Here is an 84,501-nt window from a genome sequence, read left to right as displayed (position 1 = left end):
CGGCCGTGGCGAACCAGGGCACCTGGTACGCCGGGGTGACGGCTTGGCTGGCGGCGCAGGGTACAGCGGTTAACGCGCTGATCGGCGTGGCGCTGTTTGTCTCCGGTGCGGTCTTGATGTTCAACCCGCGTTGGACGACATTGATCATCTACTGCCAGCTGCTGATGATGGCGGGATTTGTCACGATCCTGCACCGCGCCCAGCCGCAGGTCATATTGCTCGATGCGATTTTCGCGATGGCGGCGCTGTACATGCTGCGGCAACAACACCACCGCAAACCCAAGCCGCGCACGTTCCCCACGCGCGACTTTTCCACGCCGGCGTCAGGCGGCTCGGTAACCCCCACGCTGGACGGCGAGTATGACGTGGTGATCATCGGCGGCGGCGTCTCCGGTTTGGCCGCGGCCAGCGAACTGACCGAACGCCGGGTTCTGGTGCTGGAAAAAAGCGCTTCCTTTGGCGGCAACGCGCGCTACCGCGCGGTGAATCGTCTGAAGTTTCCCATCGCCGGCGTCTGCTTCCAGGAGCCATTGCCGGGTTCGTTCATGTTGCAACTGCTGAAGAAAATCGGTCTGAGCGGCGCCTACAAGTCCAATGAAAAGGACACGCTGGTGTTTTTCGACACCTTCTTGCTGCTCCGATGCCTGGGTGAAGTCGTCGTTGGTTTTTTCAAACAGCCGGTCTACCTGCTGAAACCCGCCGTCTGGCGCCTGACGGGACAACTATTCCTGCATGCCTTGATCGGTAAACCTTATGTTATCGCGGCAAAACAGCTGGGCGATCCGATCTTTGCCGATCTGTACGCCTTCCTCGATACCTTCTCGCCGCGCGGCGAGCGGTACCCCAGCCTGCCCTGGACGCCGCAGAGCGCCTGGAGCAAAGCGAATATGGCACTGCTCGACACTATCCCGCTGTACACTTATCTGTTCGAACCGCACAAACTGGATCAGATCCCGGCGGATCTGCGGCCGCCGAGAAAATTCGGCAAGCTGGTAGAGAATGCCGTCAGCACCACGCTGCGCGTGGAATGTCTCGATATTCGCGAAGTCTCCGCCTATGTCGGATTGCACTTCCTGGTGGGGTATTTACGCGGCAATCTGGTCACGCTGCCGGGCGGTAACGGCAGCATCAGCGCCGGGCTGCTCGACTATCTTGAGGAGCAAAACAACGTCAGGCTGCAAAGCCGCGTACAGCTTCAAAGCATCACACCCGGCGGCGACGAAACGGTGATCCGGTTCAGCGTCAATGGCGCGGCCAGCGAAATCAGAGCCAAACAAGTGATCTGGGCTGCCCCCAAAACGCATTTGCCCACCTGGTTGCCCACGCTGCCCAAAGAGCAATTGGCGGCGATCCGTCAGATCCGTCATGAAGATTACTACCTGGCGAACGTGCTGTTGAAAAAACCGATCCTCGAACACTCGTTCGGCGGCTATCTGATCGAGCCGGAAAACACCCGCACACCTTACTATTGGAGCAAAGCCGGCACCTGCCTGATCGCCAATTGGATGGACAATCACCTCAGCGCGGAAGCCGGGGTATTAACCCTGCTCAAACCGACCACTCGCCCAGAGCGGCAAGGTCGCACCGCGCAGAACGAGTTCCAGGCGCTGCAGCAACAGACCTATGTCGAAATCGCCAAAGTGCTGGGCAACATGGGCATTGACGCCGACATCATTGAAGACATTCAAATCTGGTTCTGGCCCGCGGGTCTGGTGACCTCGGTCGCCGGACAACAGGCTCAGGGCGTGTTTCACCAGGCCAGCAGGCCGTTTGAGAATATTCACTTCGCCAATCAGGACAGCGTGGGCATCGGTAATATCGAAAGCGCGGTGTTAGCCGGGCTGAACGCCGCCAAAGCGGTGAGAGAACGCCTCGCAATGCCCGTTACGCCTGCGGAGGTGATGTCATGAATCCTACCCTGGTGGTTGAACTTTCCGGCGATAAAACGCTGGAACCCCATCGCCTGGGCGGCAAAGCCCATTCGTTGAATCATTTGATTCAGGCGGGCTTGCCGGTACCGCCGGCGTTTTGCATCACCGCGCAGGCTTACCGGCAGTTTATCGAGTTCGCCGTGCCGGGAGCGCTGCTCGACACGGGTGCGCCGGGCAACGTGCGCGATATGATTTTGAGCGCCGCCATCCCCGCCCCGCTCGATCTGGCGATCCGTCACGCCTGCAAACAGTTGGGCGACGGCGCCTCGCTCGCCGTGCGCTCTTCAGCGCTGGAAGAAGACGGCCTGACCCACTCTTTCGCCGGGCAATACGACACTTACCTGCACGTGCGCGGGGATGACGAGGTGGTGCGCAAGGTGCAATCCTGCTGGGCGTCGCTCTGGGCGGAACGCGCCGCCCAGTATAGCCGGACATCGGCGGCGCAGAGCGATATCGCCGTCGTCTTGCAAATCATGGTGGATGCAGACGCCGCCGGCGTCATGTTTACCCAAGATCCGCTGACAGGCGATGCCAACCACATCGTCATCGACAGCTGCTGGGGGCTGGGGGAAGGCGTGGTCTCCGGACAGGTCACCACCGACAGCTTCATTTTGGATAAGGCGAGCGGCGAGATCCGCGAGCGGCAAATTCGTCACAAACCGCACTATTGCCAACGCGATCCTCAGGGACAGGTTACGCTGCTGCAAACGCCCGAAGCCAGGCGAGACGCCCCCAGCCTAACCCCGGAACAGCTGCAACAGCTTGCCAGGCTGGCCAGGCAAACGCGGATGATTTACGGCGCGGAACTGGATATCGAATGGGCGGTGAAAGACGATCGCGTGTGGCTCCTGCAGGCGCGGCCGATCACCTCGCAGGCCAAACCGGTTCAGATGCTTTACGCCAACCCGTGGGAAAGCGATCCGACGATCAAGGAACGGGCCTTTTTCTCCCGAATGGACACCGGCGAGATCGTCACCGGCTTGATGACGCCGCTGGGGCTGTCGTTTTGCCAGTTCTACCAAAAGCATATTCATGGCCCGGCGATCAAAACCATGGGGCTGGCGGATATCGGCAATTGGCAGATTTATATGGGGTATTTGCAAGGCTACGTCTATCTGAATATCTCCGGATCGGCCTACATGCTCCGCCAATGCCCGCCCACCCGCGACGAAATGAAGTTCACGACCCGCTACGCCACCACCGATATCGATTTCAGCGGGTACAAAAACCCCTATGGCCCCGGCGTACAGGGATGGGCTTATCTCAAGAGCGCCTGGCATTGGCTGAAACAGCAGAAGCATAACCTGCGCAGCGCCGGCGCGACCGTCGATGCCATGATCGCCCTGCGCCAGCGCGAGACGCGCCGCTTTCTGGCGCTGGATCTGACTACCATGACGCATCAGGAGCTGGAGCGGGAACTCAGCCGCATCGACGGTTACTTCCTCGACAGCTGCGCCGCCTATATGCCCTTCTTCCTTCAGTCGTTCGCGCTCTACGATGCGCTGGCGCTGACCTGCGAACGTTACCTCAAAGGCCGCGGCAACGGATTGCAAAATCGCATCAAGGCGTCGATGAACAACCTGCGCACCATCGAAGTCACGCTGGGCATTCTCAGCCTGGTGGAGACGGTCAATCGTCAACCGGCGTTGAAGGCCCTGTTCGAGCGACACAGCGCACAGGAACTGGTCACCGTCCTGCCCACCGATCCCGAATCGCGCGCCTTCTGGCAAAGCGATTTCAGCGCCTTCCTGTTCGAGTTCGGCGCCCGTGGCCGTCAGGAGTTCGAATTGAGTCTTCCGCGCTGGAACGACGATCCCAGCTACCTGCTGCAAGTGATGAAAATGTATCTGCAACATCCGGTGGATCTGCACACGAAACTGCGGGAAACAGAGCGGCTGCGCCATGAAGACAGCGCGACGCTGCTTAAAGCGATGCCCTGGTTTGGCCGGATGAAGCTGAAGTTCATCACCAAACTGTATGGTGTGATGGCCGAACGCCGCGAAGCGACCCGGCCAACCTTCGTCACCGAAACCTGGTTCTACCGCCGCATCATGTTGGAAGTGCTGCGGCGCCTGGAGGCACAAGGCCTGGTCAAACAGGCCGATCTGCCCTATGTGGACTTCGAGCGCTTCCGCGCGTTTATGGCGGGGGAACAGTCGGCACAGGAGGCGTTCGCCGCCGATCTGATCGAGCGCAATCGCCACCAGCATCTGCTGAACCTGCATGCGGAAGAGCCGCCGATGGCGATCGTCGGGGGGTATCAGCCCAGGATGAAAGCCCCCACGGCGGAAAACGCCGCCGGCATGCTGTCCGGCCTGGCGGCCAGCCCCGGCAAAGTGGTGGCGAAAGCGCGCGTCATCACCGATCTGCTGGCGCAGGCCGGCGAGCTGCAGCCCAACGAAATCCTGGTGGCGCGCTTTACCGACGCCAGCTGGACCCCGCTCTTCGCGCTGGCGGCGGGCATCGTCACCGATATCGGCTCTGCGCTGTCCCACAGCTGCATCGTCGCACGCGAATTCGGCATCCCCGCGGCGGTCAATCTCAAGAACGCCACCCAGTTGATCAACAGCGGCGACACCTTGATTCTCGACGGCGACAGCGGGACGGTCATTATTCAACGCGGAGAACGTGCCGATGGCTAGTCAGCACCACATCCGGCGAAGGTAAACCATCCGCCTGAAAACAGCACAATTCAACGAAGGTGATGCGCGCGGCAACCGCCGCCTGCAGAGACCGTCGCGGGCTTTGTCGTGCCGAATTTGCCCGCCTGGCTGAAGCCGTCACTCCATTTTGGCTGCACAAGGAACTCATCATGACGACCCTGACAGGACAAGCAAGACTCACCAACTCCGCCGCCTACGAGCAAGTGTGGCAAGCGGAGCGCCAGGCCTGCCGCACCGACGCAGATCCCGATACCCTGACGGTCGGCGTGGTGGTGGTGACGCGCAACCCGGCGTTTTTCCAAACCGGACTCAGCGTACTGAACGATATCCGCGATTATGTTTTCAACCGCGTGCATATCCAGTCCGAGATGCCGCTGAAACTGTTGGATCTGGCGGCGGACTCGCTTTATCTGGCCGCGCGCGAAAAGGCGTTGCACTTTCTCAAAGGCCAAAACAAGGCTATCAACGTTCGCATCATCCAATGCGCCAGCCTAGCAGAGGCCACCGGCAAGATCATCTATACCCATGCGCTGGAACAGCGTCCCGAATTTCATTTGGGCATGCTGTTCTACGATCAGACCACGCCGGCCGGCGTCGATGACAGCATCGAACAGATCGATCGCGATCTGGACGCCTTTTACAGCGCCTTGCAGCGCAGCGGCATTCCCGCGTTTTACACCACCTTCTCCACCGTTGCGTTCATTCGCCAGCTGCGATCGCCCTTCCGCTACCTGCCGCAGCAATACCGCGAAATCGTGCGCAGCGAAGATCCGGCGATCTTCCAAACCGAGCTGTTGTGCCTGTGGATGGACTTCTTCGAGATGAACTACACCAACCGCCGGGTCAAGCCGATCGGCGCGCTGGCGCTGCACAACACGTTGGGTGAGCAGCTGATTCAATTTTTCGAGCGTACCGCCGCCGAACGCTGGCTGGTGTCCTATTACACCGGGTCGATCATCTCCAATCTGATCGGCTATCTGGATCGGCATGCGGAGGCGCGCGGCGCGCTGATCCTGCGCGGACCTAACGAACACGCCATCGCCTGCGGCGCCATGGCCAACTGGCAGCTGTATCGCATGCCGTTCCTCGGCGTAGTGACCTCCGGGATGATGGATGAATTCAAGGGTACGCTGGCCAACCTCAAGGAAACCGCCGCCCAGGGCATCATCGTCGCGGCGGAAAACCGCGACAATCAATGGTACAGCTTCCAGGGAACGCTGACGCCGACGGAAGACATGCGTGAAGTGCTTGTCGCCCGCCGCATCCCGTTCGTTTATATCGATGACGTCGAAACGATCGGCACCGGTTTGACGGAAGCCTTCCGCCTTTATCATCAAGGCCAGGGGCCGGTGGTGATTCTGGCGACGCAAAACGTGCTTGAGTCGACCCTGTCGCTGGAGGGCGCCGTCTGCGATCCCTCGCCGATCCCGGTTCTGTCGGCGGACGATCCGCTGCCGATGAGCGAAAGCCTGGCACAGGCGATAGCGCTGATCAACCGCGGGCCGGAACGGCTGGTGTGGCAGCTGGGCCCGGTCAGCGACGACGAATACGCCCTGATCCATGACATCGCCGACGCCGCCGGCATCGCCCTGGTGGACTCGTTGGCCCATCCAGGCTCGGCGCCGAAATATTATCAGGGTCGGCGCAATCCCCACTACCTGGGCACCCTGGCGATTTACGGCTACAGCCCGCGCGTCTACAACTTCCTGCACACCAACGACAAGCTCAACGCCATGAGCGAGCAGAGCCTGTTTATGATCAAAAGCCGCGTCGCTCAGATCACCACCCCCTTCTCCGACGGCAGGCTGGAACGCAAGGTTCACCTGGTGCAGGTCACGCACGATGAGCGCCATCTGTCGCCCTATGCCGATCTGCACCTGCATATGAACTGTCTGGCGTTCCTGCGCACGGTGAAAGCGCATCTCGACGTCGATCCGGCATTGCGGGAAAGACGCCGCGCGCTGATCGCCGCCTATCTCGATTCGCCTTCCGACGTGGTCAGCCAGCTTCCCAGTCTGCCCATGTCGGCCAACTACTTCTTCTGCCAGTTGAACCGAGTGATTGAAGAACTGATCGAAACGGAGGGGTTCGATTTTACCGGCGTATATGACGTCGGCCGGTGCGGCATCTCCGCCGCGCGCAACGTCGCTAAAACGCGCCGCGGCTTTTCCGGCTGGTATGGCCGCGCCCTGATGGGCGACGCTCTGCTGGCCACCGGCTACCTGGCTTACACCAGCCCAAGCCACGTGATGGCGTTTATCGGCGACGGTGCTAAAGGGATCGTACCGGACATCCTGCCGGCTTTTATCGACAACATTCTCACCCATCCGCAGTTGCTGAATAAAAGCATCACCGTCTTCTATTTATGCAACGGCGGGCTGTCCGTCATCAATACCTATCAGGAACGCATTCTGTTCAATCGCACCTCGCGGCAAATGCGGTTGGTGAACGTCGAACAGCCGGACGTCGAACAAACGGTCAATAACTTCCATATCCAGAGCAAAACGCTTACGCATTTCGACGAAGACGTCATTCGCCAGGCGCTGACCACGCCGCACCGACTCAATCTGTTCTCCGTGGTGCTGGGGCACAACAATGAAGGCGACGGTATCTCGCTGGCCACTGCCAAAGGCTGGCAGCGCGATCCGAGCGACCACGACGCCCTGCAGGAGCGCAAAGCCTGGGCGGCCCAACAGCCCGAATCGACCAGCACCGCCTTCGACCAAGATCCTACACAGGAAGCCACCTCATGAAATTCGGATTCATCGCTCATCCCACCTCGCTGGGGTTGAAACGTTACGTCAAAATGCTCGATCTGCTGCAACGCAACTCGACCGAGCAGCACAGCGGCTATACGCGTGAACTGTGGGAACGACAAAACCTGGTTCCCTTTATGAACTTCGCCAGGATCACCTCGGCGACCGGCGCCACTTGCGAAGGGGTGATCAAATACATGCCGCTGGTGGCGGATGAAATGCTGGCCGACGCACGCGGTATCGCCGCCAGGGTGGTCCAAGGCATCGAAGAGCTGGCCGGCGATGGCGCCGAACTGGTCGGTCTCGGCGGTTTTACCTCTATCGTTGGGCGACGCGGCGAAGCCACTGCGGAAAAGTCGCCGGTACCGGTCACCTCCGGCAACTCTCTGACCACCTACGCCGGCTACAAGGCCTTGATGCAGATCCAGTCCTGGCTGGAAATCCGCCCGGAGGAGGAACCCGTCGCCATCGTCGGCTATCCGGGATCGATCTGCCTGGCGCTAAGCCGTCTGCTGCTGGCGCACGGTTTCTCTCTCCATTTGCTGCACCGCGCCGGCAACCATGATCGCAGCGAACTGCTCAGCCATTTGCCCGAGGAGTATCACTCGCGCGTCACCCTGACCAGCGATCCCGAAGATCTCTACCCGCGCTGCAAACTGTTTGCCGCCGCGACCTCCGCCGGCGGCGTGATCGACCCCGCCAGACTGCAACCCGGCTCGATCTTCATCGACGTGGCGCTGCCGCGCGATATCGCTTCGGAAACGCGCCCGGCGCGGGATGACATTCTGATCATCGACGGCGGCTGCGTCACCGCCACCGATGCGGTCAAGTTGGGTGGAGAATCGCTCAACGTCACCATCAAGCAACAATTGAACGGCTGCATGGCGGAAACCATTGTGCTGGCGCTGGAAAACCGGCGGGAAAACTTTTCGCTGGGCCGCTATCTGGCGCCGGAAAAAGTGCTGGAGATCGGTGAAATCGCCGAGCGCCACGGGTTCTTCGCCTATCCGCTGGCCTCGTACGGCGAGCGCATCGATCGGCAGAGCGTGACCAATCTCAAGCGCTACTACCACCATGACATCTATGCCGGGGAATCGGCTGATGCGGCGCTGCCCGCATCGCGCCTGGCGTTTATCGACGCGGTCATCGCCCAAACGCCCGCCAGGGAAGACACCCTCGACCGCTATCATCAATACATCAACCCCATGATGGTGGACTTCCTTAAGTTGCAGCGCTGCGACAACGTTTTCCGCCGCGCCGCCGGCACCCAGTTGTATGACGATGCGGGCGAGGCTTTCCTGGACATGGTGGCGGGCTACGGGTGCCTAAACCTGGGCCACAACCCGCAGCCAGTGGTCAACGCGCTGAAAAACTACCTCGACGCTCAAGGTCCCAACTTCATTCAATACATTTCCATTCCCGAACAGACCGCCAAGTTGGCCGAAGTGCTCTGTCGTCTGGCGCCGGGCAATATGGGCCGGGTGTTCTTCAGCAACTCCGGCACCGAAGCCGTCGAAGCCGCGATGAAGATCGCCAAGGCCTCGACGGGCAAGCCGGGCATCGCCTATCTGCGCAACAGTTACCACGGTAAAACGCTGGGCGCGTTGTCCATCACCGGACGAGACAAACACCGCCGCTATTTCACACCGCTGCTGGACGCAATGGTGGAAGTGCCGTTCGGCAATCTCGCCGCGCTGCGGGAAGCGCTGAACCGTGAAGACGTCGGCGCGCTGATGATCGAACCGATCCAGGGCGAAGGCGGCGTGCATATCCCGCCCGCCGGTTACCTGCAGGCGGTGCAGCAGCTCTGCCGCGAGACCGGTGTGCTGCTGATGGTGGACGAAGTGCAAACCGGGCTTGGGCGCACCGGCAAACTTTTCGCCTGCGAATGGGACGGTATCGAGCCGGACGTGCTGATGCTGTCGAAATCCCTGTCCGGCGGCCTGATCCCCATCGGCGCCACGCTGTGCCGAGCCGATCTTTGGCAGAAAGCCTATGGCACGGCGGATCGCTTCCTGGTGCACAGCTCCACCTACGGCGGCGGCAACCTCGCCTCAGTTGTCGCCCTCAGCGCGCTGCGCGAGATCCTGGCGCAGGATTTGGTCGGCCATGCCGAACGGATGGGCGCCTACTTTAAGCAGGCACTGAGCGAGATCGCCGCCCGCTATCCGTTCGTCAGCGAGGTGCGCGGCCGCGGCCTGATGCTGGGGATCCAGTTCGACCAGGCGTTCACCGGCGCGGTCAACGCCTCCGCCCGCGAATTCGCCACCCGGCTGCCGGGCGATTGGCACACCACCTGGAAATTCTTGCCCGATCCGGTGCAAGCCCATCTGCGGGCGGCGATGGATCGCATGGAACAGGCGCTCGGCGAAATGTTCTGCATGAAATTCGTCACCAAGCTGTGCCAGGACCACAAGATCCTGACCTTCATTACCGCCAACAGCTCGACGGTGATCCGTATTCAACCCCCGCTCATCATCAGCAAAGCCGAGATCGACCGTTTCGTCGGCGCCTTTGCCACGGTGTGCGAGGAACTCTCCACCTTTTTAGACTAGGGAGCCAGCAATGCCTTTAACCAAGCAAGATGCCGTCAATCAGATGATGGGCTTTTTCCAGGCCAAGGCGCTGACCGCCGCGCTGGCGCTGAAGCTATTCGATCAGCTGCGCGATCGGGACGCCGACGCGGCGCACATTGCCGCGCGGCTTGACTGCCCGGCGCGTTCGACCGAGCAGTTGCTCATCGCGCTGCGGGCCATGGGGTATCTCGACCAACGAGACGGCCTTTATCATCTGCCCGCCGCCCACCGGGCTTTTCTGTTGAGCGACGAACCGCAGTGGCTGGGATGGCTGGGCCGCCACATCGATACCTTCCTGTATCCGCTGTGGGGCGAGCTGAAAACGGCGGTGCGAAACGATGCCCACCAGCGCCGCACGGTATTCGGCGATGACCGCAGTTGGTTCGACATCCTGTACCAAAATCCGGACGACGTGGCGGACTTCCAGGAGTTTCTCGGTAAATTCGCCGCGCCCTTTATCGCCGGCTTTGTTCGCGATTACGACTTCTCGCAACACCGTGCGTTTTTGGATATCGGCAGCGGGATCGGCAGCCTGCCGATGGCGATCGCCGACGCTTATCCGGGGATCGCACTGGCGATCTGCGAACTGCCGCAAGCCTCGGCGTTTTTGCGCGACAAGCTGACGCTGCAAGGCTATGGCAAACGCATTGACGTCGTGGAGGGCGATGTCATCAGCGGCGATCTGCCGATCGGCGGCTATGACCTGATCCACCTGGGATGGATGCTGCACGACTACGCCCCGGAAACCCAACTGACCATCCTGCGCAACATCTATCGGGCGATGCCGGCCGGCAGCCGCTTCATCGCTTCCGAAACGCCGCTGAACGAAGACAAATCAGGGCCGGAATTTACCGCCCTGCTGTCGCTGAACATGCTGGTCTCCACCGACGGTGGCATAGAGAGCAGCGCGCAGGAATACCTGGACAGGTTCCGTCTGGCGGGGTTCAGCAACGCGCGCATCATGAAAATAGCCGGCCCACGCACCCTGATCGTCGGCGAAAAATAACCAGTTAGCAACGGGAGCTCGCAATGTTAGAAAGCAAATTGATCCAGCATATCGCCACCCAGTATCTGGATGGCGATCACGACGGCCTGAACGCTCAAACCCCGCTGTTTGAACTGAACGTCGTCGATTCCGCCTCCATTTTCGATCTGGTGGATTTTCTGCGTCAGGAGTCTCATGTCGCCATCGGCATGCATGAGATCCATCCGGCGAACTTCGCCTCGGTACAGGCGATGGTCGCGCTGGTGCAACGGTTGCAAGCGCAAGTCGCCGCAGGGGGTGTCGCATGAGCGTTCACGCCGTCGATAGCGCCGCAAACGCGCATGAAGCCGTCCGGCAGTCGGTGCTGCACACCTTCGCCCGGCTGACCGAGTATGAACCGTCGGCACTGGCCCTGACCAGCCATCTGGAAAACGATTTGGGCGTCGACTCCATCGCGCTGGCGGAAATTGCCATGGTGCTGAATCGTCAGTTTCAATTAAATACGCCGCTGGAGATCCAGGAGATCAAAACCATTCAGGATGCGCTCGACGGTATTTTGCAGCGCGGTTTCACGCTGCCGACGTCGAACGCCGCCGCGCAACCTGCCCCCGAGACGCCTCAGGCCTGGTTGAGCGCTCTCGTGCGCCAGGTGTTCGCCACCCACAGCGGATATGAAGTGCGTGATCTGTCCCCCGACGCCGCCATCGAAGGCGACCTGGGCATCGACTCCGTAGCGGTGGTGATGGCGCGCAACGAGCTGCTCAAAACGCTGGGCCTGGACGATAGCGCAGCGCTGGCGGAGTGCCGCACGTTGGCTGAACTGGAGCACAACCTGGCGGCGCGACTGGTTCAGGAACAGGGCGCAGCGTGGTTCAGCCGCTTTGGCCAGCACACCGCCGCGTCCGCCGCGCCGCAGCCCACCAAGGCGCCCGCGTCGCCGGACGCGCGCGATGAGCTCGGCGATCCGCGCACCATGCGGGACTTCGTCGGCATTGAGCACCCGGATTTGTTCCATAAAACGCGTGAATTCGGCGCTTTTTATCGCGATAAAAAACAGCGTCAGCTTTACTGGTACGGCATGCCGCTTGAAACGCCGTGCAAAAACCGCGCGGTCATGTTCGACGAGGTCACCGGCAAAAGCCGCGAATTTCTGATGTTCGGCTCCAACAGCTATCTGGGATTGTCGAACCATCCGGAAGTGATCCACGCCATCCAGGACGCTGCTGGCCTATACGGCGCCACCAATACCGGGTGCCGCATCATCGCCGGCAGCAACGTGCTGCATCTGGAATTGGAGCGCAAACTGGCCAAGCTCAAAGGGCGCGAAGACTGCATCGTCTATCCGTCCGGCTACTCGGCCAACCTGGGATGCATCTCGGCTCTGACCAGCCGACACGACCTGGTGTTCACCGACGCCATCAACCACATGAGCATCCAGGACGGCTGCAAATTGGCGGGCGCGCAGCGGAAAATTTATGACCACTCTTTGACCAGCCTTGAGAAATCGCTGGCCAAATACGCCGATCACCCCGGCGGCAAGCTGATCGTCACCGATGGCGTTTTCAGCATGCACGGCGATATCGTCGATCTGCCGCGCCTGATGAAGCTGGCCGAACGCTACGGCGCACGCGTCTTGGTCGACGACGCGCACGCGACCGGCGTCTTGGGCAAAACCGGCTCGGGCACGGCGGAACACTTCAATATGAAAGGCCAGGTGGATCTCGAGCTGGGCACCATGAGCAAGGCGCTGTCGGGGTTAGGCGGCTTCGTTTGCGCCGATGGCGAAGTGGTCGAATATCTGCGTTTCTACTCCAACTCCTATGTTTTCGCCGCCACCATCCCCGCCGCAGTCGCCGCCGGCGTGATCGCCTCCATCGACGTGATGCTGCGTGAACCCGAGCGACTGGCCAAGCTGTGGGACAACATCTACTACTTCCGCACGCTGCTGCTTAACGCCGGTTTTGACCTTGAGCATTCCGACTCGGCCATCATTCCGGTGGTGGTGGGCGACGACGCCAAAACGCTGCTGTTCGGCCGCGCCGTCCGGGCGCGTGGGCTATTCTGCCAGACCGTGGTCTTCCCGGGCGTCAGCGTGGGTGACGCCCGCTTACGCATCAGCGTGACCAGTGAACACACGCGTGAAGATCTGGATGAAGCCTACGCCATTTTGGTGGCGGCGGCGCTGGAGACCGGCGTGCCGGTCAACGGCGATGTCCGACGGGAAGAGCGCGCGCGCGCCACCGAGGCCTGACATCATGGCAACCTTCATTTCACCGATACTGGAAGCCCTGTTCCGGCACGCCCGCCAAGCGCCGGAAAGCACCGCTCTGCTGTGCGGCGATCGGCGCTGGAGCTATCGTCGCCTGGCCGATCGCGCCTGCATGATGGCGGCGGCGCTGCGACATGCTGGGTTGAAGCAGCAGGCCGTGCTGCTCAACCTGCAGAAAGGGCCCGACGCCGTCGCCGCCATGTACGCGTGTTGGCTGAGCGGCAACCACTATGTCCCTATCGATTTCAGCCAACCGACGGCGCGCATCGAACGCATTATCGCCGCCGCCTCACCCGCACTGATCGTCGATGAGGACTGGTTGAGCGCGCTCGATGGCCGCACCGATCTCAATGGCGCCTGGCCGGAAGCGATCGCCGCGCTCGGCTCTCCCCTCGCTGCCATTCTCTATACTTCAGGCTCCACAGGCACCCCGAAAGGGGTGCAAATCACCCATGACATGCTGAGGTTTTTCATCGGCTGGGCCGTCAGCGATACACAACTGACGGCGCGAGACGTGCTGGCCAACCATGCCAGTTTCGCCTTTGATCTGAGCACCTTCGATCTGTTCGCCGGCGTTTGCGCCGGCGCCGCGACCTGGATCGTGCGCGAAGATGAACAGAAAGATTGCCAGGCTCTCGTTCGCGGATTGCAAACGCACGGCGTCACCCTGTGGTACAGCGTGCCTTCGATTTTAGCCATGCTGGAAAAGAGCGCGTTGCTGGCGCCGTCGACGGTGAAAACGCTGCGCCAGGTCACATTCGCCGGGGAGCCTTATCCGGCCGCCGCGCTGAGGCGTCTGGTTGCGCATCTGCCGGCCCGGTGCCGCATCAGCAACTGGTATGGCCCGACGGAAACCAATGTCTGCACCGCCTACGCGCTGGATCGAACGCAGTTGGCGACGCTGGAGCAGATCCCCATCGGCCATCCGTTGCCCGGCTTGACGGCGCAGTTGGTCGATGAACAGGGGCGCCTGCAGCCGATTGACGGTACGCCGGGCCGACGCGGAGAATTGCTGATCGGCGGGCCGTGCGTTACCCCCGGCTACAGCAACGTCGCCTCATCGCGGCAAGCGGAATGGCATCCGCGCCAATGCCACGCGACCGGCGACTGGGTGGAGACGACGGCGAATGGGCTGGTCTACCGCGGCCGGCTGGACGACATGGTGAAAATCAACGGCTACCGGGTGGAATTGGGTGAGATTGAATCGATCCTTCATCACCATCCCTCGGTCAGCCAGGCCGCACTGTATGTCGAGCTCGGCGAGCTGAAGCAAAAACTGATCGCCGTGATCACCCTCCATCCCGGCGCGCTCCGCCCCAACCTGCTGGAACTCAAGCAGTTCCTGCAGCCCAGGCTGCCCGCCTATATGCTCCCCAGCCAACTGGTGGTCGCCGACAGCCTGCCCACCAACGCGAACGGCAAGGTGGACAGAGGACGTTTGTCCGAGGTGAACGCGCGATGAACCAGGAAATTCATGCCGCGCCGCTGGCGCTGGTCGGCATCGGCTGCGCACTGCCCGGCATCGATCGTATCGATCTGTCCAACGGCGCCGCCTGGTCGGCGCTGTTCGACGCCCCGCCGCCCATGCCGTGGAGCGATGCGGCCGCGCCGATCCGCGGTCGCCAGATCGACGACGCCGCGTTTGATTTCAAAAAATTCGCCATCCCGCCGCTGTTTCGACTGGCGGTCAGCCGCGAGACCCGCCTGGCGCTGCAGGCCGCCTCCGCCGCCATGCAGCATCTGACGTTATCCGACGCGTTACGCGACCGCTGCGATCAATTTTGCGCCACCCATTTGGGCAGTGATGCGGCCTATCGCAACGCCACCAAAATCGGCGCGCTGCGCAGGCTGGCCGAACGGCTTGACGCTCAGGGGCTCTCACCGGCGGCGGTCATGCGCCGGATTGACGATTACAAACAGCCGCTAGCCCAGGCATTCGGCAGTTCATCCCACGATCGCGTAGGGGAAATGGCCTCCAGTATTCCCGCGCGCATCGCCCATTTCGCCCGCACGCGCGGTAAATGCCAAACCCTCGACGGCGCCGATCTGGGCGGCCTGCGCTTGCTGCAGTTGGCGCAAGACTGTTTTCGCCATGCCGACAGCCGCATGGCGGTACTGACCGCCGTACAATGCTTCCACCATCAACCCCAGGCGGACATGCTGTTGGCGCAGGGCGTTTCCTCTTCGGCCTGTTGGCTGGAGGGGGCGATCAGCCTGGTCGTTTGCCCGCTGGACGTCGCTCAGGAACAGAGATGGCCAGCGATCGCGCAATTGTCGACCCTGATCGCCGAACGACAGGATGCCGCGCCGAGCGCCGGCTATTTTGCCGGCGCCAATCAGGTTTTCTGCCATCTCCTCGACATGCTGTTGCAACGGCAACAGACGTGCGCCGGCCACTCGTTCACCGGCTATCGCTGGCGGATTGACGCGGCGTCTCCCCCCTCATTAAAACCGACGGCTTCGCCACGCATCAGCATCATCGACTATCAGCCCATCACCGCGCAGGGGCTGGATAAAGCGCGTTTCTGGCAGGCCTTGCGCAACGGTGAGGACGCCCTGCGCGATCACAGCCCCGAGCAGTTGCACCCCGGCGCCTTCGTGCGACCCACGCCGCAAAAGCTCAGCGCCTACACCGCTCACGCCATGTGCTTCCCAACGCACGATCCGGTGCGGCTTGAGCTGACGCGGCCTATGATGCCGGCCAAAAAGCAGCGCCTCGACGTCACACAACTGCACGCCCTCAACGGCTGCGCGGCGTGGCCCGACAGCCTGCGACGCTTTGAACGCATCGCCATTATCGTCGCCAGCAACCTGTCTTTGAGCGCCGATCGACAGCAGGCCATGAGCGCGCTGTGGCCGGCATTGCCTTCCGCCGGCGTCCCCCTTTCGCCACCGCCCCAACCCGCGATCAACCGCTGGAGCTGGCATGGCGCCTGCGGCCTCGGCACCGCACAGCTGTTGGCGCAACAGCTCGGCGTCGAGGCGGACTGCTACGCGGTCGAGGCGGCCTGCGCCAGTTCGCTGGCCGCCTTGCACAATGCGGTCAGGGCGTTACAGGCCGGCCGCTACGATGCGGTGCTCGTCGGCGGCATAGAAACGGCAACGCTCGAACGCGATATGGTGCTGTGCAGCGCGCAAATGATGCTTTCCGCTTCGCGTATGCGACCTTTCGCCCGACAAGCCGACGGTTTTACTCCCGGCGACGGTGGCGGCTTCTTCATTCTGACCGGCCAGGCGACATCGCGGGCCATCGCCACCATCGAAGCGATATCGGGATCTTGCGACAGCTATTCCATGACCGCGCCCGATCCCGAGGGCCAGGCGTTGGCAATCGAAAAAACCCAGAGCCTGAGCACCGTCGAAGCGCGCCAGATACAGTATCTCGAAGCGCACGGCACCGGCACCGAACTGGGCGATCGGGCAGAAGTCGCGTCATTGCATCAGGGGTATCGCCGCGCCGCGCGCGCCCCTTTGTACATCGGTTCGGTGAAGTACAACTTCGGCCACTGTTTCGCCGGCGCCGGCGCGCTCAGTCTGTGCAAAGTGCTGAGCGCTTTCGAACACGGTCAAATCCCGCCCACGCCGGTGGCGACATTGAATGCCGAACTGCCGCTGGTGGCGATCCCGGCCGAAATCCCGCAAATCGCGCTCGACTGGCCACAGGGTGAAGACGGGCGTCGGGCGGCGATCAACGGCTTTGGCACCGGTGGCATCAATTACCATTTGCTTATCCATCAACCCATTTAAAAAGGCCGCCCAGATGCACATTATCGTCCATAAGATTCGGCTAAAAGACATCGCCCACCGCGCCGCGTTTCGCGACTGGGTGGAGACGACCGATTACCAGGCTTGCCGCCACCTCGACGCGGTACGCGCCTTCGATGTCATCGAAGTCAGCCCTTCGGCGGAGGCGCCGTTTCACTTTATCGAAATCATTCAGCTGAACTCGCTGAAAATGTTCGAGCGCGAGATGCAAACCCCGCTGTTTCAAAGCCTGGTTGAACGCTTTAATCAGTTGGCGGAAGTCGTTGACGAAATCAGCGGAGAACGCATCGCCGATGGTTATCGAGCTTAGCGTGGCGCCGCGTATCGTCATCGCGTTGGGCGGCCCCCACCGCTGCGCCGCCGTTCGGGGATTGCGGCATCTGTCGGCGGTGAAAAAACACGCGCGGGCGCAGGCCGTCGCGCTGCTGAACCGGACATGGTGCCGGCGGGACGCGACCGGCTTTACGCTGCGCCATGAGGCGAGTGGACAACCGTTCGGCGAACACCTCCTGCTGGGACGCCGCCACGTTTCTCTCAGCCATTCGCATGCCTGGTACGCCAGCGCCACCGGCGATATCCCGCTCGGCATCGATCTGCAGCATTATCGCCCCTTCTCCGGCGCGGCGCTGCGCTGGGCCTTTGGCGAGGCGGAGCAGCGATTGGGACGCATACAGGCCTGCGCCGTCTGGGCCATTCGCGAAGCATTTTTAAAAAGCCACGGCCGCGGCCTGCCCTACGAATTGCGGACGATCGGCATCGACTGGCACACCGGGTTGGTCTCAAGCGCCGACGGCAGTTTGGCGAGCAGACGCTTCTGGCTGTGGCGCAGCCTGGACTGGGCATGCGCACTCTGCTTTCCTGCGGAGGAAAGCATGTCGTTCAGAGCGAACGTTACCGTATTTTCCCTGCCCGCCCCTTCCGCTTTCGGAGCCTTATCATGACCCAAGACCTTTTCGCCGCGGCGCTGCAACAGGCCGTGGACATCGCGCGGCAGGCGCCCTCTTCACACAACTGCCAACCCTGGTCTCTCCACTATGACGCCGACGCCCGATGTGGCCGATTGGCTATCGACCGCCGTCGCGCCTTGCAGAGCCTGCCTTCGCTGGAACGCGAGATGCTGATGAGCTGCGGGATTTTCTTCGAGTACCTCAGCGCGCTGCTCTACTGTGCAGGCTCGCCTCTCGCCTGGCGTTGGGAGCATGGCCCCACGCATTTACTGAGCTTTGCCCCCGCCGCGCCTGCCGCGCCCGATCGAGCCACCCATCGCCAATTGGCGCAGCTGATCGGCGAGCGGCATACCGCACGGGCGGCCTATCAGCCTACGCCAATCAATGAAGCGCAACGGATGCAGCTGCAGACCTTGTTCGACGGAACGGCGAGTTCGCTCAGTATCGCAGGTGACGAACGCGCTCGCCGTCGGGTCGCGCAGCTCACCGCTCGTCACGCCGCGCTCGATTTCTCGGATCGCCAAGCCTGGCGCGAAACCTATCAATACATCCGCTTCAACGAACGGCAGCCTACCGACGACGGTTTTCACCTGCACCACCTGTTTGGCCCGGTATCCCCAGCATTCAAGCGCTTCTTCCAAGTGGCGTTTCATCCTCGCTTAAGCCGGCTGGCGACCGGGCTGCGCTTGCCGGCTTATATGGCGCAAGGGCTGGCGCAACGCGTCGCGGAAGGCCCGCAATACCTGGCGCTGTGTCTGAACGACGAAAGTGCCGAGCACCTGTTCGCCACCGGCATGCGGCTTGGACGTCTGTGGCTCACGCTGCAACACTGGGGTTGGGGATTGCATCCGATCAGCGTTCTGGTGCAACACGCCGAGGCGCGTCGCGAGCTCGCAGCAGCCCTGGCGCTCAGTGCTCCCCCGGTATTTTTTGCCCGCTTCGGCCACCTGCAACAATGGGGCAGCGCAGCACCCAGACGCAGCTGGCAAAGCATTTTGACCGCGCCGCCATCCGGCGAATGCGCGCCCCCGGGGAACGATTCCCCTTAATCCGCTGAGGAGAACACAATGAACGTATGGATTGCTTTGGCCGCTGTTTTGTTGATCCTTGCCCTGCTGGCGTTTATTACCAGCCGCGGCGCTCAGGACACTCGCCCGATGTTTCTGTGGGGGTTCAACGCCATGGGGCCGGTTACCCTGGTCTATTGCTATTTCGGCGAGGGCGATCTGAGCCACAAAGCCCTGATCCTTGTCATGGTCGGCCTGTACCTGCTGCGCATGAACATCGTGCTGACACGTTGGTACGGCAACACCGCCGCGGCCAAACTCAAGGACGTGATGCCCACGCAGCAGGTGCCATGGCTGGCGGTGATGATGGTCATGATCTTCGGCGGCCTGTACTGCCTGCCCTTCTACTGGGCCAGCCGACTGCAGGGGCCGTGGGGCGCGCTGCAATGGCTGGCCATTGGGGTCTACCTGATAGGCACGCTGTTCCACTTCGGCAGCGATTATCAAAAACGGCGCTTCAAACAGGATCCGAACAATAAAGGCCGGCTGCTGAACAGTGGCTTTTGGGGGTTGGCGCGCCATCCGAATTATTTCGGCGACTTTCTTATTTTCGTCAGCTTCGGGCTGCTTGCCGGCAACCTGTTTGGCCTGATCGCACCGCTGACTAACCTGGCGCAGTATTTCGCCGACGCCATTCCCAAAAGCGAGAAAATGGCCGAGAAGCGCTACGGCGAGGTTTGGCGCAACTATAAACGTCAGGTTAAATGTTTCATTCCTTTCGTGCTGTAACCCCAACGCGGCAGCGCGGTTCGGGCAAGCCGACCGCGCTGCCGCCGATAAAACACCTTGTTATACAACACAAAACGACCGCCACGCCCGCGCAAGTAAAAACCGCCTTGACCTTACCCTTGCTGGAAGGTTTAAGCTCCCTTCTTAGTGAAAACAGGTCAGGCGGTCAACCTTTAAACACCGCCCTTAAGCAAGGAGTCCAATCATGTCACACACCACTATGCTGGCATTACAGGGGTTGTCCTGCATGAACTGCGCGCAGCGGGTGAAAAAAGCCCTGGAAAGCCGCAGCGATGTCGAACAGGCCGAGGTTAACGTCCAATACGCCAAAGTGACCGGCGAAGCGCCGGACAGCGCATTGATCGACAGCGTGATCGCCGCCGGTTATCAGGCCGAAGTCGCGCCGCACGCCGATACCGAACTGCAGCTGAGCGGCTTGAGCTGCATGCACTGCGTCGGCAGCACCCGCAAGGCGCTGGAAGCGGTACCGGGCGTGTTCGCCGCCGACGTCGAGATCGACAGCGCGAAAGTGTACGGCGATGCCGATCCGCAGGCGCTGATCGCCGCAGTAGAACACGCCGGTTATCACGCCAGCGTGGCGGGCGCCGTCGTCCCAAAAACTGAGCCGTTGACTGACGCAACACCTTCGTTGCCGGACGTTCAGCCAGCGGCGCAACCTTCCCTTCCGGCAACCGACAGCGCGGACGACAGCGTACAGCTGCTGCTCAGCGGCATGACCTGCGCCAGCTGCGTCAATAAAGTGCAGCAGGCCCTGCAAAGCGTCCCCGGCGTGGAGCACGCCCGCGTCAATCTGGCGGAGCGCAGCGCGCTGGTGACCGGCGCCGCCGATGCGCAGGCGCTGGTGGCAGCGGTGGAAAAAGCCGGCTACGGCGCCGAGATGATCCAGGACGAAACCGAACGTCGCGAACGGCAACAGCAGACCGCTCGCGCCAACATGAAGCGCTTTAGCTGGCAGGCGGCGCTCGGTCTGGCGCTGGGGATCCCGCTGATGGCCTGGGGGCTGTTCGGCGGCAGCATGACGCTGACGCCGGAAACCCAGCGCCCCTGGCTGCTGGTCGGCGTCATCACCCTGGCGGTGATGGTATTCGCCGGCGGGCACTTCTACCGCAACGCCTGGCGCGCGCTGATGAACGGCAGCGCCACCATGGATACTCTGGTGGCGCTCGGCACCGGCGCAGCCTGGCTCTACTCGATCGCCGTCAACATTTGGCCCGATTTCTTCCCGATGGAAGCGCGCCACCTCTATTACGAGGCCAGCGCGATGATCATCGGTTTGATCAACCTCGGCCATGCGCTGGAGCAGCGCGCTCGCCAGCGTTCTTCGCAGGCGCTGGAGCGCCTGTTGGATCTAACGCCGCCCACCGCCCGGCTGGTGACTGACGACGGCGAACGCGATATCCCGCTGGCGGAGGTGCAGCTCGGCATGACGCTGCGGCTGACTACCGGCGATCGTGTGCCGGTCGACGGCGAAATCGTACAGGGTGAAGTCTGGCTTGATGAAGCGATGCTGACCGGCGAAGCGGTGCCGCAGCAGAAAGGCGCCGGCGACACGGTGCATGCCGGGACGGTGGTCGACGACGGCAGCGTGCTGTTCCGCGCCGCCGCCATCGGCAGCCAAACCACGCTCGCGCGCATCATCAAACTGGTGCGTCAGGCGCAGAGCAGCAAACCGGCGATTGGCCAGCTGGCTGACCGCGTCTCGGCGGTGTTCGTGCCGGCGGTAGTGGCGATCGCCCTGTTCAGCGCAGCGATATGGTACTTCTTTGGCCCGCAGCCGCAGCTGGTCTATACGCTGGTGATCGCCACCACGGTACTGATCATCGCCTGTCCGTGCGCCCTGGGCCTGGCGACGCCGATGTCGATCATCTCCGGCGTCGGCCGCGCGGCGGAGTTCGGCGTGCTGGTGCGCGACGCCGACGCCCTGCAGCAAGCCAGCCAGTTGGACACCCTGGTATTCGACAAAACCGGCACCCTGACCGAAGGGAAACCACAGGTGGTGGAGATCCTGACCTTCAATCAGGTCAGCGAACAGCAGGCGATCGGCTGGGCCGCCGCGCTGGAACAAGGCTCCAACCACCCGCTGGCGCGCGCCATCATGGAACGCGCCGCCGGGCAAACGTTGCCGCAGGTCGCGCAGTTCCGCACCCTGCGCGGCGCCGGCGTCAGCGGAGAGATCGACGGCGTGCAGGTGCTGCTGGGCAATGCCGCGCTGCTGGAGCAGCATCAGGTTGCGACCGCCGAACTGGAAGCGCCGATGCGCGCCCAGGCCGAGCGCGGCGTGACGCCGGTGCTGCTGGCCGTTAACGGGCAACCGGCCGCGCTGTTCGCCATTCGCGATCCGCTGCGCGAGGACAGCGTTGCGGCGCTGCAGCGCCTGCACCAGCAGGGGTATCAGTTGGTAATGCTGACCGGCGACAACCCGGTGACCGCCAACGCCATCGCCAAAGAGGCCGGTATCGATCGGGTGATTGCCGGGGTGCTGCCGGACGGCAAAGCGGCAGCGATCAAGCAGCTGCAGGCACAGGACCAACGCGTGGCGATGGTCGGCGACGGCATCAACGACGCCCCGGCGCTGGCGCAGGCCGACGTGGGCATCGCGATGGGCGGCGGCAGCGATATCGCCATCGAGACCGCCGCCATCACCCTGATGCGCCACAGCCTGCACGGCGTGGCGGATGCGGTGGAGCTGTCGAAGGCCACGCTGCGCAACATGAAGCAGAACCTGTTCGGCGCCTTTATCTACAATACGCTGGGCATTCCGATCGCCGCCGGCGTGCTCTACCCGCTGACCGGCACGCTGCTCAGCCCGGTGGTGGCGGGCGCGGCGATGGCGCTGTCGTCCATTACCGTGGTCAGCAACGCCAACCGGCTGCTGCGTTTTAAACCCAGGAAGTGATCGCCGGGGCGCCGTCATGGCGCCCCGCTGTTTTCCGGGCTTTCCTGCGCGGCGGATAGCGTTTAGCATGAATGGCGATTTCCCTCGCCTTTCACGCAAAACGCGCACCCGTTATTCAGGAGCCACGCCGTATGGGTCAATTGTTACGCCGCCTCGCCGCCTTTCTCGGCCTGATCTCGCCCCAGAGTTACGCTTATCCGGCGCTGGACATCACCCTGCCGGGCGATCGTCGGCTGCATCTGGTAGGCAGCATCCATATGGGTACCGTCGATATGTCGCCGTTGCCGGCGCGGTTGGCCGCCCGGCTGCAACAGGCCGACGCGCTGATCGTCGAAGCCGATATCACCGGCGCCGCCTCGCCCTTCGACCACGCCGAACTGCAGCCGGAGCTGGAACAGCGCCTGTCCGCCGAAGAATATCAACAGTTGTTGGCGCTGTGCCATGAGCTGGGCGCCGACCCGCACACCTTCACCACTCTACCCGGCTGGCAGGTGGCGCTGATGATGCAGGCGCGCCAGGCCCAGCGTTTGGGGCTGCGCGCGGAATATGGCGTGGACTATCAGCTGCTGCAGGCCGCCCGGGCACAGGCCAAACCGGTGATCGAACTGGAAGGAGCGCAGCAGCAGCTGGCGATGCTGGAACAATTGCCGGAAGGCGGCATCGCGCTGCTGCGCGATACCCTGGAGCACTGGCATACCAACGCGCGGCTGCTGCAAACCATGGTGAGCTGGTGGCTGAACGCCAAACCGCGCGGCGCGCTGGACACCCTGCCCGCCACCTTCAGCGCCGGGCTGTACGACGTGCTGATGCATCAGCGCAATCGCGACTGGCGGCGTCAGCTGGAGGCGCTGCCGGCCGGTGACTATGTGGTGGCGGTCGGCGCGTTGCACCTGTATGGCGAGGATAACCTGCCGGCGATGCTGCAGCCGCAGGGTTAAAAAAGAGGCCAATATCGCTATTGGCCAGTCAAAGAGGAATTTCTTGTATTCTAGTTATACGCATAGCAACCGTGTTAACGGTTACAGTAAACAGGGTAGCAACCCGGTGAATATCTTGGCAACCCGCTTTATGTAACAGCCGCTCAGGTTGCCGGGCAGGTTGGATTTTTGTATTTTTAAAGCTGATTATCACCCTTTCCCCGCTGGGGACATTTTGGACAACATATCATGACGCCCGCAGTCGTTCTGCTTGAGAAACAAAAGGTCGCCTTTACCCTTCATCCGTACCACCACGACAGCGACGAAACCAACTTCGGCGACGAAGCGGTGAAAAAGCTGGGGCTGGATGCCGATCGGGTTTACAAAACGCTGCTGGTGGCGCTGAACGGCGACGCCAAACACCTGGCGGTGGCGGTCACGCCGGTCGCCACCCAGCTGGATCTGAAAAAGGTCGCCCGCGCCCTCGGCGCCAAAAAAGCCGAAATGGCCGATCCGCAGCTGGCGCAGCGCGTTACCGGTTATCTGGTCGGCGGCATCAGCCCATTAGGGCAGAAAAAACGGCTGCCGACGGTGATCGACAGCCCGGCGCAGGCGTTCGCCACCATCTACGTTTCCGGCGGCAAACGCGGGCTGGACATCGAGCTGGCCGCCGCCGATCTGTGCCGCCTGCTGGCCGGCAGCTTCGCCGACATCGCCAAACGCGACTGACGCCGCACTCCTAGCGGCACACCACCGTGGCGTCACAGGCCGCCAGCGTCTCCACCAGGCGGTCCTCCAGCGCCTTCACCTGCGCGCCGGGCACCAGATAGTTGTTGCTGATGATGGCGAACGCCAGCGGCCGCCCGGTCGCCGAGTCGACATAGCCGCTGAGCGACGATACCCCGGTCATGGAACCGCTCTTGGCGTGGGCGCGCCCCGCCGCCGGGCTTTTCACCATGCGGCTTCGCAGCGTGCCACCCACCAGCAACCCCGGCTCGCCCGCGACGGGCAAGGCGTGATACCAATCGGCGAACCACGGCTGTTTTCTGGCCGCCAGCAACAGCGTCGTCAGCTGCTGCGGCGTGATCTGGTTCATGCGCGACAGCCCGGAACCGTCCACCTGACGATACGTGTCGGCCGCGATGCCCTGGCTTTGCACAAACCGGCTTATCGCCTGCAGGCCGGCGGCCCAATCCCCTTTACCCTGCGTCTTGCGGCCCATCGCTTTGGTCAATATCTCGCCGTAGCCGTTGTTGGACACTTTCAGGAAGGTGACGACCAGACGGGAAAGCGGCGGCGAGGTTTTTTCGGCCAGCAACCGTGCCTCGGCCGGCGTCACGCCCTCTTCAGCGGCGCCGCGCAGGGTGATGCCGTGCGCGCGCAGGGCATTTTGCAACAAGGCACCGACGACGATGGCCGGTTGATCGACGGTGATCAATCGCGAGCTGGCCTCCGCCTGCGCGGCGATGGTGCCGCTGACCACGATCCGGTTGCCGCCAGGCTGGCGATCGAACGTCAGCGCGGTATCACCGCCGGTGGTGGTGCGATTGACCAGCGTCACCGCGTCATTGGCGGGATAGAAGCTCACCTGCCCCGGCGCACCGGCGCGGGCGCCCGGCCGCACCTCCACCTGTACCACGTTGATATCGCCGCCGGGGGTAAAGGCGTAGTTCAGCGCCGAAATCGGCGCGGCGAAGGCAAAGGGTTCATCGTCCCAGCTCCAGCCGGGGCCGAATGGTGTCTGATCAAAGGCGCTGGCGTCCAGGATCAGCCGCCCCTGGATATGACGAATGCCGCGCTGCGCCAAGGTGGCGGCGAAGGTATCGAGATCGTCCGGGTGCAGCGTAGGATCACCGCTGCCCTGCAGATAGAGATCCCCGTGCAACGTATCGCCGCGCTGTTTGCCGTTGGTCAGCAGCCGGGTTTCAAAGCGGTAATCGGCGCCCAGCACGCCGAACGCCGCCAGAGAGGTGAACATCTTCATGTTGGACGCCGGCGCCAGACGCTGATCCGCGTGCGCCTGATACAGCACCTTGCCGCTATCGACGTCGCGCACCATCACGCCACTCGACGCCCCGACCAACGCCTTGTCCTGGCCGATGGCCGCCAGCGCCTGGCCGAGGTTTTGTCCATGGCGTTCGCCGGATGACGAACACCCCGCCAGCGCCACGATGGCGGGCAGCAGCCAGCCTGCGGTTTTCAACATGTCATCTTCCTGTTTGCGTTATCAAAACCAAATTGTCGCTCAGGCTATCATTGGAAGGCGGCGGTGGCGAGAATGTCCGACGTGCTTATCGCTCAGATACGCTCGGCAACACCAGACGACGCTCGCTGTACGCCACTCGCCACGCCAACAGCAGCGCGCCAAGGCTGCAGAGCGACAGCACGGCGCCCAAGTGCTGCGACAACCCGGCCAGCACCAGGCCACCGCCCAGCATCAGATAATACATCAGGCCAAGGATGGCGCCGGCGGTGCCCATGCAGTCTTTATAATGGCGCAACGCGCGCGCCAGAATATTGGGAATGGCGATGCCGTACGCCATCACCACCAGCATCATCGGCAGAACGAACCACAAGGTCCCTTCCAGCAGCAGTACCAGCAAGCCGCCGGTCAGCGACAGCGCGCAGGCCAGCATCAACAGCGCGGGGAACAGCCAGTGCTTGCCGATCAAAAGCTTGTTGATCGTCGCGCCGATACCGACCCCGGCCGCCAACACCAAACCGGTATAACCGAACCACTGCGCCGGCAGTGCCAACGCCGAGAAGTGGAATGGTGCCAGCTGGTAATAGCTGAACATGCAAATATTGAACAACGCCACCAACAGCGCACTGAGCCAAACATCCCCGTCCTTGATCATCCGCCCCAGCGTGCCGAAAAATGAATTCTTCACCACCTGTTGCGGACGCGTTTCCGGCAGTTGCCAACCGGCATAGCCCAGCAACAGCGCCGCCAGCAGCGCCAAACCGCCAAACACGCCTTGATAACCCCAATAGTGAGTCAGCACGGCGCCGCTCAACACGCCAACCGCTGGGCCGATCGCCATGGCGATCCCCATCACCGAGAACACCCGCGCCAACTCATAACCGTCGAAGCGATCGCGAATCGCCGTTTGCGTCCCGACCGAACCGACCGCCGCGCCAAAGGCGGCCAGCCCCCGCGCCGCCAGCAGCACGCTGAAACTGCCGCTGAACAGCGCGACGATCGAAGCCAGCAGATAGAGCATCAGCCCGGCCAAAATGGCGGGACGGCGTCCGATGACGTCGCACATCCGTCCCCATACCACCACGCCGAGCGCAAAGGCGAAAAAGTAACAAGAGAGCGTTTGCGCCGCCATCTCCGCACTTACCCGGAAACCGTGAGCAATGTGCGTCAATGCCGGGCTGTAGATGGTCTCCACCACCAGGGGAAACATCATCATCGACGTCGCCAAGGTCAGCGTCAGTTTACGTTGCATAACAGATCCCGCAGCCAAGAATAAGCTGCACAAGGTAGCATCTGCTCCCCGGCGACGATTACAATATAAAAGACAATAAATTTACAAAATCGGACATCCTATGGCGTGGCTTCAGGCGCAGGACAGCTTTAATCCGGATGCGCTCGACAATAGCGTGCTCGGGATCGCCGCCGAACTGGCGCAGCACGACTCGGGCACGCATTGGCATGAGAAGGGGCAGTTGCTGTTTTGCCAGCAAGGCAGCATGCGCATCACGCTCAACCAAAGCATCTGCATGCTGCCGCCGGGCAGAGTGGCCTGGATCCCGCCGCGGGTGGCGCATCGCGTTCAGGTCAATGGCGTGGTCGGTTACCGTTCGCTTTATCTCGACGCCGGTCGCTACCCCTGCCTGCCCGCACAGCTTGCCGTACTGACAGCCTCACCGCTGCTGCGCGAGGTGTTGGAACGCATCGCGTTCGCCGCCTTCGACACCGACTGGCAACATGGGCCCTACGCCAATATTCTGGCGGTCTGTCTGGATGAAATCGCCGCCGCGCCGCGCGAGTTGACGTTGCTGCCGCTGCCTTGCGACCGGCGCCTGCGCCACCTCGCCGATCGGGACATGCTTCCGCCGTTGCATCAGCTGGCGCGCTATAGCGGCGCTTCAGAGAAAACCATCAGCCGGATCTTCCGCCGTGAAACCGGCCTCGGTTACCAGCAGTGGCGCCAGCAATGGCGATTGATCAAGGCTATCGAGATGCTGGCCGCAGGGCTGAGTCAATCCGACGTCGCCAGCCGGCTGGCGTTTTCCAGCGATAGCGCCTTCGCCACTTTCTTCAAGAATAGGGTGGGCTGCCCGCCGAGGGCGTATATGGAGAGAAGAAAATAAATCGGTGAGAAGGTTTGATGCGGAGCGTGGCGAACGGCGCTTCCCGTTTGCCGTGGGAAGCGCCGCGTCGATACGCCGTTATTGATACACGATCTCGCCCTTTGGCTCATAGGCTGCCGCATCCAGCGGCGAGTGTTTCTCGATGTACTGCTTCAGCACCTCGGCGTCGATAAAGCCGGTGTTGACGTAGCTCGGCAGCCCATCCAGCTTCGGATAGCCGTCACCGCCCAGCGCGTTGAAGTTCAGCGTCGCCATGCGGTAGGTTTTATCCGCCTGCAGCGGCTGGCCGTTGATCTTCACTTCGCTGACGCCCTTGCCGTCCGCGACCAGGCTGACGTTGGCGAACTGGGCGTAGGCGCCGGAATCCGGCTGCATGTTGGCCACTACCGCCAGGTACTGCTCAATCTCGCTGCCTTTCATATCGACATGCACCAGGGTGTTGCCGAACGGCTGGACCTTGAGCACGTTCTTGTAAGTGATATCGCCGCTCTCAATGGAATCACGCACCCCGCCGCCGCTCATCACGGCGAAATCGGCATCGGCGCGCTCCATCTGCGCGGCCAGCATCACCCGCGCCAGGTTGGTCTGCACGAAGCGCACTTTGCTGCGATCGCCCTCCAGCTTGCCGTTAACGCTGCCGATTTTCACGCTCAGCTGTTCTTTGCCCTTCTCCTGGAACGGCGTCAGTAATTTCATCATGGTCGGATCTTCGGCGATCTGCTGGGTGTAGTACACCCGCTCGCTGGTGCCGTCCGCCTTCTCCACCTTTTTCTTCAGGTTCACCGGGATCAGCTGATAATGCACCAGCTTCAGCTCACCGTTGCGGAATTCAAAATCGGCGCGACCCACGTATTTGCCCCATTCGTGCGCCTGCACAATCCAGGTGCCGTTCTGGCGATCCGGCGCGCATGGCGTGCCCGGCACGTAATCCACCTGTTTACGGTTGTCGCTGGCCATGCACACCGGATCCTGCGAGTGGCCGCCGACGATCATATCGAGATACCCGGCCGGCAGGCTGCGCGCCATCTCCACATCGCCCGGCGCGTTGGAACCGTGCTGGCCGTTATCGTAGTGCCCCATGTGGGTGGCGGCGATGATCACGTCCGGCTTCTCGTCCTGGCGCAATTGCTCCACCACCCGCTTCGCTTCCGGCGCCGGCACGCGGAATTCAATGTCGGTAAAGTACTCCGGGTTGCCCATTTTGGCCGTGTCGTCGGTCGTCAGGCCAATGACCGCAATCTTGATGCCCTGCTTGTCGAACAAGGCGTAAGGCTTGAACAGCCGCTGGCCGGTGCTTTTCTGGTAGATGTTGGCGGAGAGCAGCGGGAAGGTCGCCCATTTCTCCTGCTGGCGCAGCACGCTCAGCGGGTTGTCGAATTCGTGGTTGCCGATCGCCATCGCGTCGTAACCCACCAGGTTCATGCCGCGGAAGTCCGGCTCGGCGTCCTGCAGATCCGATTCCGGCACGCCGGTATTGATATCGCCGCCGGACAGCAGCAGCAGGCTGCCGCCCTGCGCCGCCACTTCCTGACGGATACCGTCCACCAGCGTTTTCTGCGCGCCCAGGCCGTATTCGCCGTGATCGTTCTGCCAGAAGTGACCGTGATGGTCGTTGGTATGCAGAATGGTGATGGCGTAGGTCTTATCCTTTTCCCAGGCACTGGCGGCCCCCGACAGCAAGGTCAGGGAAACGGCCAACGCGCATGCGGTGGTCTTCAGCGAAAAACGCATGGCGGATCTCCGTGTATTAAATGGCTTTTATGATGAGGGCGAAATTGTAGCGCGAATCAATGACAGTTGATTTCAAATTTTTGCGAGGTGAGTCTGATTATTTCAGATATGGTAAAAACTGAGCGGGCTGCCTAAGATGTCATCTCTGTGCTCAACACCTTATCAGGCTAATAATAATATGACCGACAGTAGCCAAAGCGCGATGCCGCCCGCCAAGGGCAGTACGGTAAAGGGGACCGCTTTCTCCATCCTCGGCGCCATCAGCGTGTCTCACCTGCTCAACGATATGATCCAGTCGCTGATCCTGGCGATTTACCCGATCCTGCAAGCCGATTTCCACCTCAGCTTCGTGCAGATCGGCATGATCACCCTGACCTATCAGCTGACGGCCTCCCTGCTGCAACCGCTGATTGGGTATTACACCGATAAACACCCGCAGCCTTATTCTCTGCCGATCGGCATGGGCTTTACCCTGACCGGCCTGCTGCTGCTGTCGGTGGCGAACACCTTCCCGCTGGTGCTGCTGGCGGCGGCGTTGGTGGGCACCGGTTCATCGGTGTTCCACCCGGAGTCCTCGCGCGTGGCGCGCATGGCTTCCGGCGGGCGGCACGGTCTGGCGCAGTCGCTGTTCCAGGTCGGCGGCAACTTCGGCAGCTCGCTTGGCCCGCTGCTGGCCGCGCTGATCATCGCGCCTTACGGCAAAGGCAACGTCGCCTGGTTTTCGCTGGCGGCCCTGCTGGCGATCGTGGTGTTGCTGCAGGTCAGCAAATGGTACCAACATCAGCATCGGGTGGCTAAAGGGCAACCCAAAAGCCCGTCAATGCTGAAACCGCTGCCAAAACGTACCGTCGCCTACTCGATGGGCATTCTGCTGGCGCTGATTTTCTCTAAATATTTCTATCTGGCCAGCATCAGCAGCTATTACACCTTTTATTTGATACATAAGTTCGGCATTTCGGTGCAGAACGCGCAAATTCATCTGTTCGCCTTCTTGTTTGCGGTGGCGGCCGGCACCATTATCGGCGGGCCTCTCGGTGACAAGATAGGGCGTAAATATGTTATTTGGGGCTCCATCCTCGGTGCGGCGCCATTTACGCTTGTTTTACCCTATGCATCACTGTACTGGACCGGCATTTTGACGGTAATTATCGGGGTAATTCTCGCCTCGGCGTTCTCCGCCATTCTGGTTTACGCGCAGGAGCTTATCCCCGGAAAAGTCGGTATGGTTTCCGGGTTATTCTTCGGTTTTGCTTTCGGTATGGGCGGATTAGGCGCGGCAGTTCTTGGTTATGTCGCTGATTTGACCAGTATTGAACTGGTCTACCAAATCTGTGCTTTCCTGCCGCTGATCGGCATTATCACCGCGTTACTGCCCAATATGGAGCATAAAACGCAATAACCCCGCGAACGGCCCGGATGAAACCATTTATTCATCCGGGTTTATCCTACGGATAAATCAATGTTATTTGGTTTATCTGGCACAAAATCCCCTCATTGCCGTACCTTAAGCGAAATCCTCTGCTTTTTTACAAAAAAGGCCAAATTAGCCAAGCAAGCCGCGAACAAATGCAATAAACTAAATGTATCTTTTCGTAACTTTGTTGCGTTTCTCCCGTGCCGCGATGCATAGCCAGAAGGAGTATGGATGCATAATTCAACACCGCTCATCACCACCATCGTCGGAGGGTTAGTACTCGCCTTCCTCCTCGGTATGCTGGCGAACCGCCTGCGCATCTCCCCTTTGGTGGGATATCTGGCCGCAGGGGTGCTCGCCGGCCCGTTCACCCCCGGTTTCGTCGCCGATACCTCACTGGCGCCGGAACTGGCGGAAATCGGCGTTATCCTGTTGATGTTCGGTGTTGGCCTGCACTTCTCCCTGAAAGACCTTCTCGCAGTAAAATCTATCGCCATTCCCGGCGCCGTAGCGCAGATAGCCGTCGCCACGCTGCTCGGCATGGGGTTGTCCAAGCTGCTCGGCTGGGATCTGATCTCCGGTCTGGTGTTTGGCCTCTGCCTCTCTACCGCCAGTACCGTGGTATTGCTGCGCGCGTTGGAGGAACGGCAACTGATCGACAGCCAACGCGGGCAAATCGCCATCGGCTGGCTGATCGTCGAAGATTTGGCGATGGTGCTGACGCTGGTGTTGCTGCCGGCCTTCGGCAACATGCTGGGCAACGACAACGCCAGCAGCGGTCAGCTGCTGATGGAGCTGGCGCTGACCATCGGTAAGGTCATCGCCTTCATCGCGCTGATGATCGTGGTCGGCCGCCGCCTGGTGCCGTGGATCCTGTCGAAAACCGCCAGCACCGGCTCACGCGAGCTGTTTACCCTGGCGGTATTGGCGCTGGCGCTCGGCATCGCCTATGGCGCGGTGAAGCTGTTCGACGTTTCCTTCGCGCTGGGCGCCTTCTTCGCCGGCATGGTGCTGAACGAGTCCGAACTGAGCCACCGCGCGGCGCACGACACCCTGCCGCTGCGCGACGCGTTCGCGGTACTGTTCTTCGTCTCGGTCGGCATGCTGTTCGATCCGATGATCGTGATTAACGAGCCGCTGGCGGTGCTGGCGACGCTGGCGATTATCGTGTTCGGCAAATCCGCCGCCGCGTTCCTGCTGGTGAAAATGTTCGGCCATTCCAAGCGCACCGCGCTGACCATTTCCGCCAGCCTGGCGCAGATCGGCGAGTTCGCCTTTATTCTGGCGGGCCTCGGCATCGCGTTGGGCATGATGTCGGAACACGGCCGCAACCTGGTGCTGGCCGGCGCGATCCTGTCCATCATGCTCAACCCGCTGTTGTTCACCCTGCTGGAGCGCTATCTGGCCAAGACCGAAACCATCGAAGAGCAAATCCTCGAAGAGGCGGTGGAAGAAGAGAAGCAGATCCCAGTGGACATGTGCAACCATGCGCTGGTGGTCGGCTATGGCCGCGTCGGCAGTCTGCTGGGCGGAAAACTGGCCGAGGCGGGCATCCCGCTGGTGGTGATCGAGAACTCCCGCCCGCGGGTGGAAGCGCTGCGCGAGCAGGGCATAAAGACGGTGTTGGGCAACGCCGCCAATCCGGAAGTGATGGATCTGGCGCGGCTCGACTGTGCGCGCTGGCTGCTGCTGACCATCCCAAACGGCTATGAGGCCGGCGAGATCGTCGCCTCGGCGCGCGCCAAGCGGCCGAACATCGAGATCATCGCCCGTGCCCACTACGACGACGAGGTGGCCTACATCACCGATCGCGGCGCCAATCAGGTGGTGATGGGCGAACGCGAGATCGCCAACAGCATGCTGAACATCCTGCAGCTGGATACCCTGAGCGAAGAAGAAAAAATGGGCGGCTGCCCGATCTGAAGCGCCGCGCGCGCATAAAAAAGGTCCGGCATGCCGGACCTTTTCTTTTCAATGGGTTAACGTTCCCAGTAGGACTCTTCCAGGCTGTCTTCGCGCTCCGGCAGGCCGCGCGTGAGGCGCGGCGAATGCTGGTTCAGCACCTGGTAGCTGACGCGGTTGGCATATTTGCACACCTGCGCCAATGAGGAATAGGTCAGGTAACTGCGCACATGCTTGCTGGAGTTCGGCACGTTGTGACGGTGGTAGCCGTTGGCGGCGATATCGTGCAGCAACGCCGACAGCGCGCCGTCGCCGGCGCCGTTGGTGTTCATGATCCTCTCCGGCCCGCCCATATACGGCGCGATGTGCGAATAAACGCGCAGCGGATTTTCACAGTGCTCGCGGCGCATGGCGCGGCTGAACTCGTAGCGGTTGAACTCGGCGATATGCCCCGGCAGCAGCGGGTGCTGCGTCTGGCGTTTGTTGGCTTCTTCGGTATAGCCCGCCATATACAGGCCACTCGGCCCGGCAGTGCACAACACCAAATCCACCCAGTCCAGCGCCATGTCCGAGGCGGTGAGCGGATCGCTCAGCCCGGTCAGCTCCAGCGCTTCGTCTTCGTTCATCGCCAGAATCGACACGTTTTCCTTCAGGAAGTCGCGCCACCACTGCGGGTTGTCGGCGATCACGTACTTGGTGCCCAGGGTCAGCACTACCGGCACATCGTGTTTTTTGGCGTATTCGATCGCCTGCAGGGTGGCGGCCTTCATCGGCTCGCCCTCCTTGCAGCGCACCAGATAAGAGCTCAACACCAGCGCCGACGCGCCGGCGATCACCTCTTCCGGAATGCTTTCCGGGCGCAGCTGATTCATCTGGCCGGGGTTGATGGCGAAGGTGCGCTCGCCGCTTTCACCGATCAGCGTGAAGCAGCGGCCGATGGCGCCGTCTACGCCCTGCAGATAGTTAAGATCGGTGCGGCTGGAGGTATTGCACAGGTAACGGTAGGCGTAGCTGCCGATTTTCACGTTGCTGCACATCACGCCGAGCAGCACCGAACGGTCGTCCGCCAGCACCGAATAGTTGTGCATGGTATTGCCGATGGTGCCGCCGGCGAACTGATGGGTGACCAGATTATTTTCGTTCAGTTCCTGATACAGCGCCTCGGCGACGTCGTCTTCGATCACCAGAGAGTGGCCCAGACTCAGGCCGTAGCGCTGGACAAAAGCGTCGTCCACTTTCGCCTCGATATCCACCAGCGTCTGGTCGATGCCGACGATATACGAGGTGCTGATTTCACTTTCGGGCTGGGCCTGCTGCAGAAGCGGATCGCGGGCGCTCACCGGAAAATAGTGTTTGGACTTGCGTTTACCAGGAAATTTCATGTGATTGGCGGTGGTGACGGTTTAACAAGCGGAGAATGTTAACACATCCCCGCCCGATCATGATGCACCTAATATACAGATTATGAATGATTACAGACGCTGCGCCACCAACTGCTGCATCATATCGATATGCGCCGGTTCATCGTTCAGCGCAGAGATGTACTCAAACTTTTCGCCGCCGGCCTTGAGGAAGATCTCGCGGTTCTGCTCTTTGATCTCTTCCAGCGTTTCCAGGCAGTCCGCCGAAAAACCGGGGCAGATCAGCTGAATGTGCTTCACGCCCTGCGCCGGCAACCCCTTCAGGGTTTCATCGGTGTACGGCGTCAACCACGGCTCGCGGCCGAAGCGCGACTGGTAGGTCATCATCACTCGCTCCGGCGCCAGCGGCAGCGTGGCGCTCAGCGCACGCAGCGTATCCTCGCAGCGCTGCGGGTAGTCGTCGCCCAGACGCGCATAGCGTTTGGGGATGCCATGGAATGACAGCACCAACCGATCCGGCTGGCCGTGTTCGGCGAATGAACGCTCCACGCTTTGCTGCAGCGCGGCGATATAGGCCGGGTGTTCGGCATAATCGCGAATGAAGGCCACCGACGGCAAGCGGCGATAGCCTTTCAGCACCCGCGCTACGCCATCCCATACCGCCGCACTGGTGGAGCAGGAATATTGCGGATAGAGCGGCAACACCACCAGGTTAGTCACGCCTTGCGCCAGCAGCTTGTCGATGGCTTCCGCCAGGCTCGGCGAGCCATAGCTCATGCCCAGCTCCACCGGCGTATTCGGCATGCGCGCCGCCAGCGCCCGCTGTTGGCGGCGGCTGTACACCAGCAGCGGTGAGCCTTCTGCCATCCACACCGATTGGTAGAGCTTCGCCACGCGCGGCGAACGGATCGGCAGGATCGCGCCGTTGAGGATCGGCCACCAGATCAGCGGCGCCGTGTCGACCACGCGATCGTCACTGAGGAATTCCTTCAGATAGCGTTTGACCGCCGACGAGGTCGGCGCATCTGGCGTGCCCAGGTTCACCAGCAATACGCCGTGTTTCTCTTGCTTCATCTCAGTTCCCCTCATTTCCTTTCCGGCCGGCATTCCGTTCTGGGTCGGGATGTCAGCAGCCATTAATGCCGGCTATTGTAACGGAAAAGTCCTGCGTCGAAACCGATAACAGCAACAGGCTATGCCTGTGAGCCTCTCCCTTGCGCCAGCTGCCATACCGCCGCCACGTTGCGCGCCGTCACCTGCAGATTGCGATCGGCGTCCGCCAACGCCTCTTCCAGCGTCACGATGCGATCGAGCACCGAAAACGCCGCATCGATGCCGTGCTGATGCACCACCTGATAATCCGGCGTCAGGCTACCGGCGATGGCGATCACCGGCACGCCGTGACGCTTGGCCACCCGCGCCACGCCAATCGGCGTTTTGCCGTGGATCGACTGGCTATCCAACCGCCCTTCGCCGGTGATCACCAAGTCGGCATCGCGCACCGCCTCATCCAGGCGCAGGGTTTCGGTGACGATCTCGATGCCCGGCCGCAAGCGCGCATCGAGCATGCCGAGCAGCGCCGCCCCCATGCCGCCCGCCGCCCCCGCGCCCGGCTGGGTGAGCACGGCGCGGCCGGTTTCCCGCTCCAGCAGTTCGCCATAGTGATGCAACGCCGCATCGAGCTGCGCCACCATCTCCGGCGTCGCCCCCTTCTGCGGCCCGAACACCGCCGACGCGCCCTTTTCGCCGCACAGCGGATTATCGACGTCACAGGCGGCGGTCACGCTCACCCGTTGCCAACGCGCATCCAGCCCGGCGAGATCGAGATGCGCCAGCTGCGCCAGGGCCGCTCCGCCCACCGGCAGCGGCCGGCGATCCCAATCCAGCAGTTTGACGCCCAGCGCCTGCATCATCCCGGCGCCGCCGTCGTTGGTGGCGCTCCCGCCGATGCCGAGAATGATCGCCTTCACGCCGCGCTCCAACGCCGCCAACATCAGTTCACCGGTGCCGTAACTGGTGGTGATGCGCGGATCGCGCCGATTAGGCGGCGCCAGATGCAGCCCGGAAGCGGCGGCCATTTCAATCACCGCGGTTTCACCGTCGCCCAGCAGGCCATAAAATCCCTGCACCGGCTCGCCCAGCGGCCCGGTGACCGTCACCTGGACGATTTCGCCGCCGGTGGCCGCCACCATCGACTCCACCGTCCCTTCACCGCCATCCGCCATCGGCAACTTCACGTAGTGCGCCTGCGGGTAGATTTGACGGAATCCCCGCTCGATAGCGTCGGCGACGCCGAGCGCACTCAGGCTCTCTTTGAAAGAATCCGGGGCAATAACCACTTTTTTCAGCGTTTTCATCACTGTTCCTTATCCCGCCAGGTTAAATACGCCAAACATCAGCGCCGAGATTGCCGCGATGGTGAACCCCACCAGCGTCTCATACGGCAGCAGCTTCAGCCGCTCGTGCACCGCCATATTGACGCTGCCGCCGGTGGCGTGGAAGAAGCTGCCGTGCGGCAGGTGATCCAGCACCGTCGCGCCCGCATGGATCATCGCCGCGCCGGCCAACCCGCTCACCCCCAGTTCCAGCAGCGTGGAACTGAATACCCCGGACGCTACGGCGGTGCCGGCGGTGGTCGACGCGGTTGCCATCGACATCAGCGCGCCGGACAGCGGCGCCAGCAACCAGGCCGGCAGCCCGGTATGCGTTAAGCCGTTAATCAGGACATCCTTCAGCGCCGAGTTGGCGATGATGCCTGCCAGCGTGCCGGTGCCGAGCAGCATGATCGCCACCGGCGCCATGCGCGACAGGCCGGAGACCATAAACTGATTGCACTGGCGAATGCGCCCCATCAATAGCGCGCCCGCCAAACCGCCGGCCGGCAACGCGATCAGCGGATCGACGGCGATCCCGGCGATCGGCCGTAGCGACAGCAGCAGGATCGCCACCAGCGGCGCGCTGATCGCCGCGGCAAAGCCCGGCCGCGCCCCTTCGGCATGCTGAGTCAACTCTTCGGCCATCACCCTGCTGCCTTTATCGCTCAGGCGGCGCGCCAGCAGATAGGCCACCACCAGGCCGCACAGCCCCGGCACGATGCCGGCCATCATCACCGAGGTGAGCGGCACGTGGAAATTGTCCGCTGCCGCGATGGTGTTCGGGTTGGGCGACATCACGTTGCCGGCCTTGCCGCCGCCGATCATCGCCAGCAGGATCGCCGCGCGTGAAATACCGGCCTTCTGGGCGATCGACAGTGCGATAGGCGCGACGGTGATCACCGCCACGTCGATGAACACCCCCACCGCCGTCAGGATCAGTGTAGCCACCGCCAGCGCCAGCAGCGCGCGGGTTTCGCCCACCTTGCGCACGATGGTTTCGGCGATGGTGTGTGCCGCGCCGGATTCGATCAGCACCCCGGCCAGCACCCCCGCCGCCAGAATGCGCATCACGGCGTTGGTGATGCCCTGCGCCCCGCCAATCATCAGCGTCACGGTCTGCACCAGATCGGCGCCGCCGCACAGCCCGCCCGCCAGCGCGCCGGCAATCATGCCGTAAGCCGGCGGAACCTTGCGTAGAATCAGGACGATGGCGACGGCTAACGCCACCAGCGCCCCCAGAGTGGATACGGTTGTCATTGTTGTTTTCTCCGTGGTTGATGTGCAGGCCAACATATCGCGCGCGCCCGGCGCAGACCTGAGGGAAAACAACAAAAAATCGCCGGCGGAACGGCGCGGAATTTGTGGGTTGGCACAATTCAGTCGTGCATCAGCATGCCGATATACAGCCGCAGAGCATCGGTTAATTGATTGATTTTCATGCCGGTTATCGCCTCGATGCGCTGCAGGCGATAACGCAGGGTATTGACGTGAATATGCAGCTGCGCGGCGGTCTGCGTCTGATCACAATTCTGCGAAAAATAGTGGCGCAGCGTACCGCGCAGCACGCCTTTTTCGTCCTGTTCGCCCAGCGTTCGCCAAGGGCGCCCCAGCTCCTGAGCACGCCAGTCCTCCCCCAGATCGCACAACAGCGACGGCAGCGGATAGTCGTGGTAGAACAGCGTGGCATGGCGCAGTTTCAGGCGCTGCGCCATCGCCTGGGTGGCGCGCGCCGTCAGGCTGGAGCGGTAGGCACTTTGCGGATCGTCATAAAAACCGCCGACGATCAGCCGCACCCGAAAACGGTGTTTAAGCTGGTTTTGCAAACGCTGCGCCTGTTGGCGCTCCAGCTTCAGGCTCCATTCGCCCTGCGCCATACAGGCCGGGCGCAGCAGGGTCATCTCATTGAAGCCGGTAATGGCGATCAACGCATCGCGCTGGGTGGCTTCCAGCTCCGCCAGCAGCTCACGCAGCAGGTGCGGCTGCGCCTCTTGCAGCTCGACGATCCACACCATGCGCGCCTGGCGCAGATCCAACCCCAGATACGCCGCCATCGCTTCCAGCGACGCGGTGTTCGGCTGTGGCTGCAGCAGCTGATTCGCCAGCTCTTCCCGGTAGCGTTTTTCCCACTGGTGCTGATCCAGCAGCGCCGCCTGCTCCACCATCATCTCCGCCGCCATCTTGACCAGCTCGGCGTAAGCGCGCACCTCGGCCGGCTCGCCGGAAATGCCGATCACCCCCACCCGCTGATTGCGAAAGCTGAACGGCAGGTTGATGCCGGGCCGCACCCCTTTCAGATGCTCGGCGGTGGCGCGATCGATCTCCACCACCCGATTCTCCGCCAACGCCAGCACCGCGCCCTCATGGCGCTGAAACAGACGCTGCGGATTGCCGGAGGCGATGATCACGCCGTTGCTGTCCATCACGTTGACGGAATGGCTGATGATGCCCATCGCCCGCTGGACGATCTGGCGCGCGGTGGCTTCCGCCAGAAGATTGGTTTGTCTGAGCATGCCCGGCTCCCTGCTGATGGTAAAAACGCAGGCTTGTTATACGCCATTTGGCACGGGCGATTAACGATCGCGACCGCAACAAGCCGCCGCGATCACAGTTTGGCGGGAAAACGGCCAAAAAAAACGCCGGGCCACTGGCCCGGCGTCATGCACAACCCGCTTGCGATCAACCGAGGATGGTCGCCAGCTCTGCGCTCACTTCGGCAACCTTGCGGGTGCCGTCGATTTTGCGGTATTGGGTGTTGCCCGCCGCCGCTTCTTTGCTGTAGTAAGAGATCAGCGGCGCGGTCATCTGATGGTATTCCACCAGGCGCTTGCGCACGGTCTCTTCCTGATCGTCCTTGCGCGTGGTCAGCTCTTCGCCGGTCACGTCGTCTTTGCCTTCCACCTGCGGCGGATTGAACTTCACGTGGTATACGCGGCCGGACGGCGCGTGCACGCGGCGGCCAACGATGCGGTCAACGATCAGCTCGTCCGGCACGTCGAACTCCAGCACGAAGTCCACGTTGATGCCGGCTTCTTTCATCGCGTCAGCCTGCGGAATAGTGCGTGGGAAACCGTCCAGCAGGAAGCCCTTGCGGCAATCTTCCTGAGCGATGCGCTCTTTGACCAGCGCGATCACCAGCTCATCGGTCACCAGCTTGCCGGCGTCCATGATCTCTTTCGCCTGCTTGCCCAGTTCACTGCCGGCCTTCACGGCTGCGCGCAACATATCACCGGTGGAGATTTGCGGAATGCCGTATTTCTCCATGATGAATTGAGCCTGAGTACCTTTACCAGCGCCCGGAGCGCCCAGCAGAATGATACGCATTGCGTAAATCCCCTTGCTATGTAGTTTTTATAAAATTGCGAAAACGCTCAACGATACCATTTCAGGGGGGGCAGGCTCAAGGCGCGCGAAGGAAATCGATTGCGGAATGTGCAAAAAAACAGACGAACAAAAGGCGAGAAAATGCGGGGAAAAAACGAAAACGCGCCCCTAACTGTGCCGTTAAGGGCGCATATCTTCAACTTTAGGCGGACAACAACTTATTCATGCGACGGATGAACAGGTTCGGATCCTCCAGCGTACCGCATTCAGCCAGCAGCGCCTGATCCAATAACAGGTCGATCCATTCGGCGAAATGTTCGTTATCGCCCACGTCGGATGCTCGTTTGACCAACGCATGCTCGGGATTAAGCTCGAAAATGTACTTCACTTCCGGCGCCTGTTGACCAGCGGCGGCGAACAGCTTGGCCATCTGGGTGCTCATTTCGTCGGCGTCGGTCACCACGATCGCCGGCGTATCGGTCAGGCGGTGCGTCAGGCGCACATCCTTCACGCGCTCGCCCAGCAGGGTTTTCACGCGTTCGACGAACGGTTCCAGCTGCTTCTCGGCGGCTTTCTGCTCTTCGGTTTCATCCGCCAGTTTGTCCAGCGCTTCATCCGCTTTGCTGACCGACTGGAACGCCTTGCCGTCAAACTCGGTCAGGTAGCTCATCATCCACTCGTCGATGCGATCGGACAGCAGCAGCACTTCGATGCCTTTCTTGCGGAACAACTCCAGGTGCGGGCTGCTCTTGGCGGCGGCGTAGCTGTCGGCGGTGATGTAGTAAATCTTCTCCTGCCCTTCCGCCATGCGGCCGACGTACTCTTCCAGCGACACGGTCTGCGCCGAGCTGTCGCCGTGAGTGGTGGCGAAGCGCAGCAGTTTGGCGATCGCTTCCTGATTGCCGTTGTCTTCCGCCGGCCCCTCTTTCAGCACCAGACCGAATTGCTGCCAGAATTTCTGGTAGCCTTCGGCGTCGTCTTTGGCCAGTTTATCCAGCATCTGCAGCACGCGCTTGGTCAGCGCGCCGCGCAGGTTTTGCGTCACGCGGCTGTCTTGCAGGATCTCGCGCGACACGTTCAGCGGCAGATCGTTGGAATCGATCAGGCCGCGCACGAAGCGCAGGTAGTTCGGCATGAACTGCTCGGCGTCGTCCATGATGAACACGCGCTGCACGTACAGCTTCAGGCCGTGCTTGTGATCGCGGTTCCACATGTCCCACGGCGCCTGGGCCGGAATATACAGCAGGCTGGTGTACTCCTGCTTGCCTTCCACCCGGTTGTGGCTCCAGCTCAGCGGATCGGTGAAGTCGTGAGCGATGTGTTTGTAGAACTCTTTGTACTCTTCGTCGGTCACGTCAGCCTTGCTGCGGGTCCACAGGGCCTGCGCCTTGTTGATCTTCTCCCAGGTGACAGTATCGTCTTCTTCGTTCTTGCTTTCGATCTCCACCGGCAAAGCGATGTGATCGGAATATTTGCCGATCACCGAGCGCAGGCGCCAGGCGTCGAGGTACTCATCTTCGCCTTCGCGCAGATGCAGGGTGATTTCGGTGCCGCGGGTCTCTTTAGTGATGTCGGCGATGGTGTAGTCGCCTTCGCCGGCGGACTCCCAGAACACTCCTTCGTCATCGGCGGCACCGGCGGCGCGGGTGCGCACGGTCACTTTGTCCGCCACGATGAACGCCGAGTAGAAACCGACGCCGAACTGGCCGATCAGCTGGCTGTCTTTCGCCTGGTCGGAACCGATGGATTCCAGGAATGCTTTGGTGCCTGACTTGGCGATGGTGCCGAGGTTCTCGATCACTTCTTCGCGGCGCATGCCGATGCCGTTGTCGGCGATGGTCAGGGTGCGCTGCTCTTTATCGAAGGACAAGCGTACGCGCAGCTCGCCGTCGCCGGCGTACAGCTCTGGCGCAGACAGGGCGCGGAAGCGCAGCTTGTCGGCGGCGTCAGAGGCGTTGGAAATCAGCTCGCGCAGGAAAATTTCTTTGTTGGAGTACAGCGAATGGATCATCAAATGAAGCAGCTGTTTTACTTCAGACTGGAACCCGCGGGTTTCTTGACCTTTCATACTCATTGATTACCTCAAAAGACAATGGCTACCAAAATCGAACAATGAGGATCAGATGAGGGTCAGGGTGTTGTTTTTCAAGCGGACGGTGGGAAATTTTTGGCAAAAACCGCTGGGACCGAACGGCCGCGCCCAATTATTGATTTTCGGCTGATAACAACAAAGGAGGAAAAACGTGGTTTTTCCTCCTTTGTTCGCGATAGGACGGGGCCGAATGGCCCCACCCGGGAAAACATCAGAACTTGATGGCGTGGCGCCCGGCCAGGGAATGCGACAGCGTAGTGCCGTCGACCATCTCCAGCTCGCCGCCCACCGGCACGCCGTGGGCGATGCGGCTGGCGAGCACGCCATACTGGCCGCACATCTCGGCGATGTAGTTGGCGGTCGCCTCCCCTTCCACCGTCGGGTTGGTGGCGAGGATCACTTCGGTGATGCTTTCCTTTTCCAGCCGTTGCTCCAGGCGATCCAGACCGATATCGCCCGGCCCGATGCCGTCCAGCGGCGACAGATGCCCCATCAGCACAAAGTAGCGCCCGGCGAACTGGCCGGTCTGCTCGATGGCGTGGATATCCGCCGGGCTTTCCACCACGCAAATCTGGCCGTTTTGCTGACGGCGCGGATTGGCGCAGATAGTGCAGACGTCCTGTTCGGTGAAGGTGCGGCAGTCGGCACAGTGGCCGATCTCCGACATCGCGCGCGTCAACGCCTGCGCCAGGCGCATGCCGCCGCTGCGATCGCGCTGCAGCAGTTGGAACGCCATGCGCTGCGCCGATTTCGGGCCGACGCCCGGCAGGCAGCGCAGCGCCTCCATCAGGGATTCAAGGAGCGGGCTGGTTTGCATCAGAACGGCATCTTGAAGCCAGGCGGCAACTGCATGCCGCTGGAAACGGAGGCCATTTTCTCTTTCTGAGTCTCTTCGATGCGGCGCGCGGCGTCGTTAAACGCAGCGGCGATCAGATCTTCCAGCATCTCTTTGTCGTCTTCCATCAGGCTTGGATCGATCTCCACACGGCGGCAGTTGTGCGCGCCGTTGATGGTCACTTTCACCAGGCCCGCGCCAGACTCGCCGGTCACTTCCAATTTGGCGACTTCTTCCTGCATCTGCTGCATTTTTTCTTGCATTTGCTGGGCTTGCTTCATCAGGTTGCCCAGACCGCCTTTACCAAACATAGTCGTCTCTCGTCGCTAGGGCCGCGCACGTTGCGCAGCGTTTAAAGGGGGCGAATACTCTCTTCATCCAGGTCCGCGTCGAAGAACCGGCGCAACGTCTGAATGTTGGTATCCGCATCGATGGACTGGCGCGCCTGCGCCAGTTTTTCTTCATAGATGGCTTGTCGCCATTCCAGCGGGGTGCGCTCCGCCGGATTATCGTCCTCCACCACGGTCAGCTCAACCGGGTTGCCATACAGCTCCCCGAGCGCGTCGGCCAGCGTCTTCTGCGCCGAAGGCGAATTCAGATGGCGCTGCGAAGACCGCAGATGGAGGCTAATTTTGCCCGGCTCCGGCTGCTGCTTGAAGGCGTTTAACGCCAGCTGCTGCACCAGTTTCGGGATCTTCAACTTATCGATTTCCGCCGCCCAGGCATCGCGCTCCAGCGACTCCACCACCAGCTTGGCGGCCAGCTCCGGCGTTTTCTCGTGTTCCAACGCCGTGCGCAGCGCTTTCGGCGTCGCCAGCGGTTCCGGCGCCGCTTCCGGCTCGGTCTGCGCGCGCCAGCGATAGGCTTCCGGCTTCGCCGGTTTTTCCGGCACCTTCTTCTCCGCCAGGCGCTGCTGGCTACGCTCGGTCACGGAAGCCAAACGCCCCAGCGCCGAGTTTGCCGGCCGCGCTATTCCTGGCGCCGCCGGCTCATTCTTTTTTGGTGTGGATGCTCCCTGCTGCCGTTGCAGCTGGGACCGCGCTTTCAACAGCTGGGCGGTGGCATCCGGTAACGGAGTCGATGATTGTCGCTGTGGCGCGGCCGGCTGCCCTAGCGGCGGCGGTGCGTCCTGAAACTGCGGCGGCTGTTGCGATGCGGCGGCCTGCGGCTGCGCCATCGGCGCCGGCGCGGTCTGTACCAACGCCACCGGCTCCGGGATCACCGCTTTCGGATGAAACGCCAGCGCGCGCAGCAGGGTCATCTCAACCCCCATGCGGCGATCCGGCGCATAGGCCAGCTCTTTGCGGCCCACCAACAGCGTCTGGTAATAGAGCTGCACATCGGCCGGCGGCAGGGTGCGCGCCAGCTCACGCAGCCGTTGTTCCACGGCGGCGTAGTGGTTGTCGAGCATCGAAGGCAGCAGCTGCACCATCGCAATGCGGTGCAATAGCGCCAGCGTCTCTACCAGCAGATTTTCCCAGTCCACGCCGCGCGAAGCGGCCTGCGCGACCTGCGCCATCACCTTTTCGCCGTCGGCGCTGACCAGCGCTTCGAGGATCGCCAGCGGCTGCTCGTCATCGAGCGTGCCGAGCATCTGGCTGACGGTGGCGGCGGTCACCTGCCCCTGCCCCATGGCGATCGCCTGATCGGTCAGGCTCAACGCATCGCGCATGCTGCCGTCGGCGGCGCGCGCCAGCAGCTGCAGCGCGCGGGCGTCGCTGGTGATCTGTTCCGCCGTCAGCACCGTTTCCAGCTGCTGACGGATCTGATCGACGTCCAGCGCTTTGAGGTGAAACTGCAGGCAGCGGGAAAGAATGGTCACCGGCAATTTTTGCGGATCGGTGGTGGCCAACAGGAATTTGACGTGTGCTGGCGGCTCCTCCAGCGTCTTCAGCAAGGCGTTGAAGCTGTGGCGCGAGAGCATGTGCACTTCATCGATCAGATAGACCTTGAAGCGGCCGCGCGCCGGCGCGTACTGGACGTTGTCCAGCAGATCGCGGGTATCTTCCACCTTGGTTCGTGAAGCGGCGTCAATCTCGATCAGATCGACGAAGCGGCCCTGCTCGATCTCGCGGCAGTTGTCGCATTGGCCGCACGGCGTGGCGGTGATGCCGGTTTCACAGTTCAGGCCTTTGGCCAGCAAGCGCGCGATGGTGGTTTTCCCCACGCCGCGCGTGCCCGAGAACAGATAGGCGTGATGGATCCGCCCCAGCGAGAGGCCGTTGGCCAGCGCGGTCAGGACATGTTCCTGGCCGACCACGTCTGCGAACGTTTGAGGGCGCCACTTACGGGCGAGAACCTGATAGCTCATTAATACCGGAGAAGTCGAGTAATCTGGAGGGTCATGCTAACACAGCCCCGCGGCGATCCGCGAGGCCGTTGTGCCCGAGGGGCGATGCCGCATCAATGACCGGCGAAATCCACCAGGCAGTAGCAATCGATGCCCAGCTTGTTCAGACGCGCTTCCCCGCCCAGATCCGGCAGGTTAATGATGAACGCGGCGTCTTTTACTTCACCGCCCAGGCGGCGGATCAGTTTGGTGGTCGCTTCGATGGTGCCGCCGGTCGCCAGCAGATCGTCCACCACCAGCACTTTGTCACCCGCGGTGATGGCGTCGGTATGGATCTCCAGCTTGTCGGTGCCGTATTCCAGCTCATAGCTTTCGCTGAGCGTGGCGCGCGGCAGTTTGCCCGGTTTGCGCACCGGCACGAAACCGACGCCCAATGCCAGCGCGACGGGCGCGCCGAACAGGAAACCACGCGCTTCGGTACCCACCACCTTGGTCACGCCCGCTTCGCGATAGCGCTCAACCAGCAGCTCGATGCTGGCGGCGTAGGCCAACGGGTTTTCCAGCAGGCTGGTCACGTCGCGGAACAGGATGCCCGGCTTCGGATAATCCGGGATGGTTTTGATACTGTCTTTAATAAACTGAAGCTGCTGCGCAGTAGCGGTCATAATTGTTGCCTGATAAAACTGCCTGAAAACCGGCGCGCCGCTCACCCACCGCCCCCGGGAGAAACACGCCGGAGAAGAAATGGCAGGCGATCCGCGCACGAAAACGCCCAAATCTATGCAAACTGGCGGACAAATGCAACCGGCGGCGCACAATCAGCGCTGTTTTTGTTGCGACAGGTCAATAACCGGCAGGCGCAGCATAAAGGTCAGCAAAATAGCCAGCATCAGCAGCAACAGCCCGCGCACCCACCAGATTTTCACCAGCCACAGCGAACAGGCGAAGGTGAGCACGATCACCAGCACCGCCTTCCACTTCGCCCCCGGCGGCAGCGCGCGATGCTGCTGCCAGTGGCGCAGGTAAGGACCGAACCAGGAGCGGTGCAGCAGCCAGTGATGAAAGCGCGGCGAAGAGCGGGCGAAGCACCAGGCAGCCAACAGCAGGAACGGCGTGGTCGGCAGCAGCGGCAGCACCACGCCCAACGTCGCCAGCACCACCGCCAGCCAGCCTAAAATGATCAATAACCCACGCGTCATGCGGCTCTTCGCTCCTCAATCGGTTGCCGCCTACTGTAGCATCGGCGCCGCGCCGGCGGAATATGCGTGCGGCGCTTGTTTCACGGCAGGATCGCGGGCAAGCTTACGCCTGTTGAAATCAAGAGGGAGCTTATGTGAGCACTCAGCGTCTATTACAGGTGTTGGCACAGCAGATCGCGGCGCTGGCGGCCGAGGTCACCCCGCGCGGCGATGTTCCGATCCCGCAGGCGCGCTTCGACGCCGCCCTGTTCGCCAACCGCGGCACGCGGCTGCGCGACTATCTGGCCGAGGTGGAGAAAAACTTCGCCCAGTTGCAACACGCAGCCAACGACAGCCGCGCCAGTCAGGTGGCCTTTCTGGCCGAAAAGCTGGTAGCCCAGATCGCCGCCCTGCAGCGCGAACTGGCGACCCAGGCACTGCGGCGCAAGAACCAGCCGAAAGAAGCCCCCGAGGCCGATCTGTACCACAAGCTGGCCGAGCATCAGGACTACGAACGCCGGCTGATCGCCATGATTCAGGATCGGGAAAGCCTGCTGGGGCGCCAGACCACGCTGGCGGCGCAGCAAAAGCTGCAGCACGAGCTGGCGGCGCTGGAGGGGCGGCTGATGCGCTGTCGTCAGGCGCTGGCGCGCATCGAGCGCAATATCGAACGCAAAGAAAACGGTTTTTGAAGATTTATCACAATATTTTAATGATTATTCCCGGTTGCGCGCCGGGTTCACTATACTTTGCCGATACGTGAATTTTTCATCTCATTAATCAATAAGCGCAGGTGCCATGTCTCTGGAAAACGCCTCACCCGAACTGCAGCTGGCGGTAGACTTGATCTACCTGTTGGAATGCAACGAAATCGATCCGGCCACCGCACTGGCGGCGCTGGATATCGTCAAACGGGATTATCAGGAAAAGCTGCAGCGCGCCGGCGTCACCTCCCCCTATCTGCCCGCCGGACAGTAATAAGGGACAGCGCCGCTGTCCCTTTCGCCTCTTCTTTCTTCATCAGCCCGCCGTCTGGCCGCCTTCATCCGGCGACAGCGTTCTCTTCACTTCCTGCACTTCATTGCCCTGCTGGTTATGCAGATACACCTCCAGCTGATTGAAGGCAATGTCGATGCCGTTTTCCCGGCACAGGCGATCGATTGAGCGGTTCAATTCGTCCACGGTATAGCTGCGATCGCGCAGTTCGCGCACATACAGCCGCAGTTCGTGATCCAGCGTGCTGGCACCGAAGTTGAGGAAGAACACCTGCGGTTCGGGATCGGTCATCACCCGCGGATTGTCGTGCGCCGCCTGCAGCAACACCTTTTTCACCTTATCGAGATCGGAGCCGTAAGCCACCCCCACCTTGATCAGCACGCGAGTGATGGTGTCGGACAGCGACCAGTTGATCAGCCGCTCGGTGACGAACGCCTTGTTCGGGATGATCACCTCTTTGCGATCGAAGTCGGTAATGGTGGTGGCGCGAATGCGGATCCGGCTGACCGAACCGGAGAAAGTGCCGATAGTGATGGTATCGCCGATACGGATCGGGCGTTCGAACAGAATGATCAGACCGGAGACGAAGTTGGCGAAGATCTCCTGCAACCCGAAGCCTAACCCGACCGTCAAACCGGCGGCCAGCCACTGCAGTTTGTCCCAGGCTACGCCGAGCGATCCCAGAGCGACCACCGCCCCCACGGCGGTAATCAGGTAGGTGAGCACGGTGGTGATGGCGTAGGAAGTCCCCTGCCGCAGCTGCAGCCGCGACAGCACCACCACTTCCAGCAGACCGGGCAGGTTGCGGGTGAGAACATAAGCGACGATCACCGCGGCGATCGCCACCATCATATTGCCCAGCGTCACCGCCTGCGCCACGCTGCTGCCCGCCACGGTGCTGGTGTAATGCCACAGCGTGATGCTGTCCAGGTAAGCGATAACCGTCACCAAATCCGACCAAATGGCGTAGAAGGCGCTGGCGAAGATGGCGAACAGCACCAGGGTGGTCAGGCGCAGCGATTGCTGGTTGATCTGATCGAGCGCCAGCGGCGGCTCTTCCACCACCGGTTCGCCGCCTTCAGCCCCCTCTTTCGCCACGTTTTGCCGCCGCGCCAACGCGCGCCGGTAGGCCAGGCGCCGCGCCGCCACGCTCAGGCCGCGCAGCGCGGTCAGATACACGATATTCCACAGGAAGAACAGATACAGGCTGTCTATCCAACGGCTGGCCAATCGCAGCGTGGTATAGAAGTAACCGGCGAACATCAGCCCCAGCAGGATCAGCGGCGTGGCGGCGATGGCGGTAACCACCACCAGCCGCACGGCGTGCGAGCCCTTTTCGCGCCAGCTGTCGCGACACAGCGGGAACACCAGCACCGCGAGCAGCGCCAGCGTCAGCATCACCACGATCTGGCCGATGACGTCTTCCACCAGGCGCAGCGGCGCCTTCTCGCCCAATACCGACCAGAAGATCAACGGCTGCAGCGCCAGCCCCAGACGCAGCGTCTGACGGCGGTAATGCGCGCACAGATTGGCCCCGAAGTTGAAATGCCGCTCGGCGATACCGCCCGGTTTCAGCATCCGATAGCTGAAGCCGAACACCAGCCACGACAGCGCCAGCTGCTGCGACAGCGCCCAGATAAAGTCGCTGATGCCGAAATCGGCGCGATACATCCAGAAACCGATGCCGAGCAGCAGCGCGGCGCCTGGCAGTACCTTCAACAAGGTCAGCGCGATGGCCTTCGGCGTGTGCAGTTGGCTGTCGCGCTTCAGTTGCCCCACGTCGTTGGCCAGCTTTTGCAAATGGTTGTCGATCAGCCGGTAGCGCCAGCGCAACACGCCGATCGCCAACAGCAGCGGGATCAGGAACACCAGCGCATTCAACCCGCCCTGCACCAGCTTGCCGCCGTCAAATTTGATATCGAGCCCGGCGAGCTGATCGCGCACCGCCTCGGGCATCGCCTTGAGCCACGCCAGATCGACCGGTTTGTTGCTGTTGACCCAGAAAATCTGCTGGGTCAGCGTATCCTGCAACGAACCGTAGACGCTGGTCAGCTGCTGCTGGTTGATCTGCAGATTGATCGACAGCGACAGCTGGTTGCTGAGCTGCTTATTCAGCTGATCCAGCAGCTCGCGGCGCATATCGATAATTTCGTTCAGCGCGTCGATCACCTCCGGGCCGGCCTTTTCCTTACTCTCGGTCACCAGTTGGTTGATGTAATCCTCGCCCTTGAACAGATCGTCGCGCTGCTGATTGATGTCGAACTGCTCCAGCCGCAGATCGGCGATGCGCGTGTCCATGTCCGCCAACAGCGTGCCCTGCGGCAAACTTTGCTGCTGCTGATACAAAATGCGCGACAACACCAGGCTGCCCTTCAGCACCTGGATCTGCTCTTTCAGGTTACGCTCCGCCTGCAGCCCGCGATCGAGCCAGTTTTTGACCCGAATGTTCTGCTGGAATAGCGTGTTGCTCTCTTCGGTAGCGGCGATCAGCCGCTGGCTCAGTTGACGGTTGACGTCCAGCTGCTTGCTGACCAGCTGATCGTGCTGGATATCGGTGGCGTCTTCCGGGTTCTGCGCCTCTTTGGCGGTCTTTTCAGACAGCGTCAACCGCTTGCTGTTGACGATCTCCTGCAGCAGCTGCACCGAGCGATCCAGCGCGTCGATATGCGCCGTCGTGTAGTCGCGCTGCTTTTGCAGCAGATCCTGCAAAGTGGTATTGGCTTCCAGGCTTTTGCGCTGCAGCTCCAGCTGCGCGTTGAGCAGCGCCTGTTCGGTGGCCAGCATGACCTGTTGGCTGTTGCGCAGCGAATCTTGCCCCGGCGTCTGGCCGCTGAGTTGGCTGCGGATCTCCTGCAGACGCTGCGAAGCGGCATACATGGTGCTCTGCACCCGTTCAGGCTGAGTTTGCAGCGACACCAGTTGGCTGTTGTAAGTGGAGAGGCTCTCCTGCGCGCTTTGCAGTTCATCAAGCGTTTGATACAGCCGGCTTTCCAACTGGCGCAGCGACAGCGGCAATAGGGCGGCGCGCGCCGCAGCACTGTCTTCAGGCCGTTTCAGCGCATCCAGCTCGGCGGTGACCTGATTAAGCTTCGCCGGCGCCTGCTGCACCTGCTGTTTGAGCTGCGCAGCGTCCTGCCGGTTGCGCTCGATGGCGTCCAGCAGCTCCAGCGTACGGGTCAAATCCTGTTGGGAGAGCTTTTCGACCGGCGTCAGGGCTTTCTGTTTGTTCAGCGCTTCCAACTGGCTTTGCACTTCGCTACGCTGCGGCAGATCGCCGTTCAGCGCCGCCTGCGCCGGAAAGATGAACGCGCAAATCAGGAAAAGGAATGTCGCGGCGGCGATGCGCCGCCGGCATGCGCCGACAAACGAGAGCGGCGCCAGAGAAGGCAGAGTCAACCAGCGATGCATGATTTAGCTTCGGATCGGTAAAGAAGCCTGAAGATTATCACGATCGCCGGCGGGCAACGAACAACAAAAACGTTGCCGGTGATGTCCCGTTGTCGCGAAATCAGAAAGTCAGCACTTTCTCCGCCGCCAGCGTCCACTGCGCCAGCTCGACCAGCGTGCCGATCGCCACGCCGTCCGCCAGCGGCAGGCGGCTGACGCCGCGCGCGTCGGCGCAGGTCTTGCACAGCTTGACCGGCACCTGCTGCGCGGTAAGGATCTCCAGCATCTGCTGCAGATGGTACCCTTCGTGCGGCTGCTGCCCGGCCAGCCCGGCCACCACCGCATCGGACATCAGAAACAGCCGCAGGTCGAGGCTGCTCTGCTGCTCTTTCATCGCGATAGCCAACCGTAGCGCATTGAACAAGGATTCATGGCCATAGGCGGCGCCGTTGGCGATAAGAACGACTGATGACATGAAGTCTCTCCTTATACTTATCAAGACTTATTATAAAGGAAGGCGGCCGGCGTCTGGCGTTGTTGGCGTCGGCGCATCGGGTTTGAGGCGCAGGGTGGGGCAAAACTGCAGCATGTCCAGGAACGCGTCCACCAACGCTTCGGCTTCGGCCCGCAGATCAAAACTTTCCGGCATAAACAGCCAGTTTTCCATCAGGCCGGTGATATAACCGCGCAGGATGATCGCCGCCCGGCGAGTGTGCAGATCGCTGGGCAATTGCCCGTGATGTATGCAGTTATACAGCACGGCCTCGATGCGGTCATAACCGGCGAGATACAGCACTTTGCGCGAATCCAGCAACGGCATCATTTCACCGACAAACTCGCATTTGTGGAATATAATTTCCATCAACGCCCGCCTGCGGCAGTCTTCCACCGTAGACGTCAGAATGTAAATCAGAATTTCTCGGATAACCCGCAGTGGATTATCGGGAAACTTTGCCTGATACTCTGTCTCGAGCTGGTCAATTTTCGGCTCGGTAGATTCCCAAACTTCATTAAACAGGTCTACCTTATTCTTGAAGTGCCAGTAAATAGCTCCACGCGTAACCCCAGCAGCGGTGGCAATATCTGTCAGTGACGTTGCAGCAACGCCACGTTCAGAGAACTCTCTCACCGCAGCATCAAGGATTTGCTGTCGGGTTTCTTGTGCCTGCTGTTTGGTTTTTCGTGCCATGGCATTGTTATTTAGGGGGAGTGTGATTTACATACATTCGCGAATGTATGTACCATAGCACGCACATATAATTAACGCAGCAATGGGTTTTAAAGCTTGTGATCCATTGATCATTTTGAAATCGGACACTTGAGGTTTTTCTATGAACAAAAACAGAGGGTTAACGCCTCTGGCGGCCGTTCTGATGCTTTCAGGCAGCTTAGTGCTAACAGGATGTAACGATAAAGAAACCCAACAGCAAGGCGCTCATCAACAGGCACCTGAAGTGGGCGTAGTGACCTTGAAAGCCGAGCCTCTCAACATCACTACCGATCTTCCTGGCCGCACCGCTGCGTATCGTATCGCCGAAGTTCGCCCTCAGGTCAGCGGCATCATCCTGAAGCGCAACTTCGTTGAAGGCAGCGATATCAAGGCCGGGACGTCCCTGTACCAAATCGATCCCGCCACCTATCAGGCCAGCTACGACAGCGCAAAAGGCGATTTGGCCAAAGCGCAGGCCAGCGCTTCGATCGCGCGCGTGACGGTAAACCGCTACAAACCATTGCTGGGTACCAGCTATATCAGTAAGCAGGACTACGACAACGCCGTCTCCACGCTGCAGCAGGCGGATGCCGCCGTCGTGGCCGCCAAGGCCGCCGTGGAAACCGCGCGCATCAACCTGGCGTACACCAAGGTGACCTCTCCGATCTCCGGCCGCATCGGCAAATCCGCCGTGACCGAAGGCGCGCTGGTCAGCAACGGCCAGGCGACCGCCCTGTCCACCGTGCAGCAGCTGGATCCGATGTATGTCGACGTCACCCAGTCGAGCACCGACTTCCTGCGCCTGAAGCAAGAATTGGCCAGCGGCGCGCTGAAGCAGGAAAACGGCAAGGCTAAAGTGAAACTGATGCTGGAAAACGGCGCCGAATACGCGCAGGAAGGCACGCTGGAGTTCTCTGACGTCACCGTCGATGAGACCACCGGTTCCATCACCATTCGCGCTCTGTTCCCTAACCCGAACGATACGCTGCTGCCGGGCATGTTCGTGCGCGCTCGTCTGGACGAAGGCGTGCGCAGCGATGCGCTGCTGGTACCTCAGCAAGGCGTAACCCGCAACCCGCGCGGCGACGCGACGGCGCTGGTGGTAGGGGCAGACGACAAAGTTGAACTGCGCACGCTGAAGGCGGACCAGGCGATTGGCGACAAATGGCTGGTTACCGATGGCCTGAAAGCCGGCGATCGCGTGATCGTCACCGGCCTGATGAAAGTGCATCCGGGCGCGCAGGTAAAAGTGCAGGAAGTTGACACTCAGGCGCAAAAACAGCCGCAGTCTGAAGCGCAGAAGTCATAAAAAGGAGCCGGTAATACATGGCTAAGTTCTTTATAGATCGCCCAATTTTCGCCTGGGTTATCGCCATCATCGTCATGTTGGCGGGGGTGCTTGCAATAATGAAACTGCCAATTGCGCAGTATCCCACTATTGCACCGCCGGCGGTGAGCATTTCCGCCAACTACCCGGGCGCAGATGCCAAAACGGTGCAGGATACCGTCACGCAGATTATCGAACAGAACATGAACGGTATCGATAACCTGATGTACATGTCCTCCACCAGTGATTCCTCTGGTAGCGTCACCATTACCCTGACGTTTGAATCCGGCACCGATCCTGACATCGCGCAGGTTCAGGTCCAGAACAAACTGTCGTTGGCCACCCCGCTGCTGCCGCAAGAAGTTCAGCAGCAGGGCCTGAAAGTAGAAAAATCCAGCAGCAGCTTCCTGATGGTGGCCGGCTTCGTTTCCGACGATCCGAACATGACTCAGGACGATATTGCGGACTACGTGGCGTCCAACATCAAGGACCCGATCAGCCGTTCGTCCGGCGTGGGTGAAGTGCAGCTGTTCGGTGCCCAGTACGCGATGCGTATCTGGCTGGACCCGAACAAGCTGAACAACTACCAGCTGACGACCACGGACGTGACTTCCGCCATCACCGAGCAGAACAACCAGATCGCCGCAGGGCAGCTGGGCGGCCTGCCGCCGGTGCCGGGGCAGCAGTTGAACGCCTCGATCATCGCGCAGACCCGTCTGACTTCGCCGGAAGAGTTCGGCAAGATCCTGCTGAAGGTCAATACCGACGGTTCCCAGGTGCGCCTGCGCGACGTCGCTCACATCGAGCGCGGCGCGGAAAGCTACGCCGTTACCGCTCGCTATAACGGCAAGCCTGCCGCCGGTCTGGGTATCAAACTGGCTACCGGTGCCAACGCCTTGAACACCGCCAAAGGTGTGAAAGACGAGCTGGCCAAGATGGCACCATTCTTCCCGCAAGGGATGAAAGTGGTTTATCCGTACGACACCACCCCGTTCGTTAAAATCTCCATCAACGAAGTGGTGAAAACGCTGATCGAAGCCATCATCCTGGTGTTCCTGGTGATGTATCTGTTCCTGCAGAACTTCCGCGCGACGTTGATCCCAACCATCGCGGTGCCGGTAGTACTGCTGGGGACCTTTGCGATACTCGCGGCGTTCGGCTTCTCGATAAACACCCTGACGATGTTCGGTATGGTGTTGGCGATCGGCCTGCTGGTGGATGACGCCAACGTGGTGGAGGAAAACGTCGAGCGCGTGATGTCCGAAGAGGGGCTGCCGCCGAAAGAAGCCACCCGTAAATCGATGGGCCAGATCCAGGGCGCGTTGGTGGGTATCGCCATGGTGCTGTCGGCGGTATTCGTGCCGATGGCGTTCTTCGGCGGTTCAACCGGCGCCATCTATCGCCAGTTCTCGATCACCATCGTGTCCGCGATGGCGCTGTCAGTGCTGGTGGCCTTGATCCTGACGCCGGCGCTGTGCGCCACCATGCTCAAACCGATCCCGAAAGGCGATCACGGGGTTAAAACAGGCTTCTTCGGCTGGTTTAACCGCATGTTCGAGAAGAGTACGCATCACTACACCGACAGCGTGGGCAACATCCTGCGCAGCACCGGTCGCTACCTGATCATCTACCTGCTGATCGTGGTTGGCATGGGCCTGCTGTTCCTGCGCCTGCCTTCCTCGTTCCTGCCGGATGAAGACCAGGGCATCCTGTTGACCATGGTGCAGCTGCCTGCCGGCGCCACCGAATCCCGCACCAACAAAGTGCTGGAAGAAGTCTCCGACTACTTCCTGAACAAGGAAAAGGACAACGTGGTCTCGGTGTTTACCGTCGCGGGCTTCGGCTTCAACGGTAACGGCCAGAACAACGGTCTGGCGTTCGTCAGCCTGAAAGACTGGGGCGAGCGCCCAGGGGCCGGAAACAAGGTCGAAGCGATCGCGGGTCGCGCAATGGGTGCGTTCTCGCAGATTAAAGAAGGCCTGGTGTTCCCGTTCAACCTGCCGGCGATCATCGAACTCGGTACCGCAACCGGCTTCGACTTCGAACTGATCGACCAGGGCGGCCTAGGGCACGAAAAACTGACCGAAGCGCGTAACCAGCTGTTGGGCATGGTTGCTCAGCATCCGGACGTGCTGGTGGGTGTGCGCCCGAACGGCCTGGAAGATACGCCGCAGTTCAAACTGATCGTCGATCAGGAGAAAGCCAAGGCGCTGGGCGTCAGCATCACCACCATCAACAGCACGCTGAGCACCGCGCTGGGTGGTTCGTACGTCAACGACTTCATCGACCGCGGTCGTGTGAAGAAGGTGTACGTACAGGCCGAGGCGCCGTTCCGCATGCTGCCGGAAGACATCAACAAGTGGTACGTGCGCGGTACCAGCGGCCAGATGGTGCCATTCTCCGCCTTCTCTTCGGCGAAATGGGAATACGGCTCACCGCGTCTGGAACGCTATAACGGCTTGCCGTCGATGGAAATTCTCGGCCAGGCCGCACCGGGCAAGAGTACCGGTGAAGCGATGAACCTGATGGAACAGCTGGCGTCCAAACTGCCAAGCGGCATCGGTTACGACTGGACCGGCATGTCCTATCAGGAACGTCTGTCGGGCAACCAGGCGCCGGCGCTGTACGCCATCTCGATTCTGGTGGTGTTCCTGTGTCTGGCGGCGCTGTATGAAAGCTGGTCGGTGCCGTTCTCGGTCATGCTGGTATTGCCGCTGGGGGTTATCGGTGCCTTGTTGGCCGCGACGATGCGCGGCATGAACAACGACGTGTACTTCCAGGTGGGGCTGCTGACCACCATAGGTCTATCGGCGAAGAACGCCATCCTGATCGTGGAATTCGCCAAGGATCTGATGGAGAAAGAAGGCAAAGGCCTGATCGAAGCGACGTTGGAAGCGGTGCGTATGCGTCTGCGTCCAATCCTGATGACGTCTCTGGCCTTCATCCTCGGGGTTCTGCCGCTGGTTATCAGCAGCGGTGCGGGCTCCGGCGCACAGAACGCGGTGGGTACCGGCGTAATGGGCGGGATGATCACCGCTACCGTCTTGGCGATCTTCTTCGTACCGGTGTTCTTCGTGGTGGTTCGCCGCCGCTTCAGCAAGAAGAGCGAAGATCTGGAACACAGCCATCCGGTAGAGCACCACTGATCGCTCAGTGATGTGAGCTCCACCCGATAATCGAAAAGGCCGCGCATGCGGCCTTTTTCTTTTGCTTCAGTTGCTTAATGCAAACCGTTCTCATTAATTCACTCGTGAGTGCAATTTACGCTTGATCGTGATGTCAGGTCGGCGCATAATTGTTGTTATAGTATAACATTACACGAGAGAGCCATCATGAAACCCGGCATCCATCCCGATTACCGCACCGTGGTATTCCACGACGTCAGCGCCAACGCCTACTTCAAAGTGGGATCGACCATCAAAACCGATCGCACCATCGAACTGGACGGTGAAAGCTGGCCGTATGTCACCCTCGACGTCTCTTCCGCTTCGCATCCGTATTACACCGGCAAGCAGAAAGACTACTCCAAAGAAGGCAGCACGGCGCGCTTCCAGCAGCGCTTTGGCCGCTTTATCGGCAATAAGTAACAAGGAAACCCCATGCAGGTATTGAGTTCATTGCGTTCGGCGAAAAACCGCCACCCGGATTGCAAAGTCGTGCGTCGTCGTGGCCGCATCTATGTGATCTGTAAAAGCAATCCGCGATTCAAAGCGGTACAGGGACGTAAGAAAAAGCGTTAACTCCAAAGTGTCATCTGTCGCAAAGCCCCGTTGCTGCTCAACGGGGCTTTTTTTATGACGAGAAAGTGCCTGCAAGCTGTCCCCCACCCGCGGGCGGGGGCAGTGATTACTTCATGCTGCTCAGCAGCGTGTCGACATTGTGTTTGAACGCCTGCTCATAGGTGGCCGCCGGGCCGCCGGCACGGGAGAGCGCTTCCGGGTACAGCTCACCGCCCGCCTTGGCACCGGTCGCGGCAGCGATCTGTTTTACCAGCCGCGGATCGGTCTGGTTTTCGATAAAGTAAGCGTTAACCTTCTCCTGTTTAATCTGCTTAATCAGGCTCGCCACGTCGCTGGCGCTGGCTTCCGCTTCGGTGGAAAATCCGACCGGGGCGAGGAAGGTGACGCCATACTCTTGTCCAAAGTAGCCAAAGGCATCATGGCTGGTCAGCACCTTGCGTTTCTGCGGCGGCACAGCGGCGAACTGGTTTTTGGCCCACAGGTCGAGCTTTTGCAACTGCTGGATGTATTCCGCGCCGCGCTGGCGGAAATAGTTGGCGTCCTCGGGATCGGCGGCAATCAGGGCGTTCATCACATTGGTGGCGTACTGCACGCCGTTTTTCATGCTGTTCCAGGCATGGGGATCGGTAATCGGTTTGCCGTCCTCCTCCATCTGGCGGGTATTGATGCCCTGTGAAGCGGTGATCACCTGCCCTTTATAGCCCGATGCCCCGACCAGACGATCGATCCACCCTTCCAGCCCCAGGCCACTGACGAACACCACATCGGCCTGCGCCAGCTTTTTGCCGTCCTGCGGCGAAGGCTCGAAGCTGTGCGGATCGCCATCCGGCCCCACCAGCGTGCTGACCTTGACGTGATCGCCCCCCACCTGCTTGACGATATCCCCTAAAATGGAAAAGCTGGCGACGGCGTCAACGGTCTTCGCCATCGCCCATGGGCTGGCCAGCAGAGCAGCGACCGCCAGCGATATAGGTAAACGTTTCATACTTTCTCCTTGCAAATGGCACTTCTCAACGGCGCGCGAAGGCGTAAATGCCGCCGCGCGTTCCAAACAGGATCGAAACGAAAAAGATGACGCTGGCGCTGAGCACGATCGCCGGGCCGGCGGGCAGCGAAGCGTAATAGGACCACACCAGCCCAATCAGGCTGGAAAGCGCGCCGATGCCCATCGCCGCCGCCAGCGTCTGCGGCAGGTTGCGCGCCCAGAAGCGCGCGCTGGCGGCGGGCAGCATCATCAGACCGACCGACATCAGGGTACCGAGGATCTGGAACCCCGCCACCAGATTGACCACCACCAGCGCCAAAAACAGGCCGTGGATCAACGCTAACCGGCGCGGCGCGTTGACGCGCAGAAAGGTGACGTCAAAAGATTCGATCACTAACGCGCGGTACAGCGCCGCCAACGCCAGCAGCGAAACCGTGGCGATCGCGCCGACCATCAGCATCGCCTGCGCATCCACCGCCAGGATCGAACCAAACAGCACGTGTAGCAGATCCACGCTGGAACCGCGCAGCGAGACCAGCGTGACCCCGAGCGCCAGCGACCCCAAATAGAACCCGGCGAAACTGGCGTCCTCTTTCAGCGGCGTGCGGCGGCTCACCAGGCCGGACAGCATCGCCACCGCCAGCCCGGCGATAAAACCGCCCACGCCCATCGCCACCAGCGACATGCCGGAAATCAGATAACCGATCGCCGCGCCAGGCAACACCGCGTGGGACAACGCATCCCCCACCAGGCTCATGCGGCGCAACAGCAGAAACACCCCCAGCGGGGCTGCGCTGAGCGACAGCGCCAGGCACGCCATCAGCGCGCGGCGCATAAAACCGAAAGAGAGGAAAGGATCGATAAGCCCATGCAACAGCATCATGGCGCCACCGCCCGCAGACCCGGCTGCCGTTCGGCGGCCTGATAGCGCGGCACCTGTTCCAGCACGCGCTCGGCCGCGCCCCAATGGCACGCCTGCGGGGTCAGCAACAGCACCTGCGGAAAATGCTCGGCAACCATCGACATATCGTGCAGAACGGCGATTACCGTTCTCCCCTGCCGGTGCAATTGCGCAATCGCCTGCAGCAGGATCTGCGTGGTGGCGCTGTCGATGCCGGTAAAAGGCTCATCCAGCAGGATCAACGGCGCCTGCTGCACCAGCAGACGCGCAAACAGCACCCGCTGCAACTGGCCGCCAGACAGCTCGCCCACCGGGCTGTGCGCCAGCGCACTCATGCCGACGTTCGCCAACGCCTCATTAACCAGACTCGCGGCGCGCTTGTTCATGCCGCCGAACATGCCGCTTTGCGACCAACAGCCCATCGCCACCAGATCGCTCACCGCTATCGGAAATTGCCGATCCAGTTCCACCTGCTGCGGTAAATAAGCCCTGCGCGGCGGCTTTGCATCGTTAAAACTCAGGCAGCCCGCCAACGGCGGTAACAAACCGGCGAGGGTTTTCAGCAACGTCGACTTCCCGGCCCCGTTGACGCCCACCACCGCGGTTAACGAACCGGCGCTAAACTGCCCGTTCAGCGGCGGGAAAAGCGGCGTAGTGCCATAACCTATCGCCAGTTGGCGTAATGTGATCATGGCAGCGATACCGCCCAAAAAATGCCGAGCCACAACAGAGCCAATAAAACAGCGGCACCCGCACAACGCACAGCAGCGGAAGTGGTAAACAGTGAATTCAGTGACGGCGCGGCGTCATCTTGCGAAGTGGGGGTCAATGTCGTGGCCAGCAAGGTGAGTTAATAGTTATAATATAACATCACAATCACCGTAACGCCTCAAGTCCTACCGTGCCCATTAATGCAACGGAACGTAACAACCGACGAGACACCGCCCTCCGCCACTGTCATCCATATCAAAAACAGGGATATTCCCATTCTGCGCAAATGTTGTTTTAAGGTAAAAAACCGAAGTAAATCGAAAATTTTACCGACGAGAGCAGAAAAGGAGTAAGATAAGCGGATAACATTGCTGTTGGCCAAGATTAATGCGTGTTACCCTTGCCTGTAACCTGGACGTCAACGCACTTTCTGTTAAAGAATTAAAGAAAGTGATTAATGACAATATTGCGGAGTTAGTACCTGCGCTGACCAGCGGACTCGATTTTTATTCCGAAAGCGCACGTTACGCCGAAGATTCATTAGAAATACTTGATATAGTGCGACAAAGCGAGAGCGATTATTCAATGCGTTATCGCTATAAGTGGGGAATTTTTAATGCCTGCCTGGATATCAACAGCGAAGACACTCTCAGCGATAGCGTCCGGTTCTGTGTGACAGAGTGGGGTTTAATCTTCGACATCATTGATAACTCACGGCCATCAACTGCGGATGAATTGTAAGTTTACGTAATAACTGCAGGCCAAACGCGAAAAAATGATTTATATTAATTTTACGGGAAGTTTATTTAACCACCGTTAAGCTGCCTCCGTTCATGATGTAAATCAGCTTACTCACATAGTGTTATCACACCGCAATTAAGACTTACGGAGGGGATGATATGGATGAGTATTCGCCTAAGCGACACGATATTGCTCAGCTCAAATTCTTGTGCGAAAATTTGTATGATGAAGGTATCGCCACCCTGGGAGACAGTCACCATGGCTGGGTTAACGATCCGACATCTTCCGTCAACCTGCAGCTGAATGAGTTGATTGAACATATCGCTTCGTTTGTGATGAGCTATAAAATTAAATACATGGACGAATCCGACCTGTCGGAGTTAGTCGAAGAATATCTCGACGATACCTATACGTTGTTCAGCAGCTACGGTATCAATGATTCCGACCTGCGCCGTTGGCAAAAAACCAAGGCGAGATTATTCAGAATGTTCTCAGGAGAGGACATCTGTACGACAATGAAAACTTAGGGGATAATTATTCCCGAGCTATTTTACGGTTATTAAACTAAAAGGCCATCATGACTAAAACCGACTATCTGATGCGTTTACGTAAATGCACCACGATTGATACTCTCGAACGTGTTATCGAGAAAAATAAGTACGAGCTTTCCGATGATGAACTGGAGCTGTTTTACTCAGCCGCCGATCACCGTCTGGCAGAGCTCACCATGAACAAACTGTATGACAAAATCCCCACCTCCGTTTGGAAATATGTCAGATAATCAGCCCCCAACGCGTTGAGCCGATGCCTTTATCGGCCTCAATGTCAAAACTGAATACGTATTTTTCCTATTGACAACAAAATGTCATTTACGTTCCCGCTCGCCAGTAATAATGAATAGAAACAATTTTCTTTTAAATAGGGCGTGTTATGTCACTGTGCCCCAATATGCTCTCGCCTAATAGCCACTCATTCATTATCTGGAAAGTGCCGGAGGCAACGGCGGAAAGTAACGCACGCTCACTGCCAGGCGGAAAAGGGCATGGAGAAATGAAGCGATTCACGAGGAACAGACAACGAGCAGAAGCTCAAATGGGTGGGGGCCCTGCCAGCTACATCCCGGCACACACGTCACCTGCTGCGGCTGCTTCCTTCCGGACCTGACCGAGTTCACAAGTTAGTGTTGCGGGAGAACCAACAGGGCCCCCATTGACGGCTTCTGTACTCCGAAGCGGTGGGCATTATCGGCGATGCCCCACCAAATAGCAAGCCAACCGGGGCCAACCGCTGTTTTCTTGCCCACCTGCATTGTGGCACACTCTTCGCCTGGATTTTGATTCGCGCAGGAACAGCAACATGCAACCAGAAGACGCCTCTTTCAGCCAGCGGGTATTCCATATCGTGGCCGCCATTCCTTACGGCAAAGTCACCACCTACGGCGAAGTCGCCCGGCTGGCCGGTTCACCGCGCGCCGCGCGTCAGGTCGGCGGCGTACTGCGCCGTTTGCCGGAAGGCAGCACCCTGCCCTGGCACCGGGTGATCAACCGCCACGGCCAGATCTCGCAGCAGGGGGAGGATTTTCAACGGCAGCGGCAGGCCTTGCTGGCGGAGGGCATCATTTTCGGCCCGCACAGCACGGTCGATTTCGATCGCTACGGCTGGCGCTGGTAAAACAAAACAGCCTTTGGCCAAAGCGCAAAGGCTGTTGATTTCATCTTGCTGTACTGCAGTAAGATTACTGCATGGCGGTTGGCGCAGCCTGAATCGGCACACCCTGAACCGGAACCAGCAACAGATCGGCACGGGTGCCGTTGCGATTGACCACTTCCTGGATGGTGTCGGTAATAAACATCAGTCGCCCGTTGACCGTCACCGCTGCGCTCAGAATGATGCGCGCATTCGGTTGAATGTCAGACGGGTTATACGGCAGCGTAAAGCTGAACGGCGCCTGTTGCCCTTCAGTGCGTACCGCGCGCTGTGCAATCACTTTAGACGGCGCATCCGCCAGCGAGGCGTCAGAGAGGGTGACCGTCAGTACGGCGTCCGGCGGCAGCGCAATGCGCTGACGTATATTAACCGAACCTGTCACCGCCGGGCCCTGAATCTGCGTTTGCGCAGCCGCCGGGTTGCCGGCCGTCGGTGTAGGCACATCAGCATTCTTTTGCGCGCATCCTGCCAGCGTGATCGTCAGTGCCGCGGCACCGCCTACGATTTGCCAGAGTTTCATGGATCGGTCTCCTTTTTTATTATCAACATGTTGGTGGCTTTAACCACCGCACCCATTAAACTTAGCACAAAACACTGATAAATCCACTTTGCCCCACCTATTAATCACTTAGCCCGCCGAAAACGCTCACTATTAAGAGCATTCTCATCACCGCTTTAACGCCGGATGTTGACGCCGCGCCGTGATATTCCGCACACTGAACAAAATGATTATTAGAAAGGTAACAATTTTATGAGCCAGGCATTGCAAAACCTCCTCGATCTGCTGGATCTGGAGAAAATCGAAGAAGGGCTGTTCCGCGGCCAGAGTGAAGATCTGGGGTTGCGCCAGGTGTTCGGCGGGCAGGTGGTTGGCCAGGCGCTCTACGCCGCCAAACAGACGGTGCCGGATGAGCGCAGCGTGCATTCGTTCCACAGCTACTTCCTGCGTCCGGGCGACAGCAGCAGGCCGATCGTCTACGACGTGGAAACCCTGCGCGACGGCAACAGCTTCAGCGCACGCCGCGTCAGCGCCATTCAGCACGGCAAACCCATCTTCTATATGACCGCCTCCTTCCAGAGCCCGGAAGAAGGTTTCGAACACCAGAACCAGATGCCGGACGTGCCGCCGCCGGAAGGGCTGCTGTCCGAATCAGAGATCGCCCAGAAGCTGGCGCATATGCTGCCGGAAAAAGTGCGCGATAAATTTATCGGCCAGAAGCCGCTTGAAATGCGCCCGGTAAAATTCCACAACCCGTTGAAAGGCAGCGTGGAGGAACCGCATCGCTACGTGTGGTTCCGCGCCAACGGCAGCATGCCGGACGATCAACGCATCCACCAATACCTGCTGGGCTACGCGTCGGACTTTAACTTCCTGCCGACGGCGCTGCAGCCGCACGGCGTCGGCTTCCTCGAGCCGGGAATGCAGGTTGCTACTATCGATCACTCGATGTGGTTCCACCGTCCGTTCCGCATGGATGACTGGCTGCTGTATGCGGTGGAGAGCTCTTCCGCTTCCGGCGCACGCGGTTTCGTGCGCGGCCAGATCTACACCCGCGACGGCGTGCTGGTCGCCACTACCGTGCAGGAAGGGGTAATTCGCCAGCGCGACGCTTGAACCGCGACATGACATAAAGAAAGGGGCGATGTTTCCATCGCCCCTTTTTGCTTCATCATTATTTTACTGTTTAGCGCACTGCCCTGCTTCGAGTCTTACTGGTTGTAGGCGCTCTCGCCGTGGCTGTTGACGTCCAGTCCTTCGCGTTCCTGCTCTTCCGGTACTCTCAACCCCACCATGGCGCCCGCTATCTTGAAGGCGATAAAGGCGGCGACGCTCGACCACACCAACGTGATCAGCACGCTCACCAGCTGGATCCAGACCTGATGGCCCATCGTCACCCCTTCGGCATAGCCGGTGCCGCCCAGCGAAGAGGCGGTGAACACGCCGGTCAGCAGGCAGCCGACGATTCCGCACACCCCGTGCACGCCGAACACGTCGCAGGTGTCGTCCACCTTCAGCCATTTCTTCAGCGTCACCACGCCCCACAGGCCGGCGACGCCGCCCACCAGGCCGATGATCAACGCCCCGCCCACGCCCACGGTGCCCGCCGCCGGCGTCACCGCAACCAGTCCGGCGATCATACCGGAGCAGGCGCCCAGCAGCGAAGGCTTGCCGCGCAACACCCACTCGGCGAAGGTCCAGGACAGAATGGCGCCTGCGGTGGCGACGACGGTGTTGAGGAACGCCAGCGCCGCAATGCCGTTAGCCGCACTGGCGGAGCCGGCGTTGAAGCCGAACCAGCCGATATACAGGATGGACGCCCCGGTAAACACCATCGGCAGGTTGTGCGGTTTGAACGCCTCTTTACCGAAGCCGGCGCGTTTGCCGATCAGGTAGGCACCGATCAGCCCGGCGCTGGCGGCGTTAATGTGCACCACGGTGCCGCCGGCGAAGTCCAATGCACCGTCGGTGGCCAGGTAGCCGCCGCCCCACACCATGTGCGCGATCGGCAGATAAGACAGGGTGAACCACACAATCGCGAAGATCAGCACCGCCGAGAAGCGAATGCGCTCGGCGAAGCCCCCCACCACCAGCGCCACGGTAATGCAGGCGAAGGAGGCCTGGAAGGCGACGTGGATCATCTGGCTGATGCTGCCGGTAACGCTGTCGATGCCGATGCCTTTCAGCATCGCGGTTTCGAACCCGCCGAACACCGCATTGCCCTCGCTGAACGCCAGGCTGTAGCCATACAGCACCCACAGCACGCAGACCAGCGCAAAGGTAACGGTGACCTGCGTCAGCATCGACAGCACGTTTTTGCCGCGCAGCAGGCCGCCGTAAAACAGCGCGATGCCCGGCAGCGTCATGAACAGCACCAACGCGGTGCAGATCATCATAAAGGCGTTGTCGGCCTTATCGGCGACCGCCGGGGCGGCCAGAGCCAAAGAAGGAACCAGGGTTACCGAACTCAGGCCCAACATGGATAACAGTCTTTTCATTATCAATCCATCCCCATTACTTAACTGAGTTCGCGGTTACAGTGCCGATTCGTCGGTTTCGCCAGTGCGAATGCGGATCACGCGTTGCAACTCGGCAACGAAAATTTTGCCGTCGCCGATTTTGCCGGTGTAGGCGGCTTTGCTAATCACATCAACCACTTCATCCAACTGATCGTCGGCGATGGCGATATCGATTTTGACCTTGGGCAGGAAGTTGACGTTATATTCGGCGCCGCGATACAGCTCGGCATGCCCCTTCTGGCGGCCAAAGCCCTTCACTTCGGTTACGGTCAACCCTTGAATGCCCACGGAGGACAGGGCCTCGCGCACGTCCTCCAACTTGAACGGTTTGATTACCACGGTCACCAGCTTCATATTGCCCCTCCACGAATTAAGCCCAAACTCACCCCTGGTACGCGTCATATGTAGCAAGGGCTGTGCCAAATTTAATTTTCCATGGCGATTCAGCAGATTAGCGGGCAGGCGGGTGCCGCCGCGACGCAGCGCGGCACCGATACCTTGAATGGGTTAAATAATGCGCACTGATTTGGTGCGCATCGCGTCGAAAAAGTGCAGAAAGAGGGCATGGCGCTGGCGAGTTGCCTGCTGGTGGTGCGTTAGGAAGAAAGATGGGCCGCGATCGCGGCCCATGTTCAGGCGGGTTGGCTCTCCTCACGCACCGCTTCCGCCAGCTGCTCGCCCGCCAGCTGCAGTTGGTACATCTGGTAGTAGCGTCCCTGTTGCGCCAGCAGCTGCTGATGGTTGCCCTGCTCCACCGCCTGGCCGCGATGCAGCACCAGAATGGAATCGGCGTCGACGATGGTCGACAGCCGGTGGGCGATCACCACCAGCGTAGTGTGCTCGCGGATCACGCGCAGCGCCCGCTGAATCGCCTGTTCAGTGCCCGAGTCAATATTGGCGGTCGCCTCATCGAGGATCAGGATCTGCGGCGCCTGCACCAATACTCGCGCCATCGCCAGCAGCTGTTTCTGCCCGACCGACAGGTTATTGCCCTGTTCCCCCAGTCGGGTATGGATCCCCTGCGGGAAGCCGCGGACCAGATCCGCCAGTTGCACCGTTTCCAGCGCCCGCCAAACGGCCTCTTCATCGATGTTGCGCCCCAGCGTCACGTTGGCCAGCACCGAATCGGCGATCACCACCGGATCCTGTTGCACCATCGCCACGCCCTGGCGCAGCGTACGATGCGACAGGCTGGCAAGCGGGCGACCGTCGAGGCGCACTTCCCCCTCGCTGACCGGGTAATAACCCATCAGCAGGTTGGCCAGCGTGCTCTTGCCGCTGCCGGTGTGACCGACCAGCGCCACAAAGCCGCGCGAAGGCACCGCCAGCGAAATATGCTGCAGCACCTTTTTGTCCGCACGGTAGGCGAAGCTCAGGTCGGTGATGTCGATACGCCCGCCGGCCAACGGGCGATCGTCGGCGCCGTAACTCTGCTGGCTGCGATCCATCAGTTCGAAAATACGTTCGCCGGCCACCACCGCTTGCTGCAGAATCGACTGCTGTGACGTCAGCTCGATCAGCGGTTCGTTCAAGCGCCCCAGGTAGTTGATGAAAGCGTAGAGTACGCCGACGCCAATCACGCCTTCACCGCTGAAGCCGAACAACATCAGCAAGCCGCACAGCACCAGCGCCGAAAACAGGCTGAGCAGCGGCCGCAACAGGAAACCGTCGAGCCGCAGAGTCTGCATGCGCGCGAGGTAGTGCGACTGGCTGGCGGCGCTCATGCGCTCGCCGAAGCGCACCTGCTGGCGGAACTGCTGAATCACGCCCATGCCGTTGATCACTTCGTTGAAGCCATCGTTGATGTCCGCCAGATAACTGCGTACCCGGCGCACGATCGGCGTGCTGTAGTATTGATAGATGCCCATCACCACAAACACCGCAGGGAAGATGCAGATGGCCACCAGCGCCATGCGCCAGTCGAGGCTGAACATCGCCACCAGCATGGTGCCGATCAACGCGGCGCTTTTCAGTACGGTGGAGACCACCATCACGTACAGATCCTTGATCACTTCGGTGTCATTGGTAACGCGCGAGATCAATTGACCGACCGGTTGCGTGTCGAAAGCGCTGAGCGGCTGGCGCAGCGCAGCGTCCATCACGTCGGTGCGCAGCCGTTGCACCACGCCCACCGCCGCCCGGTTGAACAGCAGCGCCTGAAAGTAGTGCAGCGCCGCCGCCAACAGCTCCAGGAGAATATAAGCCGCCGCCAGACCGCCGACGATCATCATCGGCAGTTGCCCTTTGGCAACGTAGTTATCGATAAAATAACTCACCAGGATCGGCCCGGCGACTTCCGCCGCCGCCGCCACCCACAGCATCAGCACCGCCAGCCCCAGCGGTTTGCGGTACGGCGAGCCATAGGCCAGCAGCCGCTTCAGCGTCGGCCACAGCTTTTGCACTTTATTCATCGGCCAACGCCTCCTCACCGTTTTCCGGCGCTTCGTCCAGCGCCGCTTCCAACTGCTGATAACGGTACATATCGCGATACCAGCCCGGCTGCGCAGCCAGCGACGCCGGATCGCCGCGCTGCGCCACGCCGCCGTGCTGCATCACCAGGATCTCGCTGGCTTCGGTCAATGCCGACAGCCGGTGCGCACTGATGATCACCGTGCGATCCTGTCCCCAGCTGCGCAGGTTGTGCAGGATCTGATGTTCGGTACGGCCGTCCACCGCCGACAGCGCGTCGTCGAGGATCAGGATTTCCGCATCCAGCAGCAGCGCGCGCGCGATGGAGATGCGCTGTTTCTGCCCGCCCGACAGCATCACGCCGCGTTCGCCAACTTCGGTGTCATAGCCCTGCGGCAACCGCAGAATGTCCTCATGGACGCTGGCCAGCCGCGCCGCCTGTTCGATCTGCGCCTGCGTCGCCCCCGGCTGGCCCAGCGCGATATTGTTCGCCACGGTATCGGAGAACAGGAACGGCGTCTGGCTCACTACCGACAGCCGTGAACGCCAATCGTCGAGTTTGACCTGCAGCAGCGGCAGACCGTGATAGCGGATCTGCCCTTCATCGACGTCGAACTGACGCTGGATCAGCGACAGCAGCGTCGACTTGCCGGCCCCGGTCGGCCCGCACAGCCCCAGCATCTGCCCCGGTTTCAGCGTCAGCGCCACGTCATGCAGCGCCGAGTGCAGATTTTCCGGATAGTGGAACGCGCGGATATCCACCTCCAGCACGCCGCGCCCGGCCGGCAACGCCTGCGGGCCGTCCTGCACCGCCGGCGCCTCGTCGAGCAGGCTGCGGATACGGCCGTAGGCCGCGCTGCCGCGCTCGACAATGTTGAACATCCAGGCCAGCGCCAACATCGGCCAGATCATCAGGCCGAGGTACATCACAAAGCTGGTCAGTTGCCCGAGCGTCAGCGAACCGTTCACCACCATCCAGCTGCCGCCGCCGATGGCCAGCAGATTGGAGGCGCCGATGGCGATATAAATGGTCGGATCGAAGCGCGCATCCACCCGCGCCACGTGCATGTTTTTGGCGCCGGTCTGCGCCGCCACCTCGGCGAAACGGTTGGATTGGTGATCTTCCAGCCCGAAGGCCTTGATCATGCGGATGCTGGTCATGCTTTCCTGCGCCTGATCGTTCAGGCTGGAAAACGCCGCCTGCGCCGATTTAAAACGCTGGTGCAGCTGGTCGCCGTAATATTTGATGGCGATCGCCATCAGCGGCATTGGGATCAACGCCAGCAGCGTCAGCTGCCAGCTGATTTGGGTGCTCATCACCACCAGCACCACCAATCCCATCACCAGCGAATCCACCAGCGTCAGCACGCCTTCACCGGCGGCGAACACCACGCGGTCCACGTCGTTGGTGGCCCGCGCCATCAGATCGCCGGTGCGGTGGCGCAGGTAAAACGCCGGGTTTTGCCGGCTGAGCTGGCGGTAAAAGTTTTCCCGCAGCTCGACCGCCAGCTGGTAGGAGGCGCCGAACAGCAGCACCCGCCACACATAGCGCAGCAGGTAAACGACGATCGCAGTGCCGATCATCAGCCCAAGCCAGGCCATCAGCACGCCGGTAGACATCTGTTTTCCGGTGACGCCGTCCACGATAATGCCGACCAGCTTAGGCGGCAGCAGTTGCAGGATGGCGATGACGATCAGCAATACCACCGCGCCCAGGTAGCGGCGCCACTCCCGGCGGAAGTACCAGCCGATTTGTGCAAATAATCTCACGCAGTTTGATTCCAGGGTTTTATGGGATTTGTCTCTTTTTCTGCTTTAGCGGAGCAGGATACCACCGTTGAGCCGCCCGTCCGGTTAACTTTTCACTCCGGCACCGGCAGCGCAGTGGTGTATTTGATTTTTTCCATGGCAAAGCTCGAGGTGACGTCAATAAGGCCTGGTACGCCGTTCACCAGGCGCTTATAAAAGCCGTCGTAGCTTTTCATGTCCGCCACTTCGACCTGCATCAGGTAGTCGTACTCTCCTGCCATCCGGTAGAACGCCAGTACCTCGGGCATCTGGCTGGTCAACTGCACAAACGCCTGATACCACTCGCTGCTGTGCTGCTGGGTCTTGATCAGCACGAACGCCGTCAACCCCAGGCCGAGCTTTTCATTATCCAGCAAGGCCACCCGGCCGCGGATATAGCCTTCGTCTTCCAGACGCTTCAGGCGCTTCCAGCATGGCGTAGAGGTCAAATTGACCGCATCGGCCAGCGCCTGCAGCGACTGGGTGCAATCTTGCTGCAGCATGCACAGCAGCTTACGGTCTGTTTTATCTAACATAGCGGCTACCTGGAGAAAAATTTTCTCCCATTAGGCGATTAAACAGGGAAAATGGCAATCCTTTTTTCCTGCCGACAGGCTATGCTACGCCATAAATCAGCCCCCTATTCTGAGGCCAAATCATGACAAACTCTTGGGTAAAATATGCTATCGGTGAAATAGAAGCGGATTTTCAGCGCTCCGCCGATACGCACCTGATTCGCCTGAACCTGCCGGCGTTTCCCGGCATCTGCCTGTACCTGAAAGATGAGAGCACCCACCCGACCGGTAGCCTGAAACACCGCCTGGCGCGCTCGCTGTTCCTTTATGGCCTGTGCAACGGCTGGATCACCGAGAACACCACCATCATCGAGGCCTCTTCCGGCAGCACCGCGGTCTCCGAAGCCTACTTCGCCCGTCTGATCGGCCTGCCATTCATCGCGGTGATGCCGTCCTGCACCGCGCGCCGCAAGGTGGAGCAGATCGCCTTTTACGGCGGCCGCTGTCATTTCGTCGATCACGCCGCCCAGATCTACGCTGCCTCCGAACAGCTGGCGAAAGAGCTGAACGGCCACTATATGGATCAGTTCACCTACGCCGAGCGCGCCACCGACTGGCGCGGCAACAACAATATCGCCGACAGCATCTTCCGCCAGATGGCGCGCGAGCCCTTCCCGGTGCCGAAACACATCGTGATGAGCGCCGGCACCGGCGGCACCTCTGCCACGCTGGGGCGCTACATCCGCTATCAGGGGCACGACACCCAATTGACGGTGGTCGATCCGGAAAACTCGGTGTTCTATGACTGCTTCCACCACGGCGATCGCACCCTGATCGGCAGCTGCGGCAGCCGTATCGAAGGCATCGGCCGCCCGCGCGCCGAGCCGTCGTTCATCCCGTCGGTGGTCGACAACATGCTGCGCGTGCCGGATGCCGCCAGCGTCGCCACCATTCACTGGCTGGAAGGCGTGCTCGGCCGCAAGGTTGGCGCCTCTACCGGCACCAACGTTTGGGGTGCGCTGCAGTTGGCGAAACAGATGCGGGAAAACGGCGAGCAAGGGTCGATCGTCACCCTGCTGTGCGACAGCGGCGAGCGTTATCTGGATACCTATTACAACCCGGAATGGGTCAGCAACAACATCGGCGACCTGCAACCCTATCTGGCGCAGCTGGCGGATTTATAACGCCAGGCTCCGGATAAAAAAAAGCCGGGTAGTCATACCCGGCCGGCTGTAAGGAGAACCTCATTCTTCGGGGGAATAGGTGAGGCAAGGTGAACGCAGCCAATGTTGTAAATAGTGGGCCACCGCCTGCTGTTGGCAATGGCCGATAACCGGCAGCTGCGGCAACAGGGATTTCAGCTGCGGCAGGGCGTTGCCCATCACCACGCCATGCCCCACCGCCCCCAGCATCTCTTTGTCGTTCATCGCGTCGCCGAACGCCATGCAGTCGGCCATCGTCAGCCCCAGATGGCGGCTCAGCCGCTCCAGCGCCGCGCCCTTGTTGCAGCCGAGCGGCAACACTTCCAGGCAGTCGTAGGCGGAGAAGCACAGATCGGCCTCGCCGCCCAGCTGCGCCCGCAGCTGCAGCTGTAACGCCAGCAATTCCTCGTGCGGCGCAACAAAGCACACCTTGCTGTTGCCGAACGCCGGCAGGCGGCGCACCTCGGCCAGCTGAAAACGAAAGCCGCTCAGGTGATGCGCCCGCAGCATCTCTTCCGGCACGGGAAATTCGGTCAGCCAACCTTCGTCGCGAAACACGTGCATACTGGCGCTGGTGCGCCAATGGTGATGCAATACCTCTTCGGCGACCGCCGCCGGCAGATCGGTGGCGTGCAGCTGTTGACCTCGATTGTCGTACACCCGCGTGCCGTTGCCGGTGATCAGATAGCCCTGCAACCCCAGCTGTGCCATGATCGGTTGCGCATCGAGGTAGTGGCGCCCGGTGGCGAACGTCACCACCATCTCCCGTTCCACCAGCTGGTTCAATACCGCCAGCGTTTCCGGGCCAACCCGGTGATCCGGCATCAACAGCGTGCCGTCCATGTCGAAAGCTGCCAGGCGATACATAAAGACCTCTTGGATGTGAACGCGATTACAATCCGTGCAGTATGAGATGGTATTTGCGGAAGTAATAGTGAACAATTTGAGAAAACTGTTCCGGATTTCTGCTCATGCGCCTGGTTCACCGTCTCAGCCAATATCAACGTCTGTACCAACAGCTCGGCAGCGCGCCGGTCGCCGTGACCATCGGCGAGCTGGCGGCGATGTTCTACTGCAGCGAACGCCACGCCCGCACGCTGGTGCAGCAGTTGCAGGATCAGGGCTGGCTGAGCTGGCATTCGCAGCCGGGCCGCGGCAAACGCGCCATCCTGCACTGCCTGAAAACCCCGGATGAGTTGCGCGCCCAGCTGTTGCAACAGCTGCTGCAACAGGGCAACCATCAGGGGGCGTTGGAGATGGCGCAGCTCGATCCGCAGCACCTGCAGGATCTGCTCAGCCCGCACCTCGGCGGGCAATGGCAGGCCGGCAGCCCGACGCTGCGCATTCCCTATTACCGCACGCTGGAGGCGCTCGACCCGCTTACGCTGACCGGCCGTGCCGAACAACATCTGGTGTCGACCCTGCACGCCGGGCTGACGCGCCTGATGACCGGCAACCCGGAACCACAGCCCGATCTGGCGCACCACTGGCAGATTGGCGAGCACGGCCTACGCTGGCGCTTCTTTTTGCGCAGCCAGCTGCGCTGGCACAACGGCGAACTGTTAACCGGCCAACAGCTGCTGCAAACGCTGGAAAAACTGCAGCACCACCCGCGCAGCCAACCCAGCCTGGCCAACGTCGCCAACATCAGTTTGCCGCATCCGCTGTGCCTTCAGTTCGATCTGCGCCTGCCGGACTATTGGCTGGCCCACCGGTTGGCGGAACTGCCTTGTCTGATGACGCACCCGGAACTGCCCGCCATCGGCGCCGGTCCGTTCAAACTGGCATTGAATGAACCGCAGCTGGTGCGGCTGGAGCAGCACGCCGGTTACCATCTGCAGCATCCGTATCTGGACACCATCGAATACTGGATCACCCCCGATTTGCCCACCGCCGGTTCCGGCACCAGCTGCCAGCATCCGGTGCGTATCACCATCGGCCAACAAGAGGATTTGGCGCAGGCCCGGCCGGTGCAGCGCAGCATGAGCCTGGGCTGGTGTTACCTGGCGCTGAACCTGCGCCACGGCGTGCTGAGCGAAGCCCAAGGGCAAAAACTGCTGATGCTGATCCAGCAGTCCGGCCTGCTGAGCCATTTGCCGATTCCCAACAGCGTGATCATCCCAAGCCATGAAATGCTGCCCGGCTGGCGTATTCCCAGCCAACGGATCGAGGAGGACGTCCCTCTGCCCGCGCGGCTGACGCTGCTGTATCGGCCGCCGGTCGAGCTGGAAACGGTGACGGTCGCGCTGCAACGGCTGCTGGCGCAGCACGGCTGCGAGCTGGAGGTGCGCTACTATGCCGGCAAGCGCTGGCAAAGCGAGGCGCAGATCGCCCAGGCCGACCTGCTGCTGGCGGACAACCTGATCGGCGAGGCGCCGGAGGCGACGCTGGAGAGCTGGCTGCGGCAGGATACGCTGTGGCGCGGCATCCTGACGGAAAGCCGCTGGCAGCAGCAACAGGATACGTTGCGGCAGATCCAGCAGTTGCAGGCGCAGCAACCGCGCTTCGAGCGGCTGCAGGCCTATTATCAACAGCTGATGGCCGCCGCCATCATCACGCCGCTGTTTCACTACCAGTATCAGATCAGCGCGCCGCCGCGCATGCATGGCGTGACGCTGACCGCCCACGGCTGGTTCGATTTTTGCCAGGCGTGGCTGCCGCCGCCGGTAGACGACGGAGCGGCCTGAACCGAACCGCCCTGCGTCTGACGGCCCTTTCTGCTACTATTGTCGCCGCAACGCAATTTTTATTCTGCCGCCCGAATGTGTATCGGGAATGGCCAAAGTCCAAAAAGGTGATTTTATGAAGCGCGCGGTTGTCGTTTTCAGCGGTGGACAAGACTCTACGACCTGCCTGATCCAGGCATTGCAACAATATGACGAAGTTCACTGCGTCACGTTCGATTACGGCCAGCGTCATCGCGCCGAAATTGAAGTGGCTCAAGAGCTGTCGGTGGCTCTCGGCGCCAAAGCGCATAAGGTGCTGGACGTCACGCTGCTCAATGAGCTGGCCGTCAGTAGCCTGACGCGCGACAATATCCCGGTTCCCGCCTACGATCCCAACCAGAAAAATGCGCTGCCGAGCACCTTCGTGCCGGGCCGCAACATCCTGTTCCTGACGCTGGCAGCGATCTACGCTTACCAGGTGGAAGCGGAAGCGGTGATCACCGGCGTGTGTGAAACCGATTTCTCCGGCTACCCGGACTGTCGCGACGAGTTCGTCAAAGCGCTGAACCAGGCGGTAGTGCTGGGCATCGCCCGCGATATCCGCTTCGAAACGCCACTGATGTGGCTGAACAAGGCTGAAACCTGGGCGTTGGCGGATTATTACCACCAGCTGGATCGCGTGCGCCAGGATACGCTGACCTGCTACAACGGCATCAAGGGCGACGGCTGCGGCGAATGCGCCGCCTGCAACCTGCGCGCCAATGGCCTGACGCAGTATCGAGCCAACCAGGCGGAAGTGATGGCGGCGTTGAAACAGAAGGCCGGTCTGGCCTGAGGCAGTGACGGCGGCAGCCCCTGCCGCCGGTGAGTTGATTGCGAATGTTATCTTGGCGTGAGCGCTTCCAGGTGCTCGCGCAGCTCCCCTTCAATCGGCAGCGCCCGCTGCGTTTTCAGATCGACGCACACGAAAGTCAGCAGCGCGTCGGCCACCACCGTCCCGGCCGGATCCTGCGTTACCTTTTGGCTCAGCACCCCGCTCTTGCCATTGAGCTGTACCATCTGGCTGTCGATACGCAGCTTATCCCCCAATACCGCCGGGCTGCGGTAGTTGATATTGATGTTCACCACGATGAAAGCGATGTTGTTTTCCGTCATCCAGCGGAACCCGGCCTCGTTCTCCAGCCACTCCCAGCGCGCTTCTTCCAGAAACTCCAGATAGCGGGCGTTGTTGACGTGCTGATAGACATCAAGGTGATAACCGCGAACTTTGATAAAGGTTTGCATAGGGAACGATCGCTCCTGCCTGGTGATTACAGAAAAAGGGAGCCGCGCTGGCTCCCTCGCCCGTTTGGTCAATGCGCCAAACTGGTAAGACCTGTAAAATGTAGCAGAGGACGCGCGGCCTCAGCGGTATTTTGCCACGCAGCCGCGACCGGGATCACATTTTCAACCGGGTGCGATTCTTCTCAAACAGCGCCGGCCCGATGCCCGGTACCTCCTGCAATTGTTCCACCTGAGTGAACGGTCCATTCTGCTCGCGATAGCGCACGATGCCTTCCGCCTTCTTCAGGCCGACGCCGCTCAAGGCGGCGGCCAACTGCTCGGCGGTGGCCTGATTGATGCTGACCGCCGCCTCTTCAGCCGCCTTGGTTATCGCCGGTTGCCCGCCGTTGCTCGCCGGGGCCGAAAGCATCGGCGCCGGCGCTTCGGCTTTTTCCGCCGCGGCGGCCGGCCCTGCGGCCAGACATAACAACAGCGCGGTCAGCGCGGCTGCAACGTGATGACGGTAACCGGAAAGCGTTTTTTTCTCTGTAGGTTGCATGCTGTATCCTCCTTGTGTGTGACAGCACGGCTACCTTGCCGCGGCGGGGGATATTCAGCAATCGGCGGATGCCAGATGTGGAAAAGGCCGCGAAAGCGGCCTTTGTTTGTTGCACTGCGTTGCAGAAAAATGCGGCGATTACTGCGGCTGTTGCTCAGCGGCGCCCATTTTGATCTTGGCTTCTTTACGCAGGCTCGCCAGCAGCGAATCGAAGGAGACGCCGGTCGCGCCCTCTTCCATCTTGCCGACGAAGGTTTTCATTTCGTCTTCCGGCAGCGTGCCTGGCTTCACCGCATCGAGTGCGATCAACACCACGTTGTCCTGGCGATCCTGCGACATGCCGTAAACCGGCTTACCATCCTGCGGGTGCGGCAGCGCGAACACGCTTTCCACCAGCTGGCTGTCTTCCGGTGCGCGCGCCATCTTCTGCACGGCGCCAAAGCTCAGGCCGGCGGCTTTCATCGCCTCATCGCCCTTGCCTTGCTTCAGCTCAACCAGCAGCTTCTCGCCCTGCAGCTTCGCTTCCTGCACTGCCTTGTTGCGTTTCACCAGATCCGCTACGCGATCTTTCACCTGGTCGAACGGCTCAATGCCTTCCGGCTTGTGGCCGCTCACGCGCACCACGAAGGCGCGGTCGCCGTCTACGGTGATCACGTCGGAGTTGCTGCCCGGCGCGCCGTTCTCGCCGATCAGCGAGCCGTCGAAGATCGCCTGCACCACCGGCTTGAAGTTCAGCGCGGTAGGGATGTTGTCGCGGGTGAACCAGTCGCTTTGCGCCGCTTTCACGCCGGCCGCTTCTTCGGCCGAGGCCAGAGATTCGTTATCACTGGTCGCCGCTTCGCTCACCTTCTGCTGCAGCGCATAATAGGCGTCTACCGCTTTCTCCTGCTGCACCTGCTTGGCGATAGCGTCGTGCACTTCGCTCAGCGGCTTCAGTTTCTCAGGTTCGATGTCGTTCAAACGCACGATCAGGTAACCGACGGAGGATTTCACTACGCCAGACAGCTGCCCTTTCTCGGTCAGGTTGGCCTGCTTCAGCTCGTCGGCGGTGGTTTCCGGCTCCAGCCAACCCAGCTCGCCGCCGGTGCGGCGTGAGATGATGTCGGTGGATTTTTCTTTCGCCAGGGTGGCGAAATCGGCGCCCTTCTTCAGCTCATCCAGCGCCGCGTTGGCTTCCGCCTCGGTTTTCAGCTGGATCACGCTGTAGTTTTTACGCTCCGGCTGGCCGTAGCTGCTCTTGTGCTGGTCGTAGTAAGCGCTGATGTCCTCTTCGCTCACTTTCACCTTGTCCTGCATGGACGCGGCGTCCAGCGGGATATAGCTCACCTTCACCTGCTCCGGTGCGATGAAGCTGTTTTTGTTCTGATCGTAATACGCCTTCAGTTCGTCGTCGCCGGCGCTCTGTTTCGCCTGCAGCGCCTTCAGATCGATGGTCGCCAGGCGCACGTCGCGCTCCTGCAGCACCAGCGCTGCCATGGCTTGCGATTCGGACGGCAGCACGAAGCCGGATTCGCCGAAGGCCTGGATCAGCTGCTGATTGACCAACTGCTGGCGCATCGACTGCGCGAAGTTGTCGGCGGTGTAGCCCATGCGGCCGATCAGGTCGAGGTATTTGGCGTTATCGAACTGGCCGTTGGTCTGGAAGTAAGGCGCCTTGCGGATGGCGTCCTTGATCTGATCGTCGCTGACCGCCAGGCCCAGCTTCTTGGCGTACTGGTCGAGCAGCATGTTGTCGATCAACTGGGACAACACCTGACGGCGCATCTGCTGCATGTAGCCTTCGTTGCCGGCCAGCGCGGAGAACTGGTCACCCAGCTGCTGCTGCATGCGGCTGCGTTCGCTCTGGAAAGCCTGTTCCAGCTGAGCGCGTTCGATCGTCTGACCATTTACTTTCGCAGCATAATCGCCGGAGCCGCCGATCAGGTAGTTACCCACCCCGGTCAGAACGAATGACAGGATGATCAGGGCCAGGATGATTTTGAGCACGACGTGATTAGCAGCCGCGCGTAAATTGTCCATCATAGTGTGACAACACTCCGCTGTGATGTGGATTAACAACCCTTGTGCAGGCGCGTTCCCTGCGACAAAAATAAAAAAAGCGCATCAGTCCGATGCGCCTTGTATCTTACCTTACCAGCACCGCTGCGTCAGGTGATTGTTTATTACAAAACCCTGTTACGCTAAACGGTTAGACGCCAAATCAGTTTACAGCGTCTTTCAGCGCTTTCCCTGCACGGAAGGCCGGTACTTTGGCTGCCGCGATCTTGATTTCTTTACCGGTCTGCGGGTTACGGCCGGTACGAGCCGAACGTTCACGCACGGTGAAGGAACCGAAACCTACCAGAGCCACGTCATCCCCTGCTTTCAGAGAGTCGGTAACGGAAGCGATTACTGCGTCTAAAGCACGTCCAGCTGCCGCTTTGGAAATATCAGCACCTGCGGCAATCTTGTCGATCAGTTGTGACTTATTCACTCTATCATCCCCTCTAGAATTCTATCGTCGCACCGAAAAATCCCTACGGTTGCGACAGCGCAGCTGTTATATCAATCCCATCGAACCTTGGCAAGCCACCGACTGGGTGGCAAAACGCGGGCCGACAGAGATCTAACTTAGCGGTACAAAAAAATACTGGCAAGTCCGAAATGGCTTGCCAGTATAAGTTTTATCAATGGTTTTTGCGATTCGTCACTATTTTGCCGCTACCGGCAGTGCGCCGAAGGCCGGGTTTTGCAACGCAATGTTCAAAACTTCATCGATTCGCTGCACCGGATGAATCTCCAGATCGGCGATAACATTGTCCGGAATCTCTTCCAGATCGCGCTTGTTCTCATAAGGGATCAGCACGGTTTTGATGCCGCCGCGATGCGCCGCCAACAGCTTCTCTTTCAGGCCGCCGATCGGCAACACCTGACCGCGCAGCGTGATCTCGCCGGTCATCGCCACATCGGCGCGTACCGGGTTGCCGGTCAGGCAGGAGACCAGCGCGGTGCACATCGCAATACCGGCGCTCGGGCCGTCTTTCGGCGTCGCCCCTTCCGGCACGTGCACGTGGATGTCGCGCTTCTCGTAGAAATCGGCGTTGATGCCCAGTTTCTCCGCGCGCGCGCGCACCACGGTCAGCGCAGCCTGAATCGATTCCTGCATCACTTCACCCAGAGAACCGGTATAGGTCAGCTTGCCTTTGCCCGGCACGCAGGCGGTTTCGATGGTCAGCAGATCGCCGCCCACTTCCGTCCACGCCAGCCCGGTGACTTCGCCCACGCGGTTTTCGGTATCCGCACGGCCGTAATCGACGCGCTGCACGCCCAGGTAATCCTTCAGGTTGTCGCCGTTGATCTCGATATGCTTGCGCTTTTTGTCCATCAGCAGCGTTTTCACCGCTTTACGGCACAGTTTGGAGATTTCGCGCTCCAGGCTGCGCACCCCGGCTTCGCGGGTGTAGAAGCGAATGATGCCGATAATGGCGCTGTCGTCGACCGTCAGTTCGCCTTTTTTCAGCGCATTGCGCTCAAGCTGCTTCGGCAGCAGGTGCTGCTTGGCGATATTGAGCTTCTCGTCCTCGGTATAACCCGACAGGCGGATCACTTCCATACGGTCCAGCAGCGGCGCAGGAATGTTCATCGAGTTCGAGGTGGCGACGAACATCACGTCGGACAGATCGTAATCCACTTCCAGGTAGTGGTCGTTGAACGCCACGTTCTGTTCCGGATCCAGCACCTCCAGCAGAGCGGAAGCCGGATCGCCGCGCATGTCGGAAGACATCTTGTCGATCTCATCCAGCAGGAACAGCGGGTTCTTCACCCCCACCTTGGCCATTTTCTGGATCAGTTTGCCCGGCATCGATCCGATGTAGGTACGGCGGTGGCCGCGGATTTCCGCTTCGTCACGCACGCCGCCCAACGCCATGCGCACGTACTGGCGCCCGGTCGCTTTGGCGATCGACTGCCCAAGCGAGGTTTTGCCCACGCCCGGCGGCCCTACCAGACACAGGATAGGCCCTTTGATTTTGCTGACGCGGCTCTGCACCGCGAGGTACTCGAGGATGCGATCCTTGACCCGCTCCAGGCCGTAGTGATCGGTATCGAGCACTTCCTGTGCCTTGACCAGGTCTTTTTTCACCTTGCTGCGCGCGTTCCACGGCACCTGCAGCATCCAATCGATGTAGCCGCGCACCACGGTCGCTTCCGCCGACATCGGCGACATCATCTTCAGCTTTTGCAGTTCCGCTTCGGTTTTCTCGCGCGCCTCTTTCGGCATCTTCGCCGCATCGATCTTGCGCTTCAGCGCTTCGTGCTCGTCCGGCGCGTCGTCCATCTCGCCCAGTTCTTTCTGAATCGCCTTCATCTGCTCATTCAGATAGTACTCGCGCTGGCTCTTCTCCATCTGCTTCTTGACGCGGTTGCGGATGCGTTTCTCAACCTGCAGCAGGTCGATCTCCGACTCCATCATCGCCATCAGGTATTCCAGACGCTCGGTGATATCGGACATCTCGAGCACCGACTGCTTGTCGCTGAGTTTCAGCGGCATGTGGGCGGCGATGGTGTCCGCCAGGCGCGCGGCGTCGTCGATGCTGTTCAGTGAAGTCAGCACCTCCGGCGGGATTTTCTTGTTCAGTTTGATATAGCCTTCAAACTGATTGATCGCGGTGCGCACCAGCACTTCCTGCTCACGCTCGTCAATCGCCGGCGACTCGAGGTATTCCGCCTGCGCGGCGAAATGCTCACCGCTGTCGGACAGCGTAGTGATGCGTGCGCGCTGCAGCCCCTCGACCAGCACTTTTACCGTGCCGTCCGGCAGCTTCAGCATCTGCAGGATCGACGCTACGGTGCCAACCGAGAACAAGTCGTTAATGCCAGGTTCATCCGTTGAGGCCTCTTTCTGTGCCACCAGCATGATCTTCTTATCGTGATCCATTGCGGCTTCGAGGCACCGAATCGATTTTTCCCGGCCAACAAATAACGGGATCACCATGTGCGGATAAACCACCACGTCGCGCAATGGCAAGACGGGGATTTCAATGCGTTCGGAACGCTCAGGGTTCATAGAGCTCTCTCTTAGTTTAATTTCCGCCAGGTTGAGGGGGAATCTCATGAGACGCAAGCATCTAACGTTTCATAAAATCTGGTTAATGAGTATATGGGGATGAATCTCTTACATTCAACGGCAAGAATGCAGGAAAAAGAAATGGGGGATGAAATCCCCCATTTTGCTGATAACGCTCTGGTTTAACTGGCTAATTATTCGCCAGACGCCTGCGCTTCCGGCTTGCCGTAAATCAGCAGCGGCTTGGATTGGCCGGCGATGACCGACTCGTCGATCACCACTTTGTCTACGCTGTCCATCGACGGCAGATCGTACATGGTGTCGAGCAGCGCGCCTTCCACGATGGAACGCAGGCCGCGGGCGCCGGTTTTGCGCGCCATGGCTTTCTTGGCGATGGCATTCAGCGCTTCGTCGCGGAACTCCAGCTCCACGCCTTCCAGGTTGAACAGCGCCTGATACTGCTTGGTCAAGGCGTTCTTCGGCTCTTTCAGGATCTGAATCAGCGCGTCTTCGCTCAGCTCGCTCAGGGTCGCCACCACCGGCAGACGGCCGATGAACTCAGGGATCAGACCGAACTTGATCAGGTCTTCCGGCTCGGCCTGCAGCAACAGTTCGCCTTCGGTGGCCTTCTCTGATTCGCCCTTGACGGTCGCGCCGAAACCGATGCCGGAACCGGTGTTGACACGCTGGCCGATCACCTTATCCAGGCCGGCGAATGCGCCGCCGCAGATAAACAGGATCTTGGAGGTGTCGACCTGCAGGAACTCCTGCTGCGGATGCTTGCGCCCACCCTGCGGCGGAACCGCGGCGATGGTGCCTTCAATCAGCTTCAGCAGCGCCTGCTGCACGCCTTCACCCGAAACGTCACGCGTGATCGACGGGTTGTCGGACTTGCGGGAAATCTTATCGATTTCATCGATATAAACGATGCCGCGCTGCGCTTTCTGCACGTCATAGTCACATTTTTGCAGCAGCTTCTGGATAATATTTTCCACGTCCTCGCCCACGTAACCGGCTTCGGTCAGCGTGGTGGCGTCGGCCATGGTGAACGGCACGTCCAGGAAGCGCGCCAGCGTTTCCGCCAGCAGGGTCTTGCCGCTGCCGGTCGGGCCGATCAGCAAGATGTTGCTCTTGCCCAACTCGATACCGTTGCTGGTATCGCCGTTGCGCAGGCGTTTGTAGTGGTTGTACACCGCAACCGCCAGCACTTTCTTCGCCTGCTCCTGGCCGATGACGTAGTCATCCAGGTGGTGGCGGATCTCGTGCGGCGTCGGCAGCGCACTGCGCTCACGATGCGGGGCAACTTCTTTAATCTCTTCGCGAATAATGTCGTTACACAGATCGACACATTCATCGCAGATATACACTGACGGCCCGGCAATCAGCTTACGCACTTCATGCTGGCTTTTGCCGCAAAAAGAGCAGTACAGCAGCTTTCCTGAACCGTCTTTGCGCTTATCTGTCATCAGTCAAACCTCTTCTTTAGTCTTGTCCCGCAGGAAAATCACGGCGGCAGTGCGCCCAAACTCATATCGGGAACGCCGAGGGGCCACAACAGAGCGAGCCCCCGCCCACTCTGATTACTATAGTCCATCGGCGCCGCGTGGTTCTAGCTGCGGTGTGTCAGAATGCCGTCAACCAGGCCGTATTCCACGGCTTCTTCCGCGGTCATAAAGCGATCGCGCTCGGTGTCGCGCTCGATCTGCTCCAGCGGCTGGCCGGTATGCTCGGCCATCAGTTCATTCATGCGCGCTTTCACCTTGAGGATTTCGCGCGCGTGGATTTCGATGTCCGTCGCCTGGCCCTGGTAGCCGCCCAGCGGCTGGTGAATCATCACGCGCGAATTCGGCAGACAGAAACGTTTGCCTTTGGCGCCGGCGGTCAGCAGGAAGGAACCCATCGAGCACGCCTGGCCCATACAGATGGTGCTGACGTCCGGCTTGATGAACTTCATGGTGTCGTAAATCGACATGCCCGCGGTGATCACCCCGCCCGGCGAGTTGATATAGAGGAAAATGTCTTTTTCCGGGCTTTCCGCCTCGAGGAACAGCATTTGCGCCACGATCAGGTTGGCCATGTGATCTTCCACCTGGCCGGTCAGGAAAATGATGCGCTCTTTCAGCAGGCGGGAATAGATGTCGTAAGAACGCTCCCCGCGTGAAGTCTGCTCTACCACCATCGGCACCAGCGCCATGTTCGGTGCAAATTGATCTCGTTCGCCACTGTATGACATTACCGTCTCCTAATAGAAATTGCCTTGGCGGCCAGGGTGTCACCCTAATACGCCGATTCTACTTGAGAACGGCCATGATGACTATGCTCAAGCATTCGACCCGCGCCACACGTACCCGACGGTTATTTCATCCCGCGCACTTTGGCAAACAGCCCCAGAATTATTCTTTACAGATGGGGGGAGCCCGGCGCGATTTCAAGCCCAGAAGCCGATTTTCTCCGCGCGCCGGAAACGATGCCGTTATTCTGACCTTTATCATGCCAGCCAGTTCCCCAGGCAACAGGGTAAATATAGTGCATATTGCCCCGCTTAACCTGAGATTAATCAGCAACGTGGCCAAAAGAAAAGCCCGCAACCTGGGGTTGCGGGCTTTTTCATCGCGCGCCGGTTCGCCAGGCGAAACCGGGGGCGCCGTTCATCGCGCCCGTCACGCAGGCATTACGCCTGTTGGGTCTGGTTCATCAGCTCGCTGAAGGTAGTGGCTTTTTCAGTCACTTTCGCTTTGGCCAGCAGGGCTTCAACCGCTTGCTCTTCCAGAGCCACGTTGCGCATGTTGTTCATCAGCTCTTTGTTTTTGCTGTAGAACTCGATGACTTCGCTCGGATCTTCGTAGGCGGAAGCCATTTCTTCGATCAGCGTCTTCACGCGGTCTTCGTCAGCTTTCAGCTCATTGGTGCTGATCACTTCGCCCAGCAGCAGGCCAACCACTACGCGGCGTTTCGCTTGCTCTTCGAACAGCTCGCGTGGCAGTTCCAGCGCTTGCTTCTCGTTGCCGCCGAAACGCTGTGCAGCCTGACGGCGCAGCACGTCGATTTCGCCGTCGATCAGTGCAGCAGGCACGTCGATTTCGTTCGCGCTCACCAGGCCTTCGATCGCCTGAGACTTGATGCGGTTACGCACGGCGCCTTTCAGCTCGCGCTCCATGTTCTTGCGAACTTCGGTGCGCAGGCCGGCAACGGAACCGTCCGCCACGCCGAAACGCTTGATGAACTCTTCGGTCAGTTCCGGCAGCTCGCGCTCTTCAACTTTCTTCAGCACGATAGCGAATTTGGCCGCTTTGCCCTTCAGGTTTTCCGCGTGGTAATCTTCCGGGAAGTTCACGTCGATGGAGAACTCTTCGCCCGCTTTGTGGCCGACCAGACCTTCTTCGAAGCCTGGGATCATGCGGCCCTGGCCCATTGCCAGCACGAAGTCGGACGCTTTGCCGCCTTCGAACTCTTCACCGTCGATAGAACCGGTGAAGTCAACGGTCACGCGATCTTCAGCTTCCGCTGCGCGATCGGTTTCTTTCCAGGTCGCCTGCTGCTTGCGCAGAGTGTCCAGCATCGCGTCGACGTCTTCGTCGTTCACTTCAACCACTGGTTTTTCAACTTCGATGTTTTCCAGGCCTTTCAGCTCAACTTCTGGATACACTTCGAATTCAACGGCGAAAGTGAAGTCTTCACCTTCTTTGTACTCGCCCGGCACGTAGTTTGGTGCGCCGGCCGGATTAATCTTTTCTTTGATGATCGCGTCAACGAAGCTGCGCTGCATCGCTTCGCCCAGCACGTCCTGACGAACAGAGGCGCCGTAACGCTGTTCCACGATGTTCATCGGCACTTTGCCTTTGCGGAAGCCGTCGATACGCACGCTTTTCGCTGCGTTGATCAGCTCTTTCTTCACCGCCTGCTTGATAGTATCAGCCGGTACAGTAATAGAGAGACGGCGCCCAAGGCCTTGAGTGGTTTCTACTGAAACTTGCATCTTGTTACCTCA

Annotated in this window: 69 protein-coding genes, 1 other RNA gene and 1 other annotated feature; of the genes, 33 read left to right on the top strand and 37 right to left on the bottom strand. The window is 60.6% G+C overall.

What is annotated here, in order from left to right; genetic code table 11:
* The 16 genes from GKN89_RS19745 to ybaK form a co-directional block, all read left to right on the top strand.
* A partial coding sequence (locus GKN89_RS19745) for an FAD-dependent oxidoreductase (RefSeq protein ID WP_154747605.1) occupies positions 1-1,910 on the top strand: 1,910 nt, incomplete at its 5' end.
* Positions 1,907-4,573: a PEP/pyruvate-binding domain-containing protein gene (locus GKN89_RS19740; RefSeq protein WP_019454140.1), complete on the top strand. Its 2,667-nt coding sequence runs from the start codon at positions 1,907-1,909 to the stop codon at positions 4,571-4,573. The genes GKN89_RS19745 and GKN89_RS19740, both read left to right, overlap by 4 nt.
* 170 nt (positions 4,574-4,743) lie before the next feature.
* Complete coding sequence (locus tag GKN89_RS19735; RefSeq protein ID WP_019454141.1) at positions 4,744-7,347, top strand: hypothetical protein; 2,604 nt, start codon at positions 4,744-4,746, stop codon at positions 7,345-7,347.
* Entirely contained in the window at positions 7,344-9,905 is a 2,562-nt protein-coding gene (locus GKN89_RS19730; RefSeq protein WP_154747604.1) for an aminotransferase class III-fold pyridoxal phosphate-dependent enzyme, read from the top strand. Before GKN89_RS19735 ends, GKN89_RS19730 begins: the two co-directional genes overlap by 4 nt.
* A 10-nt stretch (positions 9,906-9,915) precedes the next feature.
* Positions 9,916-10,932, top strand: a complete 1,017-nt coding sequence (locus GKN89_RS19725; protein WP_154747603.1) for a methyltransferase — start codon at positions 9,916-9,918, stop codon at positions 10,930-10,932.
* Positions 10,933-10,955: 23 nt separating this feature from the next.
* Positions 10,956-11,219 carry an acyl carrier protein gene (locus GKN89_RS19720; protein ID WP_004940224.1) on the top strand — a complete coding sequence of 88 codons (264 nt, stop codon included), beginning with the start codon at positions 10,956-10,958 and terminating at the stop codon, positions 11,217-11,219.
* Entirely contained in the window at positions 11,216-13,162 is a 1,947-nt protein-coding gene (locus GKN89_RS19715) for an aminotransferase class I/II-fold pyridoxal phosphate-dependent enzyme (protein ID WP_063918861.1), read from the top strand. The genes GKN89_RS19720 and GKN89_RS19715 overlap by 4 nt, the downstream gene beginning before the upstream one ends.
* Before the next feature lie 4 nt (positions 13,163-13,166).
* Complete coding sequence (locus tag GKN89_RS19710; protein ID WP_025160053.1) at positions 13,167-14,642, top strand: D-alanine--poly(phosphoribitol) ligase; 1,476 nt, start codon at positions 13,167-13,169, stop codon at positions 14,640-14,642.
* Positions 14,639-16,927 carry a polyketide synthase gene (locus GKN89_RS19705; RefSeq protein WP_154747602.1) on the top strand — a complete coding sequence of 763 codons (2,289 nt, stop codon included), beginning with the start codon at positions 14,639-14,641 and terminating at the stop codon, positions 16,925-16,927. Before GKN89_RS19710 ends, GKN89_RS19705 begins: the two co-directional genes overlap by 4 nt.
* A 13-nt stretch (positions 16,928-16,940) precedes the next feature.
* The gene (locus GKN89_RS19700) at positions 16,941-17,255 is read left to right on the top strand and encodes a RedY-like protein (RefSeq protein WP_004940233.1); all 315 of its coding nucleotides are present in this window, start codon (positions 16,941-16,943) and stop codon (positions 17,253-17,255) included.
* Positions 17,239-17,886 carry a 4'-phosphopantetheinyl transferase superfamily protein gene (locus tag GKN89_RS19695; RefSeq protein ID WP_019454147.1) on the top strand — a complete coding sequence of 216 codons (648 nt, stop codon included), beginning with the start codon at positions 17,239-17,241 and terminating at the stop codon, positions 17,884-17,886. The genes GKN89_RS19700 and GKN89_RS19695 overlap by 17 nt, the downstream gene beginning before the upstream one ends.
* Positions 17,883-18,941 carry a prodigiosin biosynthesis protein PigM gene (locus GKN89_RS19690; protein ID WP_154747601.1) on the top strand — a complete coding sequence of 353 codons (1,059 nt, stop codon included), beginning with the start codon at positions 17,883-17,885 and terminating at the stop codon, positions 18,939-18,941. Before GKN89_RS19695 ends, GKN89_RS19690 begins: the two co-directional genes overlap by 4 nt.
* A gap of 18 nt (positions 18,942-18,959) precedes the next feature.
* A complete protein-coding gene (locus GKN89_RS19685) occupies positions 18,960-19,688 on the top strand; it encodes a DUF1295 domain-containing protein (RefSeq protein WP_019454149.1) in 729 nt (242 codons plus the stop codon).
* Positions 19,689-19,893: 205 nt separating this feature from the next.
* Positions 19,894-22,605, top strand: a complete 2,712-nt coding sequence (copA, locus tag GKN89_RS19680; RefSeq protein ID WP_154747600.1) for a copper-exporting P-type ATPase CopA — start codon at positions 19,894-19,896, stop codon at positions 22,603-22,605.
* 131 nt (positions 22,606-22,736) lie between these two features.
* Complete coding sequence (locus GKN89_RS19675; RefSeq protein WP_063918857.1) at positions 22,737-23,543, top strand: TraB/GumN family protein; 807 nt, start codon at positions 22,737-22,739, stop codon at positions 23,541-23,543.
* Between the two features lie 228 nt (positions 23,544-23,771).
* Positions 23,772-24,251 carry a Cys-tRNA(Pro)/Cys-tRNA(Cys) deacylase YbaK gene (gene ybaK, locus GKN89_RS19670; RefSeq protein WP_019454152.1) on the top strand — a complete coding sequence of 160 codons (480 nt, stop codon included), beginning with the start codon at positions 23,772-23,774 and terminating at the stop codon, positions 24,249-24,251.
* A 10-nt stretch (positions 24,252-24,261) separates the two neighbouring features.
* Here ybaK and dacB read toward each other — a convergent pair whose 3' ends face one another.
* Together dacB and GKN89_RS19660 are read right to left on the bottom strand one after the other, a co-directional pair.
* Complete coding sequence (gene dacB / locus GKN89_RS19665; RefSeq protein WP_154747599.1) at positions 24,262-25,728, bottom strand: D-alanyl-D-alanine carboxypeptidase/D-alanyl-D-alanine-endopeptidase; 1,467 nt, start codon at positions 25,726-25,728, stop codon at positions 24,262-24,264.
* Between the two features lie 85 nt (positions 25,729-25,813).
* Positions 25,814-26,977 carry an MFS transporter gene (locus GKN89_RS19660; RefSeq protein WP_154747598.1) on the bottom strand — a complete coding sequence of 388 codons (1,164 nt, stop codon included), beginning with the start codon at positions 26,975-26,977 and terminating at the stop codon, positions 25,814-25,816.
* 100 nt (positions 26,978-27,077) lie between these two features.
* On the opposite strand from GKN89_RS19660, the gene GKN89_RS19655 reads away from it, so the two are divergent.
* Positions 27,078-27,845 carry a helix-turn-helix domain-containing protein gene (locus GKN89_RS19655; protein WP_154747597.1) on the top strand — a complete coding sequence of 256 codons (768 nt, stop codon included), beginning with the start codon at positions 27,078-27,080 and terminating at the stop codon, positions 27,843-27,845.
* Positions 27,846-27,923: 78 nt separating this feature from the next.
* Here the strand turns inward: GKN89_RS19655 and ushA are convergent, their stop codons facing one another.
* The gene (ushA, locus tag GKN89_RS19650) at positions 27,924-29,576 is read right to left on the bottom strand and encodes a bifunctional UDP-sugar hydrolase/5'-nucleotidase UshA (protein WP_154747596.1); all 1,653 of its coding nucleotides are present in this window, start codon (positions 29,574-29,576) and stop codon (positions 27,924-27,926) included.
* Between the two features lie 178 nt (positions 29,577-29,754).
* Between ushA and GKN89_RS19645 the strand changes: the two genes are divergently transcribed.
* On the top strand, positions 29,755-30,975 hold the full coding sequence (locus GKN89_RS19645) for an MFS transporter (protein ID WP_154747595.1): 1,221 nt from the start codon (positions 29,755-29,757) through the stop codon (positions 30,973-30,975).
* Between the two features lie 246 nt (positions 30,976-31,221).
* Entirely contained in the window at positions 31,222-32,913 is a 1,692-nt protein-coding gene (gene ybaL, locus GKN89_RS19640) for a YbaL family putative K(+) efflux transporter (RefSeq protein WP_025160055.1), read from the top strand.
* A 56-nt stretch (positions 32,914-32,969) separates the two neighbouring features.
* Here ybaL and GKN89_RS19635 read toward each other — a convergent pair whose 3' ends face one another.
* The 12 genes from GKN89_RS19635 to GKN89_RS19580 all read right to left on the bottom strand — a co-directional run bounded on the left by GKN89_RS19635 (position 32,970) and on the right by GKN89_RS19580 (position 46,365).
* The gene (locus tag GKN89_RS19635; protein WP_019454159.1) at positions 32,970-34,274 is read right to left on the bottom strand and encodes an inosine/guanosine kinase; all 1,305 of its coding nucleotides are present in this window, start codon (positions 34,272-34,274) and stop codon (positions 32,970-32,972) included.
* A 90-nt stretch (positions 34,275-34,364) separates the two neighbouring features.
* Complete coding sequence (hemH, locus tag GKN89_RS19630) at positions 34,365-35,327, bottom strand: ferrochelatase (protein ID WP_019454160.1); 963 nt, start codon at positions 35,325-35,327, stop codon at positions 34,365-34,367.
* A gap of 119 nt (positions 35,328-35,446) precedes the next feature.
* Complete coding sequence (locus GKN89_RS19625) at positions 35,447-36,610, bottom strand: glycerate kinase (protein ID WP_154747594.1); 1,164 nt, start codon at positions 36,608-36,610, stop codon at positions 35,447-35,449.
* Positions 36,611-36,619: 9 nt separating this feature from the next.
* Entirely contained in the window at positions 36,620-37,885 is a 1,266-nt protein-coding gene (locus tag GKN89_RS19620; protein WP_016928831.1) for a GntP family permease, read from the bottom strand.
* A gap of 119 nt (positions 37,886-38,004) precedes the next feature.
* Entirely contained in the window at positions 38,005-39,138 is a 1,134-nt protein-coding gene (locus GKN89_RS19615) for a sugar diacid recognition domain-containing protein (protein ID WP_063918852.1), read from the bottom strand.
* A gap of 166 nt (positions 39,139-39,304) precedes the next feature.
* Positions 39,305-39,949 (bottom strand): adenylate kinase, encoded by a 645-nt coding sequence (adk, locus tag GKN89_RS19610; protein WP_004940261.1) that lies wholly within the window; start codon positions 39,947-39,949, stop codon positions 39,305-39,307.
* Between the two features lie 202 nt (positions 39,950-40,151).
* Positions 40,152-42,017, bottom strand: a complete 1,866-nt coding sequence (gene htpG / locus GKN89_RS19605) for a molecular chaperone HtpG (protein WP_195934022.1) — start codon at positions 42,015-42,017, stop codon at positions 40,152-40,154.
* Positions 42,018-42,252: 235 nt separating this feature from the next.
* On the bottom strand, positions 42,253-42,858 hold the full coding sequence (gene recR, locus GKN89_RS19600) for a recombination mediator RecR (protein ID WP_004940263.1): 606 nt from the start codon (positions 42,856-42,858) through the stop codon (positions 42,253-42,255).
* Positions 42,858-43,187: a YbaB/EbfC family nucleoid-associated protein gene (locus GKN89_RS19595; RefSeq protein ID WP_004940264.1), complete on the bottom strand. Its 330-nt coding sequence runs from the start codon at positions 43,185-43,187 to the stop codon at positions 42,858-42,860. Before GKN89_RS19595 ends, recR begins: the two co-directional genes overlap by 1 nt.
* A gap of 41 nt (positions 43,188-43,228) precedes the next feature.
* Positions 43,229-45,187: a DNA polymerase III subunit gamma/tau gene (dnaX, locus tag GKN89_RS19590; protein WP_154747592.1), complete on the bottom strand. Its 1,959-nt coding sequence runs from the start codon at positions 45,185-45,187 to the stop codon at positions 43,229-43,231.
* Positions 43,832-43,896, bottom strand: a sequence feature (DnaX frameshifting element). (Overlaps the previous gene by 65 nt.)
* A gap of 92 nt (positions 45,188-45,279) precedes the next feature.
* Positions 45,280-45,831, bottom strand: a complete 552-nt coding sequence (gene apt / locus GKN89_RS19585) for an adenine phosphoribosyltransferase (protein ID WP_019454166.1) — start codon at positions 45,829-45,831, stop codon at positions 45,280-45,282.
* Positions 45,832-45,984: 153 nt separating this feature from the next.
* Entirely contained in the window at positions 45,985-46,365 is a 381-nt protein-coding gene (locus GKN89_RS19580; RefSeq protein WP_019454167.1) for a DUF454 family protein, read from the bottom strand.
* Positions 46,366-46,499: 134 nt separating this feature from the next.
* Between GKN89_RS19580 and priC the strand changes: the two genes are divergently transcribed.
* On the top strand, positions 46,500-47,036 hold the full coding sequence (gene priC, locus GKN89_RS19575; protein WP_025160057.1) for a primosomal replication protein PriC: 537 nt from the start codon (positions 46,500-46,502) through the stop codon (positions 47,034-47,036).
* A gap of 106 nt (positions 47,037-47,142) precedes the next feature.
* A complete protein-coding gene (rsmS, locus tag GKN89_RS19570) occupies positions 47,143-47,322 on the top strand; it encodes a pleiotropic regulatory protein RsmS (RefSeq protein ID WP_016928837.1) in 180 nt (59 codons plus the stop codon).
* A 42-nt stretch (positions 47,323-47,364) separates the two neighbouring features.
* Here rsmS and mscK read toward each other — a convergent pair whose 3' ends face one another.
* The 3 genes from mscK to acrR form a co-directional block, all read right to left on the bottom strand.
* The gene (gene mscK / locus GKN89_RS19565; RefSeq protein ID WP_154747591.1) at positions 47,365-50,748 is read right to left on the bottom strand and encodes a mechanosensitive channel MscK; all 3,384 of its coding nucleotides are present in this window, start codon (positions 50,746-50,748) and stop codon (positions 47,365-47,367) included.
* A 100-nt stretch (positions 50,749-50,848) separates the two neighbouring features.
* Positions 50,849-51,202 (bottom strand): DsrE/DsrF/TusD sulfur relay family protein, encoded by a 354-nt coding sequence (locus tag GKN89_RS19560; protein WP_004940282.1) that lies wholly within the window; start codon positions 51,200-51,202, stop codon positions 50,849-50,851.
* A 30-nt stretch (positions 51,203-51,232) separates the two neighbouring features.
* Positions 51,233-51,916 carry a multidrug efflux transporter transcriptional repressor AcrR gene (gene acrR, locus GKN89_RS19555; RefSeq protein ID WP_154747590.1) on the bottom strand — a complete coding sequence of 228 codons (684 nt, stop codon included), beginning with the start codon at positions 51,914-51,916 and terminating at the stop codon, positions 51,233-51,235.
* Positions 51,917-52,058: 142 nt separating this feature from the next.
* Between acrR and sdeX the strand changes: the two genes are divergently transcribed.
* From sdeX to ykgO, 4 genes are all read left to right on the top strand, one after another.
* Entirely contained in the window at positions 52,059-53,246 is a 1,188-nt protein-coding gene (gene sdeX / locus GKN89_RS19550; RefSeq protein WP_025160059.1) for a multidrug efflux RND transporter periplasmic adaptor subunit SdeX, read from the top strand.
* Between the two features lie 17 nt (positions 53,247-53,263).
* Complete coding sequence (gene sdeY / locus GKN89_RS19545; protein WP_154747589.1) at positions 53,264-56,410, top strand: multidrug efflux RND transporter permease subunit SdeY; 3,147 nt, start codon at positions 53,264-53,266, stop codon at positions 56,408-56,410.
* Positions 56,411-56,596: 186 nt separating this feature from the next.
* Positions 56,597-56,851, top strand: a complete 255-nt coding sequence (locus GKN89_RS19540; protein ID WP_004940303.1) for a type B 50S ribosomal protein L31 — start codon at positions 56,597-56,599, stop codon at positions 56,849-56,851.
* A 12-nt stretch (positions 56,852-56,863) separates the two neighbouring features.
* Positions 56,864-57,004: a type B 50S ribosomal protein L36 gene (gene ykgO / locus GKN89_RS19535; protein ID WP_004940304.1), complete on the top strand. Its 141-nt coding sequence runs from the start codon at positions 56,864-56,866 to the stop codon at positions 57,002-57,004.
* A gap of 106 nt (positions 57,005-57,110) precedes the next feature.
* Here ykgO and GKN89_RS19530 read toward each other — a convergent pair whose 3' ends face one another.
* From GKN89_RS19530 to GKN89_RS19520, 3 genes are read right to left on the bottom strand one after another with little or no spacing between them, the layout of a single operon-like run.
* Complete coding sequence (locus tag GKN89_RS19530; RefSeq protein ID WP_019454173.1) at positions 57,111-57,989, bottom strand: metal ABC transporter substrate-binding protein; 879 nt, start codon at positions 57,987-57,989, stop codon at positions 57,111-57,113.
* Between the two features lie 25 nt (positions 57,990-58,014).
* Positions 58,015-58,872 (bottom strand): metal ABC transporter permease, encoded by an 858-nt coding sequence (locus tag GKN89_RS19525; protein ID WP_019454174.1) that lies wholly within the window; start codon positions 58,870-58,872, stop codon positions 58,015-58,017.
* The gene (locus GKN89_RS19520) at positions 58,869-59,582 is read right to left on the bottom strand and encodes a metal ABC transporter ATP-binding protein (RefSeq protein WP_154747588.1); all 714 of its coding nucleotides are present in this window, start codon (positions 59,580-59,582) and stop codon (positions 58,869-58,871) included. Before GKN89_RS19520 ends, GKN89_RS19525 begins: the two co-directional genes overlap by 4 nt.
* A 406-nt stretch (positions 59,583-59,988) precedes the next feature.
* Between GKN89_RS19520 and GKN89_RS19515 the strand changes: the two genes are divergently transcribed.
* The 3 genes from GKN89_RS19515 (at position 59,989) to GKN89_RS19505 (ending at position 61,123) form a co-directional block, all read left to right on the top strand.
* Positions 59,989-60,342, top strand: coding sequence for a hypothetical protein (locus GKN89_RS19515; protein WP_154747587.1), 354 nt, complete (start codon positions 59,989-59,991; stop codon positions 60,340-60,342).
* Positions 60,343-60,500: 158 nt separating this feature from the next.
* The gene (gene tomB / locus GKN89_RS19510; protein WP_004940312.1) at positions 60,501-60,869 is read left to right on the top strand and encodes an Hha toxicity modulator TomB; all 369 of its coding nucleotides are present in this window, start codon (positions 60,501-60,503) and stop codon (positions 60,867-60,869) included.
* Between the two features lie 50 nt (positions 60,870-60,919).
* Positions 60,920-61,123, top strand: coding sequence for an HHA domain-containing protein (locus GKN89_RS19505; RefSeq protein WP_004940313.1), 204 nt, complete (start codon positions 60,920-60,922; stop codon positions 61,121-61,123).
* A gap of 322 nt (positions 61,124-61,445) precedes the next feature.
* Here GKN89_RS19505 and ffs read toward each other — a convergent pair.
* An RNA gene (gene ffs / locus GKN89_RS19500) (signal recognition particle sRNA small type) lies at positions 61,446-61,542 on the bottom strand.
* A 156-nt stretch (positions 61,543-61,698) separates the two neighbouring features.
* Here ffs and GKN89_RS19495 point away from each other — a divergent pair.
* Positions 61,699-62,013, top strand: coding sequence for an MGMT family protein (locus GKN89_RS19495; RefSeq protein WP_033642088.1), 315 nt, complete (start codon positions 61,699-61,701; stop codon positions 62,011-62,013).
* Positions 62,014-62,077: 64 nt separating this feature from the next.
* Here GKN89_RS19495 and GKN89_RS19490 read toward each other — a convergent pair whose 3' ends face one another.
* Complete coding sequence (locus GKN89_RS19490; protein ID WP_154747586.1) at positions 62,078-62,569, bottom strand: YbaY family lipoprotein; 492 nt, start codon at positions 62,567-62,569, stop codon at positions 62,078-62,080.
* Positions 62,570-62,800: 231 nt separating this feature from the next.
* Here GKN89_RS19490 and tesB point away from each other — a divergent pair, with 231 nt between their 5' ends.
* Entirely contained in the window at positions 62,801-63,664 is an 864-nt protein-coding gene (gene tesB / locus GKN89_RS19485) for an acyl-CoA thioesterase II (protein WP_154747585.1), read from the top strand.
* 95 nt (positions 63,665-63,759) lie between these two features.
* Here the strand turns inward: tesB and amtB are convergent, their stop codons facing one another.
* The 5 genes from amtB to GKN89_RS19460 all read right to left on the bottom strand — a co-directional run bounded on the left by amtB (position 63,760) and on the right by GKN89_RS19460 (position 69,800).
* Positions 63,760-65,046: an ammonium transporter AmtB gene (amtB, locus tag GKN89_RS19480; protein WP_019454179.1), complete on the bottom strand. Its 1,287-nt coding sequence runs from the start codon at positions 65,044-65,046 to the stop codon at positions 63,760-63,762.
* A gap of 36 nt (positions 65,047-65,082) precedes the next feature.
* A complete protein-coding gene (gene glnK / locus GKN89_RS19475; RefSeq protein ID WP_004940327.1) occupies positions 65,083-65,421 on the bottom strand; it encodes a P-II family nitrogen regulator in 339 nt (112 codons plus the stop codon).
* Positions 65,422-65,699: 278 nt separating this feature from the next.
* Positions 65,700-67,478 carry a multidrug efflux ABC transporter permease/ATP-binding subunit SmdB gene (smdB, locus tag GKN89_RS19470; protein WP_019454180.1) on the bottom strand — a complete coding sequence of 593 codons (1,779 nt, stop codon included), beginning with the start codon at positions 67,476-67,478 and terminating at the stop codon, positions 65,700-65,702.
* The gene (gene smdA, locus GKN89_RS19465) at positions 67,471-69,246 is read right to left on the bottom strand and encodes a multidrug efflux ABC transporter permease/ATP-binding subunit SmdA (RefSeq protein ID WP_370520244.1); all 1,776 of its coding nucleotides are present in this window, start codon (positions 69,244-69,246) and stop codon (positions 67,471-67,473) included. Before smdA ends, smdB begins: the two co-directional genes overlap by 8 nt.
* A 92-nt stretch (positions 69,247-69,338) precedes the next feature.
* On the bottom strand, positions 69,339-69,800 hold the full coding sequence (locus tag GKN89_RS19460; protein ID WP_004940330.1) for an Lrp/AsnC family transcriptional regulator: 462 nt from the start codon (positions 69,798-69,800) through the stop codon (positions 69,339-69,341).
* 122 nt (positions 69,801-69,922) lie between these two features.
* Here GKN89_RS19460 and GKN89_RS19455 point away from each other — a divergent pair, with 122 nt between their 5' ends.
* Positions 69,923-70,963 (top strand): PLP-dependent cysteine synthase family protein, encoded by a 1,041-nt coding sequence (locus GKN89_RS19455; protein ID WP_015376851.1) that lies wholly within the window; start codon positions 69,923-69,925, stop codon positions 70,961-70,963.
* 60 nt (positions 70,964-71,023) lie between these two features.
* Here GKN89_RS19455 and cof read toward each other — a convergent pair whose 3' ends face one another.
* Entirely contained in the window at positions 71,024-71,848 is an 825-nt protein-coding gene (gene cof, locus GKN89_RS19450) for an HMP-PP phosphatase (protein ID WP_019454183.1), read from the bottom strand.
* A 104-nt stretch (positions 71,849-71,952) separates the two neighbouring features.
* On the opposite strand from cof, the gene GKN89_RS19445 reads away from it, so the two are divergent.
* Together GKN89_RS19445 and queC are read left to right on the top strand one after the other, a co-directional pair.
* Positions 71,953-73,668 carry an SgrR family transcriptional regulator gene (locus GKN89_RS19445; protein WP_154747583.1) on the top strand — a complete coding sequence of 572 codons (1,716 nt, stop codon included), beginning with the start codon at positions 71,953-71,955 and terminating at the stop codon, positions 73,666-73,668.
* A 115-nt stretch (positions 73,669-73,783) separates the two neighbouring features.
* Positions 73,784-74,482: a 7-cyano-7-deazaguanine synthase QueC gene (gene queC / locus GKN89_RS19440; RefSeq protein ID WP_063919579.1), complete on the top strand. Its 699-nt coding sequence runs from the start codon at positions 73,784-73,786 to the stop codon at positions 74,480-74,482.
* A gap of 47 nt (positions 74,483-74,529) precedes the next feature.
* On the opposite strand, the gene GKN89_RS19435 is transcribed toward queC, so the two are convergent.
* The 8 genes from GKN89_RS19435 to tig all read right to left on the bottom strand — a co-directional run bounded on the left by GKN89_RS19435 (position 74,530) and on the right by tig (position 84,489).
* Positions 74,530-74,931: a thioesterase family protein gene (locus tag GKN89_RS19435; protein ID WP_019454186.1), complete on the bottom strand. Its 402-nt coding sequence runs from the start codon at positions 74,929-74,931 to the stop codon at positions 74,530-74,532.
* Positions 74,932-75,085: 154 nt separating this feature from the next.
* Positions 75,086-75,469: a helix-hairpin-helix domain-containing protein gene (locus GKN89_RS19430; protein ID WP_019454187.1), complete on the bottom strand. Its 384-nt coding sequence runs from the start codon at positions 75,467-75,469 to the stop codon at positions 75,086-75,088.
* A gap of 138 nt (positions 75,470-75,607) precedes the next feature.
* Positions 75,608-77,491, bottom strand: coding sequence for a peptidylprolyl isomerase (ppiD, locus tag GKN89_RS19425; RefSeq protein WP_063918843.1), 1,884 nt, complete (start codon positions 77,489-77,491; stop codon positions 75,608-75,610).
* Positions 77,492-77,669: 178 nt separating this feature from the next.
* Positions 77,670-77,942: a nucleoid-associated protein HU-beta gene (gene hupB, locus GKN89_RS19420; RefSeq protein ID WP_004940351.1), complete on the bottom strand. Its 273-nt coding sequence runs from the start codon at positions 77,940-77,942 to the stop codon at positions 77,670-77,672.
* A 216-nt stretch (positions 77,943-78,158) separates the two neighbouring features.
* Complete coding sequence (lon, locus tag GKN89_RS19415) at positions 78,159-80,513, bottom strand: endopeptidase La (protein WP_019454189.1); 2,355 nt, start codon at positions 80,511-80,513, stop codon at positions 78,159-78,161.
* A 194-nt stretch (positions 80,514-80,707) separates the two neighbouring features.
* Entirely contained in the window at positions 80,708-81,979 is a 1,272-nt protein-coding gene (gene clpX / locus GKN89_RS19410) for an ATP-dependent protease ATP-binding subunit ClpX (protein ID WP_004940354.1), read from the bottom strand.
* A gap of 143 nt (positions 81,980-82,122) precedes the next feature.
* Positions 82,123-82,746 carry an ATP-dependent Clp endopeptidase proteolytic subunit ClpP gene (gene clpP, locus GKN89_RS19405; protein WP_016928858.1) on the bottom strand — a complete coding sequence of 208 codons (624 nt, stop codon included), beginning with the start codon at positions 82,744-82,746 and terminating at the stop codon, positions 82,123-82,125.
* A gap of 438 nt (positions 82,747-83,184) precedes the next feature.
* A complete protein-coding gene (gene tig, locus GKN89_RS19400) occupies positions 83,185-84,489 on the bottom strand; it encodes a trigger factor (RefSeq protein WP_025160063.1) in 1,305 nt (434 codons plus the stop codon).
* Positions 84,490-84,501 lie beyond the last annotated feature (12 nt).

The organism is Serratia sp. YC16, assembly GCF_009707615.1.
Lineage (GTDB): Bacteria > Pseudomonadota > Gammaproteobacteria > Enterobacterales > Enterobacteriaceae > Serratia > Serratia surfactantfaciens.
Note: the sequence above shows the minus strand (reverse complement) of the source record. Positions and strands in the feature narration are given on the sequence as shown.

Coding starts and splice junctions, on each gene's coding strand:
- ybaK (WP_019454152.1), top strand. CDS start 23,772: ATGACGCCCGCAGTCGTTCTGCTTGAGAAACAAAAGGTCGCCTTTACC.
- GKN89_RS19495 (WP_033642088.1), top strand. CDS start 61,699: ATGCAACCAGAAGACGCCTCTTTCAGCCAGCGGGTATTCCATATCGTG.
- ppiD (WP_063918843.1), bottom strand. CDS start 77,491: ATGATGGACAATTTACGCGCGGCTGCTAATCACGTCGTGCTCAAAATC.
- GKN89_RS19435 (WP_019454186.1), bottom strand. CDS start 74,931: ATGCAAACCTTTATCAAAGTTCGCGGTTATCACCTTGATGTCTATCAG.
- acrR (WP_154747590.1), bottom strand. CDS start 51,916: ATGGCACGAAAAACCAAACAGCAGGCACAAGAAACCCGACAGCAAATC.
- GKN89_RS19700 (WP_004940233.1), top strand. CDS start 16,941: ATGCACATTATCGTCCATAAGATTCGGCTAAAAGACATCGCCCACCGC.
- GKN89_RS19690 (WP_154747601.1), top strand. CDS start 17,883: ATGACCCAAGACCTTTTCGCCGCGGCGCTGCAACAGGCCGTGGACATC.
- GKN89_RS19490 (WP_154747586.1), bottom strand. CDS start 62,569: ATGAAACTCTGGCAAATCGTAGGCGGTGCCGCGGCACTGACGATCACG.
- GKN89_RS19540 (WP_004940303.1), top strand. CDS start 56,597: ATGAAACCCGGCATCCATCCCGATTACCGCACCGTGGTATTCCACGAC.
- GKN89_RS19520 (WP_154747588.1), bottom strand. CDS start 59,582: ATGATCACATTACGCCAACTGGCGATAGGTTATGGCACTACGCCGCTT.
- GKN89_RS19560 (WP_004940282.1), bottom strand. CDS start 51,202: ATGTCATCAGTCGTTCTTATCGCCAACGGCGCCGCCTATGGCCATGAA.
- GKN89_RS19595 (WP_004940264.1), bottom strand. CDS start 43,187: ATGTTTGGTAAAGGCGGTCTGGGCAACCTGATGAAGCAAGCCCAGCAA.
- dnaX (WP_154747592.1), bottom strand. CDS start 45,187: ATGAGCTATCAGGTTCTCGCCCGTAAGTGGCGCCCTCAAACGTTCGCA.
- GKN89_RS19525 (WP_019454174.1), bottom strand. CDS start 58,872: ATGATGCTGTTGCATGGGCTTATCGATCCTTTCCTCTCTTTCGGTTTT.
- mscK (WP_154747591.1), bottom strand. CDS start 50,748: ATGCATCGCTGGTTGACTCTGCCTTCTCTGGCGCCGCTCTCGTTTGTC.
- clpP (WP_016928858.1), bottom strand. CDS start 82,746: ATGTCATACAGTGGCGAACGAGATCAATTTGCACCGAACATGGCGCTG.
- sdeX (WP_025160059.1), top strand. CDS start 52,059: ATGAACAAAAACAGAGGGTTAACGCCTCTGGCGGCCGTTCTGATGCTT.
- GKN89_RS19515 (WP_154747587.1), top strand. CDS start 59,989: ATGCGTGTTACCCTTGCCTGTAACCTGGACGTCAACGCACTTTCTGTT.
- GKN89_RS19430 (WP_019454187.1), bottom strand. CDS start 75,469: ATGCAACCTACAGAGAAAAAAACGCTTTCCGGTTACCGTCATCACGTT.
- GKN89_RS19645 (WP_154747595.1), top strand. CDS start 29,755: ATGACCGACAGTAGCCAAAGCGCGATGCCGCCCGCCAAGGGCAGTACG.
- GKN89_RS19660 (WP_154747598.1), bottom strand. CDS start 26,977: ATGCAACGTAAACTGACGCTGACCTTGGCGACGTCGATGATGATGTTT.
- lon (WP_019454189.1), bottom strand. CDS start 80,513: ATGAACCCTGAGCGTTCCGAACGCATTGAAATCCCCGTCTTGCCATTG.
- GKN89_RS19740 (WP_019454140.1), top strand. CDS start 1,907: ATGAATCCTACCCTGGTGGTTGAACTTTCCGGCGATAAAACGCTGGAA.
- GKN89_RS19715 (WP_063918861.1), top strand. CDS start 11,216: ATGAGCGTTCACGCCGTCGATAGCGCCGCAAACGCGCATGAAGCCGTC.
- cof (WP_019454183.1), bottom strand. CDS start 71,848: ATGTATCGCCTGGCAGCTTTCGACATGGACGGCACGCTGTTGATGCCG.
- GKN89_RS19695 (WP_019454147.1), top strand. CDS start 17,239: ATGGTTATCGAGCTTAGCGTGGCGCCGCGTATCGTCATCGCGTTGGGC.
- GKN89_RS19445 (WP_154747583.1), top strand. CDS start 71,953: ATGCGCCTGGTTCACCGTCTCAGCCAATATCAACGTCTGTACCAACAG.
- adk (WP_004940261.1), bottom strand. CDS start 39,949: ATGCGTATCATTCTGCTGGGCGCTCCGGGCGCTGGTAAAGGTACTCAG.
- GKN89_RS19675 (WP_063918857.1), top strand. CDS start 22,737: ATGGGTCAATTGTTACGCCGCCTCGCCGCCTTTCTCGGCCTGATCTCG.
- GKN89_RS19620 (WP_016928831.1), bottom strand. CDS start 37,885: ATGACAACCGTATCCACTCTGGGGGCGCTGGTGGCGTTAGCCGTCGCC.
- ykgO (WP_004940304.1), top strand. CDS start 56,864: ATGCAGGTATTGAGTTCATTGCGTTCGGCGAAAAACCGCCACCCGGAT.
- apt (WP_019454166.1), bottom strand. CDS start 45,831: ATGACCGCTACTGCGCAGCAGCTTCAGTTTATTAAAGACAGTATCAAA.
- htpG (WP_195934022.1), bottom strand. CDS start 42,017: ATGAAAGGTCAAGAAACCCGCGGGTTCCAGTCTGAAGTAAAACAGCTG.
- GKN89_RS19505 (WP_004940313.1), top strand. CDS start 60,920: ATGACTAAAACCGACTATCTGATGCGTTTACGTAAATGCACCACGATT.
- tesB (WP_154747585.1), top strand. CDS start 62,801: ATGAGCCAGGCATTGCAAAACCTCCTCGATCTGCTGGATCTGGAGAAA.
- GKN89_RS19730 (WP_154747604.1), top strand. CDS start 7,344: ATGAAATTCGGATTCATCGCTCATCCCACCTCGCTGGGGTTGAAACGT.
- GKN89_RS19460 (WP_004940330.1), bottom strand. CDS start 69,800: ATGTTAGATAAAACAGACCGTAAGCTGCTGTGCATGCTGCAGCAAGAT.
- GKN89_RS19455 (WP_015376851.1), top strand. CDS start 69,923: ATGACAAACTCTTGGGTAAAATATGCTATCGGTGAAATAGAAGCGGAT.
- GKN89_RS19710 (WP_025160053.1), top strand. CDS start 13,167: ATGGCAACCTTCATTTCACCGATACTGGAAGCCCTGTTCCGGCACGCC.
- GKN89_RS19725 (WP_154747603.1), top strand. CDS start 9,916: ATGCCTTTAACCAAGCAAGATGCCGTCAATCAGATGATGGGCTTTTTC.
- tomB (WP_004940312.1), top strand. CDS start 60,501: ATGGATGAGTATTCGCCTAAGCGACACGATATTGCTCAGCTCAAATTC.
- recR (WP_004940263.1), bottom strand. CDS start 42,858: ATGCAAACCAGCCCGCTCCTTGAATCCCTGATGGAGGCGCTGCGCTGC.
- dacB (WP_154747599.1), bottom strand. CDS start 25,728: ATGTTGAAAACCGCAGGCTGGCTGCTGCCCGCCATCGTGGCGCTGGCG.
- rsmS (WP_016928837.1), top strand. CDS start 47,143: ATGTCTCTGGAAAACGCCTCACCCGAACTGCAGCTGGCGGTAGACTTG.
- queC (WP_063919579.1), top strand. CDS start 73,784: ATGAAGCGCGCGGTTGTCGTTTTCAGCGGTGGACAAGACTCTACGACC.
- GKN89_RS19625 (WP_154747594.1), bottom strand. CDS start 36,610: ATGAAAACGCTGAAAAAAGTGGTTATTGCCCCGGATTCTTTCAAAGAG.
- GKN89_RS19655 (WP_154747597.1), top strand. CDS start 27,078: ATGGCGTGGCTTCAGGCGCAGGACAGCTTTAATCCGGATGCGCTCGAC.
- tig (WP_025160063.1), bottom strand. CDS start 84,489: ATGCAAGTTTCAGTAGAAACCACTCAAGGCCTTGGGCGCCGTCTCTCT.
- GKN89_RS19735 (WP_019454141.1), top strand. CDS start 4,744: ATGACGACCCTGACAGGACAAGCAAGACTCACCAACTCCGCCGCCTAC.
- glnK (WP_004940327.1), bottom strand. CDS start 65,421: ATGAAGCTGGTGACCGTGGTAATCAAACCGTTCAAGTTGGAGGACGTG.
- ybaL (WP_025160055.1), top strand. CDS start 31,222: ATGCATAATTCAACACCGCTCATCACCACCATCGTCGGAGGGTTAGTA.
- hemH (WP_019454160.1), bottom strand. CDS start 35,327: ATGAAGCAAGAGAAACACGGCGTATTGCTGGTGAACCTGGGCACGCCA.
- ushA (WP_154747596.1), bottom strand. CDS start 29,576: ATGCGTTTTTCGCTGAAGACCACCGCATGCGCGTTGGCCGTTTCCCTG.
- GKN89_RS19615 (WP_063918852.1), bottom strand. CDS start 39,138: ATGCTCAGACAAACCAATCTTCTGGCGGAAGCCACCGCGCGCCAGATC.
- GKN89_RS19720 (WP_004940224.1), top strand. CDS start 10,956: ATGTTAGAAAGCAAATTGATCCAGCATATCGCCACCCAGTATCTGGAT.
- amtB (WP_019454179.1), bottom strand. CDS start 65,046: ATGAAAAGACTGTTATCCATGTTGGGCCTGAGTTCGGTAACCCTGGTT.
- copA (WP_154747600.1), top strand. CDS start 19,894: ATGTCACACACCACTATGCTGGCATTACAGGGGTTGTCCTGCATGAAC.
- GKN89_RS19685 (WP_019454149.1), top strand. CDS start 18,960: ATGAACGTATGGATTGCTTTGGCCGCTGTTTTGTTGATCCTTGCCCTG.
- GKN89_RS19635 (WP_019454159.1), bottom strand. CDS start 34,274: ATGAAATTTCCTGGTAAACGCAAGTCCAAACACTATTTTCCGGTGAGC.
- GKN89_RS19705 (WP_154747602.1), top strand. CDS start 14,639: ATGAACCAGGAAATTCATGCCGCGCCGCTGGCGCTGGTCGGCATCGGC.
- sdeY (WP_154747589.1), top strand. CDS start 53,264: ATGGCTAAGTTCTTTATAGATCGCCCAATTTTCGCCTGGGTTATCGCC.
- GKN89_RS19580 (WP_019454167.1), bottom strand. CDS start 46,365: ATGACGCGTGGGTTATTGATCATTTTAGGCTGGCTGGCGGTGGTGCTG.
- clpX (WP_004940354.1), bottom strand. CDS start 81,979: ATGACAGATAAGCGCAAAGACGGTTCAGGAAAGCTGCTGTACTGCTCT.
- GKN89_RS19530 (WP_019454173.1), bottom strand. CDS start 57,989: ATGAAACGTTTACCTATATCGCTGGCGGTCGCTGCTCTGCTGGCCAGC.
- smdB (WP_019454180.1), bottom strand. CDS start 67,478: ATGAATAAAGTGCAAAAGCTGTGGCCGACGCTGAAGCGGCTGCTGGCC.